The organism is Listeria sp. MAN/IMW/UF555, assembly GCF_058684075.1.
The window spans coordinates 461,372-546,070 of sequence record NZ_JBZWZS010000002.1 but is presented as its reverse complement, the minus strand read 5'-3'; the positions used below and the strand labels follow the sequence as shown (position 1 = coordinate 546,070).

Below are 84,699 nucleotides of genomic sequence, written 5' to 3'. Positions count from 1 at the left end.
TCATATTGTCTGGTAGTTATGGCGAGAAGGTCACACCCGTTCCCATCCCGAACACGGTAGTTAAGCTTCTCTGCGCCAATGGTAGTTGGGGGCTTCCCCCTGCGAGAGTAGGTCGCTGCCGGGCAATTTATTATTCCACAGTAGCTCAGTTGGTAGAGCAATCGGCTGTTAACCGATCGGTCGCAGGTTCGAGTCCTGCCTGTGGAGCCATTTTCTGGAGAGCTGTCCGAGTGGCCGAAGGAGCACGGTTGGAAACCGTGTAGGCGGTGTAAGCTGTCTCAAGGGTTCGAATCCCTTGCTCTCCGTTTACACGTAATAATAAAGTAACATTTTCTTACTAAGGCCCGTTGGTCAAGCGGTTAAGACACCGCCCTTTCACGGCGGTAACACGGGTTCGATTCCCGTACGGGTCATTTTTTACTAATCTATTAGAGACAATTTCATGTTTTTAGAGTAGAATAGTAATTATGGAGGTTTAGCTCAGCTGGGAGAGCATCTGCCTTACAAGCAGAGGGTCAGCGGTTCGATCCCGTTAACCTCCACCATTAGTTTTATAATAATATTGTCGCGGGGTGGAGCAGTCTGGTAGCTCGTCGGGCTCATAACCCGAAGGTCGTAGGTTCAAATCCTGCCCCCGCAATAGAGTGGTTCCGTGGTGTAGGGGTTAACATGCCTGCCTGTCACGCAGGAGATCGCGGGTTCAAATCCCGTCGGGACCGCCATTATGGCTTGGTAGCTCAGTTGGTAGAGCACTTGATTGAAGCTCAAGGTGTCGGCAGTTCGATTCTGTCCCAAGCCACTTTTTTCTTTTATTTAATATGGAGGGGTAGCGAAGTGGCTAAACGCGGCGGACTGTAAATCCGCTCCTTCGGGTTCGGTGGTTCGAATCCACTCCCCTCCACCATTATTATAGGGGCATAGTTTAAAGGTAGAACTGAGGTCTCCAAAACCTCCAGTGTGGGTTCGATTCCTACTGCCCCTGCCATATATAAAATAATGGCGGATGTGGCGAAGTGGTTAACGCACCTGATTGTGGTTCAGGCATTCGTGGGTTCGATTCCCATCATCCGCCCTTTTTGTTTTTATAAAACTATTATAATTGTTGGGCCATAGCCAAGCGGTAAGGCAACGGACTTTGACTCCGTCATGCGTTGGTTCGAATCCAGCTGGCCCAGTTAATGCGGAAGTAGTTCAGCGGTAGAACATCACCTTGCCAAGGTGGGGGTCGCGGGTTCGAACCCCGTCTTCCGCTTTTTAGTTGAATATTGTGCGGCGCCATAGCCAAGTGGTAAGGCAGAGGTCTGCAAAACCTTTATCACCGGTTCAAATCCGGTTGGCGCCTCCATTTGCATAATTAATGTTTTAAAGTTATAATTTAATATATTGTTACGCCGGCGTGGCGGAATTGGCAGACGCGCTGGACTCAAAATCCTGTGCCCGTAAGGGCGTGCCGGTTCGACCCCGGCCGCCGGTATTGATAAAACATCAACGTAAATTTACGTTGATGTTTTTCTATCTGTAGAAGTAGAATGCAAATAAAAATGATAATATTTATTCATCAAAAGAGAATGATTATTTCTTTGACATTATTTTGTGATTGTTTTAACATGAAAAATGTTGGAAAAGTTATTGTTTATTAATCGTCCATGGAGAGGGTAGCTATGCTTACGAATTATATTGAAAAGGATATCAAGAGAAAATGTTTGATTTGTGATTTTCTACTTAAGAATAAGCATACGAATTTAGATGAAATGGCGGAATATATGGGGACTTCTCGGGTGACGGTGCGGTCGGATATTCATGCGTTGAATGAAGAATTGGATGGCTTAATTAGTATTCAGATGAAAGAAAGTGTAGATGATTGGATTTATCAGTGCCAGCTACAATACGGAGCAACTGAGCGACACGTTTTATATAAGCTTTATGATAACTCGATGTTTTTGAAGTGTTTGGCGTTTTTTGTTACGAATGTGGAGGAGCACAAGTTTACCGATTTTATGGATGAATATTTTATTTCTCATTCGCATGCGTATCGGTTGAAACATAAGGTGGAGGAGTTTCTGAGGGATATTGATTTATCTCTTAAAAATAATCGGATTACTGGAAAGGAGTACCGGGTTCGATATTTGATTGCGCTTCTTCAAGCAGAATATGGTGTTAGTATTTATCCGTTACTGGATCATGAGAAGAAAATAATTGATGATTTTATGGCTACTTTGAATTTACGGATCAATATTGATGCACTAGCGCATAATGCGGAAGGTCACGAGTATTTTAGGTCGCTTATTTCGATGATTTTTAAAAGGGATATTCCGACGAGTGCGATTATTTTGGATGAACAGTGCCAGAAATATATTGAGTCTTCAAGGTTTCTTGTTATGGTTCGCAAAAGTAGTAAAGAAACGCTTGAAAAAGAGCTCGGCTTGGCATTTTCTTATAATGATTATTTGTATTTGATGTTGATTTATTATTCGACTAATTTCAGTATTATTGATGCTTCTATGAAAAAGGTGGAATTGGAGCAATTTAATGAATTGATATTGAAAGATGCTGATTTACAGTCTTTAATAGATTTGTTTGAGGAGTATTTTGGGTCAGAAGTGGTTAATCACTCGTTATTTCGGGCAGCTCTTTGTTATTTTTTGAAGAAGACGTTATTTAATTTGCAAGGTCTTATTCCGAGTAATGAACGGTTGTTGGATAAAAAATATCAGCCGCTTTATTTGGTAGTGAAAAATGTGCTTGAGCGTTGGAATGAAATTAGTGGGCATCGTGCAATGTTAATTGACTCGCATATTAATTATTTGACGATTCACTTATATCCGCTTATTTATAAATGGAATAATCCAGTTCAAATCTGTATTTTCTCGTTTAATTTGATTAATTTTGAGTCGTGTAAGTTTCAGGTGGAGCAGGAACTTGGGCGGAAGGTGAAGGTGCATGAGACGATGTTTAATTCGACGAGGGAGTTAAATGAGGTTTTGGCGGAAATAGATGAGCCGACGATTGTACTTTGTCACCCGAACTGCGAAATGGAATTGAAAGAGGCGGTGCAAGTGACTGTTATTCCGGTTTCGCTGGCGTTTTTTGACCGTGATTTAATAGATGTTGAAAATGCGATTCAGTCGCTTAGAAGAAAAGAACATGAAAAAAGGCTAGCCTATTTGAGAGGCTAGCCTTTTTATTAATGTGTAAAACCGTGAACGCCGGATTGTTGGGTATCGTGGAAGAGGATATGGGCGCTATTTAGTTCTTCAATAGAAGCTTGGAAGTCTTGGATAAATTCTTCTGCCATGTTGAAACCAAGGTCAGCGCGGCAGACGTAACGTTGGATGATGATGTTTTCTAAGTTTTTTGGTAGTGGGTATGCGGGAACTTGCCAGCCGCGCATTTGGAGGCGGTCCGCTAAATCATATAATGTCCATTTTACGTTAGCATCGTCTTTTAATTTATAGCAGACGATTGGTAAATGGGAGCCGTCGTTATAAATGTCGAAGTAGCCGGTTTGTTCGACTGCGTGGGCAAGGTATTGGGCGACGTCGCTTGTTTTTTGGTGAATGGTGCGATAGCCTTCGAAGCCATAGCGTAAGAAATTGTAGTATTGGCCGATGATGTGACTGGCGCTACGGGAGAAATTGATTTGCATGGTTGGCATCTCTCCGCCAAGATAGCTGACTTTAAAGATGAGTTCTTCTGGTAAGTAGCTTTCATCTTTCCACAAGACCCAACCGATACCTGGATAAACGAGACCGTATTTGTGACCGGAAGTATTAATGGAGATAACGTTTTTCAAACGGAAGTCCCAGATGATGTCAGGTTCTACAAATGGAGTGAAGAAACCGCCACTTGCTGCGTCAACGTGAATGTAAACTTTATAATCTGTTTTGCTATTATATTCTTCTAATTTTTCGTTAAGTGCGAAGATGTCGTCGTAGCGGCCTGTATAAGTAATGCCGAGGATGCCGACAACCCCGATTGTATATTCGTCTACGTAATCAAGTACTTGGTCGGTATTGAGTTGCATGTGGTCTTTATCCATTGGAACAACACGCATATCGATATCCCAGTAGACACAGAATTTTTCCCAACACACTTGGTAGCCGGATGAGATAACTAGATTTGGTTTTTTTGCATAAATATCTAGACCGAGTTTTTCGGCGCGTTTTCTCCAAGCAAATTTCATCGCCATTCCGCCGAGCATACACGCTTCACTAGAGCCGATTGTGGAAGTTCCCATAAATTTTTGGTCTTTAGGTGCATGCCATAGGTCGGCGATAATATTCACGCAACGATTTTCTAGTTCAGCTGTTCGCGGATATTCTGATTTATCAATCGCATTTTTTTCTAAGGTTTCGGACATTAATTTGGTTGCTTCGTCTTCCATATATGTTTGGCAGAAAGTCGCTAGGTTTTGGCGGGCGGAACCTTCATCTAAAAGTTCGTCTTTTACTAAACGATAAGCAATTCGAGGTTCGAGAGGTTCTTTCGCAAGGGTATATTTAGGAATATCACGATCCTCTGCACTTGATCCGAAAACTGGTTCTAAATAACTTTCTTTATTTTCTTTACTATATAACATGATTTTTTCCTCCTATAATTTGTCTTGCTTCATAATATGTTTATCATCAGGATTAATAATGTGTTCGCCGCGAGCTCTTGGGTGGGTGAATTTATTGATGTCGCTTGAGTCTAAGTGAGTAATATCTTTCGGTGAGATGTCTTTTTTATCGTGCACAGCATAGATGATGAATGGAATTAGTACGGTGACGATAAAGCTGATTGATAAGATCACCATGTATGTCGTGTCGCTTTTTGCGGCGATTGATGCTGGTGGAACAAATGAGATACATAAAGCGAAAATAGATGTTACTAAGCCGATTAGCGCCACAATCACTTTAATAATTTTGCCACCAGGGATTTGGTAGGTACGTTTTAAGCTCGATTTTTTGAAAATAAGTACTAAGTAACCGATGAAAAAAAGTAAATAGCCGACTAAATAAATGACCACTGTTAAGGAAATCGCAGTTAGGAATGATAAATTATTTCCGCCGCCACCGAATGTGAGAATAGCTGCCCAAATGGTAACGACGACACCTTGAACCATAATTAGTGGAACAGGGACTCCGTGTTTATTTACTTTTTTCATTTTTTCAGGAAGTAAGCCTTGTTCTGCTGCAGTATACATTCCGCGTGACGGGCCAACTACCCATGCACTGACTTCACCCATGACACCTAGCGCAATCATGATGGCAATCAGTTTTACTGCCCAACCTAAGCCGGAACCAAAATGTAAAATTAATGCTTGGAATGTTTGCACGACGCCGGAGCTAAGTGATAAATCTTTTAAAGGTAAAACAGCGGAAATTGTTAAGCCGCCGATTGTATTTAGCGCGATGGCTAAAATAACGAGCATAATCATTGCTAGTGGATAATCGCGTTTTGGATTGGTCATTTCATTTACGTGGCTCGCGGAAGCTTCAACACCCATGTAAGCGAGAATAAATGACACGAAGATGACTAATGTTGAAGCTTTTGAGAAATCCGGAATAAACGCCTCTTTGGAAAAAGTGACATGAAGTGGATTTCCGCCAGCAACATAAGCAATACCTAAGATAAATAAAATGATTGCTGGGATGAGAATACCGATAATAAAACCAAATTTCGCGATTTTAGCAGTGTTTTTCGTACCACCTAGTTGAGAAAAAGTAAGGCCCCAGAAAATGATTAAAACACCGATAAATTTAATAAAAGGGTTCGATTCGAGCGCAGGAAAATCAAATACATACGATAGCGCGCCGAGAATAAAGTAAATCATTGTCACGAATCCGACCGTTATTTGAAACCACTGAAAGAAGATTGCGGCAAAACCAAAACGTTCCCCGAGCGTGTTACCGACCCAAGAAAAAATACCGCCTTCTTGCCATCCATCAACTGTCGCCATTTCTGCTGCACATAAAGCGACAGGTAAGAACCATAAAAATCCGCCAAGAAGTAAGAAAAATACGAGATGAAAGCCGGAAGTGGCAAATGTTGGATATTCATAAACTGTCATAACCATCGAAGCCGTAATGGCAAAAAAACCGAATAAGGTTAAAGACTTTGCTTGTTTAGACATTGTGTAGTACCTCCCAATTTTTTGTTTGCGAAAATACAACTAAACGAAGCTATAAGTAATTAGAATGATGCTTAATTAATGGTAAATGTGATTTTTTTGGAACATCATCAGTTAACACGAGAAAAGCACCTCCTAAGTCATTGTTTGTTGGAACATGTATAAGATTAGCACGTTTGTTTTCGAAAATTATTCCAGTTTTTTTCTTAGCTAAGGAAAATTTTTGAGACAGTACTTGCGGTTGTTTTATTCACGGCAAACGCATTCATTAAATTTTTTTCCATTTTTAGTAAAAAACTCTTGCACTTTAAAAAAAATGGGTGTATTGTATATAGATGTTAAATGTCCATTAAGGATATTGAAAGGTAATAATGGGAAGAGGGAGGATTTTTATTATGAAGTTGAGCAAAAGTATGGATCAGGTTTTTTGTATTATGACGATGTTGTACACCCAGAAGGTAGATGTTCCCATTTCTTCCGTAACTATTCATCACCGATTGCGTGATTCGTCGCCGTCTTATATTAGTAAAATTTTGAGGAAGCTAGTCGTTAGCGGGCTGATTAATTCAGTTTCGGGTAATAACGGTGGTTTCACGCTTGCTAAAGACCCTGAAGAAATTAATTTGCTGGACATTGTAGAAGCAGTGGAAGGGAAAATCGATACATACCCAGATTCAGACTTAATCCACACTGTTTTCTCTGACTATCATGAATTTGCCGAGTCCGGTATTCACACCATTACAAGTGCTTTTAGAAACGCTGATAAAGAATACGCTAATTATTTATACTCACAAAAATTATCTGTTTTAGTAGAGCAAGTTATTGGGAAAGAACGAACCACTATCATAGATTGGAACGAAGCGTAATAAATCTTTAAAAGAAAGAAGTGCGGTAATAAAATGGATATGGTAAAAAATGAGTGGAAAAAATTATTTAAAAACAAAATACTACTTTTATCATTTGTAGTTATTCTGTTTATTCCACTTTTATATGCAAGCTTTTTCTTAAAATCCGTCTGGGATCCGTACGGCAAAACAGGGGATTTACCAGTAGCGGTAGTTAACAATGATAAACCGGTTGATTATAACGGCCAAACAATGGATGTTGGTGATCAGTTAGTAACCAAACTGAAAAGCAACAAAGAACTTGATTGGAATTTCCTTTCCAAAGAAGACGCTGAACAAGGCTTAAAAGATGGCAAATATTATATGGTTGTCACAATTCCAAAAGATTTCTCTAAAAATGCAGCATCCGTTTTAGATAAAGATCCGAAAAAAATGGAATTATCCTATAAAACAAACGGCTCGCTTAACTATTTAGGTCAAGTCGTGAGTGAACAAGGAGCCAAACAACTGAAAAGCGAGGTTTCCGCCGAAGTAACAAAATCATACGCGGAAGCAATTTTTGATAAAATTAAAGAGTCTGGTGACGGGTTCGCCCAAGCCGCTGATGGCTCTGGAAAAATTAAAGATGGTCTCGTGAAATCACAAGAAGGTAATAAAACGATTTCTACTAATTTAAAAACGCTCGCAGATAGCTCTTTAACGTTCAAAGATGGCGCTAATACGTTAGAAGTTGGTTTAAAAACTTACACAGATGGCGTGAACACTGCGGCCGCTGGTGGCGATAAACTAAATGCTGGTGTTTCAACGCTTGCTGCTGGTGTAGGACCACTTAAAGACGGTGTGGCTGCACTTGACGGTGGAGCAACAAAATTATCAAGCGGAGTTTCGACTTATACATCAGGCGTAGATACACTTTCTGGTGGAATTAACCAAGCATACAATGGTTCTACTGCCCTATCTGATGGTTTAAACAAAATGAATGGCAGCGTACCAGCTCTTGCATCTGGTGTAACGCAATTAAACAACGGTCAAAAAAGCCTGGCAACTGGCTTAAATTCACTAGTTGATGGTAGTAATAAACTTTCAGCAGGATTAAAAGAACTAGATGGTAATTTAACTAATAGCCAAGGTAAAATAGCTCAATTAAAACAAGGTATGAATGATTTACAACAAGGAATCGACCAATTAAATCAAAACGTAAACGGTGAAGATGCAGCACTCGCTAAACAACTACAAGCTCTTCAAAAAAGCTTAACTGATTTACAAAATGGTTTAACTTTTATTAAATCCAATGCGAACTTCGATGCCGAAGCAATTAAAGCAAAAATTAATGCAACAAACGGTGTGAGCGCAGAAGATAAACAAAAAATTATTGATGCAATTCAAGCTGATTTAGACAAAGAATCACAAAAATCTGCCACTCAAGTAGCGACTGTAGAAAAACTACAAAGCGGCTTATCAGGTCTTGATTTAGCGGCAATTCAAACACAAGTAACTGAATTACAAACTGGTGTAGCGAAAATTTCCGCTGGTTATCAAGCAGTTCACGGTGGAACAAACGAAGCATTTAACAGTATTCACCAAGCAATTAATGGCTCAGGTAGTCAAACTCTACTTGGCGGTGCGAACCAATTAACAGCTGGACTAAAATCAGCACAAGCCGGCAATGCAAAATTAGTTGCAGGAACAAATGAACTTAATAACCAAATCCCAACTTTAACTTCAGGCGTAGGACAACTTGCTGCCGGTAGTTCAAATATGGAAAACGGCTTAAGTCAGTTAAATGATGGAAGTAATAAACTTGCAAGCAATTCAGACGCATTACGTTCAGGTGCAAAAGAGTTACAAGGTGGAACAAACCAATTAGCTGCAAAAGTTCCAACACTTGCAGGTGGCGTAAATCAACTACAAGCTGGTTCAAGCCAATTAGCAGGCGGTTTAAACCAATTATCAGCTAACTCACCTAAACTAGTTTCAGGCGTAGGACAACTAGCAGACGGATCTTCTAAAATTGCTGATGGTTCTTCTAAACTAGCGAACGGTTCCTTCCAATTAGGTGATGGACTAACTAAATTAACAGACGGTAGCACAGAATTAACGGATAAACTTGCAGATGGTGCGCAACAAGTGAAAGATACTAAAGCAACAGACAAAACATTTAATATGATTGCTGCTCCAACAAAACTCGCACATAATGAATATACGCACGTAAGTAATTACGGTCACGCATTAGCACCATATGTATTGTCACTTGCTCTATATGTTGGCGCACTTGTATTTAACTTCATTATGCCAATTAGACGTGTTTCAATGGAAGGTCAACCAGCTTACAAATGGTGGTTAAGTAAACTATCACTTGGTTTTGTCGCAGCAGTTGCGATGGCTCTTCTAGAAGGTGGCATCATGATAGCGTTAGGATTAAGACCAGATAATATCGTTGAGTTCTTTGGAACAGCGATTATTACAGCTCTTGCTTACATGTTCCTTATCATGCTTCTTGCAATGACATTTGATAATCCAGGTCGATTTATCGCGATGGTATTACTCATTGTTCAATTAGCGGGTTCAGGCGGAACATTCCCAATGCCACTTACTGGATGGTTCTTCAATTTAATCCATCCGTTCTTACCAATGACTTATTCGATTTATGCCTTTAGAGAGTCACTGGCAGCGGGTATGGGACCAAATGTATATAGTATGTCAATGCTCGTTCTTACAATCATCATGATCGCATGTATCGGTTTACTATATCTATCCATGAGTCACTTGAAAAAACGCCATGATGCACATGAATCAGCACTTGATGATAATCAAAAATTAATGGCTTTAGAAAACTAAAATAGCGAAATCCCTATAAAGTAGCAATTACTTTATAGGGATTTTTTTGTATTAAAAAGGATTTCCTATGCTTAGGAAATAAGATTAATTGTGAGGTGTTTTTGTATGCGCTATCATGAACGTATAACAGCTTAGTGAAAGGAAATGAAAATTAATGAAAGCATTAGAACGATTTCTGTCAAAATGGCTATTACCATTTGCAAAAGTATTAGAAAGTAACACCCAGATGAAGGCAATACGTCAAGGAATGATGGCACTTGTTCCAATAACTTTAGTTGGTGCAGTCCCGGTATTGTTCCAGCAATTAGGAGGAATCCCAAAACTACCTAGTTGGATTGCTGCTGTTGCTGAATATATTAATAACATTACCTCCCCGATTCATTTTGCTACCTTTGGCTTGATGTCTGTCTATGTAGCGATTTTCGTAGCATATTATTATGCAAAAGAACGCAATTTGTGGGATATTGGGGCGATTGTAACAGCCTTAATGAGTTTTGTTGTAGTAGCAGTAAGACCACTTGAAGCTGGCGGAAGTGATGTAACTTATCTTGCCGGCGAAGGTATTTTTGTAGCTTTAGTAATTAGTTTATTATCTGTAGAAATTCTACACATTTTTAAAAATAAATTGAAATTCACGATTAATTTAGGTCAGGGTGTTCCAACGCCGATTTTACGATCTTTTGAAAATTTATGGCCGATTTTATTCTCGGTTTTAATCGTAGCGATTTTAAGCTTTGGGGTTGAATCACTTAGCGGTATTCGCGTAGTTGAGCTTATTCAAACGTTATTCTCACCACTGACTTCGCTTGTAAACACGCTACCTGGAATTATGTTGATTATCTTTATCCAACAATTATTATGGTGGTTTGGTATTCACGGATATTCTGTAATGGCGCCGGTTTGGTTAAGTGTAGCTTTCCAAAACGTAGACGCGAATGCAGCAGCACTTGCAAAAGGTGAGCCACTTTCTTCCATGCTTATTTTCACTCCAGACTTTATGTGGAGTATCGTTGGGGTAACAGGAGCAGGAGTAACAGGCGCGCTCGTTGTTATTATGATGTTCTCTAAATCTAAACGTTATAAGACGCTTGGAAGATTGGCATTAATTCCAACATTTTTCAGTATTAATGAACCTGTAATGTTTGGTGTTCCGATTGTTTTAAACCCGAGATTCTTTATTCCAATGATGGTTGCGCCACAAATTGCAGCATTAATTGGTTGGTTCTCAATCAAGCTAGGTCTTATGAATCCATTTACGATGGTTTCTCCATATGTACCAGTTCCAATCGGTGCCATTGTTGCATCTTTTGACTGGAGATACATTATTGTACTTGGCCTTATCCTGATTTGTTCAGCGCTTATTTACTATCCATTCTTTAAAATTGCTGAAAAAGAAGCGCTTGTACAAGAAAATAGCGGGGACCAAGAAGCTAGTCTAGATGATTTTGATTTTTAGTATGAAAGGACGATAGACATGAAAATTATGTTAGTATGTTTTGGCGGATTATCCACCTCCATTTTAGTGAAAAAGATGGAAGAGGCTATTGCGGCATCAGAAAAGTTTAAGAATAAAGGAATTACAATTGAAGCTTGGGGGAAAGATGAATATTCTGATCACCTAGATAACGTGTCTATTGTTTTACTCGGACCGCAATTATCAATGGCATATGAACAAGTAATAGAAGCTACAACAGAACGCGGGCTAAAAGTTCCTGTAGAAGTAATTGATAAAGAAGATTATGGCAATATGAATGCAGTACCAATTCTTATTGCTGCATTTAAAAAAATTAAAGAAGCTGGAACGAATACATTTACGACGGAGGGAAACTAATGGAAGGCACTGAATTACAATCTTTTAAAATAATATCAAGTGCAGGAGATGCGTCTTCCTTGTTTCTAAAAGCCGTTCAACACGCTGAAAAAAGTGAATTTGCAGAAGCAGAAGCATGTATCGAGCAAGCAAATCAATCTTTAAGAGAAGCACATCATGTTCAAACGTCTTTGATTCAAGAAGAAGCAAACGGTAGCTCTAAAGAACTTTCTTTACTGCTGATTCACGCACAAGATCATCTAATGAATGCTTTTGTATACTCTGACTTAGTTAAATCCGTGCTTAATCTTTATAAGCGTTTAGATGAAAAGTAAGGAGAGAAAAGCTATGAAGCTAATTATCAACGCAGATGACTTTGGGTTCACAAGAGCTATCAATTATGGAATTATTGATGCGCATAATTTAGGTGTATTAACTTCTACAACGTTAATGGTTACTATGCCAGCTTTTGAACATGCGGTAGAGTTATCTAAAAAAACACCAATGCTCGGAATTGGCTTGCATCTTAATTTGACGCTTGGTAAACCTCTAACAAATGGAGCAACTTTAGTGAATGAAGACGGCGAATTAATAAAGCCTAAATTTACTACTCCTGAATATCCTTACAACGAAGAAGAGGTTTACCAAGAGTTTAAAGCACAATATCATCGTTTTACGGAGTTTATGAAGAAAAAGCCAAGCCACTTGGATAGCCATTTATTTTCAACAGATATTTATCCAGCCGTTACGAGTGCCGCGAAAAGGCTAGCAGAAGAAATTGGGATACCACTTAGAAATCATGATACAAAAGGTTTTGAACATGTCGAATTTATGTGGGAAAAGCCGCTTGAAATCCCGTACGGTGCATATGATAACTTAGACTATATTTATGACAATGCAGCTTCTATTTTGTGTTATGATTATGTTGAAATCATGACACATCCTGGTTATCTAGATACTTTTATTCTGGAAAATTCAACATTCTCTACGCCACGCGCGAATGAATTAGAAAGTTTAATTTCACCGAGAATGCGCCAGTTTTTAAACGAAAATAATGTAGAATTAATTTCCTATCATGATATTCCAAAAAAATGAAATAGGTGATTAAAAATGCTTAATCAACGTCAAAAAAATATTTTAAGCACGCTGTATAATGAGAATAATTGGTTACTTGGGAAAAAATTAGCGGATTTATTCCAAATAAGTGACCGGACAATTAGAAATGATATACGTGTTATTAAAGAAAATATAGGAGAGGACTTTATCTTTACTTCTAAAAAGTTAGGATATGCCTATAATATGGAAAAACCTTTTCCGGTTGACGTTGAGGAAGAAGCTGGATTTGAACAAAACCGGATGGCGCAATTAATTAAGAAATTACTTGTAGATGATGGAGTAGACATATATGAATATGCAACCGAAACATACACATCAGAATCTACCATCCAACGTGATATTCAGTGGCTGCGGGGCTACTTTGAACAATTATTAGGTTTAGATGTAGTCATTCATTCTAGTGACGGTATTTATGCTATAAGTGCCACACCAACTACGAAAATGGAATTATTAAACCGTATCGCAAAGCTAGATGAGTCGCTAAAAACGATTTTAATCACCAATTGTTTTCCAGAAATTAATAATGAAAAAATCCACCAAATATTATCAAAAATAATCAATAAACATAAGATTGTTTTAAAGTATTTTGATGAAACAATCTTACTAACGCAAATAATTTATAGCAGTGGCTTCTTAAAAAAACATCCAGAACAATCAACTGTTACAGAAATCGATAACCCGTTTTTAAGAGAGCTCTTTGATGCGATAGAGCAGGAAGCGGGTTATGGGATTTCTGCTGAAATGAAACAATTTATTTTGACTGAATATGAAAAAATTGTTGCGATGAACAATTTTGAAAATCAAGTCACTACGAAAATGGTTTTAGAAGGCGAACTTTATCAAGAAATTTTACTAATTCTTGAAGAAATTAAGCACGTTTATCTCATAGATTTTACAACAGATTTAGAAGTAACTAGCGATATGACAAAACATATTTTTATCGCACTTGAGAGGGCTAAAAGAGGTATTGTCATTAAAAATCAAGTGACACATATCATCACGCAGCAGTACAGTTACTTACTAGATATTGCCATTTTCATCGGAGAAAAGTTATTAGAACGCCTAGGAGTAATTCTCAATCAAGAAGAAATTATTCTACTCGTAATGTATTTATACCAATACTACCGCAAAATAGAAGCTAAACATCAACTTAACCAAGTGGTGCGGATTGCACTCATTGTTCTAGAAGGTAAAGCTGCGATGTATTACTTACGAGAGCAATTAGCAGAAGTACTACGACCTGTAAACGTAGAAGTTATAGAGATTACCGATAATACACAGTGTCAATTACTACTATCAGAAAATGTAGATGTTGATTTGTGTATTTCTACTAAAAAAATCGATTTGCCCGCGGAAGCCCCGTGTATTGTCTTATCCAACAATATCGGTTTAATTGAAGAAGTAACAATAAAAAAACAGCTTTCGGCAACGATAGAAGCTAATAAAATGAAAAAATTTGCTTATATTAAAGAGAAATATTTACATGAAGATTTATTTTTGACCAATTATGAATATGATCAGAAATATAATGCAATTGATTTTTTAAGTGAATATTGTATAAGTAAAGGATATGTACCAACTAGTTTTACAGAAAAATTATTTAGCCGGGAACAGTTATTTTCAACGGCTATACCAACCGGGATTGCTTTACCTCATCCAATTAAAAATGTTGCGATTAAAAGTGGTATTTTTATTTGCATTATGAAAAAGCCAATTACCTGGGATAATCACAAGGTTAGTCTAATTATGATTCCAATGATTGAAGAATTAGACGGAACGGAAGCGCCATTAATCAATGATTTTTTATCGTTAATAGCTTCTAATAAATCGTATGTAGAACAAATAAGCAAATGTAGCACTTATCGTGAATGCGTGGAGTTATTACAAACTATTTATAACAATAATGAGTAAGTTTTTTAAGGAGTGAAAGGCATGCAAAAACAAATTATTACTATCGCCGGTGGTGGAAGTACTTATACGCCAGGAATTATTCAAGCAGTGCTTAATGGACAAGAAAGACTTCCAGTAAGTGAAATCCGTTTATACGATATTGAAGCATCTAGAAATGAAAACATGTTTCTAATTCTGCAATATATGCTAGAACAACAAGGCTTTTCAAGTATTAAGCTAGTTCAGACAACAAACCCAGAAGAAGCCTTTACTGGCGCTAATTTTATCTTCTCACAAATTCGTGTTGGTGGACTTAAAATGCGTGAAAAAGATGAGAAAATCCCACTTAAACATGGCTTAGTCGGCCAAGAAACATGTGGACTTGGCGGATTTTCATATGGACTTCGCAGCATTGGCCCACTTTTAGAATTAGTTGGCTTTATTCAAAAATACGCTCCAGAAGCTTGGATTTTAAATTATACGAATCCGGAAACAATTATTTCTGAAGCGGTACGTAGACAATTCCCGGGCATTCGAATGATTAATGTTTGTGATATGACAATTGGTATTGAAGACACGCTAGCGAAAAATTACGGATATGACCGCGATAATTGGGTTGCAACTTACTACGGTTTGAATCACTTTGGTTGGTATACAAAAATTTATGATAAATCATTGAAACGTGATATTATGCCAGAGCTTTTAGAGAAATTAAAAGTTCAAGAAATTAAAGAAGAAGATCCAAGTTGGAACCGCGCATTTAATATGATTCGCTTCATGGTGCAAAACTTCCCAGATAACTTACCAAATAATTATTTAGAATATTATTTGTATCCGGATATGTACGTAGATTATGCAGATCCAAACTATACGCGTGCTAACACAGTAATGGACGGTCGCGAGCAAAAAACTCAAGAAATGGCCGATAAAATCCGTAATAAAGAAAAAGAAGATGTGCTTGATTTCTACTTTGGCGTGCATGGTTTATATATTGTTGATATTGCTACGTCTCTATTAAATGACGAGAAAAGTCGCTTTATGTTGATAGTTGAAAATAAAGGTTCTATTCCAAATTTACGCAGTGATGCGGTTGTTGAAGTGCCAGCTTATGTTGGGGCGACCGGTGTAGAAGCTATTGCCTTACCTGCGATTGGAGATTTCCATAAGGGCTTAATGGAAGCACAAGTTGCAGCAGAAAAATTACTCGTAGATGCTTACTTTGAAAATTCTTATCAAAAAGCATTACAAGCATTTACACTTAATCAATCAGTTCCAAATGCAACAGTAGCTAAAAAAGTGTTGGATGAAATGATTATTGAAAACAAAGCATTTTGGCCAGTTTTAAAATAAAATAAAAAACATCGAATGGTAACAGTTTTTACTATTCGATGTTTTTTTGTTATATAATTGAACGCCTTCCTATGAAAGAAATGCTATAATTAAACTATTAACAGACGAAAAGAGGTATTACATGACGAAAAAAATAGTATTTGTAGACGTAGATGGCACACTAGTGAGTGATGATGGGCTTGTACCAGAATCGGCAAGAGAAGCAATAATAAAAGCAAGAAGTAATGGGCATCAAGTTTATTTATGTACTGGTCGGTCCAAACCAGAGCTTTATGAATCAATTTTATCCATTGGATTTGATGGAATTATTGGTGCTGGTGGGGGTTATATCGAAGTAGACAATGAAACTATTTATCATAAAAAAGTATCAGATGCTGATGTCGTTCATATGGTTGATTTTTTCCATGAAAAGAATTTAGATTTTTATTTGGAATCAAATGGTGGGTTGTTTGCTAGTGAAAACTTAGAAGCCCACTTAGATAATTTAGTTTACGGCGATGTGGAAAATGATCCAATAGCACGTGAGAAAAAAATTAATAACCCACATCCGTTTATGGAAAGTTTAACTTACGGTGAAACGAACCTTTACCGCTCAGATGTTAATAAAGCATGTTTTTTAGAAAACAAAGATGTACCATTTGAAGAAATTAAAAAAGAATTTAGTGGTAAATTTGAAGTCTTACATTGTACGGTTCCAATTTTTGGAGAAGACAGTGGGGAATTGATGGTTCCAGATATTCATAAAGCAACAGCAATTGAGTTTCTGTTAGAACATATTGGTGCGGACAAAAAAGATACTATGGCTATTGGCGATGGCATGAATGATGCAGAAATGCTTACGTATTGCGAAACAGGTATTGCGATGGGAAATGCTAAAGAAGAGTTGAAAAACCTTGCTGATGAAGTTACTAAATCGGTTGATGAAGATGGATTGTATTTAAGCTTCGAAAAACATGGTTTGATTTAGAATATATTGTTTGGGTAAGGAGTAATATGGAGGAGGATTTTTGATGAAATTAATTAAAACAAAAACATATGAAGAAATGTCACGAGAAGCTCTCAAAGTGGTAAAACAAGTAATTACTGAAAATGACAACCCAGTCATTAACACAACTACAGGAGCAAGTTTCGATGGAATGTTTGCAGGGCTTGTAAAAGAAATTAACGCTGGTGAAATCCCGATTGAAAAAGTATTTTTAATGAATCTTGATGAATATGTGGCTAAAAGAGATGCATCTTTTACCGTCTATACATATATGCATCAAAAATTTTATGATTTAATAACCAAAATGCCAAAAAGAGTAGAATTGTTAGATGGAAGTTTAGATGATTTTACGGATGAGATTGCTCGTTACAAGAAAATTTTAGAAGAAAACGAGCGGGATTTACAAATTTTAGGACTAGGAGTAAATGGACATCTTGGTGCAAACGAGCCGGGGACACCATTTGATGCCCGCTTATTTTTAGCAGATAGCGATGAATCTACTATTAAAAGTACTATCATGTATAACAATCTAACCGAAGATGAAGCGCCATCGCAAATGCTTACACTGGGACTTGCGGATATGATGGATGCAAAACAAATCTTAGTAACAGCTTCTGGTGAACGTAAAGCAGAGGCGGTTAAAGGGTTGTTAGAAGGTCCTATTAGCGTAGATTGTCCGGCTTCTATATTACGAAACCATCCAAACGTTGTCTTCATTATTGATGAGGCGGCTGGCTCTTTACTTACTAACCATTAAAAGGGAGTGTAAATATGAGGAAGTTATATACTTATTTTGTATTAATTCTCGGCATAGCAATGATTGGGCTTGGCATCTATTTAATGTTTAACCCGAGTACTTCTCTTCAAGCGCTAACTATTTTTATCGGAATTATTTTAGTGCTAAATGGAATTAATGAAGTTATTTCTTACTTTGGCGAACGTAAATATTGGAGCATTTCTAAATGGATTATGCTAGACGGGATATTATCGATCTTGGTAGGTGGTTTTGCTATTTTTGAATCGAATATGGCCGAACGTATTTTTATTATCATCTTTGCCATTTGGATATTAGCCTCAGCGATTTTACGAATTTTAACTGCTTTTGCCGTAAAAGGTTTCCCGGGCTGGACTTTACTGCTCATAATGGGGATTTTAGGAATTGTTATTGCTGTTATTTCGTTGTTCACGAATACATTAGTAGCGATTGCAATCGGAATTATTTTAGGACTGTTTTTCGTCTTCCAAGGAATTACTTGTCTATCCCTTTGGTGGGTTATTAGAAAAGGAGAACATCGGAAATAATGCTAATTTTTTATCTTGTTTTATCTGAAAATGTTAAAAATATAACATTTTTAAAAGTGGAGTGGTAATTCTGTCACAAAATAGACATAAGAAGCGAGAAGATGGTTCTTTAAGAACTTATCTCTCGCTCTTTTTTTATTATGATTAAAGAAGTTGCAATTTCGCAATGATTTTGAGGAGGCGGGATAAATGATGGGAATGTTTACTACGGAGTTAATTTTTACTTTGACTAGTAATCCGAAGTTTCAAGAAGTAGCTGAATTGGTGTATTGGAACAAGGATGATATTATTGATTGTCCTGAAAATAATGAATTTGTTTACGCGATTGATGAAGGCAGCGTAACACAATACGCAGAAAAAAATAGTTCTTGGGGGAAAGGAAGCATTCTTGGCTTTATTCGAGAAAAGACAAAAATCCACCCCTTATGTAAGACCGTTGCTTGGAAAATTCCTTTAACATATGTTGCTGATATAGTAAAAAACATGGATAAAGTGAAGCTGGAAGATCTAACTGCAATAGAAATGAACTTTTTGAAACGGGAAACAAAGGATTGTATCCAATGGTTCATTAAAAAAATGCCGGACAGACTTCATACTACTTCTTGGAAAATCGCACAAGGGTATTTTCGTCAAGAGATTATGCAAATACTTCCCAAAGAGTCCTATATTGCCCAATTAAATGAATTGAAAGAGCGACATATTCTTTTTGAATTAGGCTATTATTTTGAAATAAATGTATCTCAATTTCACTCTTATTTAAGAAACTTAGAATATGATTTAATACTAGAAAAAAATAATTAAAATATTTCTAACATTTTCACAGACAAATGACGCAATTCATAGTACACTTAGAATAACCATGATAGGGAATTATTGCCAGTCCCTTATTAGCCACCAGCAAAATTTGCTAGGTGGTTTTTTGATGAACTTTTTCTTTTCGAAAGAGCGTGGTTGTGATAACCTAAAAAAGGTTAGTTTTTAAGAAGGGAAAGTGTAGGAAATGACGAAATGGTTACCAAAGGATTTATGGATTGTTATTATTGGAATGGTGTTACTATATACAGGGCTATCATTTATTTGGCCTTTTAATATGATTTATATGACGCAAGAGTTGGGTATGTCAACCACGGATGCTTCACTGGTATTGTTGATTAACTCAGGTGTAGGAATTATTTCAAGTATTATCGGCGGACTTATTTTTGACCGTTTTTCAGGCTTTATTTCACTTACAATTGGTACGATAATATTAGTACTCTCAACAGCTTCATTATGTTTCTTCCACGGATTTCCGTTCTTTATTTGGAATTTATGGGCGGTTGGTATTGCGATGGGAATGGTATTCTCAGGGCTTTATGCAGCGGCAGGATTAACGCATCCAACTGGTGGGAGAACAGGATTTAATGCGATTTATGTTGCTCAAAATATCGGGGTTGCAGTAGGACCGCTTCTTGCAGGATTATTAGCAAAACAAGGAATGAGCCACGTATATATTGGTTCTTTTGTATTTGCAATTATATTTGCTGGCTATTTTTTCTTTTTCTTCCACAAAATTGACTGGAAATCAGAAAAAGTTAATGTAGAAACAAAGCATCGTAAAAAAGGAGCTAAACGAGAATTTCCAACGAAGCTCGCATTATGTTCTTTTGTGCTACTATTACTGACATACTTACTCTGCCAATTACCACACGTGCAGTGGCAGTCCAATCTTTCTACTTATATGACGGAAATAAAAGGCGTAACTTCTAGCGAATACGGTAATTTATGGAGTTTAAACGGCGCTCTTATTGTGCTGGGGCAATTAGTTTTAATTCCAGTTGTTAATAGATTTAAAAAATACTTACTGGCACAAATTTATATCGGTATTGTCTTATTTATTTTATCTTTTGTTGTCGCAATGAATGCAAGCGTATATAGTGGTTTTGTGTTAGGGATGATTTTCTTAACACTCGGCGAAATGTTTGCTTGGCCAGCGATTCCAACCATTGCTTATCAACTTGCACCAAAAGGAGCAGCAGGTTTATATCAAGGCTTAGTAAACGGGATGGCTACAGCCGCTCGAATGCTCGCACCATTTTTAGGAGCAATTGTAGTTCAACATTTAGGCGGCATCAAAGCTTTATTCATTGGCGCATTTATTTTACTCGGATGTGCGCTAGTTAGCATTACCTTACAACAAATTTTACAGAAAAAGGATCAACAAGAAAAAGCTGCCTTGAAAATTTCCATCAATCAGGGGGAATAGAAAATGAAATTATGGGAAAACGGCACATTTTATCAAATGACAGCAGAAGGGGAGCAAGTTTCTGCTGTATTAACAAAAAATGGTCAAATTCATGCGGTCGGTGAAGTAGCGGACCTCAAAAAACAATATGCTACTGAAATTGATGAAACAATCGATTTGGAAGGTAAAGTAGTTTTTCCGGGATTTGTTGATGCGCATATCCATTTGCTATGGTACGGACAAGCTTTAGAACGGCTGAACTTAAACCAAACAACTACTAAAAAAGAGGCATTAGCGCTTATTCTTGAACGAACAAAGCAGCTTGCAAGTGAAGAATGGTTGTTTGTAGAAGGTTATGATGAAAATAAATGGTCAGATGAACAAACATTGATTTCTTTAGCTGATTTGGATGGGGTAAGTACAACCAATCCAATTTTAGTTAGACGGATTGATTACCATAGTGTGTCGATTAATTCGGCTTTAAAAGCGCATATCGAAAACTTTTCGGAAAACGGTTTTGATGGTGGTGGTGAAATTGTTCGTGATAAAGCTGGGAATTTTACTGGTATTTTAAGAGATAATGCGACAACGCTTGCTATAGATGCGTTTCCGGCGGCGACACCTGCTGAATTAAACGCGTGGTTAAAAATTGCGATAACCGATTTATGGTCTAAAGGTATAACCGGTGCGCATTCGGAAGACTTACATTATTTTACGGGATTTGAATCTACTTTTGCTGCTTTTCGGAATACGGTGGGAGCAAATCGATTGCCATTTCGCGCACATTTGTTAATTCACCATGCCGAACTAGCTAATTTTTCAGCATCTAAAGAAAGTTTTATGAGTGGCGACGACTTTTTAGAATTAGGGGCGATGAAAATTTTCTATGACGGTACAGTTGGTTCACGGACGGCGCTAATGAGTGCGGGATACGCTGATAATCCGAATGAAAAAGGACTACAAATTCATTCTGATGAGGCTTTTGAGGATTTAGTTCAGTCAGCAAGAAAAGCGGGTTTACCTGTTGCAATTCATATTTTAGGCGACCAAGCTTTTGCTAATGTTATTCGAACTTTACGAGCAAACCCACCCAAAGAAGGACAATATGATAGATTAATTCACACACCTTGGCTTACAAAGGAACTAATAGCAGAGGCGGAGGGCTTACCGATATTATTTGATATACAGCCACAATTTATGGCTAGTGATCTCCCGTGGGCTATCGATGTGCTTGGTGAAAATCATCCGCCACTTGCTTTTGCTTGGAATTCGCTTTTACGAGCAGGCTTTCCATTAGCTGGAGGTAGTGATGCTCCGATCGAAGTGCCTAATCCGTTTTGGGGAATCCATGCCGCTGTTACAAGAACGGCTAATGCGGATTTGGATGGTGTGAAATATTGGCCGGAAGAGTCACTTACCGTATATGAAGCAATCGAACTTTATACTAAAGGGGCAGCATTTGCAAGTTATAAAACGACTTGCCGTGGTCAAATTGCACCTGGATTTGTAGCGGATTTTACGATTTTAGCAGAAGATCCTTTCCTAATAAAACCTGCGAATCTTCGTCATCTAGAAGTTATGATGACGGTTGTAAATGAACAAGTAGTTTATAAAAAAAGTAAGTAAACGCGAAAAACTCCATACAGAGACGGATGTTCTCGAAAAATATTTTTGTTAGTATGAGAACGGATCAAATGCCTTGCTAAAGGACGAATTAGCATGGCGTGGAACCGGGAACGAGGGATGTATTAATGGAGATTTTTGAACTGATTTTATTAATGTTAAGTGCAGTTTTTTTATCAAATGTGTTAAGTCGATTTTTACCAAGTATTGCGGTACCTTTAATTCAAGTACTACTAGGGATTATTTTGGCTATTCCGCTCGGGGATCATACGATGGATATAAATCCCGAGTTGTTTTTATTACTATTTATGGCTCCGATACTTTTTAATGACGGGGCTAGGACGGATAAAAAATCGTTATGGAAAAATCGGAAAGCAATTTTATCATTATCAATTGGTCTAGTGTTTGTAACGGTTGGGGTTTTAGGAGCTTTTATTCATTACTTAATTCCAGCGATACCTTTTGCGGCTGCATTTGCACTTGCTGCAGCACTAGCGCCAACTGATGCGGTCGCGGTTGGAGCACTAGCGGAAAAAGTAAGGGTTCCACATAAAATTATGCATATTTTAGAAGGAGAATCGCTTATCAATGATGCTTCTGGACTTGTTTCCTTTCAATTCGCAGTCTTAGCGCTTGTGACGGGAACATTCTCCTTTATGTCTGCTGGAACTAGTTTTTTACTGCTTTCGCTAGGTGGGATTGCGCTTGGAGTGGTGCTTAGTTTACTGAAAATCATGCTAATGCGTGGTCTGCGCCAACTCGGTATTGAAAACATGACTTCTTTTATGTTAATGGAAATTTTGCTGCCTTTTTTAATTTTTATGGTGGCAGAAAATATTGGCGTCAATGGTATTTTGGCTGTGGTCAGTGGGGGAATGGTGCATTCGTTTAGTTATAAAAGGATCAATCCTGAAATGGCGCAACTCAATTTGCTTTCTAAAAATACTTGGTCAGTAATTATTTTTAGTCTTAATGGCCTGGTGTTTGTTTTACTTGGGACTCAGCTGCCGCAAATTATGACAGCTATTTGGGAAGATACGGGGATACATAAAAGCATGTTATTCCTATATATTTTCGGAATAACGTTTTTACTACTTGCTCTTCGGTTCTTATGGATTTTGTTTTTCCGCAATTACGAGGAAAATCCCCATGCAGATTTAGTGAGCAGGCTAAAAAATACGTTTTTGTATACTGTAGCAGGTGTGCGAGGAACCATTACGTTAGTCAGTGCGCTATCCTTACCATTTGTCTTAGGTCAGGGCAATGCTTTTCCTGAACGTGATTTATTGATTTTTATTGCTGCGGGAGTAATTATTATGACACTACTTTTAGCTAACTTCACACTGCCTCTTTTTGCGGCTAAAAAAGATGTTGTAGTAGCCGATCACACTACTGCAATTGCGCTATTACGAGATGTTGTCGGCCAATTACAACGTTATAAAACAGACAAGAATGAAGTAGAAATGAATAATGTATTAAAAATGTATAACGGCCGAATTTTTTCGTTAATGGAACATAAAGAAGTGAGTGCTACTGAGAAAGAACTTCGACGTTTAACGCAAGAATGGCAACTTGAAAATACAAGAAGACTCGTATTTGAACGGAAAATTGACACTGGGGTTGGGTTGTCGCTTATGATGCGGCTCGGGAAACGACTTTATGTCCAAACAAGAGCTCAAAAATATCGGGCGAGAATGAGATATCGTCAGCTTTTAAGTCATAGTATTCGTGATTTTCGCATAGTACCTCTTTCTTTTGAAGAACGTAGAAAAGAGCGAGCTAAACTTCAAACTGAAAATAATCAATTCGTCGTTCAAAAGCTAAATGAGCTCGATAAAAACGAATTTAACCCTGAAGTTATTTCCTTATATTTAATGAATTTTGAACGAGCATTAGGTAGCGGCAAACATAAAAAAGAAACAGATAATGAAGAACTACAAACAACAATCGATTTAGCTTCTCAAATTGAACGGGAAACAATTCAACATTATTTTGAAAAAGGGACAATTACGAGGAAGGAAATGAAAGTTTACCGAGATAATCTCCTTGCGATTGAAGCAAGTTTTCAATTAGAATTTTAACGAAAAAAGACAGTTAGACTATTTATTTAGTCTAACTGTCTTTTTTTATCATCAAAATAATAAATAATTCGATCAATAAATTCTTTCGTGGTACTATCAAAGTCTTTTTCTTTTTGATTAGTTAAAAGACCAATTGGAGGTGAAATAGGTAAGTTTTTAATTGGAATACGAACGGTTCCTTCTAGGAGCTCGGAATGTGCTGTGCTCGTAAAGATAGAAACACCAACGTTTTCACGGACAAAATACTTATGAGACATGCTACTAGTGAGTTCCATTTTTTTATAATCACTACCAATGGCACGTTTTAAATGTTGCTCAATTTGGATGCGAATCGGGCAATTTGCTGGAGTGAAAATAAAGCATTCATCGCGTAAATCAAGCAATTCTACAGACGTCCGAGAAGCTAAAGGATGGTTTTCTGACACAATCAAATCAAGCGTATCATGGAAAAATGGAAAATAAAAATTCTCCAAAATCAGCTCTGGTTCCCCGCAAATGGCAAAATCAATTTCTCCATCAATCAGTTTTTGGCTACATGTATTAGCATCATCCACAGAAACATTCACCATTAGCTTTGGAAAATCGGTTAAAAATTGTTTTAAAATTTGTGGTAAGACGAGGCTCGCGCTAGGTTCTGAGATTCCTATTTTAATAAGGCCGGCATTGCCATTTTTTAAATCAAATATTGTATGATCCAGCACTTCATATTGAGCAATTAGCTGACCCGCTCTTTCATAAAACAATCTGCCAGCGTGGGTTAGTTTTAAGGTTTTTCCCCGTTCAAATAACTGCACGTCCAAATCTTGTTCCAGCTGTTTAATTCGCATTGAAATAGTCGGCTGCGAATAATTTAATACTTCTGCGGCCCGCTGAAAACTTCCCGTATTTACTACCGTATAAAAAGTTTTAATGGTTCTAAATTCCAATATAATTCCCCCTTCATATTGGAGTTTTTTGATATTTCTAACAGTATACACCGTAAAATAGCCAGAAGCAATTTATTAATCTGATAAAATTCATAGGAATAATGCGGATTAGAGCAGAAGTATTAGTATTACTGTGGTTAGCTATTAGTTTTTTTGATTAGCCAAACAGAATCTTTTACTTTATAGTATAGCTAATATCTAAAAACCAAGTAAATTGATGGGAATTAAAAGGGGCGATTTGATGGGAAAAGTGACAATTATTGCTGGGGGAATCAAAACGGAATCTCGGCTGAACGGTTTAATTCAACTAGCAGCAAATCAATTAGCGAATAATGGTACGGAATTTAAAATTATCGAAGTGCACAAAATTCAAGCAGAAGCGTTAGTAACTGCCGACTTCACGCATCCTGATATTCATTTAGCAAATAGTGAAATTGAGTCCAGCTCTGGCGTTATTATCGCAACACCCATTTTTAAAGCCGCATATTCAGGCGTGTTAAAAGCTTATTTAGATCTTTTGCCGCTTAAGGCTTTAAAAGGGAAAGTAGTTTTACCGCTAGGGCTTGGTGGGTCAAATGGACATTTACTTGCACTGCAATACGCGCTAGATCCAGTTTTAAAAGAGCTAGGGGCTGAGATGATTTTGAAAGGTCAGTTTACGGTCGATAAGCAAATTGAACGGCTTGGTGACGGGCTTTATGAAATTGAAATTACGGCGAAAGAACGACTAGATAGTGCATTAAGCCAGTTCATTTCATTATTAAATCAAAATTCAGTGGAAGTTTAAGGAGGCGAGTAGAAAATGGCAGAAGATATTTTTAGAGTGGCGACTGTGGAAGATGCGCCAGAGTTTTTGGAATTGTTGTCGAGTGCATTTAAGTCAGTGAAAGAACTGGGAATCGATTGGCCTTCTACTAATGCAGATTTAGCGATGGTTACCGAAAATATCGTTAATTCCTCGGCTTTTGTTTTAGAGCGGAATGGTAAATTAATTTCTACAATTACTGTTCGTTTTCCATGGGAGAGTAGTTCGCCTCCTTCTAAATATCCATTTGTTTGGTGGTTTGCAACAGCGCCAGAATTAGCGGGACAAGGGATTGGTGATAAATTATTAACGTATGTAGAAGAACGGGTACTTCGCGATACACTTAAAGCTCCGGCACTTACGCTTGGTACTTCTGCAAGAAAACATCCGTGGCTACTTGATATGTACTTGCGCCGCGGCTATGAAGTTTATTTTGAACATGAAGAGGACGGCGATGTCGGCGTGATGATGCGGAAAATTTTAATTCCGGAAAAATTCGATGCCACATTACTCGGAATACCTAGCTGGACATAAAAAAGGGGGAGAAAGAATGAAAAAGAAATATGGAGTTTTGGCACTGGCTCTTGTAGCCGCGTTAACATTAAGCGCATGCGGAGCGAAAGATGAACCAGAAGCAGCTAATAAAAAAGTTCAAACGATTACGGTCGGGACAGGCACGCAGTTTCCTAATGTTTGCTTTTTAGATGAAAATGGCAAATTAACAGGTTATGACGTTGAACTAGTGAAAGAAATTGACAAACGTTTACCAGGCTATAAATTCAAGTTTAAAACGATGGATTTTTCCAATTTACTCGTTAGTCTTGGTGCTGGAAAAGTGGATATTGTAGCGCATCAAATGGAAAAAAGTAAAGAACGCGAGAAGAAATTTTTATTTAACGATGTAGCCTATAATAATTTCCCATTACAGTTAACCGTATTAGATAGTAATAACAGCATAAATGGCACAAAAGATTTAGCTGGAAAACGAGTTATTACAAGTGCGACGTCAAATGGCGCACTCGTTTTAAAGAAAATCAATGAAGAACAAGGCAATAATTTTGAAATCGCTTATGAAGGACAAGGTTCTAATGATGCAGCCAACCAACTAAAAACAGGTCGCGCTGATGCAACGATTTCCACACCATTCGCGGTAGATTTCCAAAATAAAACAAGCCCCATCAAAGAAAAAGTAGTAGGCGATGTTTTATCGAATGCGAAGGTATATTTCATGCTTGGTAAAAATAAAACTGAATTGAGTAAAGACGTAGATAAAGCACTTCAATCCATTATTGATGACGGGACATTAAAAAAATTGAGTGAAAAATGGCTTGGTGCAGATTATTCAAAAGAACAATATTAAAAAATAGGGGGTGCCATTTAAATGGATAAAGCGTTTGATGTGAAAATGATTGCTGATTTTATTCCGACGTTAGCGGGTTATTTACCAATTACGTTATATATCTTGGCACTCTCGCTTATTTTCGGTTTTATATTAGGGGTTATTTTATCATTACCAAGAATTTATCAGATTCCTGTTTTAAATCAATTTGCTCGCGTATATATTTCATTTTTTCGCGGAACACCGATTATGGTGCAATTATTTATTGTTTTTTACGGAATTCCAGCACTTTCTAGCGTATTTGGGATTGATTTATCGCAAATGGATCCACTTTACGCCGCCATTGCAACGTATGCATTAAGTAGTGCGGCGACCATTGCAGAGGTAATCCGGGCTGGTGTAAATAGTGTAGATGCTGGTCAAGCGGAGGCGGCTTATAGTGTAGGGCTGAACGGGCGCCAAACATTTTTACGTATCATTTTGCCTCAAGCACTTTATCAAGCATTGCCGAATTTTGGGAATTTAGTAATTGGGTATTTGAAAGATACTTCGCTAGCTTTTTCGATAGGTGTGATGGATATGTCAGGTAGAGGCCAAACCTTAATTACGCTGAGCAATCACGCCCTTGAAGTTTATATTTCGTTATCTATTATTTACTATATTACCGCAGTGCTACTTGAATACTCTTTCAAATGGATTGAAAAACGAGTTAAAAAAGAGAATACCAGATTTACCAGTATTTTTGATATAGAACTTTAAAGGAGAGATGATGATGCCGCTTGATGTGCCTTTTATTGGAACAGCCGTAATGGCGATGCTAAAGACGATACCATTAACACTTGCGATGACATTCTTTCCGATATTGTTCGGTTTTATAATCGCTATTTTACTTACGCTCATCCGGATGTACCATGTCCGTTTTTTGGAACCAATTGCCAAGTTTTACGTGTCTTTTTTTCGAAGCACACCAGCGATTTTACATATAATGCTGATTTATTTAGGAATTCCGCTCATTGTCGATTTTTTAAGTAAGTCGCTTGATTTAAGCATATCAGCAAATAAAATCCCGGTTGTGGTGTTTGTGATAATCGCGTTATCCTTCACGGCGGGAGCTTACCTAACGGAGATTTTACGGTCTGGTATTATTGCTGTTGATATTGGCCAAATGGAAGCCGCTTATTCTATGGGATATACGCATGGCCAAGCGATTCGTAAAGTGCTGTTACCTCAAGCGTTTATGACTTCGCTACCGAATTTTACTAATTTATGCATCGGATTTTTGCATACAACTTCGATTGCAGCTATCGTCGCGGTTCCAGAAATCACTGGAATGGCCACGATTGTAGCTTCTGATAATTACGCTTTTCTCGAAGCATTCATTGGTGCAGCACTGATTTATTGGTTCTTAACTATTCTAATAGAAGCAATTAATTATATTTTGGAAAAGAATATCGCTAAATATCAAGGAGGGACAGTATGATTACCATTAAAAATATTCAAAAAAGCTTTGGACAAAATCAAGTTTTAAAAGGAATAGATTTAACCGTAAAAAAAGGCGAAGTAGTGACGATTCTTGGTCCAAGTGGCTCAGGGAAAACCACTTTTTTACGTTGCTTAAACTTACTGGAACGTCCTGAAAACGGTGAAATTTCAATGCATGACCAAATAATTAACTGCAAGAAACCTTCCAAAAAAGAAGTATTACAATTACGAAAAAATACCGCAATGGTCTTTCAACAATACAATCTATTTTCCCATAAAACTGTCATTCAAAATGTAATGGAAGGACTCACTGTTGCTAGAAAAATTCCGAAAAAAATTGCGCGGGAGATTGCTGAGCGGGAGCTAACAAAGGTAGGGCTAGCCGATAAGTTTAGCGCATATCCTTCCCAGCTATCAGGCGGACAAAAACAGCGCGTTGGCATTGCACGTGCGCTCGCGATTAATCCAGATGTAATTTTATTTGATGAACCAACCGCAGCGCTTGACCCGGAACTTGTCGGTGAAGTTTTAGAAGTAATGTTAGAAATCGCTCGTGCCGGTGCAACGATGATTGTCGTCACACATGAAATGGAGTTCGCAAAACGCGTCGCAGATCAAGTCGTCTTTATGGACGGAGGGCTCATTGTCGAACAAGGCACGCCAGATGAAGTATTCAATCACACAAAAGAAGAACGAACAAAACGCTTTTTACACCGAGTTTCGGCCGATTACTTATATGAAATCAAAGAAGTGAAAAAGGAGCGTGTCATATGACTATTCGACTTAGCATTTTGGATCAAAGTATTATTAATCCCGGCGAACGTCCTAGTGAGGCTTTACAAAACACTGTAGAACTTGCAGAGCTTGCAGAACAACTTGGCTTTTATCGTTTTTGGGTTGCTGAACATCATAATTCAGACGAAATAGCCGGAGCTGCACCGGAAGTTCTTTTAGGATATATTGCGGCAAAAACAACTTCTATTAAGCTCGCATCTGGTGGCGTAATGCTGCAACATTATAGTCCATATAAAGTTGCTGAACAATTTCACGTGCTTGAAAACTTAGCGCCAGGACGGATTTCCCTTGGTGTCGGCAAAGCGCCCGGCGGATTTCAACCAGCGACCGATGCCCTTCAGAAAGACTTTGCAAAGCCTATTCAAACGTTTGATGCTAAATTGATAGAATTAGTCGATTTTGTTACACGGAAAAATGATTCCAAAGTCGAAGCAAAACCACTACCAGAAAATAATCCGGAAATCTTTTTACTTGGCGGAAGTGTAGCAAGTGCAAGACAAGCTGCCGAACTGGGAATTTCTTTTGTATTTGCTTATTTTATTAACGGCGAAGAGGAAGTTTTAAAAGAAGCACGGGATACATTTGAGCAGTATCAAATTAACCAACAAGCAAGTTTTCAATTAGCGCCAATTGTTGTTGTAGCTGAAACAAAAGCTGCTGCAGACCGTCATATTCCAGAGCGAGAATCAATTAAAGTACAGCTTTCGGACGGGCGGAGAGTAAATGTCGGTTCACGTGAACAAGCAGAAGCCTACGTGAAAGACATCAGCCAACCATATCGATTTATTACACAAAAAATTGGAGCAATAACTGGGACGAAACAAGACGTTGGAGAAGAAATTACTCGACTTTCAAAAAAATATAATATTCAAGATTTTGTCGTTTTAACACCTGTCAAATCCGCGGAAATCAAACGCTATTCGTACCAATTATTAAGTGAATCAATAAAGGAGGAAGTTGTCCATGGCTAATGTCGTTGTTTGGAGTAAAGTAGGGTGCCACTACTGTAAAGATGTGAAAGATTATTTAACCGAGCAAAATATTGTCTTCCAAGATATTGACGTCACAGATCATGATTACTTACGAGAAGTACTGCAAGCCAAATACGGTATCCGCCACGTTCCAGTAGTAGAAATTGGTGACATAGAAAAAGGGACTTACCAAGCAGTAACCGAAATCGGTATCGAATACTTAGAAAAAGCTTTACTACAAAAGGAGGAAGTAAAATGACTAGAAAAGATACAATCCAGTTTGGCGCAATCATTCACGGCGTTGGCGGCACAACAGATGGTTGGCGCCACCCAGATATTAACCCAGCAGCAAGTACAGATTTAGATTTTTATAAAACTCGTGCAAAAATTGCAGAACAAGGCCTATTTAGTTTTGTATTTATTGCGGATGGTCTTTTTATTTCTGAAAAATCTATTCCGCATTTTCTTAATCGTTTTGAGCCGATTACTATTTTATCCGCTTTAGCAGAGTCTACAGAAAATATCGGGCTGGTTGGAACATTTTCGACATCATTTACGGAACCATTCACGCTCGCAAGGCAACTTTCCTCATTAGATCATATTAGTGGTGGTCGAGCTGGCTGGAATTTGGTCACTTCTCCGCAAGAAGGAGCAGCACGAAATCATAGCAAGAAAAACCTCCCGACCCACAGCGACAGATATAGCATTGCGGCAGAACATTTAAAGGTAGTTCGCGGACTATGGAATTCATGGGAAGAAGACGCTTTTACTTATAATAAAGAAACCGGCGAATTTTTTAATCCAGAAAAATTACATCGTTTGAATCATCAAGGTGAGTATTTTCAAGTGGAAGGACCGTTAAATATCGGCCGCTCCAAACAAGGAGAACCAGTCGTTTTCCAAGCGGGGGCATCTAGCACAGGTCGGGATTTTGCAGCCCAAAACGCGGAAGCTATTTTTACGCATTCAGATTCGCTTGAAGAAGCTATTCAATTCTATCAAGATGTGAAAACTCGTGCTGAAAAAGCTGGCAGAAATGCAGCAGAGATCAGGATTTTCCCAGGAATTAGCCCAATTGTAGCGGATACTCTAGAAGAAGCCGAGCAGAAATACACCGAATTTGCCAATCTTATTCCGATTGAAAATGCCGTCACCTATCTCGCGCGTTATTTCGATGATTATGATTTAAGCCAATTTGAACTAGATGAACCTTTCCCCGACCTTGGCGACATCGGTAAAAATGCTTTTCAAAGTACGACGGATCGAATCAAAAAAGAAGCAAAAGAGCGCAATCTAACCCTGCGCCAAGTAGCGACCGAAGCAGCCACCCCGAAAACACCTTTTATAGGAACAAAAGAACAAGTAGCTGATTTAATCGAAATTTGGTTTCAAAATGAGGCGGCAGATGGATTTATCATCGCGTCTGACATCCCAGGTACTTTTGAAACATTTGTCGAGCAAGTTATTCCGCTTTTGCAAAGTCGAGGATTGTATCGAAACGAATATCCAGCCACAACCTTAAGAGGCAACCTAGGTCTTGAAATACCAAAAAATAAACAAGCCGTCAACATCAAATAATAGAAAGAAAACGGAGCGCCTTTAAGGATCTTCGTTTTTTTGTTACAATAAAAGAAAAAAGGAGCTAAACCATGCGCTTAGATAAATTATTGTCCCACACAGGTTTCGGGAGTCGTAAAGAAGTGAAACCACTGCTTAAATCCGGGGCAGTTGTCGTAAATGGAACGATTCAAAAAGACAGTAAAACCCAAGTGAATCCAGACAAAGATCAAGTTACTGTTCACGGAACTCCTGTCATTTACCAAGAATTCGTATATTTTATGCTTCATAAACCCCAAAATGTCGTGAGTGCAACCGAGGATAATCTGTCAGAAACCGTCATTGATTTACTCGAGCAAGAAGACACGCTCACTAATCCATTTCCGGTCGGTCGTTTGGACAAAGACACAGAAGGATTACTTATTATAACTAATGATGGCACGCTCGCTCACAATTTACTTTCACCTAAAAAGCATATTGATAAAACATATTATGCTAAAATTGATGGCGAGGTTACAGCGGAGGATGTAGAAGCCTTCAGTGCTGGCGTCACTCTCGATGACGGCTACACCTGTAAACCAGCTCATTTAGAAATTATCACTCCGAACGAAATAAAAGTAACTATCCAAGAAGGAAAATTCCACCAAGTAAAAAGAATGTTCGCTGCTCGCGGGAAAACAGTCAGCTATTTAAAACGAATTTCAATGGGGAACTTACAACTAGATGAATCTCTTGAACTCGGTGAATACCGCCCACTGACTGAAAACGAGCTGCTTATCCTTCAAAATAAATAACGATAAACGAAAATTTTCTTCCTAAAAGAAGTAGATTTTCGTTTTTTAGATTGCAAAAGAAAGCATTTACATATATAATAAACATGTGTTTGAAATTAAAACAAAAGTTTGGAATGGAGGTGCATTATATCGTGGAGAATAATAAAGCGAAAATGAACGAAAAGGAAGAGATAATTTTCAATTCCATCCGTAAAAATCCTTACATTTCTCAACAAGAACTTGCTGATATACTTGATTTATCAAGACCGACAGTAGCGAACCTTATTTCTGGCCTTATTAAAAAAGGTCGTATTTTAGGAAAAGCCTATATTTTAAATGAAGCAAAACAAATCGTTTGTATAGGTGGAGCGAACGTCGATCGGAAGTTTTACATTAAAGACAAGGCCCAGCTAGCTACATCTAATCCGGTGCGCTCAACACAAAGTGCTGGCGGAGTTGCTAGGAACGTTGGTGAAAACCTTGGTCGCCTTGGAAAAGAAGTTATATTACTCACTGCTTGTGGAACAGACTCCGACTGGGAAGCTGTCAAAAATGCCAGTAATACATATATGAACTTAGATTATGTCACTGCATTTCCAAGCATCGCAACAGGTTCTTATACAGCCGTACTCGAAAACAATGGAGATTTGCTCGTTGCACTAGCGGACATGGATGCATACGATCACTTAACCCCAGATGTACTAGCGAAAAACGAAGGCTTGCTAAGTCAAGCGAGCGCCATTATTGCCGATTTAAATTGTCCAAAAGAAACATTAGAATACCTTGGAAGTTTTGCCGAAATTAATTCCATCCCATTAGTCTTAGTTCCCGTTTCCTCACCTAAAATGTCTCATTTACCAGAACGTTTGGATCACGTGACTTGGCTAATATGCAACCGAGATGAATCAGAAACTCACCTAGAAATGACCATTGAAAACGATGAAGACTGGCGCTTAGCTGCACAAAAATGGCTAGATTTAGGCGTAAAAAATGTCATCGTTACAAATGGCAGTAAAGGTGCGGTTGCAGCAAACAACGCAGAAGGCATTATCTTTGAACCCGCTATTGTCATTGAAAACATTGTAGATGTGACAGGAGCAGGAGATGCATTTTGTTCTGCGGTAATTTATGCATGGTTAGAAGGAAAATCTTTACAAGAAATTTTAAAAGCAGGGAGCGTAAATGCTGCGCGAACACTCGAATCTGAATACACTGTTCGCCAAAATTTATCAACATCCCAACTACAAAAAGATCTGGAGGAATTCAAATGAAAAATTATCTATCATTATCCGAAGAAGTAAAACAAGCAAAAGCAGAAGGAAAAGCTATCGTAGCCTTAGAATCCACAATCATCTCTCACGGGATGCCTTACCCACAAAATGTTGAAATGGCTCGTGACGTAGAACAAATTATCCGTGATAACGGCGCGGTACCTGCAACAATCGCTTTAATCGACGGTAAAATTAAAATCGGTCTTTCTGATGAAGAACTAGAACTATTTGCAAAAAGCAGCAATGTAGCAAAAGTTTCTCGTCGTGATATTGGCTACCTTATTGCTACAAAACAACTAGGAGCAACAACAGTAGCTGCAACGATGATCTGTGCTGAATTAGCAGAAATCGGTATCTTTGTAACTGGTGGAATCGGCGGAGTTCACCGCGGTGCCGAAACAACAATGGACGTTTCTGCTGATTTAGAAGAGTTAGCGAAAACAAATGTAGCAGTAGTATGTGCTGGAGCAAAATCTATCTTAGACTTAAACTTAACAATGGAATACTTAGAAACAAAAGGCGTTCCAGTAATTGGTTACCAAACAGACGTACTTCCAGCATTCTATACTCGTTCAAGCGATGTAGAATTAACATTACGTGCAGATGCTCCAGAAGTTATCGCTGAGTCCCTTAAAGCAAAATGGGATCTAAAAATTGAAGGTGGCGCTGTAATCACAAACCCAATCCCAGAAGAATTTGCAATGGATGAAAAAGTAATTAACGATGTTATCCAAACTGCACTTAAAGAAGCAGAAGAAAACCACATCCACGGAAAAGACGTTACACCATTCCTTCTTGGCAAAGTAAAAGAACTAACAGACGGTAAGAGCTTAGAAGCAAATATCGAACTAGTAAAACACAACGCACTAATCGGTACTCAAATCGCCGTAGCTTATCAAAATATCTAATAATCAATAGAGCTGTCGCCTTTAAGTGGTGGCAGCTTTTTTATGTTAAAATAAATTTAAAAATAAAGGAGGAATATAAATGATTGCCGTAAGCGCTTGTTTGGCAGGAATTGCCTGTAGATATGACGGGAAAGATAAAGAAATTACCAAAATAAAACAAATGGTTGAAAACGGAGAGGCGATTCCTTTTTGTCCTGAAGTTTCAGGTGGTTTGGAAATACCAAGAAATCCAGCTGAAATAGTAGGTGGAGATGGTAAAGACGTCTGGCTAGGTCGCGCTAAAGTAATGGATAATCAAGGAATAGATGTAACAGAAGAATATAAAAACGGAGCGAGTTTAACTTTGACTAAAATGAAAGAACTCGGTATTACTCAAATAATTATGAAGGAAAAAAGTCCTTCTTGTGGAAGCTGTGCTATTTACGACGGCACCTTCTCTGGAAAAATAAAAGATGGTACCGGCGTAGCAGCAGCTCTTTTTCAAATGAATGGAATCAAAATCATCTCAGAATTTACAATTTAAAGTGCAAGCGAGCCCATTGGATCCCAAGGTTTTAGCGCAATTGGCTCATTACTAAATGCTTCAATCAATTCTTTAGATAAATATTTTTTATGGACAACCACTTGGAATGTAAACTCATCCATCCAAGCATCACTAGCAACAAAATATCCATTGTTACCAATCTTTTCTCCCCAACTATTTTCCACTTTCCAACGATTAACTTCATTATTAGCAATGTTAACCCCAGTTAGAACCATCGCGTGAGTGAGCATACTATGTTTATAATCGAGGCGTTCTGCTTTCGTCATAGCTGTTTTAAATCCAAAAGCCTGATTTAGCAAGAAAATATCTGTATCCATAATACCAGTAGTTCGTTCTGAAAGCTGACCTACATCACAACCGAACCAAACAGTCTCACCGTCTTTGATTTGATCTGCGGCGGCTTTTTTTAATACATTCATTTCCACATTCAAATACTTAATAGGTGTCCCATTTACAATATTTCCTAAATAATCGACTGTAAATGCTTGATTAAAGGGTTTATCTTTAGTTGGCGCATTAATAAGCGGGATATAATCCTTCAAATCCATATCTACATAGCGTTTATAAAATTCTTTAGGCGTAATTTGTAAATCTTGTTTAAACTCATTGTCTTTATTTCGATATTCAAAATCAAACACTTTCGGCGGTTCACCCAGAGTCATAACTAAAAGCTGGTAAACTTCAGCAAGCATTTCTTCCTTCAATCCAGCAGTATCTTTCTGCTCTTTAACAGCTTTTCTTAAAATAACTGCATCCGTACGAAGTTTTTCATTTAATAGGTGATTTAAATCCGCAGACTTACTACTTTGAAAAGTTTCAGGCATAGCAGATTTCGGAACAACCCCATATTTTTCAATGATCGAAACAAGCATATCCCACTGACCGCCATCTTGTTGAGGTGTATCAAGTAACCATGAAATTAATCGGCTATCCTCATCTTCATTCGCTGTTTCAATAATGTTCTCTAAAAAATAATTAGCTTTCTCTAATTTATCCCAAAAGTTAGTATAGTTCTGCGACAACTCAAAATCTTTTAGACCAAGTGTCCCATTTAATTTATGTCGAAACGTATTTAATGCTGCAAACATCCAACATCTTCCACTTTGCTGTTGGTTGGAAACTTTATCTGTATGAACCTCATGAGAAAAAACCGGTTGTACTGTTGCTTTTGATACAGGATTTTCTGTTGCTGCTTTAATCCCATTTTTCATAATGCTAGCTTGGAAAACCAACTTATCAGGATTTTCACGCCATTTTTTGGAAAAACTTTCTAATTGATCAAACGTTATTTCAGTACTCATTTTTATTCCTCCTCTATAGAACATTGCTTCTAATTAAGTATACTGCTAAAAATAAAAAGTGTATAAGAAAACAACTATCTGAACTATTTTGAAGGTTTTCGGCGGTTATCATGATATAATATGAATGAATTTGATTATAAATGAATGTTTTTGGATGAAAACGGTTGATTTTGAAAGATAAAGATGATAAACTAACTTTGGATGGAGGAGTAAGAATGTTAAATGCAGAGCGAAAACAACTTATTATGGAGAGTATTGAAAAGCTTGGTGTTATTAAATTACAAGAATTAGTTGAAGGGCTAGATACCTCGGAGTCAACTATTCGTCGTGATTTAATCGAATTAGAGGAACAAGGATTAATCGAACGTGTACACGGTGGTGCAAAACTTGTTATTTCTCATAACCAAGAACCAAGCATGAATGAGAAATCATTCAAAAACATTCAAAGTAAAAAAGAAATCGCAGCATATTGCGCTAGTTTAGTGGAAGAAAATGATTGTATCTATTTAGATGCAGGCTCCACGACACTGGAATTAATTACTCACTTAGCAAATCGAAATATTACTGTAGTTACAAATGGACTAACCCATATTGAAGAACTAGTTCGTCAAAATATTGATGCTTATCTTTTAGGTGGCAAAATGAAAGTGCATACAAAAGCAATTATTGGCGCAGTTGCCTTGGATAATATTAAAAATTATCATTTTGACAAAGCTTTTATTGGAACTAACGCTATGCATCCGGAGCATGGCTATACGACACCAGATATGGAAGAAGCATTTGTAAAACGTGCTGCCAAAGAGCGTGCTGATCGCGTTTTTGTTGTAGCAGACCATACGAAATTCAATGAAGTTAATTTTTCAAAAATGTTTTCAATAGATGAAGCTACTATTGTAACAGACTATATTCCTTCAGAAGTAAGAAAATCCTTTATCCAAAAAACTAAAATAATCGAGGTAGAAAAATGATTTATACAATTACTTTAAACCCTTCAATTGATTATATTGTGCAAATCGACCAACTAAAACTTGGCGAACTTAATCGCATGAAACAAGATTATAAATTACCTGGTGGCAAAGGTATCAACGTCAGCAGAGTTCTAAATCAATTGAATGTACCGAGCCTTGCTACAGGGTTTTTAGGCGGATTTACAGGTGGATTTATCAAAGACTGGCTTAAAAATGAAGGCATACAAACTGGCTTTGTAACAGTAAAAGATGATACTCGTATTAATATCAAACTAAAACACGGAGAAGAAACAGAAATTAATGGTTTAGGACCAGCAATCTCTGAAAAAGAAATCAAAGAATTTTTAGAAGTGATGGATAAGGTAACTGCTGGTGACATCGTTATTCTATCTGGAAGTGTACCACCTTCACTAGGAAATGATTTCTACGATAAAATAATCCAAATCTGTAAAGAAAAACAAGCTAACTTCATGATTGATACGACTGGACAAGAACTACTAGATGCATTACCAAATCGTCCAATCCTTATTAAACCAAATCACCACGAACTGGCAGAACTATTTGGTGTTAAGTTAGATAGCGTAGAAGATCTCATTCCATATGGAAAGAAATGTCTAGAATTAGGCGCACAACATGTAATCGTATCCATGGCTGGCGACGGAGCTCTACTTTTTACAGGAGAAGATGTTTATTTCGCTGATGCCTTAAAAGGAGAACTTAAAAATTCAGTTGGAGCTGGTGACTCAATGATTGCTGGATTCGTTGGAACTTTCGATAAAACTAACGATCCAGTTAAATCATTTGCTGCAGGCGTTGCAACTGGGGGCGCAACAGCATTTTCAACAGATTTAGCAGAAAAAGATTTAATTAATGAATTATTACCGCAAGTGAAGATAACTAAAATAACAGGGAGGCACTAAAATGAGAATTACAGACTTACTCAGCAAAGACGTTATGATTATGTCATTACAAGCTACAACAAAAGAAGCTGCCATTGATGAAATGATTGCTTCACTTAAAAGCAACGGGAAAATTAATGACGAGGTACTTTTTAAAGAAGCGATAATGAACCGTGAAGCCCAAAGCTCTACTGGAGTTGGCGAAGGAATTGCAATGCCACATGCAAAAACAAAAGCAGTTAATGAACCAACTGTAGTCTTTGCGAAAAGTGAAAAAGGATTAGATTATAACTCCTTAGATGGTCAACCTGCTCATTTGTTCTTTATGATTGCGGCTCCAGATGGTGCAAATGCAACTCACTTAGAGACGCTGGCAGCACTTTCAAGATTATTAGTTCATCCAGCATTTGTTCAATCGTTAAAAGATGCAAAAACACCAGACGAAGTAATCACTCTCTTCAACAACGAGCAAGGTGATGCAGAAGAAACAGTTGTTGCTCCTACATCTTCTAATGATACTGGCAAAACTGTTGTCGCGGTTACTGCTTGTCCAACTGGTATTGCACATACCTATATGGCTGCAGAAAAGTTACAAGAAACAGCAAACAAATTAGGCGTTCGAATTAAAGTAGAAACAAATGGTTCAAGAGGAGTAGAAAATCGCTTAACTGATAAAGAAATTGCTGAGGCTGATGGAGTTATCATCGCAGCTGATGTACAAGTTGATATGCCTCGTTTTGATGGAAAACATTTAATTGCAAAACCAGTTGCAGCAGGAATTCATAAACCAGAAGAGCTTATTAAAGAAGCTATCTCAGGGAATGCACCAGTTTATAAAGCAGAATCGGGTAGCGAAGCAACAGAAAGTACAGATGGCCTTTCCATTGGTCAACAAATTTATAAACATTTAATGAGCGGCGTTTCTCATATGTTACCATTTGTAATTGGTGGCGGGATCGCAATTGCAATCGCATTTATGCTTGATCAAATTCTAGGTGTACCACAAGATCAACTTGCAAAATTAGGATCATATAACGAAATTCCAGCATTATTAAAACAAATTGGTGATGTTGCATTCGGATTTATGCTTCCAGTGTTCGCGGGTTATATCGCATACAGTATATCAGATAGACCAGGTCTTGTAGCTGGTTTCGTAGCAGGTGGAGTTGCATCTGTTGGTGGAGCAGGTTTCCTTGGTGCTTTAGTAGGTGGTTTTCTTGCTGGTTATGCAGTTGAGTTAATTAAAGTTATGTTGAAAAAATTACCAAAAACTTTAGCTGGAATTAAAGTAGTACTATTTTATCCAGTGCTATCTGTACTAATTGTTGGACTATTGATGTTACTATTAAACGTGCCAATGAGTGCATTAAATACATGGTTAAATGACTTCTTAAATAGTCTAAGTGGAACAAATGCGGTTATTCTAGGATTACTTTTAGGAGCAATGATGGCTGCAGACTTAGGTGGACCAATTAACAAAGCGGCTTACATTTTTGCAACTGGAACGCTTGCAGCAAGCGTTGCAACAGGTGGTAGCGCGATTATGGCGGCTACAATGGCTGCTGGTATGGTGCCACCGCTAGCAACATTCGTAGCAACTCTTGTTTTTAGAAACAAATTTACTGCGCAAGAACGTGATGCAGGGCTAACGAACTCTATTTTAGGCGCGTCATTCATTACAGAAGGTGCCATCCCATTTGCAGCAGCAGATCCACTTCGAATGATTCCAAGTTTTATCGCAGGAAGTGCAATAACTGGGGCAATTGTTATGTTTTTAAATATTAAAGTATTAGCACCACACGGAGGCGTTTTTGTTATCTTCTTAGTATCTCAACCGTGGTTCTACCTTATCGCAATCGTGATTGGAACTATAATAAGTGCAGCATTAATCGGAGTATTACGCAAAAAACCAACAGTATAATAGAGAGGAATCGTCTTTTGAAATTAAAAAGGCGATTTCTTTTTATGTGATTTCTCGAATTCTTCCTAAAAAATTGCTATAATGAAAAGGAAGAGAGGTGGGCGTATTGGAATTTGGAGAAAAATTAATTCATTTACGAAAGAAAAATAGATTAACTCAAAAACAATTAGCGGCAAAAATTGGAACTACAGCTTCAACTATCAGTAAATATGAAAATGATAACCACCGACCGCCAATCTTTATTTTGGCTAAATTAGCAGAAATTCTTGGGACTACAACAGATTTTTTATTAGATGATGTAGCGGGTTTACGGGAAAAAAATTCAGTAAATGCTTTTCCTTTAATTGGAAACCCAGAGCTTGAGAAATGGTATCTGGAATTGCCTTATACATATTCAGAAGAAGAATTATTAATGTTAAAACGAATTGCAGATGCGATTGAGAATAAGAAATAATTTAAGAAGGAAACCAGATATACAATGTGTATATCTGGTTTTTAATTTTATTGTTCCGGGTCTTTTGAATCGTCTTTTTCAGAGAGCATAGTGTTATAATAACGCCTGGATTCAGCGGCGAGTGTAGCTGGAGGAAAAAACATATTCATAGAAGGGAAATTGCTCTCCATTGTTCGCATTTTTTGTGAGAACTTCATATGTAGCATGGAGGTTCTAGCAATTTGGTTATTAAAAGAGGCTAACGACATATCAATTTCAAAAGTCTGTAAATTAGAAAACTTTATCAACGTATGGTTATATCCAATTGCATGATAATCCTTAATATGCTGTGGAAAAATCCAAATACAATCTGTTGAACTTGGCGCGACAGTAGGGAATACATAGGTAGAAGTAACAGGGTCAATAATAATAGGCGGCTTATGAGTGACACCTATTAGATGCTTTGTTCCCTCTTTACGTCCATCATAACTCGATCCGAAAAAGTTACAGCTGGTTTTAATTAACTCAAATGGGGTAAATTTAGAAGTATAATGAGAATCAACTTCATAAATTTCTGAATAGACTATACTTCCAGATTTTTTTGGAAAAATAATCATTGTGTGGGGATTTACTTCATAAAACTGAGTACTAATTTGTTCTTTTTTCATTTCATTCAACTCCTCTATGTTTGTATTTATGTCTAAGAAGTAATCTGAAATTATTGCGTAATGCACAAAATTTCAAATAACGACGAAGCATCAAAGTAAGTTATGAGTTATTTTTTGTCATTATAGCACATGGTAATTTACAAGTCATTAGATTTTCGTAAAGTTGTATTTTCAAGCCGTTTTCTGTTTTTTCTTGCCATGTTACAGTTTTTCGAAATTGTAATAAATATGAGTGGAGGAGTGGTAGTCGTGGAAATGCGTGATTTTTCTAATTCATTGATGAATCAAGTGGGTGTCCTTAAAGGAGAAAAAGAATTAACAAATGTTTTTATCGAATGCTTCCTGACGATGCTCCTAGAAGAGAGAAAATTAGAACAACTTAGAGCTGAAATTGATAAAGCTCTCGATAATAGGAACAAAGCGAAATTTATGCAGCTAACAGAAAAAATGAATAAAATCCAACAGGAAATGCTGGCTTTTGAGTAGAATATATGAAAAACTAAGATAGTAAGAGCTATCTTAGTTTTTTTGAGCTGTTTTATAAATTTTCACGAAAAAAAAGCCTCGAAAAAAGTTATGGACAGATTGCTCAAATATGGTAAACTAAATAAAAACATATGTTCGGTGGTGAGGGTATGACACTTCAAATAATTGCTGGTAAAGCAGGAACAGGTAAAACTACTCATTTGATGGATGAAGTAGGCGAAAAAATCAAAAAAACTTCTAAGACGTATATTTTTATCGTCCCTGATCAAATGACGTTTCAAATGGAAACAAGCTTTTTAAATAAACAAAACTTGGCAGGAATGCTAGGGACACAGATTTTTAGTTTTAGTAGGCTTGCTTGGAAAATACTTCAAGAAACTGGTGGCTTATCTAAAACTTTTTTGAGTCAAACAGGTATTGAGATGGTTATTCGAAAAGCTGCTTTAGATCAAAAAGATAAGTTGAAAATTTTCTCTAGAGCTACTTCAAAAAAAGGCTTTTATTCAGAGCTGGCTAAGTTATTTAAAGAAATGAAACAAGAAGAAATTTCTGTAGATGAATTAGAGAAGAGTGCGGCAAATTTATCTACAAGTGTATCTAGCAAAGTACATGACATTTCACTTATTTATCAAAAATATGAAGAATTATTAGCAGGAAAATTCCTTGAAAATGAAGATTATTTGAGACTGTTAGCAGATAAGATTATTGAGAGTGATTATTTAAATCAAACGGAAATAATTATTGATGGATTTACTTCTTTTTCAAAACAAGAGTTAACAGTAATAGAAAAGCTTATGCAAAAATGCGATAAAGTAACAGTATCGTTAACTTTAAACGTGCCTGAAATTCATAAATGTTTGGAAGAATTCAGTATGTTTAAAGCGAGCGCTGAAGCATACTTTGCTTTATTAGAGCTGGCTAAATTAAATAAAATTCAAGTGGAACCAGAGAAAATTCTTTTAGAAAACAAACGAGCTAACTCTGACTCATTAGCCTTTTTAGCCAACGCTTGGGGAGATAATAAATACTCGTCATATGAAGGGGAAGCAAATGATTTAACCATCCATCAAGCTAATAATAGGCGTGCTGAGATGGAAGGTGTTGCCCGCGAAATTCGGCAATTAGCATTAAACGGCTATAGATACCGAGATATAGCGATTTTGACTAGAAACATCAGTGATTATGATATTTTATGTGAAACAGTAATGGAGTCATTTGACATTCCTATTTTTATAGACAAAAAACGAGCAATGGCTAAACACCCATTTATTGAATTTATTCGTTCTAGTATTGATGCAATTTTATTTAATTGGAAATATGAGCCGATTTTCCAAGCAGTTAAAACAGAATTTTTCTTTGATGTGGCTGAAAATGCGACTATTATGAGAAGAAAAGCTGATATACTTGAAAATTATGTGCTCGAAAACGGCATTCAAAATAAGTGGAAATGGGAAAAAGAAGGCGATTGGATTTACCGTAAAATTCGAGGGCTTTCTACCAATGTCTTGCCACAAACAGATGAAGAATTAGCAACCCAAAGTGTTATTAATGAAATGAGGAATCTTATTGTTGAGCCTCTTTCAACATTAGAAAATAATATAACAAAAGCAAAAACTGGCATAGAGTTCGCCATGGCTCTATATCATTATTTGGAGCAAGTTAAAGCTGTAGAACATTTAGAATCATGGAGACAAGTGGCAGAAGAAAATGGTTATTTGGAACTTGCTAGAGAACATGAACAAGCTTGGAGTTCAATATCAGAACTGCTAGATGAATTTGTAGAAGTTTTAGGTGAGGAAGAATTAGATGTTAATAGTTTTTCTGAAATAATTACGACGGGCTTGGATGCGCTAGAATTTTCTTTGCTACCACCTTCTTTAGATCAAGTAGTTTTAGCTGATATGGAAAATGCAAAGTTGCTTAACATGAAAGTTATTTTTGCGATTGGAATGAATGATGGCGTAATGCCACTACGTCAAAAAGATAAAGGGATTTTGTCAGATCAAGATCGCGATTCTTTGCGAGTAGAAAATAGCAATTTAAAGCCATCTGCTAAAAATAACATTGGTGAAGAAGATTTATTAGCCTATAAAATAATGAGTTTGCCAAGCGACAAATTATTTCTTAGTTATCCAGCTGCAGATGAAGAAGGGAAAGTTCTTAGCGAGTCGAATTATCTAAGAAAAATAAAAGGCCAATTCAAAAATTTAAATGAATCTGTTTATTTAACTGACCCAAGTTTACTGAATGATAATGAACAAAGTAGTTATATTCGTTCTAAACAAGCTACACTGGGCTTATTAACAAGCCAATTACAAATGTATAAACGTGGCTATCCTTTATCAAATGTATGGTGGGATGCTTATAATAGTTATTTTGAAGATAGCAAAGAATCCGAGGCAGCAAAACAAGTACTTTCTAGCCTTTATTATGAAAATAAAACCAAACCACTCAAAGAAACAACTGCTAAAAACCTATTTGGTGAAAATATTCATGCGAGTGTTTCGAGGATGGAGAAGTTTTTTAGTTGTGAGTTTCAACACTTTGCGCAATATGGCTTGAAATTAGAAGAAAGAGCTCATTATAAGCTACAAGCTGTAGACATGGGAGAAATTTTCCACGGGGCAATGGAATGGATTTCCGCTGAATTAAAACGAACTAACCGAGATTGGGGTAATTTAACGGAAGAAGAATGTCGGCAAATGGCTAAACTTGCGATGACATTTTTAGCTCCGAAGATTCAACATGAAATTTTATTAAGTTCAAAACGGATGGAATATATTCAATATAAACTACTCCAAATTATTACAAGAGCTACTACGGTTTTAAACGAACAAGCGAAAAGCAGTGCGTTTCGTCCAATTGGTTTAGAGGTGGATTTTGGTTTGAAAGGAGATATTCCGCCTTTAAAAATTCCATTACAATCAGATAGCGAACTTCTTTTACAAGGACGTATTGATAGAATTGATGCAGCTGAACAAGATGATCGTACTTTCCTTCGAATCATTGATTATAAATCTAGTTCACATGATTTGGCTCTTACTGAAGTATATTACGGGTTGGCTCTTCAAATGCTGACTTACTTAGACATAGTTGTAACAAATGCGCAAAAAATGATAGGTAAAACTGCTGAGCCTGCTGGGGTTCTGTACTTTCATATGCATAATCAATATGTCCAAGCAGAGAAAGAATTGAGTGATGAAGCAATTGCTCGAGAACTGCAAAAAAGTTCCAAAATGAAAGGCTTAATTTTATCGGATCCTGTGGCTGTTTCGCTTATGGATACAAACCTGGAAAAAGGAAAGGCTTCTAATATTATTCCAGCTGAAATTAAGCAAAACGGAGAGTTAAGTGCGCGTTCCAGAACTGCGACAAAAGAAGAGTTTGATAAAATGCGCCGATTTGTAAGGCAAAAATATCAGGAAGCAGGAAATAAAATACTAGATGGAGCTGTGTCCATTAATCCTTATAAATTAAAAGAAAAAACACCTTGTCAATTTTGTGGATTTCGTTCATTTTGTGGATTTGACCCATCTTTAACGAGTAATCAATATAGACATTTAACAAATGAAAAAACAGAGACGATTTTAACAAAAATGGATATAGAAGGAGGGACGCAGTAGTATGAGCTTAAATATACCAAGCAAACCAGAAGATGCTTTATGGACTGATGACCAGTGGAAAGCCATCCAAGCAAATGGGAACAATATTCTTGTAGCAGCTGCTGCGGGCTCTGGTAAGACAGCTGTTTTAGTTACAAGAATCATTGAAAAACTAATAAATGAAACAGAAAATCTAAACGTTGATGAATTGTTAATTGTAACTTTTACCAATGCTTCAGCTGCAGAAATGAAGTATAGAATAGGTAAAAGTTTAGAAGAAGCATTAGTGCAAAATCCGGAATCTGCACATTTGAAAAAACAAGTCGCCTTACTAAACTATGCCTCCATATCGACTTTGCATTCATTTTGTTTGGAAATCATTCGAAAACATTATTTTGAAGCCGACATTGATCCTAATTTCCGTTTGATTGAACCCATCGAAAGCAGTATGATTCGCGATGAAGTTTTAGAGGATCTGTTAGAAAAAGAATATAGTATAGAAAATAATGAGGACTTTTTTCATCTAGTTGAATCGTTTACTGGGGATAGATCTGATGCTGAGTTGCATACGCTAATCTCGAAACTTTATGATTTCTCTAGAGCAAATCCAAACCCTGATTTATGGTTAGAACAAATGGTAAGTTTCTACGATACACAGGCGATTACTTCTATCACAGAATTACCCTATTTTCCAATTATTAAAGAAGATATTCAACTTAGAATTAACCAAGCTAAAAGTTACCTGCTAAGTGCGATAGATTATGCAAATGAAAATAATGGACCAGCACCTTATTTAAGCACACTAGAAAATGATTTAGCACAAATTAACACTTTATCAAGTATTAGCTGGGATAATTGGCAAGATGTGAAATTTGGCTTTGAGAGCATTGATTTCAAACGAATACCTGCCCTTAAAAATAAAGCTGATTTTGACGAAGAATATGTAGAAGAAGCAAAGAAATTCCGTGATGCTGCAAAAAAAGAAGTGAAAAATGTTTTAGTAGATTGGTTTTCAAGAGAAGAAGAAAATTATTTAACTGATTTAGAAAAAATGAAACCAGATATTAAAACGTTAAGCGAATTAGTGAAAAAATTTGCTGAAAACTTTTTTGAGGAAAAGCAACAACGTGGGGTATTAGACTTTAATGACTTAGAGCATTTAGCTTTAAAAATACTCTTGAAAAATGGCGCCCCTTCTGACGTGGCAAATAGTTATAAAAAACAGTTCAAAGAAGTATTGATTGATGAATATCAAGATACTAATATGGTACAAGAAACTATTCTTTTGCTTGTCACTAATTCGAATGATACAAAAGGAAACTTGTTTATGGTTGGGGATGTAAAGCAATCGATTTATCGCTTTCGACTAGCGGAACCAACTTTGTTCATGGCAAAGTATCAAGAATATCAGCAAGACGGAGAAGGCAGCGGAATACGAATAGATTTATCTCAAAACTTTAGAAGTAGGAAAGAAGTTCTTGATGCTACTAACTTTATTTTTCATCAGTTGATGGATAAGCATATTGCTGAAATCGATTATGATGAGGCGGCTGAGTTAACTTTAGGGGCTAGTTTTCCTGAAGCTAACAATATGGCAACAGAACTTTTGTTAATTGATATGAAATCAGAAGAAAAAGAATCTGAGGATGAATTATCGCCACAAGAGTTGCAAAAAAATCAAGTTGAATCAAGAGCTATTGCGACAAAAATTAGAGAAATGATAGATAATAAGTTCCCAATTTATGATAAAAAGTTACAACAAAATAGACCCATTCAATACAGAGATATTGTTATTCTAGCAAGAGCTATGACGAGTGCTCCAGATATGGAAGAAGCAATGAAAATAAAAGATATACCTTTCTATGCCAATAATAATTCTGGTTATTTCGAAACGACAGAAGTAGCAACAATGATTGCACTAATGAAAGTAATCGATAATCCATATCAAGATATTCCACTAGCAGCAGTTCTACGTTCTCCAATAATCGGTTTAAATGAAGAAGAATTAGGACAAATTCGGATGGCGAAGAAAAAAGGCTATTTTTTTGATGCGATGCTAGCCTATAAAGATATTACGGTTTCGGATGCCGCAAATAAAATTAGTCGTTTTATAACACAATTAAACAATTGGCGTGAACTGTCTATTCGGGAAAATTTGACTGCCTTAATTTGGCAAATCTATCAAGAAACAAACTTCTATGAATTTGTAGGCGGGTTACCAGGCGGGAAACAACGTCAGGCTAATTTACGCGCTTTGTATGATCGTGCGAATCAATATGAAAAAACTTCTTTCCGAGGGTTATTCCGTTTTGTGCGTTTTGTTGAGCGATTAGAAGTTCGTGGAGATGATCTAGGTACAGCAAAAACGCTAGGTGAAAAAGAAGATGTTGTGCGTATGATGACGATTCATGCAAGTAAAGGTTTGGAGTTTCCGGTAGTTATAGTTTCAGGATTAAGTAGAAAATTTAATATGCGTGACATTTATAGTAAAACACTTTTAGACAAAGACTATGGTTTTGCTTCTAATTATCGAGATATAGAAAAGATGATTGTCTATCCAACTATCATGCAACAAGCGATTAAGCAAAAAAAATCCCGAGAAATGATTGCGGAAGAAATGCGTGTTTTATACGTTGCACTTACTCGTGCGGAAGAAAAACTAATTTTAACTGCAACTGTTCCAGATTTTGAAAAAACAAGTAAAAATTGGTTACAAGTAAGTAACCAACAAGAAACTATTTTACCCGCAGCAATTCGAGCAAAAGCGAAGTGTTATTTAGATTGGATTGGAAATGCTACAATCCGCCACAGCCATTTTAAAGAATTATTGTGCGAAGAAAAGATTAAAACACTGCCAACTAATATGAAGCTTCAAGTTGAAATTAAAACGAAAGAAATGTTCCTAACTGATGACTTGGAAAAGGAAAAATCAGATAACTGGATGGAGAATGTAAAAGCACATAAGCAAGTGCCAGTTAAAAGTCCATATAAGGATGAAATTGAGCGTTTTATGCATTACCAATATAAAGATAAGGAAGCCACTGAAATTCGTGCTAAGCAGTCTGTGACAGAGCTTAAAAGACAATTCTCTTTGCAAGATAGTTGGAGTGATACATCTATCCTAAAAGAATTCCAAAAAGTATCTTTAGACCGACCTAAATTTTTGCAACAAAATAAATTGTCTGCTACGGAAATTGGTACGGCAATGCATACATTAATGCAAGCTGTGCCCTTAGATGATAAACCGACTGAAAAAGATTTAGTCTCATTATTACAATTAATGAGAGAAAAAGATATTCTTACAGAAGCTCAAATTAAAGCTATCAATGTTAATCAAATTATTGCGTTCTTTGAATCAGCTCTAGGAAAAACCGTTTTGCAGAAAAAAGATAAAGTGAAGCGTGAAGTTCCATTCAGTTACTTACTTCCTGCAGCAAAATTATACAATCAAACAAATCTTGATGAACACGTGCTCATTCAAGGTGTTGTTGATAGCATGATTGAGGAAGAAGACTCCATTATTTTAATCGATTACAAGACAGATAAAATTGAAGGACGATATGATAACTGGGAAGCCGCTGAGAAAGTTATGAAGGAACGGTATCAAATTCAAATTAAACTTTATGCGGAAGCTATTCAAGCAATTAGTAGGAAAAAAGTTTCTCATGCATATTTATATTTTTTCGACGGACAACATATTTGCCAAATAAACATAGAGGAAGGTATTTAAATGAAATGGTTAAGCTATTCTTATAAAGGGCAACATAATTACGGTGCTTTAGTAAATGAAAATAAAATTATTCCTGCACAAGCTATCTTTCAAGATCCGCCAGCTACTTTATTAGATGTTATTAAAGAAAAGCCTGCTGTTCAGGACATAAAGATGACAAAGGAAAGTATTGACCTAGCAGATGTAGAAATCCAAATACCTTTTATGCCCCCTAACAATATTATCGCAGTGGGAAAAAATTATTATAATCATGTATTAGAAATGGGAAGTAAAGAGGATGTGCCTGAACATATTCTCGTTTTCACCAAAAGTACGAATAGCTTATTGCCACATCATGGCGAGATTGAGTTGCATCAAGATATAACAAAAAAACTAGATTACGAAGGCGAACTAGCGGTTATAATTGGAGAACAAATTAGAGATGTATCTGAAAGTGAAGCTTTATCATCTGTTTTTGGGTTTACTATTTTGAACGATATTACAGCTAGAGATTTGCAGAAAAAACATAAACAATTTTATATTGGGAAGAGCCTTGATGCTAGTTGTCCAATTGGGCCGTATGTACTTGAATATCAACCTAATGAAGAAACGATTTTCCATATTGAAACAAAAGTAAACGGTGAAGTAAGACAATCTGATTCTACAGAAAAATTCATTTTCAATTTAGCGAAAATTATCTCTGATTTATCAAAAGGTCATACTTTACTTCCAGGAGATATAATTGCAACGGGGACTCCAAGTGGTGTAGGGAGCGGGATGAATCCTCCGACCTTTTTACAAGACGGAGATACAGTGGAAATTACAATTGATAAAATTGGCACTTTAACGAATACAGTTAGAAAATCTTAATAGGGAAGAAGGAAGTATTATGTGGGGATATGTACATTTAATTTCTTGGGTAGCAATTGTTGTTTTAACCGTCACGGCGTTACTAATCTATTCAAAATCTGTTAAAGGATTTACCATGTTACAAATGATTAACCGAGTTTTTTATATTTTAGTCATATTAAGTGGAATTATGATGGTGCAGTACAGTGTGAAAGAAAGCTGGATTTTAGCTATATTTAAAATCTTAATGGGCATTATTGTAATTGGTGTGGTGGAAATGTTGCTTAGTTATAGAAAACAACAAAAGCCAACGGGAATGTTCTTAATGATTTTCATTATAGTTGTAGTAATAACCGTATCACTGGGCTTTTATTTATCAGGCGGTTATCCATTATTTAATTAAAAATCAAAAAAATAATAAAAAAGACTTCTCTTTTCTCTAGAAAGTTGGTATGTTATGTTAGGGCCAAAAAAGGAGAGAAGAAAATGAGTTCAAAATTAGTGTATAAAGAATATGCTAAAAAAACCGCTATTGCAATCATAGCAGCACTTTTAAATGCAATTGGTATGAACTTCTTTTTAATACCAGCTCAAGTTTATGCTGCTGGATTAAATGGGGTTGCGCAATTAGGATCAGACATGTTACGTGATACAATGAATATTTCGATTTCGACAGGGTTACTTGTTCTGTTGTCAAATATTCCCGTTGCTATTTTAGGTTGGTTAAAAGTAGGGAAATCCTTTACTGTTTTTAGCTTTTTAACTGTTGCTTTTATGTCTTTTTTCTTAATTGTTATTCCGGAAGTACAAGTTTCAAATGACATTTTACTTAATGCGATTTTTGGAGCATTAATTGCTTCTGTAGGTGTTGGGTTAGCATTGAAATTTGGGATTTCGACAGGCGGGCTAGATATTTTAGCTATGTATATTACAATTAAAACAGGGCGTTCATTTGGGAAGTATTTCTTACTATTAAACGGTATTATCATTATTGTGGCAGGATTTGCTTATGATTGGACTTTTGCTCTTTATACGTTAATTTCTTTATATGTACAAAGTAGAGTAATTGACATTATCCATACTAGACATCAAAAGTTAACTGTGATGATTATGACTCAGCATTCTGAAACAGTTATTAAAGCTATCCATGAAAATATGGTACGAGGAATAACAGTGGTAGATGCGATGGGTGGATATTCAAAACAGGATGTTGCTATGCTAATCATGGTTATTACGCGTTATGAGCTATATGACATTACACATATTGTTGGAGAATTTGACCCTAAAGCATTTATTAATGTCATGGAAACTTCGAGTGTATTTGGAGATTTTCGTTCAGAAGCAGACCAAAAATTAGCACTAGCTATGTATAAAAATAAAATGATGTAAAAAAAGCTGCAAAGTCATGGTTGAAACAAAAAATTAGAGATTCTAACTTTTGTAAGGCCATACTTGCAGCTTTTTATTATAGGTTTAAGTTTTCTTCTAGATATAAAGCGATTCCGTCATCCTGGTTAGATGCGGTTACAACATTTGCGACGTTTTTCACGGATTCAGCGGCATTACCCATTGCAACGCCAACGCCAGCATAATCAAGCATCTGTAAATCATTCGTTTCGTCACCGAAAGCGATAATATCTTTACGGTCGAAGCCAAGTGTTTTTGCAGCGGCTTGGACACCGATTGCTTTATGAATGCCAAACTTGATAATTTCTACAGCTGGCCAAGCAGACGCTCCCCAAGTATGGTGAGAAATAACGCCAGAAAGTGATTCATCTAAATGTTTACTAATTAAATCTAGTTGATCAAGTTGACCGAAAAATAATAGCGATGTAGCATCTGATGTAATGGCGTCGCGAATATTTCCAAATACAATATTTTCTGTTCCTAAATGGAATGTCTCTGGTACACTATTATTGCGTTCTTTCAAAAAGACATTATCCTCTACTTCAGCCGCAATATTATCTAGCGCGAAATCATTGGAGAAATCAAGCAATTCTCGAACTACTTGTAAATCAATTGCGTGATGATAGCCTTCAGCAAAAGTAGTGAGTCTTGGATGATGATAAACAGCACCGTTAAAATTTACAATAGGTGTAGTTAATTCAAGCTCATGATAATACGAGCCACTAATGCGGTAAGGGCGTCCTGTTGCGATCATTACTTCGTGACCGGCCATTCGTGCTTTTTCTAATGTGTTTTTAGTATGCGAGGAGATAGTTAAATCATCTCTAAGTGTTGTGCCATCAAGGTCTAGTACGATTAATTTTTTAGACATAGTTTGCTCCTTTAATTCATATGGTTAGTTCATAACTGCCCTTCATGCTAAAATAAGGGCACAGGTTAATGATAGACGTTTATTACCTATTTGTAAATGATTCCGTTCTTTACAATAACTCAATAAAACCTATAGAAATGAGGCTTCACAATGATTCAAGTAGAAAATGAACTAATTGCGGGAATTCCAGTTTTACATATTAGTAATCGTGAAAATGCAGAAAAAGAGTTACCGACTATTATTTTTTATCACGGATTCACTTCACAAAAAGAACTTTATTTGCACTACGGTTACTTGCTTGCACAACGAGGTTTCCGGGTGGTTTTACCTGATGCTAAGTTACACGGGGAACGTCTTCAAGGCGCGAATCCGGAAGATCAAGCTACTTATTTTTGGGATGTTATTGAAACGAATATTACTGAATTTCCGCTCATTATAGAGGAATTAATTAAAACAGGGAAAACAGATGCCAACCGTATCGGTGTTGGAGGAGTGTCGATGGGAGCAATTACATCCCTTGGTTTACTCGGACAATATGATTATATTAAAGTGGCAGTTAGTTTAATGGGAAGCGCTTATTATGTTGACTTTGCTAAAGAATTATCTAAATATGCTTTGGCGCAGGGATTAACTTTTCCTTATGATGTTGATGAACGGATTTTAGCTTTACAAAAATACGATTTAACCCAAAACATTACGAAAATTAATAACCGCCCATTGTTACTTTGGCACGGGAAAAAAGATGATGTAGTTCCCTTTGCGTACAGTGAAAAACTATATCAGACATTGGTTGAAGAGAGCTTAGCAGACAATGTCGAATTTATTATTGATGATAATGCAAAACACAAAGTTTCAGTTGAAGGAATGCTACAAGGAGTTAGCTTTTTTGAGAAATTCTTATAATGAAAATCATTCTCATATATGATACAATAAATGTACAAAATTGCAAAAAGGAGGCATATGCTTCATGGATGAGCAACTAAAAGAAAATCTAATGGGCGCGCTGGAACAAGTAATTGATCCGGAGCTTGGAATTGATATTGTAAACATTGGACTTGTATATGATGTTGAGTTAGATGAAGATGGGCTTTGTACCGTATCAATGACGCTTACGACGATGGGCTGTCCACTTGCAGGGATTTTAACAGAGCAAGTGCAAATGGCATTAAGTGATATCCCAGAAGTAAAAGATACGAATGTGAATCTTGTTTGGAATCCACCTTGGACGAAAGATCGTATGTCACGCTATGCAAAAATAGCACTTGGTATACGTTAAATTAAATAAAATTAACAGGTAGGGCGTATGTTGCGTCGTGCCTGTTATTTTTATACGAATGAATCGAGGAATTTTAAATGAACTATGAACTAATAAGTGATTATAAAGACAATAAAATGTACCGTGATAGCTTTAATAAACTTGCAGAAAGTACGTTTGATATTAATTTTGAAGAATGGTTTCAAAAAGGGTTTTGGAATGGTAAATATATTTGTTACTCTTATTTGGATAAAAATGAAATCATTGCGAATGTTTCTATCAATAAAATGGATTTGATTTATCAAGGGAAGGGTTGCAAGGCGCTTCAAATAGGCACAGTAATGACTCATCCAGAGTATCGCGGCCAAGGGCTTATGAATCAGTTATTGAATCACGTAATTACTAAGTATGAACATGACTATGATTTTCTTTATCTTTTTGCAAATGATTCTGTGCTTGATTTTTATCCGAAGTTTGGATTTGAGCGAGTGGAAGAGAGTAGTTTTACCGTGGATGCTAGTAGTCTAAAAAAGAAATTTTCCAAAATAAAAAAGCTGAATCCCGATAATAAAACCGATTTCCAGCTAATTCAGCGTATTGTATCCGAACGAGTACCACTTTCTAGTACGCTTGATGTGAAAAATAGTGAAGACTTGCTTATGTTTTATTTATTGATAGCTTTAAAAAATGATATTTATTATATAGAAGAAATAGATGCAATTGTATTATTTGAGCGAGAAGAGACGGACTTATATGTATTAGATATTCTTAGTGTCAAAAAACTAGATGTGGTGGAAGTTTTAAGTTATTTGCTTAGTGACGGAATCATGACGATACATCTCTTATTTACGCCTGAAAAAGATACGCGTATTGATGCGGCTTATATTATCGAGACGGAAGATATATTATTTGTGCGCCCGAAAATCCTTACAAGTGAATCTTATTTCTTATTTCCAGCTACGTCTCATGCTTAAGCTAGCTGATTTTCTAATTTTGTTAGGCGTTTTTCTAAGTTTTGTTGATGTTTATATTGTTCAATGATTCTTTTGGCTAGTTGTAGTTCGGCTTGGGCAGTCATTAAATGGTCTTGTCCATGAATTAATAAAAATGACGGGTGTGCTACGGTTTCAGTGTCGCGAATCGAGACTAGTTTTGTTTGCCAAACGTGACCTTCTTGAAACTGTTCTTGGGCCATTTGTAAATGCTTGTCTGCCTGATCAAATTGGTATTTTTCAGCATAATCAATTGCTTTATATGCTTCTTTACGTGTGTTTCCCCCATGTAAAATGAGTTTTACAACAGCTTCTTCTACTTGAATTTCCATTTTTCCACCCCAACAGTTGATTGTTTTCTTTTATTGTAGCAAATGGCTGAACGGTATGACAATAAATTAGCAATAAATCAGCCTATGGAAGGATGTATTTCATTTCGTTGCGCGTATAATGAGATGTAGAAAAAGGTGTGGAGGGATTAAAATGGAAGAACGTTTGTATGAACTAGAAGATAAAGTGCAGGATTTAGAGCTAGAAGTACACGATTTACGTGAAAGAATTCAACTACTCGAAGATAGACCAGCTGCTCGTCCTAGCCTGATTGGACACAATGTATGGGTTTTAATTCCATTAGTCGCTATTTTTTCATGGATGATTGTTGAAATCTTTGGTTAAAAGGAGCCTGTAATAGTCTCCTTTTTATTTATAAAAAATTATTTTATACAAAAGTATGCGATAATAGTAAAGCTTTTCTTGTTTTTTTTAAGTTCGTCACAAAAAATCTATATTTATTTACTTGCTTTTTTTGAGAAGAATAGTAAAATAAGTTATAGGATAGAGTTTTACCTCGATGAAAGTTTCATTTTATAAATGTGATTTTCATGGGGATAAGACCCTATCATGGTTATAATGACTTTTGGTGTATCCATCTTCCAATAGAATGGCAACTAGTCAGACATCTGTTTAGACACCAAAATCATTATTTGTTTTCATTCATCTCATTGGCCGTGTAGTTTATGTCTATGCCTCATCCCGTTATGCATAGACGACCGAACATGATGGCAACGCTGGAAATGTTTATTTCGAGCGTCTTTTTTTGTCTTCTTTTATAGGCGGAATAATTTAATAACAATCTAGTTATTGTTATACTATAGAAGAGGATAGGAGGAGATTTATATGACTTTAAAAGGTAAAAAAGTTATTGCACTTGTTAGTGAAGACTTTGAGGATTTAGAGCTATGGTATCCAGTGCTTAGATTACGCGAGGCAGGTGCTTCGGTACATTTAGTGGCAGAGGAAGCTAAAAAAGTTTATCACGGTAAGTACGGAGTTCCTGTTACTTCTGATTATGATTTTGATTCTGTTCGCGCAGAAGATTACGATGGAATCTTAGTTCCAGGTGGTTGGTCCCCAGATAAATTGCGTCGTTTTGACAGCGTACTTAATTTGGTTCGCGCGTTTGATAAAGCGAAAAAACCAATTGGACAAATTTGCCACGCTGGTTGGGTACTTGTTTCTGCCGGAATTTTAGAAGGTGTAAATGTAACAAGTACACCAGGAATTAAAGATGATATGACTAATGCAGGAGCTATTTGGCATAATGAGCCAGTTGTAACAGACGGGCACATTATCTCGAGTCGCCGCCCGCCAGATCTACCAGAATATTTACCGGCGTTCATTTCCGCTTTAGAAGATTAAAAAAAGAAGCATTTCCGTTTTGGGAATGCTTCTTTTTATTTTAAAAGTAAAAAGTAATAATAAAGCCGATAAAGCTAGGAATTGCTGCAACTAAAAGCAGGATACTCCAGCGTAATTGGCTTTTTCGACTTGGATTTCCACTACGCCCACCAAAGGATACGAATGCAGATAAGATAATGGAGGCAAAAACAATGATAGTTGTTACGATGGAATATAAGGTGGATACAGTGTAGTCAGGCATCAAAAAATTTGCTAGGAAAACTACAACAGCAAGTGCGACACCAGCGAGCAGTGATTTTAAAAACACGACAAGTTCAACTCATTTCTAATTAGTTTCTCTCTTCTTTATAGCAAAAGAGTGAGTTTTTGTCCAATAAAAAAGCGCCTACCTAAGTTTGGTAGACGCTAGTCGTTTATTAATGTGGTAAAAATGCAACGAGGATGAAGAATAATACGGCGATAACGATTAAGAACCAGTTAAGTTCGCGCCATTTGCCAGTAAATACTTTTAATACTGGGTAAGAAATGAAACCAAATGCTAAGCCGATAGCAATACTTGAAGTAAGTGGCATAGCTAGAATAACTAAGAAAGCAGGGAAAGCTTCATCTAGTGTATCCCAGTCGATTTCTTTTACAGCACCAATCATCATGCTACCAACAATGATTAGAGCTGGTGCAGTGATAGCAGAAATTCCAGATACAGCACCAACAAGTGGAGCGAAGAATGCCGACACCATGAACAAGATAGCTACTGTAAGTGTAGTAAGACCAGTACGTCCACCAGTTGCAACCCCAGCAGAAGATTCAATGTAGGCACTTGTTGGAGTTGTACCAAACATAGAACCAACACTTGTTGCAACCGCATCAGCCATTAATGCTTGTTTCGCATTTGGTAATGATTCACCTTTCATTAGGCCGGCTTTTTTAGCAACACCAATCATTGTTCCGGTTGTATCAAAAATCGTTATAAGTAAGAAGGACAGAACGACAGCGTAGAGCCCGTAACTCATCACATCACCAAAAGCGTGAATAGGGTTAGTGAAGACGAATTCTGGCATTGGCGGAAGTTTGACGATACCTTCTGTAAATTTAAGTTCACCTGTGATAAAAGCGATGATACCAGTTGCAATCATCCCAATGAATAAAGCACCTTTTACATTTAAAGCAAGCAAGATTAAAGTGATTAAAAGACCAACAATAGCTAAAATAGCTTCTTTGGAATGTAAGTCACCTAAACCTACTAAGTTAGAATCGTTAGAAACAATAATACCTGTCATACGGAAGCCAAGGAAAGCGATAAATAAACCAATACCAGCAGTAATCCCAGCTTTTAAATTATGTGGAATGGCTTCAATGATTTTTTCACGAAGCGGTGTTAAAGATAATAGTAAGAAAATAATACCTGCTACAAAGACCGCAGCGAATGCGACCGAATAATCTAGTTTTTGAGTTGTAACTACTGTTACGAAATAAGCATTCATACCAAGTCCTGGCGCAATTGCGATTGGATAATTAGCGAAAATCGCCATCCATAATGTACCAATGACTGCAGAGATGATAGTTGCCATAAATACGGTATTGAATGGAACACCTGCTGCGGAAAGAATGGCTGGGTTAACTACTACGATATAAACCATCGTTAGGAATGTAGTAAAACCAGAGATAACTTCAGTTTTAACATCTGTACCGTTTGCTTTTAATTGAAACATGCGTGTGTTTCACTCCTTTTTTAAAATCATGCTTAATGGTAAATAACGAACATTAAAAACCACAACTTCAATATTATTCGTTTTTTACCAAAAAAGCAACCCCTTTTGGAAGATTTCTTAAATAGTTTATCTATGTTACAATGAAAGTATCACTTATACTAGGGGGATGCATGTGAAAGCAGTTGTTTTTGATTTTGATGGAACCATGCTTGATACGGAGAATTTATGGTATACGGAGACAATGAAATATTTGAAAGATACGTACAATATTGATTTGCCAGATGAAATTTATCAGCAAATTATCGGTACAAGTGAAGAACCAATTATTAGCTATATGATGGAAGCAACGAACGGGGCTTTTGATAAAGAAGCTTTTTTAACTACCGTGGCGGAAGCTTGTCATCTTGGTCAACAATCACTTGGTTTTCGTAATGGCTTTAAAGAATTTTTTGAACAAGTAAAAGTGAATGATTATAAAATTGGGCTTGCAACGAGCTCGGGATTTGATTGGATTGAGCCTACGCTGGATCGTCTGGGCATTTTAGCTGATTTTGAGACGATACAAACGGCGGATCATGTCGATGAAATTAAACCACATCCAGCACTTTATTTACAAGCAGTGGAAGCCCTTGGTGTAAAGCCGGAAGAAGCAATCGCGATAGAAGACTCGAAAAATGGTGCGTTATCAGCTCTACAGGCGGGTTTAAAAGTTTACATCGTACCTAATGAAGCGACGAAAAATATTACTTTTCCAAAAGAAGCGACAGTTGTTTCTTCTTTTGCAGAAATCAAATTAAAATAAAAAAAGAGCAAACTTGCTGATGAAGCGAGTTTGCTCTTTTTATTAGAAGGTTAATTTGGCTAAACGGTTGAATGCTTCTTCTAGTACACTAATATCTTGCGTTGCGGCTAGGCGAACGTAATTATCACCTGATTCACCAAAAGCTAACCCTGGAATAACGAGTACTTGTGTTTCTTTTAAAACGTATTCTGTAAAGGAAACGGAATCCATTTTTGTTTTAGAAATATTAATAAATGCATAAATGGATCCTTTTAGCGGGTGTAAGGAAAGATATGGAATTTCTGCTACTCGTTTTGCGATATATTCTAGGCGTTTTTGGAAGGTTTCTGTTACTAAAGGAATTAGTGTCTCAGAATGATTCAAAGCGTAAATAGCAGCTCGTTGGGACGGTGACGGAGCTGAATAAGTAATTCCTTCGTTAATAATTTTTGCTGCTTCATTTAAATAGGTAGGGGCAATCATATACCCAAGGCGCCAACCTGTCATTGCGAAATTTTTTGACATACTTCCGAACGTGATTGTATGATCGGGCGCGAATTTGGCCATTGGTACGAAGTCTTCATAAAAACTAAAACCATCATACACTTCATCAGATAAAATAAAGAAGTCATATTTTTTCGCTAGATTGGCGATTTTTTCAAAAGTTTCTGGGGAAAAGACAGCGCCGGTTGGATTATTAGGTGAATTTAAAATTAAAGCTTTGGTTTTATTTGTAATAGCTGCTTCTAAAATATCAACATTAATGGCAAAACCATCTTTTTCGTAGGTTGGAATAATGATTGGCGTACCACCAGAGTTTAACACTTGATCTTTATAAGGTGAGAAGTATGGTTCGTGAATAATGACTTCATCACCGTCATCTAAAATCGTTTGCAAGGTCAGATACATACCATGAAGTGCGCCAACTGTGGCACGGATTTGGCTTCGTTCAAAAGACAGATCATAATTGCGACTGAAATAACCACGAATGGCATCAATTAATTCAACATCCCCACCAGATTCTGTATATTTTGTATGACCAGCGCGTACGTCTTCAAATGCCGCGTTAATAATTGATGCATCTGTGATTAAATCAGGATCGCCAATAGATAAATCTAGAATATCCGGCATTGTTTTGGCAAGCGTTCCAATATCAGCTAGGATATTAACGGGCATTTGTTGATGTTTTTTAGCAATTTTTGAGTTATTCATCATGTTTAATTAGCTCCTTTTCTCTATAAGTGCAGATAAACGCCTCACCGAGAAATAGGTGAGACGTAATCTATGTTTATGCTAACACTTTTCCTAAAAAGTCTTTAGTACGATCGTTTTGCGGGTTTCCGAATACTTCTTCGGGCGTGCCTTGTTCTTGAATCACGCCGGCATCCATGAAGACAACGCGATCGGCAACTTCTCTTGCGAAGCCCATTTCGTGTGTGACGACAACCATCGTCATGCCTTCTTTAGCAAGTGACTTCATTACGCTTAATACTTCCCCGACCATTTCGGGATCGAGTGCGGAAGTTGGTTCATCGAATAGCATTACGTCGGGGTTCATTGCAAGTGCTCTGGCAATGGCTACCCGTTGTTGTTGTCCACCAGAAAGCTGGGAAGGGTAGCTAGTTGCTTTATCAGCTAAGCCAACTTTTTCAAGTAGAGAAAGCGCATGTTCTTTAGCTGCTGTGCTATCTTCGTTTTTTACTTTCATTGGGGCTAGCATTAGGTTTTCAAGGACGTTTTTATGCGGAAATAAGTTGAAGTTTTGGAAAACCATGCCCATTTTTTGACGAAGTTCGTTGACGTTTGTTTGTTTTGCCATTAGGTCTTTGTTTTCAAAAAGAATCGTGCCGGTTGTTGGTTGTTCTAATAAGTTCAGGCAACGTAAGAAGGTACTTTTTCCGCTTCCGGAAGGGCCGATAACTACGACCACTTCTCCGGATGCGATTTCAAGGTCAATGCCTTTTAAGACTTCTAATTTACCGAAATGTTTGTGTAAGTTTTTAATATTAATCACTTGTTCTCATTCTCCTTTCAGCAACACCTAGTAGTCTTGACAAGCTAAATGTTAGTACAAAGTAAATTAATGATGTGATGATTAGTGGGATAAATGGTTTGAAGCTTGCGCCTTGGACTACACCAGTCATAAACATTAGTTCTGTTACACCAATGACGGATACGATGGAAGATTCCTTAATAACAGTAACGAACTCATTCCCAAGTGCAGGAAGAATATTTTTTACGGCTTGTGGCAAGATGATGTAACGCATGCTTGCTCCTTGTGTCATACCAAGAGAACGAGCTGCTTCCATTTGACCTTTGTTGACAGCAGAAATACCTGCGCGGATAATTTCAGCAACATAAGCGGCACTATTTAGCGATAGGGCGATACAACCAGAAACAAAGGCGGATACGTCCATACCGATAATTTGAGTTCCGAAAAAGACAATGAAAATTTGAATTAGAAGTGGCGTACCACGGACAAATTCAATATAACAAGCTGCTGGCCAGCGTAACCATCTTGTTTTTGCAAGTTTCATGAGAGCTAGTAATGAGCCGAGAATGGCACCACATAATACGCCAATTGCAGCAAGAGCAATCGTAATCAATGTACCAGTGATAAAGTAATTACCATACTTCTCGTAAAAACTACCGTCTTGGAACATTAATTTGTTGGCTTCGTTTTGATATTTCTTCAGTAAGCCAGTATCTTGTATATCTTTAATAGAAGCGTTGACTTTTTCTTGTAAAGCGGTGGAGCCTTTTGGCATTGCAATGGCTGTTTCTTTGCTACCATTAACAAATTTAATATCTGCTAATGCGAGTGTTTTATCTTGGCTAATATAAGCTTCTGCAACTGGTCCTTCTAAAACTACTGCATCGAGCTTGTTGCTTTTAAGGTTCAAAATTAAATCAGGTACTTTTTGAAGTGAAACAACGTCTGAACCAACTAGTTCATTTTTGGCTAATTCTTCTTGGGTTGTTTGTTTTTGGGCACCAACTTTAACGCCATTAAAATCATTTACACTTGTAAATTTCTCTTTATCCGTTTTTCTAATCACAACGCGCTGTTGTACAAACATATACGGGTCAGAAAAATCGACTTCTTTTTGACGTTCTGGAGTTGGTGACATACCAGAAATAATCATATCAATCTTGCCGGTTTTTAGTGAACCGAGCAAACTATCGAAGTTCATTTCTTTAATATCTAATTTAACGTCTAAATCTTTGGCAATTTTTTCAGCGATACTTACATCAAAACCGACAACCTTATCTTTACCGTCGATGGTTTGATGAAATTCATACGGCGGATAATCAGCGGAAAGTCCAACTGTTAAAACACCTTTTTCTTGGATTTTAGTTAAAGTTTCATCTTGTGTATCAGCGGCGAACACTGTTGTGAAGCCAGAAAATACAAATATAAAAATAAGTAAAATTGCTGCGAACTTTTGTAATACATGCTTCTGCATAAGTACAACTCCCTCTAGTATTTGAGTAATTTATGATAAATGAATCGTTATTATCGATGTTTATTATAATACATCAAAATGAGTAAATATGCAATAAGTTTTTAAAATAAACTTGATTTGTTCTTGTGTTTATTAGTTTTATTCAAAAAAATGTATAAAAAGAGCCTTGCTATAACAAGGCTCTAAATAAATTATAAGACGAATCTTAGTACGTAGAAGATAAGAGCTGCAATCGTTGCAGAAATAGGAAGTGTGATAACCCATGTAATAATCATGCGTTGTGCAGTATCCCATTTTACTCCTTTAACACGGTGAGCTGTTCCAACACCAAGGATAGAAGAGCTGATTACGTGTGTTGTACTAACTGGTAAATGAATGAAAGTGGCACCGAAAATGATAATAACAGAACTTAAGTCAGCTGCTACACCGTTAACGGGTTTGATTTTCATGATTTTACCGCCGACTGTTTTGATGATTTTCCAACCACCAATACTTGTACCAATCGCCATAGCTACCGCACAGGATACTTGAACCCATAATTGCACATCGTCTGTTGATTGGAAACCACTGGCAATTAAAGCCATTGTGATAATCCCCATTGATTTTTGTGCATCATTTGTTCCGTGTGTGTAAGATTGTAGCGCGGCTGTACCGACTTGAATCATCCGGAAGCGCCGATTGGTCGTGGCTAAGTTTAAGTTCTTCAAGAAAATCTTGAAGAGTGAATATATCGTGTAACCGACTACGAAAGCAAGTACAGGAGATACTAATAAACCAACAATGATTTTAGTAAATCCACTGTATTCGATAGCTGCAAATCCGGCTGATGCAATAGCTGCACCTGCAATGGAACCAATCAAGGCATGAGAGGAACTACTAGGAATCCCGAAATACCAAGTAATTAAGTTCCATGCGATTGCCGAAAGTAATGCTGCTAAAATAACAAGTTCCCCGTGATCTAAGTCAAATGGGTTAACAATGTCTTTTGTAATAGTTTTAGCAACCCCTGTGAATGAAATAGCACCCACAAAGTTCATTACTGCTGCAAGAATAATCGCATGTCGTGGTTTTAAGGCTTTTGTAGAGACACTAGTCGCAATTGCGTTGGCTGTATCATGAAACCCATTGATTAGGTCAAATGCAAGCGCAGCAAGTACGATGACAAGGGTGATTAGAAACATTCCTTCCATCTATCTAGACCCCTTACGCATTTTTCATGACAATTGATTCAAGCGTATTGGCAACGCTTTGACAACTATCAGCAATGTCTTCTAATTTTTCATAAACTTCTCTTAGACGAATAAGTTTAATTGGATCTTTTTCGTTTTGGAAAAGTTGGATTAGTGATTCGCGGTAAACATCATCACATTGGGATTCGTAATCTTTAATTTGAATCGCAAGTTTACGAACATCTTTTAATTTTTTATCAAAAACAAGGTCAACTGCTTTTTCAATTTCAACAGTGCTTGCTTGGATAGCTTGGATAAATTTAGTCATGTATTCATCGTAATGAGTGATTTGGCAGATTTCAAGTGAGAAAGCTGTCTCATCAAGTGCATCCATCACGTCATCAAGGCGGTTAGTAAGTTCTAACATATCCTCGCGTTCGATTGGTGTGATGAAAGCGTCATTTAATTCCATAATCATTTTGTGAACCATGGAGTCCCCAGCTGTTTCATATTCTTTGATTTTATTCGAGAAAGTATGTAAATCCTCCACCGAATTAATGTTGTAAGTTGCAAAGAAATTTGCACCTTCATGTAAATTTACTGCAATGTCATGCAACAACGAAGCAAAACGGTCTTTTTTATTTTTAAAAGCCATTTTCTTAATTCCCCCGATCATTTTTGGTCATTAATAATCAGCTCGCTTTTACTTTAAAAAGGGAGCTTTTTTCTTAACGATAAGTTAACAAAAACAAATAAAAAATTTGATAGATCTTTACCACAAATTAATACTAACATAGGATGGGAATAAATAGGAAACTTTTTTTTTCAGAAAGCGCAAATAAACGATCTGACAGCGTTTCCAATGGCTGTTTTTAGGTATTTAAGAAAATGAATAAAAAAAGTAGATTTTTTGCGTCTTTTTATTAGGAGAGTAAGGCGCATTTCGGTATACTGGTTTTAAAATATAAATTTGCGAAAATAGTGTATAATTCATTTAAGAGAAAAAGTTCACAATTAGTTTTCGTGAGGAGGGTTTCGTTTTGACAAAAACTTTACAAGACAGAATGATACTACCGGGGAATGAGACAATTCCTTATATTGGACTTGGAGTATTTCAAGTGACTGAGCAAGAATTTATCGCTGGTGCTGTGGAGAAAGCCATTGAAGTTGGTTATCGTTTATTTGATACAGCAGCAGTTTATAATAATGAAGCAATTGTTGGGCAAGCGATTTTGGATAGTGCAGTGCCACGAGAAGAATTATTTATAAGCTCGAAAGTGTGGAATGGGGATCTTGGTTATGATGAAACCTTATTTGCTTTTGAACGGACGCTTCGAAATTTGAAGTTGGATTATTTGGATTTATATTTAATTCACTGGCCAGTTGCAGGGAAATACCGGGATTCATGGCGGGCAATGGAGCGACTACATGATGAAAAACTTATTAAATCAATTGGGGTTGCGAATTTTAAACAACATCATTTAAGTGATTTATTGGTTGCTGCAAATGAAAAACCAGTTTTAAACCAAGTAGAAACACATCCCCTTTTACCGCAAAATGACCTTCGAAAATATTTGGCGGAACAGAATATCGCGCATGCTGCCTGGTCGCCACTTGCTAAAGGAATATTAATGCAAAATCCAGTTATTACAGAAATTGCGAAAAAACATCAAGCTTCTGTTGACCAAGTGATTTTGCAATGGCATTTGAACCGAAATACGATTATTTTTCCTAAGTCGATTACGTCTAGCCGTATTGAAGAAAATTCACGACTTTCATACTTCCAGTTGGATGCAAGTGACATGGAAAAAATCGACCGACTAGAAACAGGTAAACGAGTTGGGCCAGACCCAGATGATTTAGAATACTTTTTAAGCAGTATTGAACGAGAACGAGCTTATTTAACAGGTGGGGAAAAAGAATGACGACTATTCAAACGTTATTCCGTGCTAATCGTTCTGTAGCAGATTCGAAGCCAATGGAAGCATACATGAAAAACCAATTCCCATTTTTAGGAATTAGAGCCACTGAACGAAAAAAATTAGTAGCTGATTTTTTAAGAGAAAATGGTATGCCGGATGATTTGCTAGAGCTTGTTGTGGAATTATTTGCAGAAGAAGAGCGTGAACTTCAATACGCGGCAATTGATTTATTAAGTCGCTATGGTAAAAAACAAGCCAGTGAAGCAATTGAAATCTATGAGCAATTAGTTACGACGAAATCATGGTGGGACACGGTAGATGGCTTAGCTGGAACGGTCGTAAGTAATCATTTCAAACTATATCCCGATTTAATCCCTATCTATAACGAAGCATGGATAAACGGAGATAATATTTGGCTAGCTCGGACGGCCATTTTATTTCAATTAAAATATAAAGAAGAAACAAATGCTGAACTCTTATTTGCAAATTGTGAAAAATGGCTAGGTTCTAAAGAATTTTTCATTCAAAAGGCAATCGGTTGGGCGCTTAGACAATATGCGAAAGTAGATAGTGAGGCAGTTCGCGTTTTTGTAAACAGCCATACGCTTGCGCTACTTAGTCGTAGAGAAGCGCTTAAACATATCGGGGAGGCGTGAAATGTTACATCATGTGGAAATCTATGTAGCTAATATCGAAAAAAGCCGGCTATTTTGGTCGGAGCTGTTAGAAGAGCTTTCTTATGAATTATATCAAACGTGGAATGAAGGATTTAGCTATAAATTTGGAGAGACGTATTTAGTCTTTGTGCAAGCCGAGGAGCCATTTTTAGCAGAGGGTTATCATCGTAAGCGAATTGGACTTAATCATTTAGCTTTTCACGGTGGTACAAAGGAACGTGTGGATGACTTTCGAGCTAAATTAAAAGCAAAAGGAATCAAGCTTCTATACGAAGACAGGTTTCCTTTTGCGGGTGGTAAAAATCATTATGCTGTGTTTTTTGAAGATCCGGACGGTATGAAAGTAGAGATTTGTACAGAAGTCACAATTTAATATTGTGGCTTTTTAAAATACCCAATCATCTCCAGCTGGTGCGGAAAAATTCATTTCTTTGCCTTTGAAAGGATGATTAAGATGTAATTTCTCTGCGTGTAACATGATTCGGTTTGCACGACTTGATCCGCCGTAAAGCGTATCGCCAATGATTGGATGACCGATTCCGCTTAAGTGAACACGGATTTGGTGCGTCCGGCCAGTTTCGATTTGGCATTCTACAAGAGACGTATTATTTTCATTGTCATTTTCTAAAACTTTAACGTGAGTAACGGCAGGTTGACCATAAGGACTGATTTGGCGTCTTGAGCCGTGATGACGGTCTTCGCCAATAGGTTTATTAATCGTCTGCATCACAAGTCCCCAAGTGCCATCAACCGCAGCAAGATAAGTCCGGTGAATCGCTCTATTTTCCATTTGCCACGATAATCCAGCGATAGCTAACTTGTTTTTAGCAAAAAGAACTAATCCTGAAGTGGTTTGATCGAGCCGGTGAACAGCGAGTGCATTTGCTTCTTGTCCCGTTTTTTCTAAATAATATTGCACTGCATTTGCGCATGTATCTGTTTCGTAGCTGTCATTTGCGTGAGTTTTCATTCCAACAGGTTTATTAACTACTAGTAAAAAATCATCTTCATAAATAATTTCTAAGTCATATTCATAAACCGGGATTTTATCGTGCAAAATAATTGGTAAAGAAAGACTTGCGCCAACAAAAAGCGGAGTATTCCAGTCGTCTAGTGGTTTATTATTCAGTAAAACATCTTGAGACATTCTGATTTCATGCCGTGCTTTTTTTCCAAGGTGAAATTTTTCTTGCAAAATAGCAGTTAGAGTAAGACCTTCCCAGTCTTCTAAAATAGGTAAAGTTAAATGCGTCATATAAGTTTCATCCGTTCTAATTTATTTTTGTTCTTTTCGAAATTGGTTTGGCGATAAAGCTGTATGTCTTTTAAAAGTAGTAGAAAAATGGGAGGAATTAGGAAAACCAGACATTTTTCCAATAAGTTCAATAGATAAGGTTGTGTTTTGGAGCTGATTTTTTGCATAGTCGATTCGAATATTGTCTAAATAAGTAATAGGTGTGATGTTTGTAATCCGTTTAAAGGTTCGATGGAGATGGTAAGGGCTCCCGTGACAATCGTCGGCAATAATTTGCAAGGTTAATGGCTTTGCAAAATTTTCTTCAATGTAAGCCTTAATGTTACCTACCCATTCTGTATCGGGTAAACTTTTCCCTCCAGATTTGCATCGTTTACAAGGACGAAAACCATCCGAAATGGCTTCTTCCTTACTATGGAAGATAACAATATTTTCTTTTTTAGGTAAACGCGATTTACAAGAAGGAAAACAAAATATTTTCGTAGTCTTCACACCATAGAAAAAAGTACCATCAGCAGTGCGATCATTCGTTGAAATTGCTTGCCATCTTTTTTTAGTTAAGTAATAATCTGACAATGTAATCACCTCAACTTCTTCTTAATCATAAACGTTATAGCGTTAAATTGCGAGAAAAACTTTTCTAATCTTGCTATTACAACTAGGTATTATAGAAAAACTAATTTGTTAAGCGTATAATTAATAGTTGAAAGAGGTGAAGAAAATGGACAAGTTCTATGATGATTCAATCCGTTTTGCGGGAGAAAAAATTTATTTCGCCGCCACTGAAAAAGGGTTGTTTTATGTTGGGAAAAATAAGGAAAACTTGCAATCAGCGACACATGACCCAGAGAAAATGAGGAAATATAAAGCAGAACTAGTTGCTTATTTAAATGGAGAAAGCATTAATTTCACTTTCCCTATTGATTTATCCGGAACAACATTACAATTAGAAGTTTTTGAAGCCTTAAAAACGATTCCATATGGCGAAACTAGAACCTATACAGAAATAGCTGAACAAATTAATCGTCCAAAAGCAGTCCGTGCAGTCGGAACAGCTATTGGAAAAAATCCCTTACTTGTAATTATCCCGTGCCACCGAGTCATCGGCAAAAGCGGGAAACTAACAGGGTATAGTGGCGGAATACCAATGAAACAAGCGCTATTAACATTAGAAAAAAAGAATGTAAATCAATTTTCTTTTTAAAAGGGAATTGATTTATTTTTATATGTACTGTACTATTGTAACTAGTACAATTAGTTCTCTATAATTAAAAGTCATGAAAGTGGGGGGAGAGATGTTTACTATTAATACGAAAAGTCAACTGCCAATTTATGAACAGATCGTCCAAAAAATTAAAGAACAAGTTGTCAAAGGCATACTTCAAGAAGGCGAAAAAATTCTTTCTATACGTGAATTCGCCAGCAGAATAGGAGTGAATCCAAACACTGTGAGTAAAGCTTACCAAGAATTAGAACGTCAAGAAGTAATCGTCACGGTTAAAGGAAAAGGAACCTTTATTGCGGACCAAACAGAAAAAAACAGTTCGCCAAAAAAGTTAGCAGAAACTAAAATAAAATTAAAAGAAATAATTTTAGATTTAGTTTATCTTGGAATTAATGTGGAAGAAATACATAAATTATCTGTTGAATACAGTCAGGACATCATTGGAGGTGACAAAATTTGAGGGTTGATTCGTTAAGTAAAAAAATTGATGGGAAGCTTTTGCTTGATAAGATAACATTTGAAGTGAATCCAGGAGAGATTGTTGGCATAGTTGGACGAAACGGCATCGGGAAAACAACACTTTTTCGAACAATGATGGGTTTTTACATTCCAGATGAAGGAGATGTCTACTTAGATGAGCCGATAAGTAAAAATCCCGAACTAAAGCAAAAAATATTTATGCTACAAGATAACTTAGGTTGCTGGGATGGCTACAAAATTCCAACAATAAAAAAATTCTATCAAAAGACTTACCCATTATTTGATGGAGCTAAATTTGATTTATTAATGAATCAAGTCAACCTTGCCACGGATGTTAAGTTCCAAACGTATTCTAAAGGAATGAAAGCACTTTTCGGTTTAGTTTTGTCACTTTGTATTGGAGCAGATTTTATTTTACTTGATGAACCTATGGAAGGTATAGATGTTATCGCTCAAAAGAAAATTACTGGGATTTTATTAGAAGAAGTAGAACGACGGAAATTAGGTATTGTAATATCTTCACACCGTTTAAACGACTTAGAACCAATTGCCGATTATATCCATATTTTACAAGGAAATCGCATTGAAGAATCCTATCATCTTGAAACTTTACGTGAACAAGCAGTCAAAATCCAAATTGCTTTTGAAAACAAAAAGTTACCAACTATTTTACTTGAAAATGGCAAAGTGATTAACAAATATGGGCGGGTGTATACGATTTTATTCCGGGATATGAATACAGAATTATATGCTGCTATAAAACGAGAAAAACCGATTTTCATGGATGAACTTGCGGTTACATTAGAAGACCTGTTTGTTTATCATCTAGAGGAACAAGGGGGAGAAGAATAATGAGTACAGGGCTTCTCTTTAAAGAATGGCGTCAAAACGCATGGATATTTTTATTTATTGTTATTGCCTTTATTGGTTCAGAAGCAATGACAGCTACTAATACAGTAGATATGTTTAATCAAAATTATAAGTATTACCAGTCGGAAGAATTTCAAAAAGTGAATGTGGATGATCAACAATTGACGCCAAATGAAATTAAAATCGATTTAAGCTTAACTCCTTATGATTTTGAAGGAAATTTAGCCTTGTTCTTTTATGTATTTTTGTTTTTAGGGCTAAAGTTAACCGTATTTGAAAAAAATAAGCAAATGGATTATTTTACGTTTGGCTTACCTTATTCTAAAAACCAGATATTCTGGCATAAATTACTCATTCCTTCATTAATCATCTTTATTATAGTTCCTTTAATTATTTCCTTAAGATTTATGTATATATATCAGCAAATTCCTGCGTTATATTTACCAAATGTGTCGGATTCTAGTATGTATATTGCATCTTTTTCACTGTTATTTTTATTCTCTTTCACTTTAGCAATAGCTGTTGGTTATCTTGTTGGAGACATAATCGCTGCAGGTGTTGTTGCTATAGGGGCAGTAGTGAGCTTTTTCTACATGTTTCCAGGTGCAACAACTAATTTGATAGTTGGATTTAAAGCCTTTTTGGAAGGTAAATCATTGGCCGATGTTGATGGCGGTGCGGTTATGTTGTTTTCAGCACTACCAACCCCGCTTTTAAGTGGAAGTATGGTCATCAGCGAATTTATAGTACTTATTGCTCTATCCATTTTAATGATAATAATTGGCTGGTATGCCTTAAAAACGGCTTCCCTTGAAAATAACGGTAGATTCTTAATGAATAATAAATTCCGTATGCCGATACTTATTATTGGTTCCATTTATATCACGATATGTTTAGGCGGACATTACTCTAAATTTAATTATGAAAGTCTGATAACAACCACTCAAGCTGTAACTTTGCTCGTAAAAATGATTTTAATTTTCATTGTTACTGCTACAGCATTCTGGTTCCTAATGTACAAATGGAAAACTATAAAAAAACTATAACAAAAAAAGTATCGAGGTTGGATTTCCCCAACCTCGATACTTTTTTTAAATATGATCACGAGCAAATTTTTTCTTTCTGGCAAATACGATTAATAAAAGAGCTAACCCGAATAATGCAATACCAGCATTTAGTAGGAAAATAGCAGCAATATCAACCCTAGAAATAGCGGCAGCGATAAGTGGAATAACAAAAACAGCAATACCTTCAGCGATCGTATAAAGGCTAGTAACAAAACCTTTACCACGAGCAGAGACTTCGGCGAGAAGTGTTAAACCTAATTGGATAATACCACCAGCTGAGAAGTAACCAAGCAAGAAAGCACCAACTAGACAGACAATTTCAGTTGGGAATGCAAAAAGCGTGAAGGAAACTAACATCGTCATCGTTACATACGTTATTAAAATATGAAGTGTTTTAACCCCACGATTTCCTAAAATAAACGTTACACATACGCATAAAATAGCACCAACACTTGCATAGCTCACAAGTAGTCTAGAAGCATTATCAGTCATATGAATAACTTCAGAACCGTATTTTGCTATCCATTGACTCATAATGTATAGAAGCGTCTGTGCTACAAATCCAAAGAGAATCAAGCAAATCTCATCAATGCTAAAATGAAATGCTTTTTTCTTCTCTTCAACGATTTCTTTCTCGAAATCAAGCGGTTTTCCAACGGTCATTGGAGGGAACGTACGAGTCAACGTATACAGTAAGTTAATAAGTAGAATCGCAATTAACACGATAAAACTCCAGCCGTACCATAAGTTATTTGCTAAAATAAAAGCAATCATAAATGGTAAGAGAAACTGACCAGCTTGCACAAAAGCTTTTACAACGATGTTAGCTGATGCCGCTTTTTTAGGATAAGCTTCCATTAATGCTGGGTAAGTACCTGTATCAAGGAAAGAGTTTGCAATTCCTGCTGAAATACCGAACGCATAGGCTATGATAGTATTTGGACTTAACAAAATACCGCCTAAAAAAACAATATAGAAAAATACGCCGAGAATGACGGATAATTTACGACCGAATTTATCTGATAGTTTTCCCGATATAAAAACAGCAAGTAATTTACCAATCCCAAATGAAGACACAACGCCGGCAGCACCAGCTAAATCTGTATGCCATTTTTGAGATAAAAAATCAATATTTTGTGCAATGATGATTAACGCCATACCATGAACGAAATAGTTCATATAAAGTCCTAGTGAAGTAGATAAATACTTATTTTTCATAATCTGCTCTCCTTTATGTAGTTACTTTGGAAGACCTTTCCATGAGAAATACCCTTATTTTAAAAGCTTTTATATAGATAAAACTCATAAGTTTGTGCTTTAATTCACAAATGATATGTAAGTTCAACTGAGCAAGTGAATGCTCAGTTGAAGTGTTTCTTATTTAGTTGCAATTTTAGATTCATTTTTGTAACGCATATTGACGAAGATTGCTAGTAAGATTCCGATAACTGTGATCACTACATTGAATAATAACACATATTTCGGACCTTCGATACCACCAGCTTTAGTAATATAGCTCGCAATGTTTAAAACGATATAGTTTGCAAGGCTTGAGGAAATCATAACAATCGAAGTGATTTTCCCTTTGTTTGTAGGGAAAAATTCGTTGGCAGTTGATACAGCTAGTTGAAGAACCCCACCAGCAGCAGCGTATCCAATTACAAATCCACCAATTAAGCATATAGTCGGTGTTTGGACGATGTAAATAATTAGTAGCATTAAAGTAGCAATTGCTGGATATATAATGAGAATTCGCACTGGTAAAATGAATTTTTTCACGAGAACAGCTGTAATTAAAATAGCACACATAGTACCTAGTGAGTAGAATGATTGAATCTTACTTGGATCAGCCATGCCATATAATTTTCCGAGCTCTTGGTTACAGTTTAACCATAGTTGGAAAGTGGAGGTACATGTGAAACCTATACCTATGATTGCCCAACTAGTTGCATTGAATTTCATTTTCGCTGGTTTTGCTTTTTCGCCGCCCACATTGTTATTCATTGGTGGGAATGGCATAAATGCGATAATTAAACCGTCGATAACAATTAATGCCATCGTAATAATAAATAGTGTACGGAAAGACATATTCGCTGCTGCTACCATACCAATAGCGAAAGGTAATACGAATTGTCCGATAGAAATAGAGAATTTAGTAAACATATTGGCAATAGCGCCATTTTTAGTGAAAATTTCTAGAACGGATGGTGTTACAGCAGTGTCTAAGAATGAATTCGCGGCCCCGCCTACAAAAGCGAAAGCATAAGCAATATACATATTCGGTGCAAATGCTAATCCGATGAAATAAATGGCATATAAACCAACACCGATTAATGCGGAAGGTTTACGGCCAAATTTATCTGAAAAAGGTCCGGAAATTGGCAGTGTAAGTAAACGTCCTAGGCCGAGTGCTGCGATAACAGCAATAACCATACTGACATCAAATGTACCGTCGGAAAGCTTGTCTGCTCCCCATACTCCAGCGAAATCTTGTTTGTATTGGCCAAGAATGGATACCCCAATACCGTGAATAAAATAAGTAAAATAAAGTGCAATTGCTGTTGGATAAAATCTTTTTGCGTTCATTTTTTTCTCCTCTCGAAATCCTGATGAATTTATTAGTTAAAATATAAATCTTTTACTTCTGAAACAGGCATATCTTTACCTGTGAACAGTTTGTATGCTTCTGCGCCTTGCCATAAAAGCATGCCTAGTCCGCCTACAGTCTTTGAACCAGCAGCTTCTGCATCTAGCAACAGTCTGGTTTTCTTTGGATTGTAGACAACATCGGTGACGATTAAATCTTTTCTGAAGACCGTCGTATCTTTGACAGGCGTTTCGTTTTCATGTGGATGCATACCAACGAGTGTAGCATTTACTAAAATATCACTAGTTGCTATTTCCTCATGTAATTTTGCTGCGTCATTTAAGTCATAAATATGTACGATGCAGTCAGGAACTTCTTGTTTAATAGAAGCAATCGTTTGTTTAGCTTTTTCATAAAAATCATCTTTAATATTAAAAATGGCGATTTCCTTGGCCCCATCAAGTGCGCACTGAACTTGGATTGCTGTTGCTGCACCACCAGCGCCGATGATGGTCATTTTTTTGCCCGCCACATCTACACCAGAATCTCGTAAATTACTAGCAAAACCAAGACCGTCTGTGATATGTCCGGTTAATTTCCCATCTTCATTTATAATGGTATTTACAGCACCAATCATTCGCGCAGCAGGGGAAAGTTCATCCATGTATTTTAAAACTTCACTTTTACAAGGCATGGTTACGTTAGAGCCACGCAGGTTAAAAGTCTTGATAGCAGCTATTGCATCAGCGACTTTACTTACAGGAATATCAAATGCAAGATACGCATAATCTAAACCAGCTTTTTGAAAACTATAATTATACATGATTGGGGATTTTGAATGGTCTACGGGTGTACCAATTAAACTTAGAAGCCGAGTTGATCCTGAAATTCTTTTTTCCACGTTCATTTACCTCCAAGTAGGTTTGTACTCGCCGGCTTAACAGCGAGTACAACCATAAATTATAATTGCAATACCGCATCTAGTGCTTCTTTTGTTGCATCTAATGCTCGGCGCGCACGAACTGCATCACCGATAACATAAGTTTCTGGGACGATTTTCTTGATGGCTTCCTCCAGTGGATTGTAAGCTCTTGATCCCATTGCAAGTACGACAGAGTCAAACCCATCAATGCGGTACTCTTTTTCATCAGCTAAGGAGTACGTAACCCCGTCTGGTAAGAAACTCGTCACTTTTGCATTAGTAATACTTTTAATTTTATACTCGTCAAAATCGCGCATAAGGAATTTTCGGTGTTCAGAAATAACATCTGCTCCGACTTCATCACGAAGTTCGACGACTGTTACATCATGACCAGCTTCACCTAAAAATGCAGCAGTCTCACTACCAACCATACCTCCGCCAACAACTAGTACTTTTTTGCCACAAGATTCTTTGCCATCAAGTAAGTCGACTGCGTGGATTAAGCCGGAATCTTCAATACCTGGAATTGGTAAGACGAGTGGGGTAGCGCCAGTCGCAATAATAACAGCATCTGGGGCAATTTCTTGAATAAGTTCTGGTGTGACAGGTGTATTGGTTTTAATTTCCACATCGAATTGTTCACATTTTTTAATGTAACTGCGAACCATATTAGTTAGGTCGCCTTTTCCTGGAGGATAGGCAGCTAAACGCATTTGGCCGCCGATAATGTCTGATGCTTCGTACACTGTTACATCATGACCTCTTGAGCCAGCCATCCAACCAGCATAAAGCCCACCAACACCACCGCCGATAACAACAACTTTTTTACTAGGTGTTTTTGGCAAATAGGCTTCGGATTCGCGGCCGAGTAGAGGATTCACTAAACAAGTAATAGGTTTTCCTGCATACATGTTAGCGACACAACCTTGAAGACAAGCGATACAAGGAAGTAATTCGTCTAGTTTTCCAGCCGCCGCCTTATTCGGTGTTTCTGGATCAGCTAACGATTGTCGTCCGAAAGCAACTAAGTCAGCCCGACCTTCGCGAACCATTAGTTCAGCATAATGCGGCTCGGTGAAACGCCCAACTGTAATTACTGGGATAGAAACCGCGCGTTTAATTTGTGTTACAAGGTCAGAACTAAAACCAGCGTGTAACACGGTAGGAGCCCACATGTATTCATCGCGAATATGAACGCTACGAGAAACATGCAAACCATCTAAACCACAATCTTCCAAATAAGCAGCTACCGTCGCACTATCTTGGACACTTAGTCCGCCGTCCACGCCATCCGTACTGTTAATTCGGCATAGGATTGCGATGGAATGACCAACACGTTTTCGAATGCTTTCGATAATTAGTCTTGGTAGTCGCATTCTATTTTCAAAACAGCCGCCGAATTCATCCACACGTTTATTCGTGCGTCCAGATAGGAAACTACTTACTAAATAACCATGAGCGCAGTGAACTTCTACTGCATCAGCCCCAGCTTTTTTTGCTCGTAAAGCCGCTTCCCCGTAAAGTTCAATTAATTCATAAAGTTCTTCCCGTGAAATGGCTTCCGGTGTATTGCGTCCTTCTGCTGAAGCGATGGCGGAAGCTGCTTTTAAAGGATAACCAGAAACTTTAGAATTACCTTCAGGTCCAGCGTGTTGTAATTGCACAGAGATTTTGGCACCCGCGTCATGACAAGCATCTATCACTCGTTTAAAACTGGCAATTTGATGATCGCTATAAAGACATGCTTTATTTGCGCCGCCTTTTGCCCGAACATCTACAACGGTCGCTTCAAAAGTAATTAGACCAAAGCCACCAAGCGCACGTTCTTTATAATAGGCTAGTGAAGTATCTGTTAAAGTGCCATCTGTATTCGCATAGTTATTACACATTGGAGATACAACAAAACGATTTGGTACTCTCATAGGCCCGATATCAATCGGTGAGAACATCGAATTAAATTTCAAAAAAAACACTTCCCTTTCAAGGTAGAATCTTCTTGTTACGTTACTTTTTTCACATATTTAACTATTTTTTATTTGGGAGAAATTTCTGGCCATGCTTCGTCTAATACTTTTTTCGTGGCATTATATACTTTGATGGCAGCATATTCTAAACCAGTTTCTACCATGGAGTCTGATATAACTTCAACGCCCATAACACGGGGGTTAACGCCATGCTCTTTCAAGATTCGAGCAAAACCGACTGTATCGCCGTATCCTTCGCCAGGAGCAAGTCGGTCATGGAGAGATTCTTCCCGAAGTTCTTTGTAAGGTGTTTCGTGTACGTCACATAATTGGATGGAAACAATCCGGTCAGCGGGAACATTTTTGATTGATTCTGCTGTTTGGTTTGCCCTAGCCCAGTGCCAAGTGTCGCAAATTAGTTGTGCATTATCCCTGCCACATGCTTCAGCTACACGCCAAGCTGCTGCTAAGTCTGCTACACCACTGTATGGCATAAACTCTAAACCGATAATTAATTCTTCCGCACGGTCACACAATTCACCGAGTGCCGTAATGATTTGTTCTTCGGGGATTTTTTCAAGCAAACCGCAGTTAATATGTTTGACGCCGAATAAACGCGCCATGTGGAAAGTAGTTTGTTCTTTCTTTTGCTGTTCGGCTGTGCGGTCCTCGGCGGTTCCCCACTGAGTTATGTATTCTACTTCTGTTACTTTGATGTTATGCTCATCTAAAATCCGCAACATATCATCATCAGTTAATCCAGCGGCTAATGCATCTACATAGTTTTCTGCACGTAAGCCAATTCCATCAAAACCATTTTCTGCTGCGATTCTCACTCGTTCAGGAAAAGATACCTCCGTTCCAAGCGTGTAAGAGCTAATCGTGATTGGGCATTTTTTTAGGTCGCCATTTGCATTTGTCATAAAAATTATCTCCTCTCTAGAATAAAAATTACAAGAAACTTTGATAATATTTTCACAAACACCAGTAAAAAAATAAATTCCCGTTCATTAAATATCGCTGATGTGATAACGCCTTCAATGTTTGAAATTTCAACTGGACAGTTAACGTATTCTACCGTATATTGGTTTTTAAGGAATAGTTTGTTCTGCTGGTGTAACTACAGTCTAATTGTATTATGACTATTCCATAAAAACAAATTGGTATTATTCTATTAATTGATAGATAAATTGCATAGATAATTTTTAGTAAGGAGAGAAGCCATGAATTTACACCATTTACGTTATTTCGTCACATTGGCGCACATGGAACATTACACAAAAGCAGCTGAAAAATTACTCATCACTCAACCGAGTTTAAGTCACGCAATTTCTTCGTTAGAACAAGAATTAGGTATACCTTTATTTGAAAAAGAGGGACGAAACATTGGATTAAGCAAGGCTGGAAAAGTATTTCTGGATTATGTAGAAGAATCGTTAGACATGATTGATGCCGGAGTAGCAACTACCAAAAAAGCCGCAAACGGGGAAGGGCAGATTGATTTAGCATTTTTACAAACGCTTGGAACCTCACTTGTACCTAAGCTTGTTCAAGAATTCATACAAACAGAACCAGAAAAGAAAATTGATTTCGTTTTTCATACGGGTGTTTCGATTGATATTATTCAAGGACTAAAAGAAAAGAAATACGATATTGGGATATGCTCTAAGCTCGAGAATGAACGAAATATCCATTTTACGCCGATTGCAAAACAAGAATTAGTGCTGATTGTACCAAAAAGTCATCCATTAGCTGAAAAAGATTGGATTGATTTAATTGAAACCGTGCCATACCCGCATATTGCTTTCTCAAAGAAAAGCGGCTTACGACCAATTATTGATGATTTATTTAGAAAAATTGGCGAGGATTACAAAATTGCCTATGAAATCGAAGTAGATCAAGTGATTGCAGGAATGGTTGCGCAAAATTTTGGGATTGCCGTTGTTCCAAATATGCCGATTTTAAATTATGTGGACGTCAAAGTTTTGCCAATTAGAAGTCCAAACTGGGAACGTTTCTTTTATTTAGCGGTTGTAAAAAACCAAACGTTAACTCCAGCAGCAGAGCGATTCAAACAATTTATGCTAGAACATCGCATTTAAAAAGGTAGCTATCCAAGTGAGAGGATAGCTACCTTTATTATTAGTCATTTGTTTTTTTGATAATCTCGATATATTCAATATGATGGGGTTCGCCTTGTTTCACGCGGAAAATAAAGCCATCGTAATCGATTTCGTCCCCAACTTCTACTTCATAATTTTGTGTTAAGAACCAGCCGCCGATTGTGTCAACTTCTTCTTCCTCGATTTCAGTACCTAAAATATTATTTACTTCATCAATCAGAAGTTTTGCGTCAACAATGTAGTGACCGTCTTTGATTTTGCGGATTTCTGGAATTTCATCAGCATCAAATTCATCGCGAATATCACCAACGATTTCCTCGACAATATCTTCTACCGTAACGAGCCCGGAAGTACCGCCATATTCGTCAAGTAAAATCGCGATATGAGAACGTTCGCGCTGCATTCGGAAAAGCAATTCTTTAATTGGAATTGTCTCAATCACACGAATAATTGGTTTTACGTAAGGATCAATACTAAAACTTGGATTCGATCCGTGTTCCACATATGCTGACAAAATTTCTTTTAAATTAAGTACACCGATAACGTGGTCCTTATCTCCATCAATAACTGGATAGCGCGTATAACGCTCATTTTGCATAATGTCGGATAATTCACCGATAGTAGATCCCGTATCAACCGTTACAATCTCCGTTCGCGGAATCATAACTTCTTTCGCCATACGTTCGTCAAAATCAAAAATCTTATTCACATAACGGAATTCGGATTGATTGATTTCACCGCTCTTATAACTTTCGCCAACGATTATTTTTAACTCGTCTTCTGTATGAGCGATTTCATGTTCAGAAGCTGGTTCTAAGCCGAATAAACGCGCGATGAAAACCGCAGAACCATTTAAAATCCAAATGAACGGGAACATCACTTTATAAAAAATATGCAGTGGACGTGCTACCGCAAGAGCAACCGTTTCAGTTTTATCAATCGCAAGTGTTTTCGGTACAAGTTCCCCGACAACCACGTGTAAGAACGTGATAAAAAGAAAGGCTATAGTGAACGAAAGAATCGTAATAGCAGATTGTGGTAGTTCTAGCAAGCTGAATAATGGATGCAATGCAGCTTCAACCGTAGATTCCCCTAACCAACCAAGTCCAAGAGAACTAATCGTTATCCCGAGTTGGCAGGCTGATAAGTATGCGTTCAAATGATTGTAAATATGTCTAGCAAGAACCGCACGTTTATCTTTCTCTGCAATTAATTGGTCCAAACGGCTCGGTCGCATTTTTACAATCGCAAATTCCGTTGCCACGAAAAACGCTGATATAGCAATAAGTAAAGCTATAATTAAAAATTTAATGGTTAATATCAATAAATCGCCTTGGCAGAAACAGTTTCTGCTAAGGCAAACACCTCCTAATTTAATATAAATAAGCTTATGATAAAACTATCTATATAGAAGAAAAAAACGGCTCTGGAAGAGAACTCCTCCAATGTATTGCTGCATACTTTTCATTCTAGTTAGATAATTTAAGTGAATTAGTTTCTCTGCCCCATCGAATATTCCCTCCCAGCAAATGATACTTTAATCTAAATTATAGTTGACTTTACGATTATTGACAATGAATATTATTCAAAAAAAGGTTCAATATGGACTAACGTGAATGCACCTTCGTATTCATTACGGATTTTTTGTTCAACAATTTCAGTGATTTCATGGCTTTTTACTACATTTAACTCTGGGTCAACTGCGATAGTTGCATCAATCCAAATACGATTTCCATTCATCCGCGCCTTTATATCAATAACTTTTTTGACATCGGGGACAGAAGCGATTAAATCGTGAATTGTTTCTAATTTGGATACATCAAAGCCATCTGTTAATGTATGAGCTGCATCATAAAAGATTTTGACAGCCGTATAAACAATTAAAACACCAACTAAAAAGGCTGTCACTGAATCGAGCCACGGAACTCCAAGTACTGCTCCGATAATTCCAATGAATGCGCCAAAACTAACAAATGCATCCGAACGATTATCATAAGCAGCTGCTCGGACCGCCTGACTATCAAGTTTTTTCGCGAGTCTATGATTATATAAATAAATAGCATACATGAATACACCTGAAAAAAGTGCTACAATAGCAGTCAACATGGAAGGTGCAGTGAATTCCTTTTCAATAATATGAACAATAGAACTCCAAATGACTTGAACACCAACTAAAAACATAATAATGGATGCAATTAAGGAGCTAATTGTTTCTGTTCGCCGATGACCATAAGAATGATCGGCGTCAGGTGGAATGCGTGAAATTCTAAGGCCAATCAGAAGAGCAACGGATGCGACTATATCTGTTGTGTTATTTAATCCATCTGCAAGTAATGCATCAGAATTTCCGAAATGACCAGCTGCAATTTTTAAAACGGAAAGAAATAAGTAAGCAAATATACTTAAAAAGGCGGCTTTTTCTGCTTTTTTTAAATCATTATATCCGTCCATAGTATGTATACCCCTTTCTTTTAACATAAAAGTCCCGCCTACGAGTGGCGGGACAACGAAATCTAAGCCTCTATCAATACGTGCTCTAAATTTTTTACAGATAAGGCAATGTTATCACAGACTTCTTGATAACTCGCCCATTTTTTGGGTAACGCTATTTCTTGTTCTGGATCATCAATGTCCCAATAAATAATTTTTTCTTGTATGTTAGCAGGAAATTGTGGTGCAGTTTCATGTGCAGAATCATAAATTGTTACAATGAGATCAGCATCTGCCAGTAGTTCAGAGCTAGGGGAATAAGACAAGCTTTCAGGTGGCTCAATCGCAAACTCATTCAACGCTTCTGCAATAAATGGAGTTGCTTTGGATTTATGCCAAGAACCGCTAATGAATTTGACATTGCTAAGTGAAAGTTTCTTCGCCCAAGCTTCAGCAATGGCACTTCGAATATGCGTTTGTGATAAAAAGTAGATCAGCTTTTGCGTCATATTCCAAATCCTTTCCGGCTTATTAATGAACCCATGTAAAACTTGCTGCCATTACTAGTTGTACACAGTATATAGGCGATTATTATTACCAAAACACTAGTAATGGTAACATTAATATCTACCCTTTTTAAACTACTGGAAACATTAAAATGAAGAAATTGTAAAAAAGAAGTAAATAAATGTGTAGGAAATATGGATTATTACAAAAATATTACAAAAATCGGTCTAAAGTTGGTGGCATAAAATTGTGTTTTAACGTAAAATACGTGTATAACTGTGTTTACAGTTTTCTTTAATACCGTGTAGAAAGATAGGAGAGTTACATGGACAAATTTAAACAACAACTCATTAAATACATTAAATCATTCTTTGGATTTATTGGAAAATGGATTAGCACCTTATGGCGGAAATTTAGACGCTTCTGGAAAAACAAACATATTGGCAAGATTTTTTTACTTGCAGGACTCGTATTTTTATTAAGTTTTATTATTTATCTTGTTGTAGTAGCTAAGTCCGCAGATATAGATGCTTTGAAAAAAGGCTTAGAATCAGCCACGATTGTTTACGATAAAGACGGAGATAAAGCAGGAGAATTATCATCAACTGACGCAACCTTTGTATCAATTGATAAAATCTCTAAAAACCTCCAAAATGCAGTCGTATCCATTGAAGACCGACGTTTTTATGAACACAAGGGCTTTGACTTAAAAGGAATCGCTCGTGCTGGAGTTAACCTGATTACAAACGGGGGAATTTCGGGTGGTGGTAGTACTATCACACAACAGCTTGCCAAAAATGCCTTGCTAACCCAAGAACAGACCTTTACGCGAAAAGCGAAGGAAATTTTTATGGCTCGAGAGATTGAAAAAACCTACTCCAAAGATGAAATTATGGAAATGTACTTAAACCGCTCTTACTTTGGAAACGGGGAGTGGGGTGTTGAGAACGCTTCTTTGAAATACTTTGGAAAGCCAGCAGCTGATTTAAACATCCCGGAAGCTGCGACTATTGCGGGACTACTCCAAGCACCGAGCGCCTATGACCCGTATCAACATATTGAAAAGGCAACTAATCGACGGAACATGGTACTTAATGCTATGGTTGAAACCGGCGATATAACCAAAGCAGAAGGCGACAAATATAAAGCGACCAAAATCGTTTTAAATGACCAATCAAAAGATCCACTTGCAAACAAATATCCTTGGTATGTTGATGCAGTTATCAATGAAGCAGTAAATGAAGCTGACATCACTCAAGATGAAATTATGCAAAAAGGATATAAAATCTATACGGAATTAGATCAAAACTATCAAACCTCTTTAGAAAAAGTGTATAATAACGATTCTTTATTCCCAAGAAATGCGAACGATGGCACGCTTGTCCAATCAGGAGCTGTTCTAATGGATCCAGCAACAGGAGGAATTAGGGCGCTTGTTGGTGGACGAGGAGAGCACGTTTTCCGTGGATTTAACAGAGCTACGCAAATGAAGGCTCAGCCAGGTTCCACGATGAAACCACTCGCTGTCTATACGCCAGCACTTCAATCGGGTTATAATGTCGATTCGATGTTAAAAGATGAAAAAGTAACGTACAAAGGAAACTATACTCCAACCAACGTAGGCGGAATTTATAATGGAGAAGTCCCAATGTACAAAGCGGTGGCAAACTCAATCAATGCGCCAGCGGTCTGGTTGTTAGATCAAATCGGTATTGACAAAGGTGTTAAATCTGTAGAAAAATTTGGCATCGAAGTACCAGAAAAAGACCAAACACTTGGATTAGCACTCGGTGGTATGAGTAAAGGTGCTTCGCCAGTTGAAATGGCTACTGCTTATGCTACATTTGCCAATAACGGCGCAAAACCAGAATCGCATATCATTACTAAAATTGTTGATCCATCAGGAAATACCGTTTATGAAAATGTTCCAAAAACAAAACAAATTATCTCAAAAACTGTTTCAACAGAAATGACATCGATGTTACTTGACGTAATCAATACTGGGACTGGTCAGAGTGCAGCAGTTTCCGGTCACGAAATGGCAGGTAAAACTGGTTCGACTCAAGTTCCTTTCAATGATACTAATGGGACAAAAGATCAGTGGTTTGTAGGTTACACGCCTAATTTAGTTGGCGCTGTTTGGATGGGATTTGATAAAACAGACAAAGACCATTACCTCACTACAACAAGCTCTGCCGGGGTATCAAGCCTAGCTCATTATGTAATGAACAGTGGCTTACGTTACCAAAAATCTGCTGACTTTGATACTAAAAGTGCTGCACAAGAAACTGCTGCGAAAAAACAAGAAGAAGAATCCGACAATAATAGTGGCAGTGACTTCTGGAGTGGCGTAAAAGACAAAGCAAATGAAGCAGGCGAAACGATTAAAAAAGGTGCTGAGAAAGTAAAAGAATTTGGTGGAAAAGTTTCAGATGGCATTGGAAACTTAATTGATTCTATCGGCAACTAATAAAAAGCACATTTTACTTTATTCTAAGTAAAATGTGCTTTTTTATATTGCTTTAATATTATAACTGTTATACAATGAGTATAACAAATAAATGAGGTGAATACATTGGATAAAACGCAAATAGCATTACTAATTCCCGTAATAATTCTTTATTTAGCCTTACTTTTAACAGCGATTATAGATTTAGCTAAAAATTGGCAAACACGTAAAAACCCTATTATTTGGTTAATTGTCATTATATTTATTAATATCTTTGGTCCAATTGCGTATTTTATTTTTGGGCGAAAAGAGGATGAAAGCTAATGAAAAAATTAGAAATCGAAGGACTAAAGAAAAAATATAACGGAAAATGGGTTATTAAAGGAATCGATCTAACTATAAATAATAAAGAATGTGTAGCTTTAATCGGACCAAATGGCGCGGGTAAGTCGACAATGATTAACATGATTGTCCAAATCTTAGCGCAAGACG

Annotated in this window: 80 protein-coding genes, 14 tRNA genes, 1 rRNA gene and 1 pseudogene (1 of these 96 running past the window's edge); 72 read left to right on the top strand and 24 right to left on the bottom strand. The window is 36.9% G+C overall.

The window, feature by feature from the left end; all coding sequences use genetic code 11:
- The first annotated feature begins 8 nt into the window (after positions 1-8).
- The 16 genes from rrf to AC4PG8_RS09790 all read left to right on the top strand — a co-directional run bounded on the left by rrf (position 9) and on the right by AC4PG8_RS09790 (position 3,176).
- Positions 9-124 (top strand): 5S ribosomal RNA (gene rrf / locus AC4PG8_RS09865).
- Positions 125-134: 10 nt separating this feature from the next.
- Positions 135-210 (top strand) — tRNA-Asn (locus AC4PG8_RS09860).
- Between the two features lie 6 nt (positions 211-216).
- A tRNA-Ser gene (locus AC4PG8_RS09855) sits at positions 217-305 on the top strand.
- A gap of 36 nt (positions 306-341) precedes the next feature.
- Positions 342-413 (top strand) — tRNA-Glu (locus tag AC4PG8_RS09850).
- A gap of 56 nt (positions 414-469) precedes the next feature.
- A tRNA-Val gene (locus AC4PG8_RS09845) sits at positions 470-545 on the top strand.
- Between the two features lie 21 nt (positions 546-566).
- A tRNA-Met gene (locus tag AC4PG8_RS09840) sits at positions 567-640 on the top strand.
- 6 nt (positions 641-646) lie between these two features.
- Positions 647-722, top strand: a tRNA-Asp gene (locus AC4PG8_RS09835).
- A 4-nt stretch (positions 723-726) separates the two neighbouring features.
- Positions 727-799, top strand: a tRNA-Phe gene (locus tag AC4PG8_RS09830).
- A gap of 21 nt (positions 800-820) precedes the next feature.
- A tRNA-Tyr gene (locus tag AC4PG8_RS09825) sits at positions 821-904 on the top strand.
- Between the two features lie 7 nt (positions 905-911).
- Positions 912-985 (top strand) — tRNA-Trp (locus AC4PG8_RS09820).
- 14 nt (positions 986-999) lie between these two features.
- Positions 1,000-1,072: transfer RNA gene (locus tag AC4PG8_RS09815), tRNA-His, on the top strand.
- Positions 1,073-1,103: 31 nt separating this feature from the next.
- A tRNA-Gln gene (locus AC4PG8_RS09810) sits at positions 1,104-1,175 on the top strand.
- Between the two features lie 5 nt (positions 1,176-1,180).
- A tRNA-Gly gene (locus AC4PG8_RS09805) sits at positions 1,181-1,252 on the top strand.
- Between the two features lie 19 nt (positions 1,253-1,271).
- Positions 1,272-1,345: transfer RNA gene (locus tag AC4PG8_RS09800), tRNA-Cys, on the top strand.
- A 45-nt stretch (positions 1,346-1,390) separates the two neighbouring features.
- Positions 1,391-1,474, top strand: a tRNA-Leu gene (locus AC4PG8_RS09795).
- Positions 1,475-1,661: 187 nt separating this feature from the next.
- The gene (locus AC4PG8_RS09790) at positions 1,662-3,176 is read left to right on the top strand and encodes a helix-turn-helix domain-containing protein (protein WP_492170302.1); all 1,515 of its coding nucleotides are present in this window, start codon (positions 1,662-1,664) and stop codon (positions 3,174-3,176) included.
- Positions 3,177-3,184: 8 nt separating this feature from the next.
- Here AC4PG8_RS09790 and gad read toward each other — a convergent pair whose 3' ends face one another.
- On the bottom strand, positions 3,185-4,579 hold the full coding sequence (gene gad, locus AC4PG8_RS09785; protein WP_492170301.1) for a glutamate decarboxylase: 1,395 nt from the start codon (positions 4,577-4,579) through the stop codon (positions 3,185-3,187).
- Between the two features lie 12 nt (positions 4,580-4,591).
- Positions 4,592-6,115 carry a glutamate/gamma-aminobutyrate antiporter gene (gadC, locus tag AC4PG8_RS09780; protein WP_492170300.1) on the bottom strand — a complete coding sequence of 508 codons (1,524 nt, stop codon included), beginning with the start codon at positions 6,113-6,115 and terminating at the stop codon, positions 4,592-4,594.
- A gap of 392 nt (positions 6,116-6,507) precedes the next feature.
- Between gadC and AC4PG8_RS09775 the strand changes: the two genes are divergently transcribed.
- The 15 genes from AC4PG8_RS09775 to AC4PG8_RS09705 all read left to right on the top strand — a co-directional run bounded on the left by AC4PG8_RS09775 (position 6,508) and on the right by AC4PG8_RS09705 (position 24,173).
- On the top strand, positions 6,508-6,978 hold the full coding sequence (locus AC4PG8_RS09775) for an Rrf2 family transcriptional regulator (RefSeq protein ID WP_003723817.1): 471 nt from the start codon (positions 6,508-6,510) through the stop codon (positions 6,976-6,978).
- A 33-nt stretch (positions 6,979-7,011) separates the two neighbouring features.
- Positions 7,012-9,795 (top strand): YhgE/Pip domain-containing protein, encoded by a 2,784-nt coding sequence (locus AC4PG8_RS09770; protein WP_185513260.1) that lies wholly within the window; start codon positions 7,012-7,014, stop codon positions 9,793-9,795.
- Between the two features lie 154 nt (positions 9,796-9,949).
- Positions 9,950-11,251, top strand: coding sequence for a PTS sugar transporter subunit IIC (locus tag AC4PG8_RS09765; protein WP_003770072.1), 1,302 nt, complete (start codon positions 9,950-9,952; stop codon positions 11,249-11,251).
- Positions 11,252-11,269: 18 nt separating this feature from the next.
- A complete protein-coding gene (locus AC4PG8_RS09760; RefSeq protein ID WP_003763715.1) occupies positions 11,270-11,626 on the top strand; it encodes a PTS sugar transporter subunit IIB in 357 nt (118 codons plus the stop codon).
- Positions 11,626-11,940: a PTS sugar transporter subunit IIA gene (locus AC4PG8_RS09755; RefSeq protein ID WP_003763713.1), complete on the top strand. Its 315-nt coding sequence runs from the start codon at positions 11,626-11,628 to the stop codon at positions 11,938-11,940. The genes AC4PG8_RS09760 and AC4PG8_RS09755 overlap by 1 nt, the downstream gene beginning before the upstream one ends.
- A 13-nt stretch (positions 11,941-11,953) precedes the next feature.
- Positions 11,954-12,700: a carbohydrate deacetylase gene (locus AC4PG8_RS09750; RefSeq protein ID WP_003763710.1), complete on the top strand. Its 747-nt coding sequence runs from the start codon at positions 11,954-11,956 to the stop codon at positions 12,698-12,700.
- 15 nt (positions 12,701-12,715) lie between these two features.
- Complete coding sequence (locus AC4PG8_RS09745; RefSeq protein ID WP_492170299.1) at positions 12,716-14,632, top strand: BglG family transcription antiterminator; 1,917 nt, start codon at positions 12,716-12,718, stop codon at positions 14,630-14,632.
- A gap of 21 nt (positions 14,633-14,653) precedes the next feature.
- A complete protein-coding gene (locus AC4PG8_RS09740) occupies positions 14,654-15,961 on the top strand; it encodes a 6-phospho-alpha-glucosidase (RefSeq protein WP_010991200.1) in 1,308 nt (435 codons plus the stop codon).
- Between the two features lie 121 nt (positions 15,962-16,082).
- On the top strand, positions 16,083-16,928 hold the full coding sequence (locus AC4PG8_RS09735; RefSeq protein WP_409353955.1) for a Cof-type HAD-IIB family hydrolase: 846 nt from the start codon (positions 16,083-16,085) through the stop codon (positions 16,926-16,928).
- A 43-nt stretch (positions 16,929-16,971) separates the two neighbouring features.
- The gene (locus AC4PG8_RS09730; RefSeq protein ID WP_185500932.1) at positions 16,972-17,703 is read left to right on the top strand and encodes a glucosamine-6-phosphate deaminase; all 732 of its coding nucleotides are present in this window, start codon (positions 16,972-16,974) and stop codon (positions 17,701-17,703) included.
- A gap of 14 nt (positions 17,704-17,717) precedes the next feature.
- Complete coding sequence (locus AC4PG8_RS09725; RefSeq protein WP_003770059.1) at positions 17,718-18,248, top strand: HdeD family acid-resistance protein; 531 nt, start codon at positions 17,718-17,720, stop codon at positions 18,246-18,248.
- A gap of 189 nt (positions 18,249-18,437) precedes the next feature.
- Positions 18,438-19,049, top strand: a complete 612-nt coding sequence (locus AC4PG8_RS09720) for a hypothetical protein (RefSeq protein WP_185482361.1) — start codon at positions 18,438-18,440, stop codon at positions 19,047-19,049.
- Positions 19,050-19,248: 199 nt separating this feature from the next.
- Complete coding sequence (locus AC4PG8_RS09715; protein WP_003763696.1) at positions 19,249-20,490, top strand: MDR family MFS transporter; 1,242 nt, start codon at positions 19,249-19,251, stop codon at positions 20,488-20,490.
- A 3-nt stretch (positions 20,491-20,493) separates the two neighbouring features.
- Positions 20,494-22,095 (top strand): amidohydrolase, encoded by a 1,602-nt coding sequence (locus AC4PG8_RS09710; RefSeq protein ID WP_492170298.1) that lies wholly within the window; start codon positions 20,494-20,496, stop codon positions 22,093-22,095.
- A 125-nt stretch (positions 22,096-22,220) separates the two neighbouring features.
- Positions 22,221-24,173, top strand: coding sequence for a Na+/H+ antiporter (locus AC4PG8_RS09705; RefSeq protein ID WP_185540888.1), 1,953 nt, complete (start codon positions 22,221-22,223; stop codon positions 24,171-24,173).
- A gap of 26 nt (positions 24,174-24,199) precedes the next feature.
- Here the strand turns inward: AC4PG8_RS09705 and AC4PG8_RS09700 are convergent, their stop codons facing one another.
- Complete coding sequence (locus AC4PG8_RS09700; RefSeq protein ID WP_010991195.1) at positions 24,200-25,099, bottom strand: LysR family transcriptional regulator; 900 nt, start codon at positions 25,097-25,099, stop codon at positions 24,200-24,202.
- A gap of 241 nt (positions 25,100-25,340) precedes the next feature.
- On the opposite strand from AC4PG8_RS09700, the gene ssuE reads away from it, so the two are divergent.
- The 13 genes from ssuE to AC4PG8_RS09635 all read left to right on the top strand — a co-directional run bounded on the left by ssuE (position 25,341) and on the right by AC4PG8_RS09635 (position 35,523).
- On the top strand, positions 25,341-25,886 hold the full coding sequence (gene ssuE, locus AC4PG8_RS09695; RefSeq protein WP_492170297.1) for an NADPH-dependent FMN reductase: 546 nt from the start codon (positions 25,341-25,343) through the stop codon (positions 25,884-25,886).
- Between the two features lie 15 nt (positions 25,887-25,901).
- Entirely contained in the window at positions 25,902-26,438 is a 537-nt protein-coding gene (locus tag AC4PG8_RS09690) for a GNAT family N-acetyltransferase (RefSeq protein WP_003763689.1), read from the top strand.
- A gap of 16 nt (positions 26,439-26,454) precedes the next feature.
- Entirely contained in the window at positions 26,455-27,264 is an 810-nt protein-coding gene (locus AC4PG8_RS09685; RefSeq protein WP_010991193.1) for an amino acid ABC transporter substrate-binding protein, read from the top strand.
- Positions 27,265-27,285: 21 nt separating this feature from the next.
- A complete protein-coding gene (locus tag AC4PG8_RS09680; protein ID WP_003763687.1) occupies positions 27,286-28,002 on the top strand; it encodes an amino acid ABC transporter permease in 717 nt (238 codons plus the stop codon).
- A gap of 13 nt (positions 28,003-28,015) precedes the next feature.
- On the top strand, positions 28,016-28,723 hold the full coding sequence (locus tag AC4PG8_RS09675) for an amino acid ABC transporter permease (RefSeq protein ID WP_033837819.1): 708 nt from the start codon (positions 28,016-28,018) through the stop codon (positions 28,721-28,723).
- Positions 28,720-29,499, top strand: a complete 780-nt coding sequence (locus tag AC4PG8_RS09670; protein ID WP_003768096.1) for an amino acid ABC transporter ATP-binding protein — start codon at positions 28,720-28,722, stop codon at positions 29,497-29,499. Before AC4PG8_RS09675 ends, AC4PG8_RS09670 begins: the two co-directional genes overlap by 4 nt.
- Positions 29,496-30,491: an LLM class flavin-dependent oxidoreductase gene (locus AC4PG8_RS09665; protein ID WP_492170296.1), complete on the top strand. Its 996-nt coding sequence runs from the start codon at positions 29,496-29,498 to the stop codon at positions 30,489-30,491. Before AC4PG8_RS09670 ends, AC4PG8_RS09665 begins: the two co-directional genes overlap by 4 nt.
- On the top strand, positions 30,484-30,750 hold the full coding sequence (locus AC4PG8_RS09660; RefSeq protein WP_003763682.1) for a glutaredoxin family protein: 267 nt from the start codon (positions 30,484-30,486) through the stop codon (positions 30,748-30,750). The genes AC4PG8_RS09665 and AC4PG8_RS09660 overlap by 8 nt, the downstream gene beginning before the upstream one ends.
- Positions 30,747-32,069 (top strand): LLM class flavin-dependent oxidoreductase, encoded by a 1,323-nt coding sequence (locus tag AC4PG8_RS09655; RefSeq protein ID WP_010991190.1) that lies wholly within the window; start codon positions 30,747-30,749, stop codon positions 32,067-32,069. The genes AC4PG8_RS09660 and AC4PG8_RS09655 overlap by 4 nt, the downstream gene beginning before the upstream one ends.
- A gap of 71 nt (positions 32,070-32,140) precedes the next feature.
- Entirely contained in the window at positions 32,141-32,842 is a 702-nt protein-coding gene (locus tag AC4PG8_RS09650; protein ID WP_003763678.1) for a pseudouridine synthase, read from the top strand.
- Positions 32,843-32,973: 131 nt separating this feature from the next.
- The gene (locus tag AC4PG8_RS09645) at positions 32,974-34,092 is read left to right on the top strand and encodes a carbohydrate kinase (protein ID WP_010991188.1); all 1,119 of its coding nucleotides are present in this window, start codon (positions 32,974-32,976) and stop codon (positions 34,090-34,092) included.
- Positions 34,089-35,000 carry a pseudouridine-5'-phosphate glycosidase gene (locus AC4PG8_RS09640; RefSeq protein WP_003770033.1) on the top strand — a complete coding sequence of 304 codons (912 nt, stop codon included), beginning with the start codon at positions 34,089-34,091 and terminating at the stop codon, positions 34,998-35,000. Before AC4PG8_RS09645 ends, AC4PG8_RS09640 begins: the two co-directional genes overlap by 4 nt.
- Before the next feature lie 79 nt (positions 35,001-35,079).
- A complete protein-coding gene (locus tag AC4PG8_RS09635) occupies positions 35,080-35,523 on the top strand; it encodes a 2-thiouracil desulfurase family protein (RefSeq protein WP_492170295.1) in 444 nt (147 codons plus the stop codon).
- Here the strand turns inward: AC4PG8_RS09635 and pepC are convergent.
- Positions 35,520-36,845: an aminopeptidase C gene (gene pepC, locus AC4PG8_RS09630; RefSeq protein WP_492170294.1), complete on the bottom strand. Its 1,326-nt coding sequence runs from the start codon at positions 36,843-36,845 to the stop codon at positions 35,520-35,522. The genes AC4PG8_RS09635 and pepC overlap by 4 nt on opposite strands.
- Before the next feature lie 215 nt (positions 36,846-37,060).
- Here pepC and AC4PG8_RS09625 point away from each other — a divergent pair, with 215 nt between their 5' ends.
- The 4 genes from AC4PG8_RS09625 (at position 37,061) to AC4PG8_RS09610 (ending at position 41,087) form a co-directional block, all read left to right on the top strand.
- Positions 37,061-37,813 (top strand): DeoR/GlpR family DNA-binding transcription regulator, encoded by a 753-nt coding sequence (locus AC4PG8_RS09625; RefSeq protein WP_010991186.1) that lies wholly within the window; start codon positions 37,061-37,063, stop codon positions 37,811-37,813.
- Positions 37,810-38,733, top strand: coding sequence for a 1-phosphofructokinase (gene pfkB / locus AC4PG8_RS09620; protein WP_045553976.1), 924 nt, complete (start codon positions 37,810-37,812; stop codon positions 38,731-38,733). The genes AC4PG8_RS09625 and pfkB overlap by 4 nt, the downstream gene beginning before the upstream one ends.
- Before the next feature lies 1 nt (position 38,734).
- Positions 38,735-40,633 (top strand): PTS fructose transporter subunit IIABC, encoded by a 1,899-nt coding sequence (locus AC4PG8_RS09615; protein WP_492170293.1) that lies wholly within the window; start codon positions 38,735-38,737, stop codon positions 40,631-40,633.
- Between the two features lie 106 nt (positions 40,634-40,739).
- Positions 40,740-41,087: a helix-turn-helix domain-containing protein gene (locus tag AC4PG8_RS09610; protein ID WP_003749261.1), complete on the top strand. Its 348-nt coding sequence runs from the start codon at positions 40,740-40,742 to the stop codon at positions 41,085-41,087.
- Positions 41,088-41,134: 47 nt separating this feature from the next.
- On the opposite strand, the gene AC4PG8_RS09605 is transcribed toward AC4PG8_RS09610, so the two are convergent.
- Positions 41,135-41,734, bottom strand: a complete 600-nt coding sequence (locus AC4PG8_RS09605; RefSeq protein ID WP_003763662.1) for a competence protein ComK — start codon at positions 41,732-41,734, stop codon at positions 41,135-41,137.
- A 129-nt stretch (positions 41,735-41,863) separates the two neighbouring features.
- Here AC4PG8_RS09605 and AC4PG8_RS09600 point away from each other — a divergent pair, with 129 nt between their 5' ends.
- The 6 genes from AC4PG8_RS09600 to AC4PG8_RS09575 all read left to right on the top strand — a co-directional run bounded on the left by AC4PG8_RS09600 (position 41,864) and on the right by AC4PG8_RS09575 (position 51,769).
- Positions 41,864-42,220, top strand: coding sequence for an IDEAL domain-containing protein (locus AC4PG8_RS09600; RefSeq protein WP_077904838.1), 357 nt, complete (start codon positions 41,864-41,866; stop codon positions 42,218-42,220).
- Positions 42,221-42,369: 149 nt separating this feature from the next.
- The gene (gene addB, locus AC4PG8_RS09595; protein ID WP_492170292.1) at positions 42,370-45,843 is read left to right on the top strand and encodes a helicase-exonuclease AddAB subunit AddB; all 3,474 of its coding nucleotides are present in this window, start codon (positions 42,370-42,372) and stop codon (positions 45,841-45,843) included.
- Position 45,844: 1 nt separating this feature from the next.
- Entirely contained in the window at positions 45,845-49,552 is a 3,708-nt protein-coding gene (addA, locus tag AC4PG8_RS09590; RefSeq protein WP_492170291.1) for a helicase-exonuclease AddAB subunit AddA, read from the top strand.
- Positions 49,553-50,401, top strand: a complete 849-nt coding sequence (locus AC4PG8_RS09585) for a fumarylacetoacetate hydrolase family protein (protein ID WP_070753845.1) — start codon at positions 49,553-49,555, stop codon at positions 50,399-50,401.
- 19 nt (positions 50,402-50,420) lie between these two features.
- The gene (locus AC4PG8_RS09580) at positions 50,421-50,783 is read left to right on the top strand and encodes a YisL family protein (protein WP_003769902.1); all 363 of its coding nucleotides are present in this window, start codon (positions 50,421-50,423) and stop codon (positions 50,781-50,783) included.
- An 83-nt stretch (positions 50,784-50,866) separates the two neighbouring features.
- Complete coding sequence (locus tag AC4PG8_RS09575; protein WP_492170290.1) at positions 50,867-51,769, top strand: YitT family protein; 903 nt, start codon at positions 50,867-50,869, stop codon at positions 51,767-51,769.
- Positions 51,770-51,845: 76 nt separating this feature from the next.
- Here AC4PG8_RS09575 and AC4PG8_RS09570 read toward each other — a convergent pair whose 3' ends face one another.
- Entirely contained in the window at positions 51,846-52,658 is an 813-nt protein-coding gene (locus tag AC4PG8_RS09570) for a Cof-type HAD-IIB family hydrolase (protein ID WP_003763644.1), read from the bottom strand.
- A 150-nt stretch (positions 52,659-52,808) separates the two neighbouring features.
- Between AC4PG8_RS09570 and yjfP the strand changes: the two genes are divergently transcribed.
- The 3 genes from yjfP to AC4PG8_RS09555 all read left to right on the top strand — a co-directional run bounded on the left by yjfP (position 52,809) and on the right by AC4PG8_RS09555 (position 54,887).
- Positions 52,809-53,561, top strand: a complete 753-nt coding sequence (gene yjfP, locus AC4PG8_RS09565) for an esterase (protein ID WP_185510574.1) — start codon at positions 52,809-52,811, stop codon at positions 53,559-53,561.
- A 64-nt stretch (positions 53,562-53,625) separates the two neighbouring features.
- Complete coding sequence (locus AC4PG8_RS09560) at positions 53,626-53,934, top strand: metal-sulfur cluster assembly factor (RefSeq protein ID WP_003763640.1); 309 nt, start codon at positions 53,626-53,628, stop codon at positions 53,932-53,934.
- Between the two features lie 77 nt (positions 53,935-54,011).
- Positions 54,012-54,887 carry a GNAT family N-acetyltransferase gene (locus AC4PG8_RS09555; RefSeq protein WP_492170289.1) on the top strand — a complete coding sequence of 292 codons (876 nt, stop codon included), beginning with the start codon at positions 54,012-54,014 and terminating at the stop codon, positions 54,885-54,887.
- Here the strand turns inward: AC4PG8_RS09555 and AC4PG8_RS09550 are convergent.
- Positions 54,884-55,237 carry a PTS sugar transporter subunit IIA gene (locus AC4PG8_RS09550; protein ID WP_003763637.1) on the bottom strand — a complete coding sequence of 118 codons (354 nt, stop codon included), beginning with the start codon at positions 55,235-55,237 and terminating at the stop codon, positions 54,884-54,886. The genes AC4PG8_RS09555 and AC4PG8_RS09550 overlap by 4 nt on opposite strands.
- Positions 55,238-55,388: 151 nt before the next feature.
- Between AC4PG8_RS09550 and AC4PG8_RS09545 the strand changes: the two genes are divergently transcribed.
- The 3 genes and pseudogenes from AC4PG8_RS09545 (at position 55,389) to AC4PG8_RS09535 (ending at position 56,603) form a co-directional block, all read left to right on the top strand.
- The gene (locus tag AC4PG8_RS09545) at positions 55,389-55,580 is read left to right on the top strand and encodes a hypothetical protein (RefSeq protein ID WP_003763635.1); all 192 of its coding nucleotides are present in this window, start codon (positions 55,389-55,391) and stop codon (positions 55,578-55,580) included.
- A 12-nt stretch (positions 55,581-55,592) separates the two neighbouring features.
- Positions 55,593-55,918, top strand: a pseudogene (locus AC4PG8_RS09540) (hypothetical protein).
- A 163-nt stretch (positions 55,919-56,081) separates the two neighbouring features.
- A complete protein-coding gene (locus tag AC4PG8_RS09535; RefSeq protein ID WP_003723656.1) occupies positions 56,082-56,603 on the top strand; it encodes a type 1 glutamine amidotransferase domain-containing protein in 522 nt (173 codons plus the stop codon).
- A gap of 40 nt (positions 56,604-56,643) precedes the next feature.
- On the opposite strand, the gene AC4PG8_RS09530 is transcribed toward AC4PG8_RS09535, so the two are convergent.
- Together AC4PG8_RS09530 and AC4PG8_RS09525 are read right to left on the bottom strand one after the other, a co-directional pair.
- Positions 56,644-56,910 carry a hypothetical protein gene (locus tag AC4PG8_RS09530; RefSeq protein ID WP_492170288.1) on the bottom strand — a complete coding sequence of 89 codons (267 nt, stop codon included), beginning with the start codon at positions 56,908-56,910 and terminating at the stop codon, positions 56,644-56,646.
- A 109-nt stretch (positions 56,911-57,019) separates the two neighbouring features.
- Entirely contained in the window at positions 57,020-58,312 is a 1,293-nt protein-coding gene (locus tag AC4PG8_RS09525; RefSeq protein ID WP_003767704.1) for an NCS2 family permease, read from the bottom strand.
- Positions 58,313-58,484: 172 nt separating this feature from the next.
- On the opposite strand from AC4PG8_RS09525, the gene AC4PG8_RS09520 reads away from it, so the two are divergent.
- Positions 58,485-59,114, top strand: a complete 630-nt coding sequence (locus AC4PG8_RS09520; RefSeq protein WP_492170287.1) for an HAD family hydrolase — start codon at positions 58,485-58,487, stop codon at positions 59,112-59,114.
- 42 nt (positions 59,115-59,156) lie between these two features.
- On the opposite strand, the gene AC4PG8_RS09515 is transcribed toward AC4PG8_RS09520, so the two are convergent.
- From AC4PG8_RS09515 to AC4PG8_RS09495, 5 genes are all read right to left on the bottom strand, one after another.
- A complete protein-coding gene (locus AC4PG8_RS09515) occupies positions 59,157-60,305 on the bottom strand; it encodes a pyridoxal phosphate-dependent aminotransferase (RefSeq protein ID WP_033533890.1) in 1,149 nt (382 codons plus the stop codon).
- A gap of 76 nt (positions 60,306-60,381) precedes the next feature.
- Positions 60,382-61,107 (bottom strand): amino acid ABC transporter ATP-binding protein, encoded by a 726-nt coding sequence (locus AC4PG8_RS09510; protein ID WP_003768064.1) that lies wholly within the window; start codon positions 61,105-61,107, stop codon positions 60,382-60,384.
- Positions 61,100-62,560, bottom strand: coding sequence for an ABC transporter substrate-binding protein/permease (locus tag AC4PG8_RS09505; RefSeq protein WP_112120266.1), 1,461 nt, complete (start codon positions 62,558-62,560; stop codon positions 61,100-61,102). The genes AC4PG8_RS09510 and AC4PG8_RS09505 overlap by 8 nt, the downstream gene beginning before the upstream one ends.
- Positions 62,561-62,751: 191 nt before the next feature.
- Entirely contained in the window at positions 62,752-63,750 is a 999-nt protein-coding gene (locus AC4PG8_RS09500; RefSeq protein ID WP_003763620.1) for an inorganic phosphate transporter, read from the bottom strand.
- A 13-nt stretch (positions 63,751-63,763) separates the two neighbouring features.
- Positions 63,764-64,384 carry a DUF47 domain-containing protein gene (locus AC4PG8_RS09495; protein ID WP_003723380.1) on the bottom strand — a complete coding sequence of 207 codons (621 nt, stop codon included), beginning with the start codon at positions 64,382-64,384 and terminating at the stop codon, positions 63,764-63,766.
- A gap of 385 nt (positions 64,385-64,769) precedes the next feature.
- Here AC4PG8_RS09495 and AC4PG8_RS09490 point away from each other — a divergent pair, with 385 nt between their 5' ends.
- The 3 genes from AC4PG8_RS09490 to AC4PG8_RS09480 are packed head-to-tail and all read left to right on the top strand — an operon-like array spanning position 64,770 to position 66,701.
- On the top strand, positions 64,770-65,654 hold the full coding sequence (locus AC4PG8_RS09490) for an aldo/keto reductase (protein ID WP_010991138.1): 885 nt from the start codon (positions 64,770-64,772) through the stop codon (positions 65,652-65,654).
- Positions 65,651-66,307, top strand: a complete 657-nt coding sequence (locus AC4PG8_RS09485) for a DNA alkylation repair protein (protein ID WP_492170286.1) — start codon at positions 65,651-65,653, stop codon at positions 66,305-66,307. Before AC4PG8_RS09490 ends, AC4PG8_RS09485 begins: the two co-directional genes overlap by 4 nt.
- A 1-nt stretch (position 66,308) precedes the next feature.
- Complete coding sequence (locus tag AC4PG8_RS09480) at positions 66,309-66,701, top strand: VOC family protein (RefSeq protein WP_003769883.1); 393 nt, start codon at positions 66,309-66,311, stop codon at positions 66,699-66,701.
- A 12-nt stretch (positions 66,702-66,713) separates the two neighbouring features.
- On the opposite strand, the gene AC4PG8_RS09475 is transcribed toward AC4PG8_RS09480, so the two are convergent.
- Together AC4PG8_RS09475 and AC4PG8_RS09470 are read right to left on the bottom strand one after the other, a co-directional pair.
- On the bottom strand, positions 66,714-67,583 hold the full coding sequence (locus AC4PG8_RS09475) for an RluA family pseudouridine synthase (protein ID WP_003763612.1): 870 nt from the start codon (positions 67,581-67,583) through the stop codon (positions 66,714-66,716).
- 21 nt (positions 67,584-67,604) lie between these two features.
- Entirely contained in the window at positions 67,605-68,159 is a 555-nt protein-coding gene (locus AC4PG8_RS09470) for a bifunctional transcriptional activator/DNA repair enzyme AdaA (protein WP_077957599.1), read from the bottom strand.
- A 145-nt stretch (positions 68,160-68,304) separates the two neighbouring features.
- Here AC4PG8_RS09470 and AC4PG8_RS09465 point away from each other — a divergent pair, with 145 nt between their 5' ends.
- The 4 genes from AC4PG8_RS09465 to AC4PG8_RS09450 all read left to right on the top strand — a co-directional run bounded on the left by AC4PG8_RS09465 (position 68,305) and on the right by AC4PG8_RS09450 (position 71,204).
- The gene (locus tag AC4PG8_RS09465; protein WP_070753838.1) at positions 68,305-68,787 is read left to right on the top strand and encodes a methylated-DNA--[protein]-cysteine S-methyltransferase; all 483 of its coding nucleotides are present in this window, start codon (positions 68,305-68,307) and stop codon (positions 68,785-68,787) included.
- A gap of 91 nt (positions 68,788-68,878) precedes the next feature.
- Positions 68,879-69,268 carry a GntR family transcriptional regulator gene (locus AC4PG8_RS09460; RefSeq protein WP_003763608.1) on the top strand — a complete coding sequence of 130 codons (390 nt, stop codon included), beginning with the start codon at positions 68,879-68,881 and terminating at the stop codon, positions 69,266-69,268.
- Positions 69,265-70,140, top strand: coding sequence for an ATP-binding cassette domain-containing protein (locus AC4PG8_RS09455; protein ID WP_003763607.1), 876 nt, complete (start codon positions 69,265-69,267; stop codon positions 70,138-70,140). Before AC4PG8_RS09460 ends, AC4PG8_RS09455 begins: the two co-directional genes overlap by 4 nt.
- A complete protein-coding gene (locus AC4PG8_RS09450) occupies positions 70,140-71,204 on the top strand; it encodes a hypothetical protein (protein ID WP_185505566.1) in 1,065 nt (354 codons plus the stop codon). Before AC4PG8_RS09455 ends, AC4PG8_RS09450 begins: the two co-directional genes overlap by 1 nt.
- A 45-nt stretch (positions 71,205-71,249) precedes the next feature.
- On the opposite strand, the gene AC4PG8_RS09445 is transcribed toward AC4PG8_RS09450, so the two are convergent.
- From AC4PG8_RS09445 to AC4PG8_RS09425, 5 genes are all read right to left on the bottom strand, one after another.
- A complete protein-coding gene (locus AC4PG8_RS09445) occupies positions 71,250-72,443 on the bottom strand; it encodes an MFS transporter (protein ID WP_185505565.1) in 1,194 nt (397 codons plus the stop codon).
- Positions 72,444-72,602: 159 nt separating this feature from the next.
- Entirely contained in the window at positions 72,603-73,811 is a 1,209-nt protein-coding gene (locus AC4PG8_RS09440; RefSeq protein WP_003769874.1) for an MFS transporter, read from the bottom strand.
- A gap of 32 nt (positions 73,812-73,843) precedes the next feature.
- Positions 73,844-74,713 (bottom strand): shikimate dehydrogenase, encoded by an 870-nt coding sequence (gene aroE, locus AC4PG8_RS09435; protein ID WP_185510587.1) that lies wholly within the window; start codon positions 74,711-74,713, stop codon positions 73,844-73,846.
- Between the two features lie 59 nt (positions 74,714-74,772).
- Entirely contained in the window at positions 74,773-76,698 is a 1,926-nt protein-coding gene (locus AC4PG8_RS09430; RefSeq protein WP_185484393.1) for an oxidoreductase, read from the bottom strand.
- Between the two features lie 68 nt (positions 76,699-76,766).
- Positions 76,767-77,621, bottom strand: a complete 855-nt coding sequence (locus AC4PG8_RS09425) for a sugar phosphate isomerase/epimerase family protein (protein ID WP_185513272.1) — start codon at positions 77,619-77,621, stop codon at positions 76,767-76,769.
- Between the two features lie 300 nt (positions 77,622-77,921).
- On the opposite strand from AC4PG8_RS09425, the gene AC4PG8_RS09420 reads away from it, so the two are divergent.
- Positions 77,922-78,800: a LysR family transcriptional regulator gene (locus tag AC4PG8_RS09420; protein ID WP_003763592.1), complete on the top strand. Its 879-nt coding sequence runs from the start codon at positions 77,922-77,924 to the stop codon at positions 78,798-78,800.
- Positions 78,801-78,840: 40 nt separating this feature from the next.
- Here AC4PG8_RS09420 and AC4PG8_RS09415 read toward each other — a convergent pair whose 3' ends face one another.
- From AC4PG8_RS09415 to AC4PG8_RS09405, 3 genes are all read right to left on the bottom strand, one after another.
- Positions 78,841-80,145: a hemolysin family protein gene (locus tag AC4PG8_RS09415; RefSeq protein ID WP_003769865.1), complete on the bottom strand. Its 1,305-nt coding sequence runs from the start codon at positions 80,143-80,145 to the stop codon at positions 78,841-78,843.
- A 257-nt stretch (positions 80,146-80,402) separates the two neighbouring features.
- Complete coding sequence (locus AC4PG8_RS09410) at positions 80,403-81,272, bottom strand: cation diffusion facilitator family transporter (protein ID WP_033837803.1); 870 nt, start codon at positions 81,270-81,272, stop codon at positions 80,403-80,405.
- 62 nt (positions 81,273-81,334) lie between these two features.
- Positions 81,335-81,760: a low molecular weight phosphatase family protein gene (locus AC4PG8_RS09405; RefSeq protein ID WP_003768022.1), complete on the bottom strand. Its 426-nt coding sequence runs from the start codon at positions 81,758-81,760 to the stop codon at positions 81,335-81,337.
- A gap of 323 nt (positions 81,761-82,083) precedes the next feature.
- Between AC4PG8_RS09405 and AC4PG8_RS09400 the strand changes: the two genes are divergently transcribed.
- The 3 genes from AC4PG8_RS09400 to AC4PG8_RS09390 all read left to right on the top strand — a co-directional run.
- Positions 82,084-84,228: a penicillin-binding protein 1A gene (locus AC4PG8_RS09400; protein ID WP_185540865.1), complete on the top strand. Its 2,145-nt coding sequence runs from the start codon at positions 82,084-82,086 to the stop codon at positions 84,226-84,228.
- A 105-nt stretch (positions 84,229-84,333) separates the two neighbouring features.
- On the top strand, positions 84,334-84,531 hold the full coding sequence (locus AC4PG8_RS09395) for a PLDc N-terminal domain-containing protein (protein ID WP_003763578.1): 198 nt from the start codon (positions 84,334-84,336) through the stop codon (positions 84,529-84,531).
- Positions 84,531-84,699, top strand: the 5' portion of a protein-coding gene (locus tag AC4PG8_RS09390; RefSeq protein ID WP_185540863.1) for an ABC transporter ATP-binding protein. The gene runs 734 nt beyond the window's last position; only the first 169 of its 903 coding nucleotides appear in the window; it begins with the start codon at positions 84,531-84,533; its stop codon lies off the right edge, out of view. Before AC4PG8_RS09395 ends, AC4PG8_RS09390 begins: the two co-directional genes overlap by 1 nt.

Coding starts and splice junctions, on each gene's coding strand:
- pfkB (WP_045553976.1), top strand. CDS start 37,810: ATGATTTATACAATTACTTTAAACCCTTCAATTGATTATATTGTGCAA.
- AC4PG8_RS09550 (WP_003763637.1), bottom strand. CDS start 55,237: ATGGAAATTCAAGTAGAAGAAGCTGTTGTAAAACTCATTTTACATGGG.
- AC4PG8_RS09605 (WP_003763662.1), bottom strand. CDS start 41,734: ATGAAAAAAGAACAAATTAGTACTCAGTTTTATGAAGTAAATCCCCAC.
- AC4PG8_RS09705 (WP_185540888.1), top strand. CDS start 22,221: ATGGAGATTTTTGAACTGATTTTATTAATGTTAAGTGCAGTTTTTTTA.
- AC4PG8_RS09600 (WP_077904838.1), top strand. CDS start 41,864: ATGGTAATTTACAAGTCATTAGATTTTCGTAAAGTTGTATTTTCAAGC.
- AC4PG8_RS09580 (WP_003769902.1), top strand. CDS start 50,421: ATGTGGGGATATGTACATTTAATTTCTTGGGTAGCAATTGTTGTTTTA.
- AC4PG8_RS09460 (WP_003763608.1), top strand. CDS start 68,879: ATGTTTACTATTAATACGAAAAGTCAACTGCCAATTTATGAACAGATC.
- addA (WP_492170291.1), top strand. CDS start 45,845: ATGAGCTTAAATATACCAAGCAAACCAGAAGATGCTTTATGGACTGAT.
- AC4PG8_RS09475 (WP_003763612.1), bottom strand. CDS start 67,583: ATGACGCATTTAACTTTACCTATTTTAGAAGACTGGGAAGGTCTTACT.
- AC4PG8_RS09750 (WP_003763710.1), top strand. CDS start 11,954: ATGAAGCTAATTATCAACGCAGATGACTTTGGGTTCACAAGAGCTATC.
- AC4PG8_RS09660 (WP_003763682.1), top strand. CDS start 30,484: ATGGCTAATGTCGTTGTTTGGAGTAAAGTAGGGTGCCACTACTGTAAA.
- AC4PG8_RS09485 (WP_492170286.1), top strand. CDS start 65,651: ATGACGACTATTCAAACGTTATTCCGTGCTAATCGTTCTGTAGCAGAT.
- AC4PG8_RS09615 (WP_492170293.1), top strand. CDS start 38,735: ATGAGAATTACAGACTTACTCAGCAAAGACGTTATGATTATGTCATTA.
- AC4PG8_RS09505 (WP_112120266.1), bottom strand. CDS start 62,560: ATGCAGAAGCATGTATTACAAAAGTTCGCAGCAATTTTACTTATTTTT.
- AC4PG8_RS09585 (WP_070753845.1), top strand. CDS start 49,553: ATGAAATGGTTAAGCTATTCTTATAAAGGGCAACATAATTACGGTGCT.
- AC4PG8_RS09425 (WP_185513272.1), bottom strand. CDS start 77,621: ATGACAAATGCAAATGGCGACCTAAAAAAATGCCCAATCACGATTAGC.
- AC4PG8_RS09640 (WP_003770033.1), top strand. CDS start 34,089: ATGAAAAATTATCTATCATTATCCGAAGAAGTAAAACAAGCAAAAGCA.
- AC4PG8_RS09730 (WP_185500932.1), top strand. CDS start 16,972: ATGAAATTAATTAAAACAAAAACATATGAAGAAATGTCACGAGAAGCT.
- gad (WP_492170301.1), bottom strand. CDS start 4,579: ATGTTATATAGTAAAGAAAATAAAGAAAGTTATTTAGAACCAGTTTTC.
- AC4PG8_RS09450 (WP_185505566.1), top strand. CDS start 70,140: ATGAGTACAGGGCTTCTCTTTAAAGAATGGCGTCAAAACGCATGGATA.
- AC4PG8_RS09650 (WP_003763678.1), top strand. CDS start 32,141: ATGCGCTTAGATAAATTATTGTCCCACACAGGTTTCGGGAGTCGTAAA.
- AC4PG8_RS09740 (WP_010991200.1), top strand. CDS start 14,654: ATGCAAAAACAAATTATTACTATCGCCGGTGGTGGAAGTACTTATACG.
- AC4PG8_RS09555 (WP_492170289.1), top strand. CDS start 54,012: ATGAACTATGAACTAATAAGTGATTATAAAGACAATAAAATGTACCGT.
- AC4PG8_RS09535 (WP_003723656.1), top strand. CDS start 56,082: ATGACTTTAAAAGGTAAAAAAGTTATTGCACTTGTTAGTGAAGACTTT.
- AC4PG8_RS09760 (WP_003763715.1), top strand. CDS start 11,270: ATGAAAATTATGTTAGTATGTTTTGGCGGATTATCCACCTCCATTTTA.
- AC4PG8_RS09440 (WP_003769874.1), bottom strand. CDS start 73,811: ATGAACGCAAAAAGATTTTATCCAACAGCAATTGCACTTTATTTTACT.
- AC4PG8_RS09625 (WP_010991186.1), top strand. CDS start 37,061: ATGTTAAATGCAGAGCGAAAACAACTTATTATGGAGAGTATTGAAAAG.
- AC4PG8_RS09680 (WP_003763687.1), top strand. CDS start 27,286: ATGGATAAAGCGTTTGATGTGAAAATGATTGCTGATTTTATTCCGACG.
- AC4PG8_RS09465 (WP_070753838.1), top strand. CDS start 68,305: ATGGACAAGTTCTATGATGATTCAATCCGTTTTGCGGGAGAAAAAATT.
- AC4PG8_RS09690 (WP_003763689.1), top strand. CDS start 25,902: ATGGCAGAAGATATTTTTAGAGTGGCGACTGTGGAAGATGCGCCAGAG.
- AC4PG8_RS09400 (WP_185540865.1), top strand. CDS start 82,084: ATGGACAAATTTAAACAACAACTCATTAAATACATTAAATCATTCTTT.
- AC4PG8_RS09525 (WP_003767704.1), bottom strand. CDS start 58,312: ATGTTTCAATTAAAAGCAAACGGTACAGATGTTAAAACTGAAGTTATC.
- addB (WP_492170292.1), top strand. CDS start 42,370: ATGACACTTCAAATAATTGCTGGTAAAGCAGGAACAGGTAAAACTACT.
- AC4PG8_RS09775 (WP_003723817.1), top strand. CDS start 6,508: ATGAAGTTGAGCAAAAGTATGGATCAGGTTTTTTGTATTATGACGATG.
- AC4PG8_RS09725 (WP_003770059.1), top strand. CDS start 17,718: ATGAGGAAGTTATATACTTATTTTGTATTAATTCTCGGCATAGCAATG.
- AC4PG8_RS09420 (WP_003763592.1), top strand. CDS start 77,922: ATGAATTTACACCATTTACGTTATTTCGTCACATTGGCGCACATGGAA.
- gadC (WP_492170300.1), bottom strand. CDS start 6,115: ATGTCTAAACAAGCAAAGTCTTTAACCTTATTCGGTTTTTTTGCCATT.
- AC4PG8_RS09655 (WP_010991190.1), top strand. CDS start 30,747: ATGACTAGAAAAGATACAATCCAGTTTGGCGCAATCATTCACGGCGTT.
- AC4PG8_RS09545 (WP_003763635.1), top strand. CDS start 55,389: ATGGAAGAACGTTTGTATGAACTAGAAGATAAAGTGCAGGATTTAGAG.
- AC4PG8_RS09410 (WP_033837803.1), bottom strand. CDS start 81,272: ATGGACGGATATAATGATTTAAAAAAAGCAGAAAAAGCCGCCTTTTTA.
- AC4PG8_RS09720 (WP_185482361.1), top strand. CDS start 18,438: ATGATGGGAATGTTTACTACGGAGTTAATTTTTACTTTGACTAGTAAT.
- AC4PG8_RS09715 (WP_003763696.1), top strand. CDS start 19,249: ATGACGAAATGGTTACCAAAGGATTTATGGATTGTTATTATTGGAATG.
- AC4PG8_RS09445 (WP_185505565.1), bottom strand. CDS start 72,443: ATGAAAAATAAGTATTTATCTACTTCACTAGGACTTTATATGAACTAT.
- yjfP (WP_185510574.1), top strand. CDS start 52,809: ATGATTCAAGTAGAAAATGAACTAATTGCGGGAATTCCAGTTTTACAT.
- pepC (WP_492170294.1), bottom strand. CDS start 36,845: ATGAGTACTGAAATAACGTTTGATCAATTAGAAAGTTTTTCCAAAAAA.
- AC4PG8_RS09575 (WP_492170290.1), top strand. CDS start 50,867: ATGAGTTCAAAATTAGTGTATAAAGAATATGCTAAAAAAACCGCTATT.
- AC4PG8_RS09405 (WP_003768022.1), bottom strand. CDS start 81,760: ATGACGCAAAAGCTGATCTACTTTTTATCACAAACGCATATTCGAAGT.
- AC4PG8_RS09635 (WP_492170295.1), top strand. CDS start 35,080: ATGATTGCCGTAAGCGCTTGTTTGGCAGGAATTGCCTGTAGATATGAC.
- AC4PG8_RS09495 (WP_003723380.1), bottom strand. CDS start 64,384: ATGGCTTTTAAAAATAAAAAAGACCGTTTTGCTTCGTTGTTGCATGAC.
- AC4PG8_RS09710 (WP_492170298.1), top strand. CDS start 20,494: ATGAAATTATGGGAAAACGGCACATTTTATCAAATGACAGCAGAAGGG.
- AC4PG8_RS09665 (WP_492170296.1), top strand. CDS start 29,496: ATGACTATTCGACTTAGCATTTTGGATCAAAGTATTATTAATCCCGGC.
- AC4PG8_RS09735 (WP_409353955.1), top strand. CDS start 16,083: ATGACGAAAAAAATAGTATTTGTAGACGTAGATGGCACACTAGTGAGT.
- AC4PG8_RS09480 (WP_003769883.1), top strand. CDS start 66,309: ATGTTACATCATGTGGAAATCTATGTAGCTAATATCGAAAAAAGCCGG.
- AC4PG8_RS09765 (WP_003770072.1), top strand. CDS start 9,950: ATGAAAGCATTAGAACGATTTCTGTCAAAATGGCTATTACCATTTGCA.
- AC4PG8_RS09675 (WP_033837819.1), top strand. CDS start 28,016: ATGCCGCTTGATGTGCCTTTTATTGGAACAGCCGTAATGGCGATGCTA.
- AC4PG8_RS09560 (WP_003763640.1), top strand. CDS start 53,626: ATGGATGAGCAACTAAAAGAAAATCTAATGGGCGCGCTGGAACAAGTA.
- AC4PG8_RS09515 (WP_033533890.1), bottom strand. CDS start 60,305: ATGAATAACTCAAAAATTGCTAAAAAACATCAACAAATGCCCGTTAAT.
- AC4PG8_RS09790 (WP_492170302.1), top strand. CDS start 1,662: ATGCTTACGAATTATATTGAAAAGGATATCAAGAGAAAATGTTTGATT.
- AC4PG8_RS09745 (WP_492170299.1), top strand. CDS start 12,716: ATGCTTAATCAACGTCAAAAAAATATTTTAAGCACGCTGTATAATGAG.
- AC4PG8_RS09500 (WP_003763620.1), bottom strand. CDS start 63,750: ATGGAAGGAATGTTTCTAATCACCCTTGTCATCGTACTTGCTGCGCTT.
- AC4PG8_RS09755 (WP_003763713.1), top strand. CDS start 11,626: ATGGAAGGCACTGAATTACAATCTTTTAAAATAATATCAAGTGCAGGA.
- AC4PG8_RS09685 (WP_010991193.1), top strand. CDS start 26,455: ATGAAAAAGAAATATGGAGTTTTGGCACTGGCTCTTGTAGCCGCGTTA.
- AC4PG8_RS09570 (WP_003763644.1), bottom strand. CDS start 52,658: ATGTCTAAAAAATTAATCGTACTAGACCTTGATGGCACAACACTTAGA.
- AC4PG8_RS09670 (WP_003768096.1), top strand. CDS start 28,720: ATGATTACCATTAAAAATATTCAAAAAAGCTTTGGACAAAATCAAGTT.
- ssuE (WP_492170297.1), top strand. CDS start 25,341: ATGGGAAAAGTGACAATTATTGCTGGGGGAATCAAAACGGAATCTCGG.
- AC4PG8_RS09770 (WP_185513260.1), top strand. CDS start 7,012: ATGGATATGGTAAAAAATGAGTGGAAAAAATTATTTAAAAACAAAATA.